Source organism: Acinetobacter legionensis, assembly GCF_048552295.1.
Classification (GTDB): Bacteria; Pseudomonadota; Gammaproteobacteria; order Pseudomonadales; family Moraxellaceae; genus Acinetobacter.
The window spans coordinates 1-115343 of the sequence record NZ_JBIMCW010000009.1; the positions used below are offsets into that span (position 1 = coordinate 1).

Here is a 115343-nt window from a genome sequence, read left to right on the forward strand (position 1 = left end):
AACTTCGAGTAATTTAAACCAATCAATCAATGATAATATTTCGATCAATCAATCAGTAAAAATCCACACAAGTTGTTCTTCATATTCTCTTAATGATTAATTTACCACTTCGTCAGTGATAAATAAGACGCAATAAACATTTAACAACTTAACCCTCTAAGCTAAGTTCGTTTGCTGTATCGCGTCGGGATGCTGCGTATTCTATACAGATTTTAAACCAGCGCAAGCCCTATTTTCAACAAAATGCATTGTGTGATTGTTTTTTAATCTAAATACTCAAAAAACCGCATAATTCACTCATTTTTTAAGCAATTTGAGAAATTCAGCTTAAAAATAAGCTAAATCGATCATTCAAAATAGTCACCAGAAGATTGTGCATGTAGAAACGCAGGAATTAATCCCGTTAATGCTGCACGTATATCTGCCCGCTCATTAATCAATTGATGCGATCCTTCTTCAAGAATCAATAGGGTCTGTAATCTAAATTGTCGACGTACAAAATCAATATTATATTTCCAGTCTACAGTTTGATCTTGTGCGCCTTGGGCCAACCAAACTGGAATGCGGCACTTTGGAAAAGCTTCCATTTCTAACATCCACTTAGACATTGCCAAAATCCAATCCATTCCCATCATTCTGGGCTGTAAAGGATCTTTAAGGCGTACAAATCTTAAAAACTCAGGATTATGATTATTTCTTTTAAAATGACGAGGGACTTCTCTTTTAATTCTTCGAATAATTCCTAAACCAATAGAATTATGCCACCACGCTGTTTTTGCCGGTCGTACTAATGGTGAAAGCAGTAATACCCGATCCACAATTGGATTCTCACGTTTTTGTGCATACTCAAGTAAATGATGCATCCAAATTGCACCACCTGTACTTTGCCCCACTCCCAACCATGGCTTCGGAAGCTGCTCTGCATTTTTTACATATTGATAGACCGCATGTAACACTTGTTGGTAATGATCAAAATTTTGAATATTTGCAGGAGAACCATTACTCAGCCCATGCCCAGGCAAATCATAAGTAATCACACTAAACCCTTGTTCAAGTATTTCTTTCACAATCGGCTGATAAATACCACTATGTTCTAAATAACCGTGCAATAAACACACAGTGCCCTTTATTTTATCTATATTAGGTTTGAATACTTGCACATGTAATTTAAACAATGGCATATCAATAAAACCTTGCCATTGCAAACAGTCCAGTTGATCAAAACCATAAAGACGTTGATAGGATTTTATTTCTTTATTTGGAATATATTCACGATTTAAGTTTAAGGCTTCTAATAGTTGTGGTGTTGTATCTCGACTTGGTATAGGTAAATCGAGTTGCTTTAGAATTGTTGGATTTAAAAATGGAATATCTGCCATTAAGGCACCTCTCTACAGCCACTCGAACCAAACAACATATCTCGGATTGTTGCTAAAGTTTCATAATTGGCTCTACGACTATGATCATAATTTTGTTTGCTAGGCTGCCATGCTGTTAATTGAGTTGGCATAGGTGCATTGACAGGAATTGTTTCTATACCATTTAATGCAAATAACCGACGTGTTCTAGGCATATGGTAACGATCGGTAATTAGTAATACTGTGGGTGCACCACCTTTCTTTTGTAAAAGTAATGAGCTGAAACGTGTATTTTCACATGTGTTCATACTCCTATTTTCTAATAATTTTGCTTGAACACCACGGTCAGACAACCATTTTTGCATATAGGGCGCTTCTACACCGCTGAGTACAATAGGAAGCTTATTTTTTTCTTCTAAGGCCAAGGTTGTCTCAAGTCTTAGCTTAGTATAGTCATTAACAATAATATCTTTTTGATTTTTATCTAAAGTTAAACCACCACCCAAGACTACAATTGCATAAGGCTGACTGATGGGCTTCGGTTGTTCACTGGTTTTGGTTGGCAAACTCTCAAGATCTTCTTGTACCTGCGAACTGGACAATTCATTTGCCAATGTGTGTGAGTTTTCTTGAAGTAATTTTTCATCAATTTTATGTTTTTTTAAGAATGTTAAATATTCATCCATTAGTGCTTTATTGTCTTCACTATTTAAATCCAATAAGTTTTTAACAACATCACTCGACTGATTTTCAACAACATCTGATGCAGCACGTTCAGAAACTAAAGGAATTACGGGTTTATTTTGTTGTAGTTCTTCATTTTTTTGCTCTTTAGCAATTTTTTCTTGTAAGGCTTTATATCGTAACTGAAGTAAGATTAAATCCTGTGCATTTTTACTCTTAATCGCTTCATCCATCAGCTTAAGATAGGCTTGTCGAGCAATCCATAAATCAGAACCAGGTTCTAAGTTTTCAGCCTCCGAAAGCGCAGCATTTTGTTGGCTCTTTGCTGCCACCCGATTCACTTCAACGGGAACAATACTATTTAGGATTTTAACCATCATTGTCGAATAAAATGGCGTATACCAAAAAACGACCAAACAGCCGAACAATACAAATAATATGGCAATTATTCGTAGAAATCTGACCATCCAATGCGGTTTGACCATATATTTACTCAATCTAATGGTTTTCGATTAACCCTAATTCATCATAAAGCACAGGTTCAGGTTCTAAGTGCACACCAAACTTCTCAAAAACATCTTTTTGTACTGCCTGATACGTTGCGCGTACATCTTTCAGTGTTGCATCGGCATAATTCACCAATACCAAAGCTTGTTTATGAAACATTCCTACCTGATTAAGCTGTTTACCTTTCCAGCCTGATTGATCAATCAACCAACCCGCTGCAATTTTAACTTGATTCCCTGTTTGAGGATAATGTGGAATATTAGGGAATTTTGCAATTAATTGTGAAAACTCTTGTTGCTTAATAATTGGATTTTTAAAGAAACTTCCCACGTTTGGGTATTCATTCGGGTTCGGGAGCTTACTTTGACGAATCTGAATCACTTGCTTTTGTAAGTTTTCAGCACTCATATCTCCCATCATCGCATTTTTTAAATCTCCATAATTTACTTTTAAATCAGCATGTTTAAGTAATTTAAAAATTACATGGGTAATGACATAACGATCTGGATTATCTTTAAAAATACTGTGTCGATAAGAAAACTGGCAATCTCGTGCTTGAATTGAAAGAGTTTGTGCTGATAGACGATCATAGACTTCCACAGATTGAATAAATTCACCGACTTCCACACCATACGCGCCAATATTTTGCACAGGCGATGCGCCGACTAAACCAGGAATTAAAGCCAGGTTTTGTAAACCATAAAGCTGTTGTGTGGTCGTCCACAACACAAAATCATGCCAAACTTTCCCAGCACCCACCTTGATTGTTTTGCTTCTTGCATCTTCGCTTAAAAATTCAACACCTTGTATATCTATAGCAACAACAAGCGCATGGATATGTTCAGGCAACATTATATTACTACCACCTGAAAGCAGTAAAACGTTTAAATCATGTGCTTTAGAAAACTGTAATGCTTGCTGAAGATCTACAATAGATTGTATTTTGACATAATGTGATGCAATCGAGCTCAAACTCAATGTATTGAAAGGTTTGAGTTGAACCTGTGATTCAATATTCATAACTTAAATTTATTTCCTAAAAATATTTCAATCACGTGCATTAAAACTGTTGTTGAAACACATGTACCCAAGCCGAACTACTTGATTCACACTGATCAAGTACACGTTCAAATCCATCAGCTTCACCATAATAAGGATCTGGAAGCGCCTGTTGTGGATAAATACAATCGTGCTCACTCATTAAAGCAATTTTAGCTTTAATTTGAGCAAGACCAAATTGGCTACTGGCTTGGTTATACAAATGCTGTATATCCGCAAGATTTTCATGATCCATGGCAAGAATCAAATCAAACTCTAAAAAGTCTTGTATTTTTAATTGTCTAGCACGTAAGCTAGAAAGATCATAGCCTCTTTTTATTGCATGTTTTTGACTACGACTATCGGGTGATTTATTTGGATGATAATTGCTCGTTCCAGCTGAATCCACAATTACATTTAATCGTTTTTCATCACAATAGTGTCGTAAAACCACCTCTGCTGTGGGTGAGCGACAAATATTTCCTAAGCACACACATAAAACTTTGTATGGCATTTTGGATGACATAACAACCTCAAATGATCATTTCTTTTATAAAGTCTTATGTTAAGTTATTTAGCAGGCGAATCCTATAGAACCTTAAAACAATAATGTTTAATTTGTGATGATAGATTAAGGATAATACATATGAGTCATTTTCAATTCCAAACTGTAGCCAATATTATTTCAGGTTTAGGATCAATCCAAGAACTCAGTACAGTATTAGGCAATCAATACCACAAAGCATTAATTGTGACAGATGCAGGCATGATTCAACACGCATTGCATTTGCCGCTATTAAAAATTTTAGCGCAATGCAATTTAACCTATGAAATTTATGCCGATGTACAGGCAGATCCAGCAGAGCAAATTGTTTTATCGGCAGTTAAATTCGCCAAAGACAATCAAGTAGATGTGGTTATTGGCTTCGGTGGTGGTAGCTCTATGGATGTTGCCAAACTCATTGCGATATTGGCAAATCCAAAGCAATCACAAAGTATTCAGGAAATCTATGGGGTTAATAATGTCAAAGGCCCTCGCCTTCCTTTAATTCTTATTCCAACCACAGCAGGCACAGGCTCTGAAGTAACGCCCATTTCTATTGTCACGACAGGTGAAACAACCAAAACTGGAATTGTTTCTCCAATTTTATATGCAGATGTCGCAATTTTAGATGCAACCTTTACCTCAGGCTTACCTGCACATATCACAGCAGCAACAGGTATCGATGCTATGGTGCATGCAATTGAAGCCTATACTTCTAAAATTAAAAAGAATTTTTATGCAGACATGCTTGCTAAACAAGCACTTAAACTTTTAAATAAAAATTTAAAATTAGTATTAACTGATGGTACAAATTTAGAAGCTCGTCAGAATATGTTACTTGGCTCTATGCTTGCAGGACAAGCTTTTGCCAATGCTCCAGTAGGTGCTGTTCACGCTTTAGCTTATCCGTTGGGCGGTCATTTTCATTTATCACATGGACATACCAATGCTTTAGTTTTATTGGAAATTTTAAAATTCAATGCGCCTGAAGCAAAAATACATTACGCAGAATTAATGCAATGGATTGATCCATATAGTAAAGGTAGCACAGACGGCTTGTGTGATTTATTTATTGATCATATGCAGAGACATTTGGATCACAGTGGGTTGGCTTTGAAGTTACGAGATTTAAATGTACAAGAACACCAACTCGACAGATTGGCATCCGATGCAATGCTTCAGACACGTCTTTTACAAAATAATCCAAGACCGCTAAGCCACTTAGATGCGTTAAAAATTTATCAAACGATTTATTAAAAGTTATCAGTATTCATTTACGAAGTCATACATTAAATAAATTTCTAAATAAAACATTGAGATAAGTTAGTATATTTCATCTTCGTGTTTTATTTTCAAATATCTTCTATATAACTTATACAAACATAAACCATAGTATGCACATAGGGTATATCTCATCAATTTGACTACATTTCAACTCAAAATGTAACCACGCAAAAACTACTTTAAAGTTGAAGTTGATTATTCTTAATATGTGAAAAATCAACGTGACTTATAATGTTTGTTATATTTTTTAATCAATTAAACTTAAAGTTTTTTTAATGAAAAAATTTAAAATTCATTAATTTTCAAAAAAATACTCTATTAGATGACTATTTTTATGACTGCCTAGTAATGAGTTTTTATTTAATTTTTATTTAATTTTTAAAATAATTACTCTAAAATCGCGCCGGATCTTAATCGGAAAATTAAGACAACTGATAGTATTGGAAAATCATTTTATGAAAAAACTTACATTAGCGATTCTGCCATTAGCAGCATTTGGATTAAGCAACGTTACTCACGCAGCAACTTCAGATGGTAAGACTTTTGGTGTTTCTGCTGGTTGGTTGCATGTTATGCCTCAAAGTAAAGGACAAGGCGTCAATGGTAAAACTGGTAATAGTCCTTTCTTAGGACCTCTGGCAAATATACAAGCTAATAACCCTGATGCAGGTTTTGAAGTACAAAATGCAGATACTGCAGGCTTGATGCTTGATTATTTTGTCAATGATAACGTTTCACTTGAATTAACTTTAGGTGCTCCTCCTGAAATGGAACTTGCTGGTCAAGGTAGCATTAAAGTTCATGGCCTAACTGTAGTTGATTTGAATAAATTTGATAAAGCTGCAACAACAGATGCTTATACACCAACGCTTTCAGCTCGTTATCACTTTGGTTCAATCAATAACAAGATCCGCCCTTATGTGGGTGCTGGCTTGATGTATGCTCATTTCTCAAATGTTGAGACTGATCCAGCAATCAATGATGCATTAAAAGCTTCACCTATCGGCGCGTTTAGACCTGAACTAGGTAAAGTTAAAGTTGATGATGCGTTTGCTCCTGTTGCAATTCTAGGTGCAGATTTCAATATCAATAAAAATTGGTATGCAACTGCTTCTGTTTCATATGCGCATCTGACAACAAAAGCAAAATTAAATGTAAATGGTACAACGTTAGGCGGACCAACAACTTTAATTTCAGGCCAAAGCAGCATTGAAATTAAACCAATCGTGACTTATTTAGGTCTTGGTTATCGTTTCTAATCAATTTGAACTGAATCAGTTGTAAATTTGAAAAGCTCATTAAGTTATACTTAATGAGCTTTTTTATTGCCCAAACTTGATCGTGAATGTTTTAACCAAAACACTTGTAAAAAAATGCAAAATTCATCTATAAAGTTACTTGTTTATAAAACCATATAAAGAATTGACTTCGTGATTGACAGCGAAAATATTCTAAATATTTAATCTATAGAAATGAATCAATCAAAATGAAACCAGAAATAAAATTACGCAGCCAATATCCCTTTATCTTACCCATCCAAACACGTTGGGCGGACAATGATATTTATGGACATGTCAATAATGTGACCTATTATAGCTATTTTGATACTGCTGCAAATGCGCTATTGATCCACAAAGCAGACTTTGACATACATCATTCACCCATCATTGGTTTGGTGGTAAATTCTTCTTGCCATTTTCTAGAAGAACTCACCTACCCTGAAATTATTGAAGTTGGTGTAGCGATTACAAAAATTGGAAATACATCACTTAGTTATGATCTGGCAATTTTCAAACAAGGTAAAAATGATGCTTCAGCACAAGGTCACTTTATCCATGTTTTTGTAGAACGTGAAACAAAAAAAAGCACCCCGATTCCACAAAAAATGCGAGATTCTTTGCAAAACTATATAATCTGAGTTCAATATAGGTTCTTGATTAAATATGCTACTCAGAAACGTCATCCGTAATAGTCTGAGGCAGGACTTCATTCATAAAGTCTTCTTTCTACGATTTATTGAATGTGTAGCTGGTTGTCGACGATTTTTGCGGTGAGGAGCAAGACTTTGCAAGATGCTTGTCCATGCGAAGCTTAGCTCCTCCCTCCGAAAAAAAGTAGGGCATGCCGCAGGCTGACCCTGAAATTGAATGAAAGCTCAGTAAGACACTGTCAAGATCATTGTTCTCAATCAGTTAAAGATAAGTCGAGTTCACTTTATATCATTTAAGACAAAATTAATTCTTAAAAAACTCATCCCCAACATCCTCAAAATAAACTATCATTTCAAGCGAGCGTATTTTGATCCCAAAAAGCCTGACTCACTTCTGACATTTGATTTAACATTTCAATAATGGGCTGAATTTCTTTTTCCTCAACGGAATTCGCAATCAAAATCGCTTTAATTTCCACATCTTGCTCACCAAAAGGTTCTACATCAAAATCTTTGGCTGGAAAATGATAACGCTTTAAAGCTTTATTCAGCTCATCCATAACATATTTACTGTGCTCTTTTTGACAAACCACATAAATTTCATGTTGCATTTCCGAATCAACATTTAAAGGCTTACGGTCGATAATGTGCCCAATAGGACGCAATAAAGTATTGGCTGCCAAAATAAATATCGTCGCCAATATTGCTTCCACCAAACGGTCACAGCCTGCCGCAGCACCGACGGCAGCAGAACACCATAAGGTTGCAGCAGTGTTAAGTCCTTGAATATTCCCTTCTTGACGCATAATTACCCCTGCGCCAAGAAATCCAATGCCAGAAACCACATAAGCAATCACACGTACCGAGCCATCAGCACCTGTTAAGTTATTGGCAATATCAACAAATATAGCAGCGCCAAGTGCAACCAACACATTGGTTCTTAAACCTGCAGTACGTTGTCTATACTGTCGCTCAAACCCGATCAATCCTCCTAAAATAAAAGCGCCAAGTAAACTAATCAAAGAATCTAACATATTCGCTAATTCTAGATGTTGCATGAATTGGAGTTGCATTGGTGTTCTCCATTACCAACCGTAACGACGGATGTAAATTTTTTTCATCAGTTGGACAACCAGTATGTAACCAAGCAAGATTAATGGTAAAAATAAGAAATAACTTAATGGTAAAGCTTGTAGTTTTAAATACTCAGCAAAAGGCCCCATTGGTAAGAAAATACCAACAGCCACAATGACCAAGGTCATGACCAGCAAAGGCATCGCTGCACGACTTTGAATAAAGGGTATTTTTTCCGTACGAATCATATGTACAATTAACGTTTGTGTCAGTAGCCCGACCACAAACCAGCCTGATTGAAACAAGGTTTGCTGTTCTGGCGAATTTGCATGAAATACAAACCACATGAGTGCAAAAGTCAAAATATCAAAAATCGAACTAAGCGGTCCAAAGAAAATCATGAAACGCCCAATTTCATTTGGTTTCCAGCTTTGCGGTTTCTCGATCAACTCATCATCAACATTGTCAAATGGAATGGCGATTTGTGATACATCATAAAGTAAGTTCTGTATAAGCAAATGAATTGGTAGCATCGGTAAAAACGGAATAAAAGCACTCGCTACTAATACCGAAAAAACATTACCAAAATTTGAACTTGCCGTCATTTTGATATATTTCAACATATTGGCAAATGTACGTCGTCCCTCTAGCACGCCTTCTTCAAGCACCATTAAACTTTTTTCAAGTAAAATTAAATCTGCTGACTCTTTGGCAATATCCACTGCTGTATCCACCGAAATTCCAATATCAGCACTGCGTATAGCCGCCGCGTCATTGATACCATCTCCTAAGAATCCAACCACATGTCCATTCTCTTTCAGCTGCATCACAATACGTTCTTTGTGAACTGGGCTTAATTTGGCAAATACTTGAGTATATTCAACTGCAAATTTTAGTTCTTCGTCAGTCATATTCTCAACATGCCCACCTAAAAGTACATGTTCACAATCCAACCCAAGTTCTTCGCAGACTTTTTGAGTAACAAACTCATTATCACCTGTAAGCACTTTGACATTGACGCCATGGGCTGCCAATTGAGCTAGAGCAGGTGCAGCAGATTTTTTAGGAGGATCCAAGAAAGTAAGATATCCAGTTAAAATCAAATTATTTTCATCTGCGACAGAAAAGTGATCTGATCTACCATTAAAATCTCGATATGCGATGGCAATAACACGTAGACCTTCAAGATTAAATTGGCGTATTTTTTCTTGAATAGCTTCAAGATACTCTGGCGTTAATAGCTCAATCTTGTCGTTTATCTCTACATGCGAACAGACTTTCAACATTTCCTCTGCCGCACCTTTAGTGATAATGCGTGCATTCCCTTGTAAGGTGCGGACCACTACTGACATACGTCGACGCACAAAATCAAATGGTACTTCATCCAGCTTCTTAAATTTAAAATTTAGATCTTGCAAGTCTTGTGCAGCATGGTCCAAGATTGCAGCATCCAGTAAATTTTTCAGCCCTCTTTGGTAATAGCTATTTAAGTACGCCTGTACCAGTACACGTTGTGATGACTTGCCATTTACATCGACATGTTGTGATAAACAAATTTTATCCTCAGTCAATGTACCTGTTTTATCTGTACATAAAACATCCATTGCACCGAAATTTTGAATCGCATCTAAACGTTTAACGATAACTTTTTTACGAGATAAGAATACTGCACCTTTGGCCAATGTTGAGGTCACGATCATCGGTAACATTTCAGGTGTTAAACCCACAGCAACAGATAAAGCAAACAGCAATGCTTCACCCCAATCACCTTTGGTAAACCCATTGATAAATAATACAATTGGCGCCATGATCAACATAAATCGAATCAATAACCAACTGACTTTATTTACGCCCATTTGAAATGAGGTCGTTGCACGATCTGCATGTGATACTCGGTGTGCCAATGCCCCAAAATAGGTTTGTGTGCCAGTATTTACCACCACCGCTTTTGCAGAACCCGACACAATATTAGTTCCCATAAAAACAATATTTTCCAGTTCCAATGCATTTTGCAGAGTGTGATCTTTTTGATCAGCAAACTTTTCTACAGGAATAGATTCACCCGTCATCGACGCTTGCGAAACAAAGAGATCTTTTGCAAAGATAATTCGACAATCTGCTGGGATCATATCACCAGCAGACAATAAAATAATGTCGCCAGGGACCAAATCTTGGATGGTAAGTTCAATCTGTTGAGATCCTTGATCTAAGTCATTTTGCATGGTTTCAAAATCTGGATCATCCCAATCTACTTGACGAATCACGGTAGCTGTATTACTCACCATGGCTTTTAATGCAGCGGCCGCTTTATTTGACTTAAACTCTTGCCAATAGCGCAACACAGTAGAAAGTACAACCATGGATGTAATAATGATTGTGCCTTCTATATCGTCAGTAAAGAAAGCCACCAGAGCCAAAATTGTAAGTAAAATATTAAATGGATTGCGATAGGCATACCAAAGATGCTTCCACCATGGCAGTGGTTTTTCATGCGCAAGCTCATTTAATCCAAATTGTTCTTGTCGTTGTTCAACCTGTTTTGCTGACAGACCATGCTCTGTTGTATTTAAATGATTGAGCAATTGGTCTGAAAGTTCATAGGAAGCATTGATCAAACTTTGTGAAATTTTTTTACTAATTTCACTGGCATAACTTGCTTGATGTAATTCTTTAAATGAACGATGACGTTCAAATAAATGTTGAATATGATATTTTTTGATGAAATTAGAAAATAAACGTTGCCATAGATTATGAAGCATAGTGTTCTCCTTTTTTGGCAATAAAGATTTCTTCCTATTGAACAGGAATTGAATTAGATGATTTTTTTATGAGCTTAAAATTGGTGAGCAACTCAGCTCCCAGCCCAAACCAGCGATCATGATGGTGGTCAAATCGATCTGCATAAGCCACTTGGACCCTGACAAAATCTTGAATCAACTCATAACCAAATGCGGTTTGAAAAAATACAGACTGATGATCTTGATTAAAGATTTCTGCACTGAGAGAGGTTTTAGCAGTGATCCAATAATTGCTTGAAATTGCAGCTAAAACATACTGAGTATTACCCTGATGTTCATAGGAGATATTGCCATTTAAAAATAAACGATCATCCAGTAATAAATACGTTACGGGCAGATTCACTTTCCAACTGGAGTGGTTATCACCATACATATTTCGGCTTATTGTTAGGGATACAGCCGCGCCCCAACTATTCGATTCCACCGCTTTCAAATTCCGTTTGAATTGAGCTGATATCACATCATGACGATTCTTATTTTGAAGATGATCATCCAATTGAAAGCTTAATTCCAAATTTTTGGCAATACCGCATATTGGAGAAAAACTGGAGTTAACCTCCTGATGTTTATAAAAGTTTATATTACTTTCAAAATGACAGGTATATAGATCAGCAACAGTTGCATCATCTGTGATTAATACAGGATCTGCATATGCTGATTTATGAATAATAAGTAATAAAAAACAGCCTGTAATCAGTGCTGTTTCTATCATACAAAGTTGATTGATTACCATCCGTAATCCTCATTGCTGAGGCGGTATGAATCTAAGTGCGCACAAAAACAAGCCAAAATTGAACTAATTAAAGTCAAAATTGAGCTGCTTCACGTCAAAATGGGGATGTAGTTTAAAATCAGATTATAACTGTCTCATTGCAAGACAGCTTTCCTAAAGGCAGTGCTCTCTTGCTCAGATACGAATAATGGCTGTATATAAACTACAGCGCCTCGATGAACAATTTGCCACTTAGGGTCTCCGCTAATTAAAGTTGCCGCAATTATAACCATAAAAATATTTAAAACAAGTGATTTTCAGCATAACAACGTCTATAAATGCCAGATTGATCATCATAATTTGAATTAAAATTCTTATATAAATTGAGAACCTGATGAGATTTTAAAATGATTTATCTTGGCACAGGCAGAAAGGAATTGTGAATATTCCTTAAATTTCGGCAAATAAAAACATGCCCAATTCCAGTGAAATTGAGCTTATTTAAAATGATATTTAATCTAAATGATTTTTAAAATTTAAGCTTTGAGCTGAATATTTTCCAACTTCCCATCCAATGCTTCAATTAAACTTTTGACCAAAGGTTCTTTTTCAAGCATTTCATTCGCACGATCATAAGCTCGAAGCTTACGCTCGTTTTGCATCATATAGGGTGTGGTCGACTCAACTTCACCGTATTGCACTGTAAATAAAGTATTCGGCCACTGCTGTTTTAATTTTGCCTCAAGATCATGTTGTGCTTGGTTCAGTAATTTTTCATATTTTTGTGAAATTTGAAAAATAGATTGACCATTCACATCCCCTGTCATTAACCCATGCTGTGCAAGTTCTTGAACAGCTGGAGAAAGTGAGCTGTTTCTAAACCAATACTCCCATTTTTCAACTGTCCACTCACCTTCTAAGACCTGTAATTTTAAGGCAAGTATCTGTTGCGGCGTTTGTTGCTCACCAGAAGATCCTGGTTCTATTTCAGGGATAATATTAGAAACTTGAGCTGGAGTATCTGTTTGAGAATGAATAGGCTCAACTAAATCAATTTCAACATTTTGATCCTGATTCTCAGGTGCTAAAAAAAATACATCTTTATTTAAACTAGACTGAGACGTAGAATTTTTCGGTTGACTCAAATCAGCACCAAATAAAGTTAAACTTGGTTCAGCATTTTCTACTGCAATTTTCTCTTGAACAGTTGGCGACTGCGCTTCAATATTTTGATTATTATGAACAGTTGATTCAACTACAGCGCTTTGTTGTACTTCCTCAGCAAAGTCATCCAAGTTGTCATCACTACTCCGTTCATGATCAACGCTTTGCTGTTGAGTTTGCAGCTCTTCTATTTCGTCAAAAGCTGGATCTAAATCATTCACTACACGCTGCGAATTGATCTCAACCTGTGGTTGCTGTACTTCTGTTAATGGCGCGTAACTTTCTGGTCGCGGAATTACATTCAAAGCAGCATTTTGTTGTTCATTATTTTTTTCAACAGGTGCTTGCTGAGCCTGCTGTTGATGAGCTGGTTCTTGTTGAATCTGTGCTTGCTGAATTTGCGCTTCTTGAATAATCCCGGCTTGAACAGATGCTTGATGCGGTTGCTGTGACACAGCAACTTGAGCGATATTTTGATTGTTTTGTGGTTGTTCAGCTTGAGAGACTACAATTTCATTGATTTGCATCGGTCTAAATGCCAGTAAACGCAATACTGTCATTTCAAAGCCTTGCTCTTGTGTTACTGCAAGTTGTAGCTCCGCTCGACCTTTACAGGCAATTTGATAATAAAGCTGTAAATCTTGTGCAGAGACAATTTTTGATAACTGCATAATTTTTTGATTAATTTCAGCACTGTATTTTAGACTTAAATCAGGCAAATATTGCAACATCGCCAACTCATGCAAAGTTGAAATAAACTGATCTAAAACCAGTGAAACATCTAAAGCCTGTTGCCTAAATTGTAGCAATAACTGACTAACCTGTGCATTTTGATTTTGATGAATTGCCAAGATCAAATCATAAATGATGGTTCTATCAATCAAACCTAGCATTTCTTTGACATCTTGATGATGAATTGCGCCTTGACCATAAGCAATTGCTTGGTCAGTTAAAGACAATGCATCACGTAACGAACCTTGGGCAGATTCAGCAATTTGCCAAATCGCATCTTGCTCTGATGCAATTTCTTCTTTATTTAAAATGTCTGTAAGGTGATGGGTAATTTCATCTACAGCCAATGGACGTAAAGTAAATTGCAAGCAACGTGAAATCACCGTAATTGGTAATTTTTGTGGATCTGTGGTCGCAAATAAAAATTTTACATGTTCAGGCGGTTCTTCTAATGTTTTCAATAACGCATTAAAGGAATGCGTCGACAGCATATGTACCTCATCGATCAAATATACCTTAAATCGACCTTGGGTCGGTGCATAAGGTACATTGTCGAGCAACTCACGTGTGTCTTCAACTTTTGTCCGTGAAGCAGCATCGATTTCAATCAGGTCAATAAAGCGCCCTTCATTTACCGCCTTACAAGTTGCGCAAACTTCACAAGGTGTAGAGGTTACCCCTGTTTCACAATTTAAACATTTCGCTAAAATTCGAGCAATCGTGGTTTTCCCCACCCCACGTGTTCCAGTAAATAAATAGGCATGGTGTAAACGTCCACGATCTAACGCACTGGTCAGTGCACGTGAAACGTGATTCTGTCCGACCAATTCATTAAAGTTACGTGGGCGATATTTACGTGCAAGTACCTGATACATGGAAGCTCCTAGTTACAGGTCTAAGGATACTGTTTTTTTACTGATTAGTGAATGAAGAACTGTAGAGTTATTTTTTATTAGAGATAATTCGATCAATTTCTTCTAATTTGACACTGTGCTCTACAATATAAAGTTTATCTATCGCTTAAATAGATTTAAAAACACACAATAGCTAATTTTACTTTAAAAAACACTGACGTGGCAGTGTTAAACAAATCACATTTTGGGCTGCTATAGTTTTTCAATCGCTTCTCCAAACTTTTATTTTACACCGTAAAACCTATAGTCAACCTGTCAAAAACTCAGATACAAGAATAGAATTTCTCTTAATCAATATTTTTAATTAAATCAATTATATGGAAAAATTTTTTGATTATAAAAAAGCCTGCAATGCCACACCTTACATTCAAGGTTTAAATAGCTTTGCGTAGGCTATGCCTCACTCTTGCGCTACAAACAAAGCAGTGCTTTATTTTTGCTCATATACCCCCGCCTAACGGCGACATCCCTGTCGCCCCACGGTAGGACAACCATCTATAATTCAAAAGTTTCAAAAATGAATTGATAAGCAATAAATAGTTTCTAAAAGTTCATACCAAAATAAAAGCTTCATTTCAGATCAATGGCTACATAAAAATCACTTGTATAAACAATTAGTTGCTTGACTACAAATATAAAAACAAGCGCATAATTTAAATCATGCGCAATATTCTAGACAGTAATCTGTTTCTTTGCAGGTAAAGCACGCCAAACAAATACAGATAAAACCAGAAACATCAGACCCGAAATGCCCAAGACTTTACTATGTGAATGAATAAACGCTTCAAAAGCTGCTTGTTTTACCTGTTGCATCAATGCAGGTTCTAACTGCTTGGTCAACAATAATGCCTCACCAATAGAAGAACTTGCTTGAGCTGCGATATTCAGCGGTAAATGCTCAGGCAAGACAATTGAATGCGCATAAAATATAGACAGCAACAGTCCAAAAATCGCAATCCCAAGACCTGCACCTAACTCATACGCCATGCCTTCAATTGCACCAGCAGCCGTTGCTTTTTGTGGAGGTACAGCAGACATAATAGCTGCCGTGGAAGATAATAACGCGATTTCAACACTGATTCCCATCAACACCATCCAAACCCAAGCTTGAATATAATCGATATCAAAATTGGTCATGGCCAAGCCAAAGAAACATAAGGCACACATCAGCATCCCAATAGTTGCAACAGGTCGTAAACCATAATGATTCATTAAAATACTGGTAAAAGGTCCTCCAATACTAATAGCGATCATAAAGGGCAAAATAAACAAACCTGCTTCCAATGGACTATATCCATACACAAACTGTAATTCTTGTGAAAGGAGTAGCTCAAAACCTACTAAAGCTATCATAGCCACCATTGCCATCACAATACTGGTTGAGATCACAGGATTCTTAAACAGACTAAAATCGATCATCGGTTGGGTTGTTTTTAATTGATGGCGGATAAATCCCACCAACAATCCCAATCCAAGCACAAAAATCAAAATCATCCCTAGGCTAAACGCATAGATAGAGGTCTTAATTGAATAAATCAGCATTAAGATTGCAGTGACCAAAGTGAGCGCTTGTAATAGATTTAAAGGTTGTTTGGTTTCTACCACTTGCTTTGGCACCAGCCATGTCGTCAATACCAAGACCAAAATAATAATTGGCACGTTAATCAGGAACACGGTTCCCCATGAAAAATGTTCCAGAATAAAACCACCCAACAGTGGACCAAAAGCGGCTCCACCACCACCGACAGTTCCCCAAATACCTAAAGCATAATTACGTTGTTTTTCATCTAAAAAGGTATTGCGAACACCTGCCAAGGTTGCAGGTAAAATCATGGCAGCACCTACACCAAGAAATGCTCTTGCCGCAATCAACATATAGGCTGAACTCGCAAAAGCAGCCATGAGAGAAGCCACACCAAAAATACCAGCACCAATCAGCATCAGACGTTTAAAGCCAATACGATCCCCCAATGCCCCCATGGGCAAAATCAAGCCTGCCATGATCAGTGAATAAATATCAATCACCCAGAGCATTTCATTACTGGATAGTGATAAAGCAGCACTCAATGTTGGGATGGCAACATGCAAAACCGTTGCATCAATTGAAACCGGTAAATAAATTAAAACGATGATTGCCAAAATCACCCAATTGCGGTACATAACACACCTAATTAAAGTTGGACGCTTGTTCAAGTTTCATCATTATAAGCAGACTTGAACAAACGTCCAACTTTGTTTAATATTTGTTTTGTAAATTTTGTTGTATTAAAAGTGATGAATTATTTAAACCGAGAACAGCGTCGTACTATGATTTTGGATGCAGCAAAGCGTGTTGCACTACAAGATGGATTGAATGGATTAACTGTGCGCCGTATTGCCGCAGAAGCACAAGTTTCAACAGGACAAGTACATCATCACTTTGAATCAAGTTCGCATTTAAAGGCAGAAGTTTTTATTGAATTGATGGATCAACTCAATGAAGTAGAAGATCAAATTAAAACCGATAGTAGTTTTGAGCGTTTATCTCTCTTGCTAGGCTTTGAAAATATTGAACTAACGCAACCCTATTTACGACTCTGGAATGAAGCTGAGATTTTAATCGATCAAGATCCTGAAATTAAAAAAGCTTATAATATTACGATGGAACAATGGCATGTTGCCTTGGTTACAGCGATTGAACATGGCATCGCCCAACAAGAATTTAAAATTGCTACAGCCAGCAGTAGCCAAGACATTGCTTGGCGGCTGATTGCTTTTGTTTGTGGTTTAGAAGGAATCTATCAACTTGGCTTAAAAGGTCTAGACCAACACTCGTTTAAACATCATGTCGAAACCATCTTAAAAATGGAGTTACTTGCCTAAGAAAATATAGATGGATCTACATGCCGCTGTATAAAGTCCTTATTTTTAATTCTTTTGCACTATAAGACTCAGCCATCTAACCTTCTATGAAATTTCAATCGCTTTGATCTTAATATTTAAAACCAGCCTTTACTTCCCTTAAGTAAACCATCAGCGCAACGTAATGTTTCTTGGGTCAGTCCCCAAAGACGATAATCGCCTGTGATTGAACCAATGGCAAAATTATGAGTATAGGCAAAACTAAGCCCTCGTTGCGGATCACACCACGCCCCAGAGCCATTATATCCAATATGTCCAAAGCCTTGCTTAGCACGTTTACCCATACTAATCACACGATGGTAGCCTAAACGCCATTTCATAGGAATTGGCATCACGCGATCTCGTTTAATCGATTGGATCTGACTTAACTCTGTAAATATTTCAGGGCGAATTAAAACTTTTCCTTCCCAAACCCCTTTATTTGCCATCATGGCATAAACTTTTGCAAGACTATTGGCGCTAAATACACCATTGGCCGCTGGAATAATCGCTTGAAGCCCTTGGTCACTAAAGAAACTAAAATCACGCATCCCTTTCGGTACCATAGCATCTAAAAAATCTTGCGGATTTTGTCCGGTTAATTCAACCAATTTATCTGAAAATGACGTTTTATGATGCTTCTTAGCTTTGCTCTTACTGGATTTTGTTTCTGTTTTTTGTACTGGCACTGCTTTTTGAATTAAACGCGCCACACGATTTAACTCAGATTCAGGCACACCAAAATAGGCACCATCAAGTTGTAGGGGTTCAACCAAATACTTCTGCATTAACTGTGTTAAAGATTGATGCGTTGCTTTCTCTAAAACACCACCCACCAACCAGCCAAATGTTAATGCCTGATATGCAATATCAGTTCCTACAGCAAAACGAGGTGTGGCCTGCTCCATGACCTTGAGCATATGCTGCCAATCTGCCATTTCAACTGCACCAGCAACAATATTGCGAATATCGTATAAGCCACTTTGATGGCTTAAAATATGACGCAGTGTCATTTTCTCTTTACCATTTTGAGCAAATTCAGGCCAAAAATTGACTATAGGCGTATCGTAGTCTAAGAAACCTTCACTCACTAAAATATGTGCGAGTGTGGCCAGTACACCTTTCCCTGTGGAATAACAAACCGACAAGGTTCGCTCATTCCATTGCTCAGTTTTTGATTTTTTACCCGTATATATATCGACAACTTTTTCATTTTGAAAATAAACAGTTAAAGCAGCACCACCATTTTCGCTACGACCATCCTGCAAACGACTAAATTGAACAGCGAGATCATGAAAACGCTCATCCACATAGCCCTGATAATTTTTCGTACTCGCAAAAATAATGTCCGTTAAACTGCTCATTGCCCTATCCTATTTTTTTAATCATAACTTTTTTAATTAAAAAAGCCTGAATCATCTCGACTCAGGCTTTATATTTTATCTTATAAAGCGTTAACCACACCAGAAACATGAGGTTTTTGTGATTTTTGATTACGAATCAAAAAGTCAGTTGTTGTACCATCTTGTACAGTTAAAAATTCTACTGTTGAAGGTAAATACATCGGCAATTTAAACAATACATCGACTTCATAAGCTTCTGGTAATTTAAGCCCAGCGAGAACGCGCGCCTTGCTCCACATCCCATGAGCAATCGCTTGTTTAAAACCAAATGCTTTTGCAGTTAATGCATGGATATGAATCAAGTTAAAGTCACCTGATGTCATAGCATAACGACGACCAGTATTTTCAGAAACTTCCCAAACCGCCTGAACTTGATAATTTGGTTCTTTTTTATCTTTTGGTTTTTCTGTAACTGAACCATCGGTTTTTTGACGTGCTAGATAGGTGGTTAATCCTTGCATGACCACGTCACCGCCAACTTTGGCTGTTGTGATGAAGTCGAACTGAACCCCTTTATCATGGGGCTTTAGCTCACCAAATTGACAAGATAAAGTCAGCTGTTCATTGACCCCAATTTTACGTGTTTGCTTAATTTGATTGCGAATATGCACCAAGCCTAAGATTGCAAAAGGAAATGCTTCAGAGGTCATCATATGCATTTGTAAACTTTGCGATAAAACAGCTAAATAAATCGCGGGAATATACCCATTATTTTTAAAGCCACACACTTCGTTATATGCTTTTAAATGATTTGGATCAATTTTGAATGAATCAACCACATATTCAACTTGCGGTAGAACTTTTTCACCTTTTGGCTTTTTAAAAATTAAACCCTGAATCACTTTTGGATAAGCTAAATATGGCTTAGGAAGTTGACTAAAATGGCGAGTATTCATACTGGACCTTTGAAAAATTAATTCTTATTCAACATTTAAAAAATCCAACATTTCAGTTGGAAATTAACGGATGATACAGCTTAAACATCCTGATTTCGTTCAAGAGAAAGCCAGCGAAAGCGTTATTTAAATACACAAATAATCTCTTCGCGGTAATCCCCTAAACGAAACAGGATTTCACTTATGCGTGATTATGCACCCAATAAGCTTTGACCACAAACACGCACAACATTACCATTTAATCCTGTAGATGCTGAAGATGCAAATAAAGCAATTGTTTCAGCAACATCAACAGGTAATCCACCTTGACTCATTGAGTTCATACGACGACCCGCTTCACGAATTGCAAATGGAATTGCCGCGGTCATTTGAGTTTCAATGAAACCTGGCGCTACAGCATTAATGGTAATACCATTTTTTAACACAGGCGCAGTAAATTTCACCAAGCCAATGACACCTGCTTTTGATGCCGCATAGTTGGTTTGACCTAAGTTACCAGCAATACCTGAAATTGAAGATACGCAAACGATACGACCATTTGCATTTAAACCATCATTTGACAATAAATAATCGTTAATACGTTCAGCAGCAGATAAGTTGATATTAATCACCAGATCCCACATCTCTGGCTTCATATTTGCCAAAGTTTTGTCACGTGTAATACCCGCATTATGTACGATGATATCTAAACCACCTTGTTGAGCTGCCGCAGCTTTGATTTTTTCACCAGCATCAGCAGCAGTGATATCAATTGCAAGTGTAGAACCACCGATTTCACTTGCAACACGGTCAAGGTCTGCTTGTTGTGGTGGCACATCCAAACAAATTACATGTGCACCATCACGTGCCAATACATGTGCAATCGCTTCACCAATACCACGGCTTGCACCTGTTACTAATGCAGTTTTGCCAGCAAGCGGTTTTGCCCAGTCAATATCAATCACATCACCTTTAGACACACGAATTACTTGGCCCGATACATATGCTGAACGAGGAGAAATTGCAAAACGTAAACTCGATTCTAAGTTTTGTGCAGCATCTGCATCAACCAGAATAAGATCTGCAGCAATTCCTTTCTTAAACTCTTTACCAACCGATTTAACAAATCCTTCTATTGCACGTTGTGCAATCGCTTGTTTAATCGTTGGTGCAGTTTCCGGTGTTAAACCAATAATAATTACACGACCTGATGTTGCAATTTGACGGGCAACAGGATTAAAAAACTTGTGTAGCTCATGTAATTGTTCTGAATTTTGGATACCTGATGCATCAAATACCACTGCTTTGAATTTTGATTCTTTATCACCTTCATTAAAAGCACCCACATTCAAACCAGATTTTGCAGCAGCTTGTTGTAACTCAGCATTATTCCCTGCATAAGTATTGGCATGAATATTACTAAGAACCTGCGCAACTTCACTAGTAAAATGACTATTTGGCGCTGCACCAAATAATACAGCACCTTTAACGACAGGAGTGGCTGACTCAAAGCGGTCTAGCTGGATTGGTGATGGTAAACCTAAATTTTTTATGACAAATTTACCAATTGGAGATTTAGCAAATGCTTGGTATTGGTCAGACATGTTTCTTATCTCTCATCAAATTAATTTTGTATGGGCTTAAGCTATCTTTTAACTTCAGTATAATCTCAGATATTTAGCTGTGTTGCGCTTTCTTAAATGCCTTGCGTTATTCTTCACGCAAGGCTTAGAGGAATCGTCAACAACGCTATCATCTCTATGACCCATAAGTTTCAGTTAAATCATACTTGAGTTGCCAAAATGATGACTTGACCTGAAAGAATATGCAAATGTCATTATAGTCAATTCGAGTCATAGCCAATTATGTTAATGTAAGCCCTAAGAATATTGCGAACATGCTTGGAAAAGCCTTATGAGCAAAACAACTCAAGAAAATTCGAACGCTGAAAGCACTGTACAAGAAACTGTGTCAAATACATCAAAACCTCGTACTCGTACGAGTAAAAGTAGCAACACAAATTCTACAAATGCCAATGCAGCCAACACGACTAAAAAACCGACTCGTGCACCAGCAACTGCTTCACGTAGCAAAGCAACTGCATCGACGGCAAAAAAAGTTACAACATCTTCATCTTCTAAAACTCAAACTTCTGGTCAGCAGGATAAAATTATGAGTCAAAACACTGTACGTCGCGTAGCAATTATTGGCGGTAACCGTATTCCTTTTGCACGTTCAAATGGCCCTTATTTCCGAGCGTCAAACATTGACATGCTTACTGCGTCTTTAAACGGTTTAATTGAACGTTTTAACCTTCAAGGTCAACGTTTAGGTGAAGTGGTTGCTGGTGCAGTTCTAAAACATAGCCGTGATTTCAACATGACACGTGAATGTGTTTTAAATACTCAACTTGCGCCTGAAACCCCTGCTTATGATATTCAACAAGCATGTGGTACTGGCTTACAAGCAGCTTTCCTTGTTGCAAACAAAATTGCATTAGGCCAAATTGAAGTGGGTATTGCTGGTGGTGTAGATACTACCTCTGATGCACCAATCGCATTTGGTGACGGCTTACGTAAAGCATTGCTTGAATTAAACATTGCAAAAACAGGTAAAGACCGTTTAAAAGCTTTAGCTAAAATCAATGTTAAAGACTTGATGGATGCACCAAAAAATGGTGAACCTCGTACTGGTTTATCTATGGGTGATCACCAAGCGATTACTGCTTTAGAATGGGGTATTCCGCGTGAAGCTCAAGATGAACTTGCTGCATCTTCACATCAAAAAATGGCCAAAGCATATGATGAAGGCTTCTTCGATGATTTGATCACGCCGTTTATGGGTCTAGACAAAGACAATAATTTGCGTCCTGATTCTTCAGTTGAAAAATTGGCTAAGCTTAAACCTGCATTTGGTAAAGGTGATACTGCAACAATGACTGCAGGTAACTCTACCCCACTTACAGACGGTGCTTCAGTTGTTCTATTAGCCTCTGAAGAATGGGCTAAAGCAAATGGTCATGAAGTCCTTGCCTACTTAACATTCACTGAAACTGCTGCGGTAGATTTTGTGAATAAGAAAGAAGGTTTATTGATGGCGCCTGCTTATGCTGTTCCACGTATGTTGGCTCGTGCAGGTATTAAGCTTCAAGACTTCGACTACTATGAGATTCATGAAGCTTTTGCATCACAAGTTCTTTCTACCTTAAAAGCATGGGAAGATCCTAAGTTCTGTAAAGAACGTTTAGGGCTAGATGCACCATTGGGCTCAATTGACCGTAGCAAACTCAATGTTAAAGGTTCTTCTTTAGCTGCTGGTCATCCATTTGCAGCAACAGGTGGTCGCATTTTGGCAACTGCTGCAAAATTGGTTAATCAAAAAGGTTCAGGTCGTGTACTTATTTCGATTTGTGCTGCTGGTGGTCAAGGTGTAACTGCAATCGTAGAGAAATAAATTCTCTGATTTGTACAATACTCTCAAAAAAGCATCCATTTAGGATGCTTTTTTATTGCTCATCAATCTACATCTAGCTAAAAAAAATTGCATAGACCATTCTGCTCAACATAAAAAATGGTTAGCCGAAGCTAACCATTTAAAATCTTCACTATTCTTAGGGAAAATAGTGTTGATTTTAGAAGCGATACCCTACACCAACATAAGTAATCAATGGATCTATATCAACTTTTGTCGTGGAATTAATCAGTCGCTTACCAGTCTTGGCATCAACAACATCAATCTTAGCCTGATTGTTGAGCTTGGCATAAGAAACAGAAGCCACACCAAACCAGTTTTCATTAATATCATAAGTAGCACCCAGACTTACAATAGGTGCAATTGCATCAGTCGTTTTAACCCTTACATAAGGATTTGCACTGGAAGGTTTGCCATCCAACGCAGCCCCTGCTTTTCCATCTAAAACGTTTTGAATCATGTGTCCCGCTGCGACCAGATCACTTTTGATCTGTGAGTTCAATTTAATATCAGTAAAATGAGAGTACATCACCCCTACCCCAATATATGGACGCAATTTATTGACACCAGACTGACCAAACTGATATTGCGCTTCAAGCGCTGGTGTCCATGCACGGACTGAAGCTGCTTTAGATTTGTTGCCTAAATTGGTGATTGGAATTGCTTGGTTTAAATCTATACCATCTGGAAATAAAATTCCGACTAGGTCACTTGGCGAGGTGGCTAATCCGGTGAGGGGTGCCAAGATTTCCCCTTTACCTTTAATATCAACTTTTGGAGGAATTCCACCAATGAGTTGCAAAGAAACATTGTCGTTAATGTAATAATTTAACATCATACCAAGGGTATCTACATCATCGACTTCAAGCCCTGTTCCCTTAGCTTGCCAATTTTCCAAGCCATGAATATTTGCTATTCCTGCGACCTCTGGCAAAATATTACCCTTACCATCGGTCAATAGGGTTTGCATAAATGCATCATTGAGAAATTCAGTTAAAACCTCTTTCTGATTAAATGGTACTCCGCCTAAGTCTTCCCCCATAGCATTAGGATCAACTGAGTTTAAAAAACTGGTTGTAGAGATACTTCCGACTGTTGCGTTAGTACCATTTTTAACACTGGTATTAATATTAAAGGGATTGGCTTTTCCCTGAGGCATAACATGTAACCAACCTGCAGATACTGAAAAGCGTTTATACTCCCCCGCAAAACTCATGCTGGTAATCGCGAACAATGAACTTGTTATGACAATATTTTTTAACGTTAATATTTTTTTCATTTTTTATCCTTAAAATATGAGATTACCGAACCGTGGCAACCTGTTTAAAAAACATACATAAAAAACAATCTTTATGTATAAAATTCTGATCAATAGCATTTTCACTCAGCCGTAAAAAATATAGGTAATTTTATTTTTAAATTTTTTATGATACTTATTAATGATATATATCATTGTTTTATTTTTATCATTTAGCATAATTTAACAGTAAAGGTATATTTAAAAAGTCTATTTAAGCCCATGCTGAACTATTATATAAATATCAAATTTTTCACATAATTTTAACTTTTTAATTATCAATACACATTCTCATAAATTGATAATTCATTCTATTTTGATGGATTTTAAAATGTATGCCCGAAATTAAACTCAACGATTCACTTTTTAAAAATAAAATGAATTGTTAGAGCAAAAAACACCCAACAAAATAGCTTTTTGTACTTTTTAATCAAAACTCACGTTCAAATATAATTTTCACCTTAAAAATTATAAAGAAAAACTTCACTACTTTATTTTAAATAAAAATATCAAATACTTAGTTTAAGGTTTGCATTATTAAAGTTTGGTAGGTGTTTAGTAGGTATTCAATCTAGCCCTCAAAACAGATACTCAACCTCAAGGTGAACATCACCTTTCTGGAATGATGAAATAACAATGGTAGAAGGAATCGCACCATGGCTTTTAAAAATATAGCAGATCAAACAAACGGTTTTTACATCCCTTGCGTCTCACTTTTTGGTCCAGGTTGTGCCAAAGAAGTCGGTGCTAAAGCACAAAATTTAGGGGCAAAAAAAGCCCTCATCGTCACTGATGCCGGCTTATTCAAATTTGGTGTTGCAGACATTATTGTTGGATATCTTAAAGATGCTGGGGTAGACAGTCATATTTTTCCTGGGGCGGAACCAAACCCGACAGACATTAACGTACATAATGGCGTAAACGAATACAACAATAATGGTTGTGACTTTATTGTGTCTTTAGGCGGTGGCTCTTCTCATGACTGTGCAAAAGGAATCGGCTTAGTTACCGCAGGTGGCGGTCATATTCGTGATTATGAAGGGATTGATCAAAGTAAAGTCCAAATGACACCGCTTGTCGCAATCAATACGACAGCAGGAACTGCTTCCGAAATGACTCGTTTCTGTATTATCACCAATACTGATACCCATGTAAAAATGGCAATTGTTGATTGGCGTTGTACACCGCTTGTTGCAATTGATGATCCTAAACTTATGATTGCAAAACCTGCTGCTTTAACTGCTGCAACGGGTATGGATGCTTTAACTCATGCTGTAGAAGCTTATGTTTCAACTGCTGCAAACCCAATTACTGATGCATGTGCAGAAAAAGCCATTTCAATGATTAGCGAATGGTTAAGCCCTGCTGTTGCCAATGGCGAAAATCTTGAAGCACGTGATGCAATGGCATATGCACAATATTTAGCAGGTATGGCATTTAACAATGCGTCTTTAGGCTATGTACATGCAATGGCTCATCAATTAGGTGGCTTCTATAATCTTCCACACGGCGTATGTAATGCAATTCTATTACCGCATGTGTGTGAGTTTAACTTAATTGCCTGCCCAGACCGTTATGCAAAAATTGCCCAATTAATGGGTGTCAATACTGAGGGTTTAACCGTTACTGAGGCTGCCTTTGCTGCGATTGATGCAATTCGTGAGTTATCTTCATCTATTGGTATCCCTTCTGGCTTAGCTGAACTGGGTGTCAAAGCGGAAGATCATGCAGTGATGACCTCAAATGCGCAAAAAGATGCCTGTATGTTGACCAATCCACGTAAAGCAACTGATGCTCAAGTCATTAAAATTTTTGAATCAGCCATGTAAAACGATCCGCTTTCTTTCTACTCAGCCTAAGAACCTTTTAGGCCAAATACAATGAAGTGTGCTTGATACTCAGGAATATTACTTTAGTAATATTCCTTTTTTATACGCTTATAAAAAATGACAATCATTATTGTCAGATATATTGATAAAGTCACAATCTATGACTATGATGCTTAAAACATCAGCGGATTATTTCAGCAATGACAACAACAAGTAAAACCATCATCATCACGGGTGCAAATACCGGAATCGGGCTTGCAACTGCAGAAACCTTTATTAAGGATGGTCACCATGTGATCATTGCTTGTCGTAATCCAGAAAAAGCCAAAACAGCACAGCAACATTTAGAGTCATTCGGTACAGGTCAAGTAGACGTAATTCACCTTGATTTAAATAGTCTTGAACAAATTAACCAAGCAGCCAATGAAATTATTGCTAAATATGAAAAAATTGATGTATTAGTCAACAATGCTGGCATGATGACACCTGATCTTGAGGCCACAGCTGATGGTTTTGAAAAACAGTTTGGGGTAAATTATCTGGGGCCTTTTCTTTGGACATTGAAACTTCTTCCATTGGTTCAAAAAGCCCAACAAGGTCGTGTAATTCATTTGGCTTCAATGATGCATCTTTTAGGTCGTATCCAACCTGAAAACTTTAACGCGGATCAAGTGAAGAAATACAATGGTGTTTTGAGCTATGGCAATAGTAAATTAGCTAATCTGCTCTTTAGTAATATCCTCGCCAAACAACTATATGGAAGTCATGTCACCAGCAATGCATTACATCCAGGTGGCGTAGATTCTGAGATTTATCGTGAATTACCCAAATGGCAATATGCAATCATTAAACTTGGTCTTATTCCACCATCTAAGCCTGCCGAATTAATTAAAAAAATTGCTTTTGATCCGTCATGGGAAAAGCGAAATGGTGATTATGTGAGTTTACAAACTCCAGCGTTTAAATCAGGCAGGGCCAAAGATATAAAGTTGGCACAAAAACTATATGATGAATCCTATGCGCTGGTAAAAGACTATCTGTAATTTTTCGGATTTCATTTTTCTATAAAATTCAGGAATACGCTATGACCACTCAATCTATTGAATATCAACCTGATACCCTTGGTACGGATTATGAAAAACTAACCATAAACTTACCAAATGACTATGATGGTAAAGTCATTGCGACTTTGGTACGCAAACAAGCAGCTCAAGCGACCAAGAAAGCGGTGCTCTATATCCATGGTTTTATCGATTATTTCTTTCAAACAGAAATGGCTGAACAATTTAATCAACATGATTATGATTTTTATGCACTTGATTTAAGAAAATATGGTCGTTCTTACCTACCACATCAAAAATATTATTATGTTCTAAATTTGAATGAATATGATGAAGAAATCACGCAAGCATTAAAGATTATTGGTCAGGAAGGCCACACTGAGGTGTTACTGGCAGGACATTCTACAGGTGGATTGATCGCAACATTATATGCAGCACATTATCCACAACATCCCCTTATTCAAGCCTTATGGTGCAATAGTCCTTTTTATGACTTTAATATGCCTGCTTGGAAGAAAAAATTAGCCCTCCCCAAACTCAGCGCAATGGGCAAACGCTTACCTAATTTAAAGTTTCCAAGTGAATTAAATAAATGGTATGTCACCAGTCTGCATAAAGATTTGCAAGGCGAATGGGATTTCAGCTTAGAGTGGAAAAAACCAACTTACCCCAAAGTATATTTAAGCTTTGTGCATGCAATTTTTGAAGCCCAAAAAGAAATTCATGCAGGTGTACAGATCAATGTACCAACCTTAGTGATGCATTCTCACAGAACAACCTATCCTAAGAAATTTAACCGAGATGCTCAAAGCACTGATGTTATTTTAGAGGTCAAAGACATCGTCAGAGATGCAGGTAAAATACAGGGCGATGTTAATGTCATGACCATTCAAAATGGACTACATGACTTGGTTTTATCGGCACCAGAAGTCAGAAGAGAAGTTTATCATCAACTTTTTTCATGGTTAGCTCAAAAGCAACCTTAAAGGCTCAAATCCATTTTTCTTTGCAAGCAAATGATCAGTTAAAAGTATCCTGCAAAATCAATGCTCATCTTTATATTTCATTAGAATTTGATGAGCAGGATGCCCGTCTGGTGTAAGTTCAATTAGACGTTCAACGGCATCAATCGCTTCTGGAAAATGTGCAAGGTGTTTTAATAAAGCATCTGTTTCATTGGCTTTAAAAATCGCTTCACTTAGGCGTGATTCGAGGCAATCTCGCCATGCAGATAAAAAAGGACTTTCGGTTTTAGCTAAAAATACACCTTTACATAATTTTAAAGCGGATTCGGTATAACCCGCATCTAAAGCATTCTCTGCTTGCAAGAAATCTGCTTCAACATGTGCCAATAAACGATAAGGCCGTGAACCCAGCATGCCGCCCAAGATATCACGCAACTGCGACATTTCTGCTTTTAATGTGCCGACACTCACTTTTCGTTCACCATACAACGCTTGATGTAAATTTTCCAGATTCATCCCTTGAGGGCACAACGCAAGAATGGTCAAAATTTCAATTTGTCGTGGTGTCAATACCACAATCTTGCCATTGAACAACACTTGTGGCACAGCAAAAGCACGGATAAATAAATGTTGTTGTTGAAACTCTAGCAATGCCGATTGAATAATCGAGGCACAGCGCTCAGCCGCCAATAATCCCAAACTATTGTGATGATTCCATGTGGTTGAAAGATCAATGACCCCTAAAACTTGTTTGGAATATGGATCTATAATTGGAGAGGCATAACAAACCCAGTCATGCACAGAAGACATAAAATGCTCGTTGGAAAACACACAACTGGATTGTTGGGTTTTTAATGACAGTGCCAAAGCATTAGTTCCCACCAAATCTTCACGCCATTGTCCACCAGCAATAAAATGGACACGTTCTGCAGCATTGCGCATTTGCCCACTTGCGGCTGACCAAATAATAGTACTACCGATATCCCCTACTGCAGCAACCATTGCTGACTGTTCTGCGATATGAGTTAATTCATCCCGACAATGTTCTATTGCTTTTTCTAACAGCGTTTTTCTTTCTTGTTTTACATTCATCAAAGGTGCAGCATCACGATCTTTGGGAATCGCAGCTGAGTTGGAACGTTGCCATGAACTTGCAATACTCTGTCCGAGTTGATCAGCATGTTTTAAAGACAAACTACTGCTTTGGCGTAACTGCTCAATTAAACTCCGTTTATTTGATAACTCTTGTTGGCTTAACATACGCTACTTCCTCTGTAATTCGTTAAAAAATATCCTATCCTTTCTCTGTTGTTTTTATCCAGCGGACCTGCTTATAAATTACTCTAGCACATTAACATAGTGAGCTTAACCTGAGTCAACACAACTCATACCAAAGCTGTAGAATAAAACCAATTTTTTCCAATATTTAGCAATTTTCTAATAAACAAGAAAATATTGCCAAAGATTAAAGCATAGCGCAAATGACTCTAGGATTTCATCCAACCTTTTCCCTACCTTTGACTCTCTATGCTCAATCCATCATGTAAACAATCATTGTTCATACATGCCATATTAAACACATCATGAATGATCATGAATATAAGTAAAGGGATACTCTTATGCGTTATGTAGATCCAAATCAACCTGGTTCAAAAGTACAGTTCAAAGCCCAATATGAAAACTTTATTGATGGCAAATGGGTAGCACCGGTTAAAGGGCAATATTTTGATAATGTCTCTCCTGTAGATGGTAAAGCCTTTACCAAAATTCCACGTTCTTCCGCGGAAGATATCGAACTTGCATTAGATGCAGCACATAAAGCCAAAGCTTCATGGAACAAAGCATCTCCAACAACACGTTCAAATGTACTACTGAAAATAGCAGATCGTTTAGAAGAAAATTTAGAATTACTGGCGGTTGCAGAAACATGGGAAAATGGTAAGCCAATTCGTGAAACATTGGCAGCCGATATTCCTTTAGCAATTGACCATTTCCGTTATTTTGCAGGTTGTTTACGTGCACAAGAAGGTGGTATCTCTGAAATTGATGAAGATACCATTGCTTACCACTTCCATGAACCTTTAGGTGTAGTGGGTCAGATCATTCCATGGAATTTCCCTATTCTTATGGCAGCATGGAAACTTGCACCAGCACTTGCAGCGGGTAACTGTATTGTACTTAAACCTGCTGAACAAACACCATCAAGTATTTTAGTAGTTGCAGAACTCATTCAAGATATTTTACCGCCAGGCGTTTTAAATATTGTCAATGGTTACGGCGTTGAAGTGGGTCGCCCACTGGCTACCAATCCACGTATTGCTAAAATTGCCTTTACAGGTTCTACTGCGGTTGGTCAAATGATCATGCAATATGCAACTGAAAATATTATTCCTGTAACGCTTGAGCTTGGTGGTAAATCACCAAACATTTTCTTTGAAGATGTCATGGATAAAGATGATGATTATTTAGACAAAGCGCTTGAAGGCTTTGCCATGTTCGCCTTAAACCAAGGTGAAGTATGTACTTGCCCATCACGTGCATTGGTTCAAGAAAGTATTGCAGATAAATTCCTTGAAATGGCAGTTGAACGTGTAAAACGCATCAAAACTGGACATCCTTTAGACACAGACACCATGATTGGTGCTCAGGCATCTCAAGAGCAACAAGACAAAATCTTGGGTTGTATTGCAACAGGTCGTGCTGAAGGTGCTCAACTGCTTACAGGGGGTGGCGATCGTCAGGAAGTCGGTCAAGGTTTCTATATTGAACCTACCATTTTCAAAGGCGACAACAGTATGAAGATTTTCCAAGAAGAAATTTTTGGACCAGTTCTCTCTGTAGCAACATTTAAAGATTATGATGATGCAATCAGAATTGCCAATGATACGATGTATGGCTTAGGCGCTGGTGTATGGTCTCGTTCTGCGCATACCTCTTATCGTGCGGGTCGTGCGATTGAAGCTGGTCGTGTATGGACCAACTGCTACCATATCTACCCTGCACATGCAGCATTTGGTGGTTATAAGAAATCTGGTATTGGCCGTGAAAACCACAAGATGATGCTTGATCATTATCAACAAACCAAGAATTTATTGGTTAGCTATTCAACCAAAGCAATGGGCTTCTTCTAAGTTCTATAGTTGATTTACACTTTAAAAAAGTGAACTTCGGTTCGCTTTTTTTAGTCATGATTAAGATGCTGTTTAATCCTTATAACTGTCAATTCATTCATTATTTTATACAGATTGCGATGATTCGCTAAATTTAGTCGGTTGTTGGATTCATCCAAACATCTTCATAGCCATGCTTATCAATAATGACATGATAACCGTGCTCAAGCGCCAAATAAGGTAAAATTTCAGGTAAATATTACTGTAAATGTGAGGCATGCAGCGGTTGATAAAAATCATCAGCTGAAGAATATTCTCCACAGTGAATAAACCAAGAAACATTGTCTTGTTTTTTAAGCGCAACTCGAACTGCATAAATCGGTTGTTGGCCTAGACTCTGTAATGCAATTGCAACCCTATCCGACAGATTAAATTCCATATATTTTGATTCATATTTTTTGCAAATTTGCCTTTGTAATGTTTCTAAATTCATCAACACATTCCTTTATTGCCTGTTTCGTATTGTTTGTTTAGTTGAATAAACCAATGCGTTCAAACAGATATACTGAGATCAGCAGCAAAATTATTTAGGTCTTTTCCATAACATTTTAATATGTTCGAAACTATATCCAACCACGACTCTTAAATTCATCATCAATAACATTGTGAAAAACACAATCACAGACATCACTAAACTTTGTGGAAGAAATTTCTGATCTAAAACAGATTTATAAGTATTCAATGCTAAATATAAAATGATCAAAAGTATATAAAACAACAGTTGAAAGTAGATCTTGTATCTTGGTTTTTTCTCAACAAATTCCATCAAATAAACAGACAAAAACAATGCAGAAAATGCGGTAAAAACAAAGAAGCATATTACCCATAAAATACTAAAACTTTTGATATGACTAATTGCCCATAAGGATAGGTTAGCAACACAGCCACATAGTATAAATGCTGTTTTAGGACGTTCTATGAATTTATAAATCAAATCATTCATGCTGTGTTTAGACTCGTCATTTATTCTTCTGCGAAACGTTCACGATAAAATGCTAAACCATTTGTGCAATATCAATAAATGCCTGCGTAATTGGACTCATCTGTTTTTTATTCTTCACTGCCAGACTAATAGACCGCTTAATATTGGGTGATAAAGGTAATTTTTGCACATTGGGAAACAGTGTCATTAACTCTTTATTCAATGCCATATCAGCAACAATTGAAACACCTGCACCATTGTTAACCATATTAATAATGGTCAAAATTTGAGAAAAATAACATTTAATTTTTGGACTCAGATTGGCTTTTCTAAACATCTCTGTGACATGGTTTTGACTGCCTGCTGAGGTCATTAAAAAAGGATATTCTGCCAATTCATCCAATCGAACTGCACTTTGCTGTGATCGTGCATAGGACTTTGGAATAAGTGCTACAAAAATATCCTCAATCACAGGAAAAGTATCAAAGCGTTCTTCGGGTAAAACTACAAATCCAACATCAATAGTACGATCATGAATCCATTGAGTAATATCTTTATCCGTTCCTTCTTTAATAAACACTTCAATATTTGGATATTTTAAACTAAATTTTTCTAGAATTAAGGGAATAAGTACATTAGAAGATGAAGCACCAAAAGATCCAATTCTTAAAGTTCCAGAATGAAATCCTTGTATATCGGAGATTTCTTGCTTTAGGACATTGGAAATATTCAAAATTTCTTTCACATGCACTAAAAGCCGTATACCCGATTCAGTTAACTCAACTTCATTATGATTGCGATAAAACAATGTGACCGACCAATCTTGTTCTAAGCATTTAATTGCATGAGAAATCGCAGATTGAGAAATTTGCAAACGCTGAGCTGTAACAGTAAAGCTTTTCTGTTCAGCTAACACGGCAAAAATAGTCAGTTGAGTAAATGTCATCGCTACTCTATCCATGAGTAAAGACTCATTTTACCATGAATAGGCATAAGTCATATTCTTGATTAAAATTTACTTGGGTTTAGCTTACAGATGAAAAAAATCAGTGGGTGGGACTTGGTCGAATTAGGTTCTGCATAGAGCGTTCATCATGCTACAAATGATTACTATTCTTTTCCCATCCATCGCCCTGATTGGTTTAGGTTTTTATCTTTTCCAGTCACATATACTTGATGAAAAATTCTGGAATGGCGCAGAAAAGCTAAATTACTATATTTTATTTCCAGCCTTATTGTTTAGTTCTCTTGCAAATGCAGATATGAATATGGGGCATCTCAACAGTATTCTTACAGTCATTTTTTTAATTATGGCCATGATCATTGCTGGCGTTTATCTGTTTGCAAAGTTAAACCGAACACCTATTGCCCAGATCGGTGTATATGTCCAAAGCTTGATTCGTTTTAATACCTATCTCGGACTCTCGATTGCCACAACACTTAATAATGCTGAAATCAAAAGTATCTTGGTAAATATCCTTGCTATAGCAATTCCCTTGGTTAATGTTATTTCGATCCTTTCTCTGACAGATAAAGATCAACAGAACATTAAAAATATATTCTGGTCTTTAATCAAAAACCCACTGATCAGCTCTTGTATATTGGGAATTACATTTAATCTTTTAAACATCCCTATTTGGTCTGGCTTTGCAAATCTGTTAAATGCTTTTTCAAGTAGTAGTCTGATGTTAGGCTTATTATGTGTAGGAACAGCAATTCAATTTTCGACCCTCAGAATTTATCTGAAAAAGTCTTTGCTCATTAGCCTAATCAGATTATTGCTGATCCCGCTTATTGCCTTTATCTGTTTGCAGTTTTTTGAGCTAAGTCATGCCGCCGTGATTGCTATCATGATTTTCTTTTCTATCCCAACCGCATCTTCCGCATATATCTTAACCAAACTATTAAACGGCGATCATCAATTAATGGCGGCAAGCATCAGCATGCAAACACTTTTATCCGTATTCACTTTGGCACTAATCCTTGCACTATTACAGCATTTTTATGTTTAATCCTCTATATTTACGATTAGCTTTCTTCATCAAATATTTTTCTGATTCAATGCAGTTTGGCTTTCTATAGAATAACTGTGTGGCATGGCTAGCTGTAACACAATACAACGCAATTCTCTAATGCTAGCATCTAAATAATAGAATCAGAATTTAAAAGCGTATTTATCAAGATTAAGCCAATTCCATCTCAACAAAGTGAAGATGATCAACACCCCAAAACATTTCATCTCCAATAAACCATGTCGGTGCACCAAAAACACCACGCCCAATGGCTTCTTCTGTGATATTTTTTAGTTGGGCTTTAACCTGTTCATCTGAAAGCCAAGTTTGAACCTGCTCTGTACTAAAACCCAATGATTGAAGCAAGGTAATAAATTCATTGATATCATTTAAATTACGCGGATGCCCAAACATTGCATCAAATAAAGCGTTTAACACTGTTAAGAATTTTTCAGCTTGATAAAGCTGAACTGCTGTAATCACGCGCATCAGATTTAAAGTATTAATTGGAAAATAGGGATTCATTTGTATTGGAATATTCCAGAGTTTTGACCAACGCCCCATATCGATCATCGAATAACTGGCTTTTGCTGGCACAGCCATTGGACTGCTGTTCCCTGTGGCTTTAAAAATGCCACCAAGCAAGATCGGCTTCCAGATCACTTGTGCTTGATTTTGTTTTGCAATTTTTTGAATCTGATAAAAGCCTAAATAACTATATGGGCTACCCAAATCAAAATAAAATTCTACCTGTTTCATTCAGTGTTATTCCTTAACTGTACTGATCATATTTTTATCGTACTACTGTAAAAATAATTCTAGAAAAAACTTAAATCATGACTTCTTACTCTCGCTATATCGAGATAAGTCATCTAGCTATATTAACCTACTCATACAAAAAACTTACTAATATAAAGTGACTTACCATTTTTCCATCCAAGGGCGTAAATCTAGCTCATGCGTCCATGCATCACGTGGTTGCTGGGCAAGATGCCAATAATTTTCAGCAATATGTTCAGGATTTAAAATACCATCTTGGTCTTTTTTCTCATAAAGATCAGGAAAACTGTTTTTAATAAAATCTGTATCAATTGCACCATCAACTACCACATGAGCCACATGAATATTCTGTGGACCAAGTTCACGCGCCATACTCTGTGCCAAAGCTCTAAGTGCATGCTTTGCCCCTGCAAATGCTGAAAAATAAGCAGCACCACGTAGACCAGCAGTCGCACCTGTAAAGATCAATGTCCCGCGTTGTCGGCTTACCATTCGTTTCGCCACTTCACGACCAGTTAAAAAAGCAGAAAAACAGGCCATTTCCCATATTTTAAAATATTTACGCGCTGTTTCTTCAAGGATGCTACATGGGACATTGGCACCGATATTAAAAACCAGTACCTCTATTTCACCAATATTGCTTTCAATTTCTTCGATTAATTGTATAACTTGCTGTTCTTTTCGAGCATCTGATGCAAAACCATATGCTGTCCCGCCAGCCTGTTCAATTTCATCAATCAGTGGTTGTAACTTGTCAGCATTGCGACGGGTCATACAACTAATATATCCCCCTTTGGCAAAACGTTTCGCAATTGCGCCACCTGTTGCATCACCTGCTCCAATAATCAATGCAACTTTCTGATTTGATGTTGTTATTTCATCTTGCATATCATGCTTCCCTTTTTGCATAACGATCGTTATTATAACGATCACTATGTTATAGTTTTACAAGAGCGTCAAGGAAAATTTGATCGAGGAAAATATGCGATACAAATCTGGATATAAAGAAGAAAAAAGAAAAGAACTATTAAAAATCAGTGGACAGCTTGCCAAAAAAGATGGCTTTGCTGCAACCGGTGTAGATGGCTTTATGAAAGCTGCTGGCGTGACCAGTGGTGCATTCTATTCACATTTTTCTTCCAAGCAGGATTTGTTTAAAGCATTGGTTGAAAATGAACTTAAAAATAGCATTCAGCTGTGGCAAAGCAATCCTCATAATCAGGCTGAGTTATGGATTGAATTTGAACTCAATCGTTACTTAACCCTCTCTCATGTTGAACATCCAAATCATGGTTGTGTACTGCCAACACTCGCCACAGAAGTCGCACGTTCTGATGAGGAGATTAAACAACGCTATCAACAAGAATTACAGCGCGGTCATGCCCTATTTACTCAACGCCTCGGAAGTGAAGAAAAAGCCTGGGGCGTCTTATGTCAACTGGTAGGTGCTATACTCATAGCAAGAAGTGTTTCTGATGATTCGGTTAAATCGACCATTTTGGAATCAAGCAAACACTGTATTTATTCTATGTTGCAAATCACATCATAAATTTAGTTTTCAACCCAATAGAATCTAGTATAAATTAGCGATATTCTCGTTAAATCATCATAAAACCATGACTTCCTCCACATACGCTTTGCCGAAGACAATCTATGCCATTCAACATTTAGCTTTTGAAGATTTAGGTATTCTTGAAGACACTTTTTATGATTTGGGCTATCGCATACGTTATTTTGAAGCAGGTATAGATGATTTAAAGCAAGCATTTGCATTTGAAGGTTTAGTCGTCGTTCTAGGTGGTCCAATTGGTGTTTATGAAACTGAGGATTATCCTTTTTTAAATGATGAAATCACTTATCTTAAACAACGTTTAGCCAAGAATTTACCAACGCTTGGTATTTGCTTAGGTGCACAATTGATTGCACATGCTTTGGGTGCAAAGGTTTATGCAGGCCATCAAAAAGAAATTGGCTGGAGTCAATTGAAGCTAAATCTGGCTCAAAATAATCCATTATTGCCACTCGTAAATACCGAAGTTTTACATTGGCATGGTGATACGTTTGACTTGCCAGTACAGGCTGAATTACTTGCAAGCTCTGCAATTTATACAAATCAGGCATTTAGAGTTGGTCAAAATATCTTAGCACTACAATTCCATGTCGAAGTTGCAGCAGAGGATATGGAAAAATGGCTGATTGGTCATACTTGTGAATTGCGTAAAGCTGCCTTAAATATTCCTCATTTACGAACTGAAAATGAAAAATATGCGCCAAATCTAGAATTAAAATCACCCCTGATTTTAGAGCATTTTATCAAACACTTAAATGTATAATCTGTTTATCTATATCAGCATGAAATAGACTTTACTGTTTCGTGCTTTTTATACCCTATTTAGTCTCCACCCATAAATACGGTGTTGGTGTAAGTGTAATATCAATACTGCGTTGCCCATATTTAACTTACTATTATATTTAACTGACTATACCATTTACATTTAAAAGATTTTCTTTATTTATACATAATATTATTTAATTAAACTTTATACTAAGTCGTACTCATCATTATTTTGAGCTACAGGATTATACAGAGTAGATACATTAAAACTTGCTAATTTAATTATACTTCATACTTTAAAACAAAGACTTTATTTGCAATGAATAAAATATATATTGGCACATCTGTGCTCATGACAACACTTCTTTCTGCCTGTTCTACCCCTGAAGTAAATACTCAAAATGCTAAACCGCTTGGCATGGCTAATCCCGCAAGTGTGTATTGTCAAAAAATGGGAGGCGAGTCTCAGATTAAAAAAGATGCATTAGGAAATGAAGCAGGATATTGTAAGCTTCCAAATGGAACAGTGGTTGATGAGTGGAAGTTATTTAGAAGTGCGCAAGGCGATGAACAAGCTACTGCTAAATAATTTTGAATAACTGCGGTTGAACGTAAACAATACATAAGCCTTCTGGAATAACTGATTTTCTATTGATATAAATTTCAGACTCATTACTGTATATTCACTACGGTAATGAGTTGCTCCATCATTGTCATAGTTAAAATAAATTAGATCTAAACATGCATTAAATATAAACAGTATTGTATTTATTTGGGGAATATTGAATAGATGAAAACCTACCAATCTAAACAGGAACTGATTGTTGCAATCAATAATTCATTAAAGCAATATTTAACAGAATTTGAAGAAATATCTGAAGACTTAAAAGATCATAAAGTTGCAGGTGTAGATAAAACCCCTGCCCAAAATTTAGCCTATCAATTAGGATGGGTAAATTTATTATTAGAATGGGAAAGCAAAGAACTTGCAGGTTTCTCCGTTTCAATGCCAAAAGAAGGCTATAAATGGAATAACTTAGCAAGTCTATATCAAAATTTTTATCAAACCTATGCCCAGTATTCATTAAAAGAAAATACTCAGTTATTGTCTAAACGGGTCAAAGAAGTCACAGGCTGGATTGAAAATCTAACAGATGAAGAACTATTTGAAATAAATCAACGTAAATGGGCAATCACACCTGCCAACTGGCCACTGTATAAATGGATTCATATCAACACTGTCGCCCCTTTCAGCAACTTTAGAGTTCAAATCAGAAAATGGAAGAAACTCAACATAAAGACTGAACAAACTAAAAAGCCTTAACACGTTATTTTTTTCAGTTCTAAGTATTGAGTAAGTGTGTTATTCAGTTCATCCAAATAATATTGTTTGGGTTTTTCTTGCCCCAAGGACTTGTCATATTTTCTTAAAGCAGGCAGGTATTGTTTTTTATAGACACGCTCATATTCACCACATAATAATGCTCTATTTACCTCATTACTGGTATTTTCGTTATTCAGTTGCTCAAACATAACTTCAATTTGTTTTTCTTGTTTCATCAATAACAAACTATGAGGATTTGGTGTAATACAGCCTGTAAGCATAAGCAATAATATCATTGTTATATTTTTCATAAACTTACTTCATCGTTCTTAGTTTAAGCCGATCATAAACTATTTATATCTTATATCACCCTCTCAATTTATCGATAACAATTAAAATTTGAGTTTTTCTAAAGTACATATTAAAATCTTGATTAAGTAACAAAATCAAAATTTGATATAAATATATCAAATTTATATCGCTAAAAGTGCAGAGCGTTAAAATTCAATCACTCGCAATTTTATTGATTGTCAGCCATTTAAGGTGTAAAGAATTTAATCCCATGTCCTATAGAAATAAGCCAAACACAAAACAATTGTTATCCTCTGCTTGGTCAACAGATCAAGATTGCTTTCTCATTGAAAACAACCATTTAACTGTTGATCAATTGGCTGAAATACTGCCTTACCAGCATGATGAAATTATCGCAAGAAAAAGACAACTTGGACTGCTTAGAAGAGATTTTTACATGAAAAAACTACATGACTTGTAAGCAAAATTACAATATCCCCGCATCAGGCGCGACATAATGAATATATATATTAAATACTTAAATATAGGGCTATGTCATGAACAACAAGTTTAAAATATTAACGCTCGTCGGTGGAATAGCATTACTTAGTGTTGCGGCATTTGCTTATGCAGGAAATGAAAAGATTCAAACCGTTAAAAATGTAGATTTAAAGAGGTATCTGGGTACTTGGCATGAAATTGCACGCAAGCCAATGTATTTTCAAAATAAATGCGATTATAACGTTACTGCTGATTATTCCTTAAATGAAAATGGCTCAATCAAAGTAGATAATCGTTGTTACGATAAAAATGGCAAGCTTCAACAATCAATTGGCGAAGCATATGTACAAAACGCGCCTACGAACTCCAAATTAAAAGTAAGTTTTTTACCAAAAATACTTCGTTGGTTACCTGTGGGGCGTGGTGATTATTGGATTTTAAAGCTGGATGAAAATTATCAAGTTGCATTGATCGGTACACCCAACAAAAAATATTTATGGTTACTCAGTCGATCTCCACAGCTTGATCCAGCCACAACTGAAGAATATTTAAATTATGCTAAAAGCTTAGGTTATAATTTAAGTGATTTAATTGAAACCAAACAAAAATAAACGCATACAAGCCCTTAAAAGGGCTTGTTAGATCTAGCTCATTTTATACGATTACGCTACAAATCCTTCTTATCAATATTGTCTACGAAATGAGACAAAACTGATGAGCACCCCCACAATCATCAATGCTCCAGCACACAAAAAGGTAAATTGCATCCCATCAATGATTGCTAAAGCCGTTGCCTGAGTGAGTTGATTTGTGCCGACACCAAATGAAAAAATAGCTCCCATCACTGAAACCCCGATAATTAAGCCCATATTACGAGATAAGCTAAGAAGTCCTGATACCATCCCTTGTCGAGCTTTGGGAACATCTGCCAAGGTCATGGTATTGTTGGCTGCCTGAAACAGTTGATAACCCGAAGTCAAAATAATGATCGGCATAATATAGCCACTTATACCCATCAATTTCGGTAAGATAGCGAGCATCGAGCTACCGATAATCAGAAAAATCAACCCTGTAGTGACGATATAGCGACTGCCCCAACGATCGACAAGTCGACCCGATGGAATCCCACTTAAGATAGCAACCACTGGCCCAATCCCCATAATCAAACCCACTTGTATTTGATTCAAGTTTAGACCAAGACTGAGATAAAAAGGTCCAATGACAAGTGTGGTCATCATAACGGCGGCAACCAGCAAATTAACCATGAGGTTTTGTGTTATGTTCGTGTCTGGTTGCAAAGAAGTTAGTGCAGGAATTTCTTTTTTAATGTAATCATTAGGCAGCAGTACCCAAGTCAGAATAATCGCGATACCCGCAAGTATAAACTGTAATCCAAAAATGCCTTGCCAACCGCTCACAACAAGCAGAAACCCACCCAACACTGGTCCAAGTGCTGTACCTAAAGCTGATATCGTTCCAAGCATTCCCATTGCTCTTCCCAACTGTGATTTACTGACGGTATGACGTGTCAGTGCCATTGCAAGTGTCATTAAGAATGCCGCACCTATTCCTTGAAATGATCGTGAAGCAACCAATATCAATAAGTTAGGTGCAACACTACATAGCAGTGAAGCCAAACTGAATATAATCAGTCCAACGATCAGCATAGACTTACATCCATATCGATCACCTAAGCGTCCAGCAATGACAACAGAGAGCGTCAGCGAGACAAGATATCCAATTACAATAGCCTGTATTTGATTAAATGGCAGTAGAAATACCTCAGCAAGTGTGGGTAAGGCGATATTGACAATGCTTGTCCCCAGCGATGCCAATAGCATGGATAACGCCAAAGTGATGGTGATTCCAGTTTGGGTCTTGTTTATCGATTCTGTCTGCTCTGTCATGTTGCGCTCTTGTCAGCAGTGGTGTTTAATCACATACTACTAATTCAAGTTGACTTGAGGTCAAGTATGAAATTTCTTGATATTGGTGTAGTTTCAGCAAAAAGTGGAATTAAATCTTCAGCACTACGCTATTATGAAGAAATCGGTTTGATTTTCTCAATTTCTCGTCATGGATTACGTAGACAATTTTCTTCTGAAGTTCTGTTACGACTCACTTTGATTTCAATGGGAAAATCGGCGGGCTTTTCGCTTAAAGAGATCGCAGCAATGTTCGATAGTCGTGGCGCACTTGATCTTTCTCCAAGTGTTATTCATCAAAAAGCCGATGAGATTGATCTTCAAATTCATAAATTGATCGCACTCCGTGACATACTTCGCCACGTAGGTGACTGCCCTGCACCATCGCATTTGCAATGCCCTAGCTTTAAGCGACTAGTTGAGAAGGCAGCTCAGAAATAAAAGACATTTTAAAAAGATTGTTAGGCGTATTTGTTGAATAGCTAAATTAGATTGTAGAACAATAATTAAAATTAGCACGCAATGACATTGAACAGTCAAATGGCTTTCTCTAAGATGATAAAACAAGCTTAAATTTTCATGACTTTTATACATTTGTAGCCTGATCTATGAGTATTAATTGTATATGTTGAAATCGGTATTTTTGATTTATGGATCAAAACAAATCTAGTGATTCTGGTGTTTTCCTCTGGTTAACATATCACACCCTAAATAAAATGAATTTGGATGCAAATCGGATATTTTCACAAATAAGATTATCAGAACAACCACCTGACAAAACCATTCGGCGAGATAATTCGACCCAACAACGCTTTTGGGAAATAGCTGAAGAAATCAGTGCTGATCAAAATATCGGACTTCATGTAGGTGAACATTTCCCCATTTTTAGAGGCGAAATATTAGAATACATTTTTATGAGTAGTCCTACATTTGGGGACGGCTTACAAAGAGCTTTGCGTTATCAAAAAATTTTTACTGATGCTTTTGTGGCTCATTTACACATTGAAAATCAAAATGCAATGATCACGAATCTTCAGCACCCAGTTCGTCATTATCTAGAATGCGCCATAAGCGTTATGCTTAATTTTTTGAACTATATAACTAACAATCATTTTAATCCCAAAGAAATATGGTTGCCATACCAACAAGGTGCGAGCTTAGATGAATATCAACGTATCTGGAAATGCCCTACTCGTTTAGGTATGCAGCACGGCTGTATAGTTTTTGATGCTGAAATATTGAGCTTAGCTTCAGCATCAGCTGAACCAATGCTATTAAAAATACATGAGCATGTTGCTAAACAGCAGGTGAAAGTTGTCGATAAATATTATTTAATTAATGATATAGAAAACTTACTCAGCTCCGGTTTATTAGAATCAGGTCAATTAGATTTAAAATTAATTGCCCAACATTTAGGGCTGCAGCCACGAAAACTTCGTGCAGATCTTAAAGAAGTGAATACGACTTTTGAAAAAGTTTTGGCAACTTACCGTGAAAAAATGGCCAAAAAACTATTGATGAATCCCAATATAAGCATAGATCAAGTTGTATATTTACTTGGTTTTTCTGAGCCTTCCGCCTTTTCACGTGCCTTTAAACGCTGGACAAATGAAACGCCATCCCATTATCGCCAGCGTAAGCAAAAATAATTTTTTAGCTATAACTTGATTCTAATGACATTTAACGAGTTAGCTTTTCAGTCAAAAAAAATGAGCTGTTCTTTTCTACACTGATGTTTATTTCTTAATTGAAAAGGATTAGAGATGTTAGGTTTTCCAATTGGCCTTTTAGTTGCGAATGGATTTGAATGGTATGCACATAAGGTATGGTTGCATGAATTTCCAAGTAAACACCGTAATAGCCCTTTCTTCACACATATAGCACATCATAAACGTGCCAGAACAGATGTGTTTCATGATGAAGGATATCGTGAATCTATGTTTAAAAATGCAGAAATTTATAATGAAAAAACCGCATTGTTAGGTATAGCCGCGGTTTCAACTGTATTTTTACCCATTGCACCATTTTTTACTGCCGGCTTATACTATGGGATTTGGAATTATTGGCGAGTACATGCAAAATCTCACCTAGACCCTGAATATGCGCGTAAACGGATCCCTTGGCACTATGATCATCATATGGCTAGTAATCAAAATGCCAATTGGTGTGTTACACGTCCGTGGTTTGATTATATAATGGGAACACGTGTTTTTACTGAGCTTTCGATTAAAGAAAGCAATCCTCTAGGAATAAATCTACCTAAAAATTTTGAAATAATCCTAAACAAGACATCACAGAAAATATTTGCAAAATCATATCTTAAAATTACTTCTAAGAGTGCATTGGATATAAAAAGTGCTCGTCAAGGCATCTCATTAGAACTGTAAATTTTAACAAATAAAGTATTAAGGATCATTTAGATGAAACGATTATTACCCAAACACATTGCTGCGCCAAAGTTTTTACATAATTTTATCGATTGTTCAGAGACAATCAACGGAAAACCTTTTGAGGTGAATACGCCAACGCATACACCACGAGGAAAATATTCTTGCGTTCATTATGGGGTTATGATTCCGAATCTTAATGCACCATTTAATTTTTTGAATCTTTTAATCGTGGTTGGTCAACCACGTGTAAAAATTTTTAGAAATCAACATTTGATCCAAACCACTGCGCTTGATACAGCAAATGTATTAATAGGCACAGCAGTGGGTACAGACAAACACTTTAATGGCTATAGTGTAGAAAATGACTGTAAATTGGAAAGTAATGGTTCATCCTTAAAATTTGGGAATGACTTGTTATTAAAAGGCACATATCCAAATTTTCATGCGCATCGTGAAGGTCATGATTTCAATTTTGATTTAAAGATTCGTGCGACTGATAAAATTGCACATTTTGCACAAATGTCATTAGGTTTATATGATCACTGGGCATTATTATGTACATATGAAGGATTTCTTGAATATCAAGGTAAGAAAACCTCAGTTCAAGGACTTTGTACTTATGAATATGCTCGTGCAGTAGATGTAAATTTATATATCAATTATTTTACTTATCATATTTTAAATATCGATGAGAAAACTCAAGTCCTACTTGTCGAAGTTCTTGGCCCATTAAATCTTGTATTGCAACGTCGAGTATATATTCGTTCTACAGATGATCATGGCAGTATTCATTCAAATGGATTTAATTTTAATGTCCATGCATTTCAAGCTCAACGTGTTATAACACCGAATGGTTTATCAATGCGTTTACCTCGTACTTTCTCATGGTGCGTGAATGATAATAATGGAAATTCGTTAATACGTATTGATGGTCTAACAAATGCAGATTTTCAATATGGCATGGCTGGAGGCTATGCAGGAAGCTATCAATACAAAGGTACATTCAAAGGGAGTCCAGTTGAAGGTACTGGTTATATTGAATATTTAGATATCCGTACTGATTAGATTGATGCAACTTTTATCTAGGCGATAAAAAAGGCCTATAAAGCAAGTTATATCCACCTTATAAGCCTTTGATCTATTTAAATATTACTTTGCTACAGACGCTTCTGTTGTAATATTTACAGTAATTTTATCACCTACATTTGGCACGTATGCTCCAACACCAAATGCTGAACGGTCAAATGATGTCGTTGCATTGAAACCAATTGACTGCGCTTTAGTCATTGGATGTTCACCTTGTTTGTTTAAAACAGCATCTAAAATAACTGGTTTAGTCACATCTTTCACAGTTAAATTACCTGTGATTTTGTATTTATTTTTACCTAAAGCTTGAACTTTAGTACTTTTAAAAGTGATATTTGGATACTTTTCAGCATCAAAGAAATCTGCCTTTTTTAAATGTTGGTCTAATGCTGCTACATTGGTATTTAAACTAGCTAATGGAATAGTTACATTGACAGATGAGTCTGCTGGTTTTGCATTATCAACAGAGATCGTACCTTGAATGTCACTGAAGTTTGCTGAAGGTGTTGAAAAACCGAAATGATTCCAAGTAAATACTGTTGCAGTATGTGTTGGATCAATTTTGTAATCTACAGGCTTTGCCATACTGAAAGTTGTAACTGATGCTACGGCCAAACCCAATGTTAATGCTTTAAAGTTCATCTTTATATTCTCGCTATCGAATGGATATTAGTGTATACACTTCCCGTATAAATTCACTGTTATTGATAATACGATATGTTGCATATATGCAACGATTCTATAATGACCATTTTAAAAACTTAATCCAACCCTAAAAAAACAAAACAAGACTTTGTTTTATAATTATTTATTTTTTAAAAAGTAATTAAGAAAAACATTGACCATAGGTCACATTCAAATCTAAAATTTATAAAGCAATAAATTAAACTGAAAACTTTTCCGAAAATTTTATATTGATGATACTGGTCTATTTTTATCTGATGAACATTTTATGGCAAATCTTGCTCAAGTAGAAAGTACACAGACACCTTATCGTGTGACACTCACCCACCCCCAAGGACATACATGGTATGCCGATAAACCTAGCGATAAGGGTGTTCAAGATACAGCACAGAATCCGATTTAATTTCTATTATCTACATAATCTGCTTGTACTGTGAGCAACTTAGAAATGTATTCAAATCATAAAGGGCTAAAATTGAACATGTACAATTAGATTGAGCTTTAAACCCTGAACTAGTTGAGAATAATATTTCAAGGAAAATTTTTCTTAAAGGTGATTTCACCGAGTAGCAACATAAACGCCTGCTTAAAGTTACAGAAAGTTGTCCTGTTCATAAATTATTGACTTCAAATATTCAAATTCAAACAGAGTTGGGAATTGAATGCTAAATGCTAAGCATAGGACAAGCACATATTCATAATAGTAGCGTAAAAATATGATACAAAACGTCCTGTCAAAAATGTTGGTAATTACATCAATCCGTATGGCCTACACTTTGTTTTTCTAATCCCAATTATTTTGCAATTCTTTCCGTGGAAGCTAAAAGTAATCTAGCTGTTATCCATAATGACTTTTGTGTGATTACACACCATGATCAAGTTAACCATTTTATACCTTGTATTTAAAAAAAGTTATTAATCGTTGTTGTGAGCTCGAATTTGGCTTATGGGTATTTGTAGGTGAAAAAAGTTTTCAAGATTATTAAGATCATTTTAATAAAGAAAATCATGAAATCACTTTTTTGGTCGCTGTGTAATTTTCTTTCTGAATATAAATTTGGTGATTCTTCGACACTGATGTCTGTTCATACCCAAACTGGTAATTTAAGAACTATTTTGATTCCATATCTCGCTAAGGAACATCCATTTGTAGATGATTTTTATCATGATATTTCATTGGGCGATGCTGAAAAACGTATTAAAAATATGATGGATCGTTTATCTTAAATTTTCTAGGTTAATATCATTTGAATTATCAAAGTTTTATTTATAACTAATTTACTTGAGTCAGTTTTTGTACGATTGTTCTGCAAAATATTTCTAAAATATCAAAGCCCCTTACGGGGCTTTTAAACTTATAACTTCTCAACCAAGACACGATCAACCTGTTTTAAACCAGAGTGCTTTTCATGGTTTTTACGGCGGATCTTAATCAACTTATCTTCTTGAAAATCTTGTAGCAGTAACTCAACAGCAACCATAGATTCAAGCGGCAAATCCTGCCCAATCCACTTTTGCTCACCTGCATCCATCAAGGTAATTTCATCACTAATTTGTTCATAAAGGCTCATATTTTCCTCACTTATGGGATATGTATCACCATGTTTCATGAATACCCAATGAATGGCACAACTATATACCTATTGCAAAAAACTGCTACTAAAATTTAGTTAATTTACAAACCAAGTTCACAAAATAAAACCGCCCCAATTGGGGCAAATAATTTGCTTATAAATCAATTAAATAATTTAGAATGTTGCAATTTTGTTGCACTTTCACGGAAATAACAAATTTCAAATAAATTTGAATACGTTATAAATACACTAATATTTTTAAAATGCAAGTTGAAATAAGCGATGTAAATACCTGCTTCCACTTTAATTAAGGTATTTGCTCTTCATCCCCTTTAAAACACTAAATTCATTATAACTAAGAGATTTTATCAATTTTAAAAATTTTACAAGTGAGCTTACTTTGAAAAAACATTTCAAAACTCGGTCGTATGTCTTCGCCTTCAACTGTAATGTATTTTAAATTTGAAAAACATTGGGTATTAGCGAAATAATTATCCACGGTTGCCTGAATGAGATATTTAATTCCAAACTGGTCTTTAACACTGATACTATGTTTAAGCATTACGATATCCTAATAAAATTTTGGCAGAAATGAAGAATCCACCTAAGTTTTCAGTAACTAATTGAGTTTTTTAAATAACTCTATCATTTAATTTAAATAGTTGATTTAAAGAGGCATAGAAGGTCCGTCCATCTAAATTCAAATCAACTTCAATTCCAGAGGAAAGAAGAACTCTTTTTCCAACCTCTACTGTTTCAAAGCCTTCACGTGTGTTTTGTATTTTATTTAGAGGAATCAAAGACACAAGAATTTCTGTACCATTTTTAGATTTTGCAATTAAATCATTTATTTTTAACAATTTACATCCTAAATTTAAACTTATTAACAATCTTAAAATTAATTTTAAGAGAAAATAAAAAGCACTAATTAGTGCTTTTCTTTTTACTATTTACAATTACTTATACAGCAACAATATTTATAGCATTTGGGCCTTTTTGACCTTGTGCAATACTGAATTCAACGGGTTGACCTTCAGCAAGAGTTTTGAAGCCAGAGCTAGCGATTTCGCTAAAGTGAGCAAAAACATCTGGACCTGATTCTGGCTGAATAAAACCAAAACCCTTGGCTTCATTAAACCACTTAACAGTACCTTTCATAACATTTGAATTAGACATAATAAATCCTATTTTTTAAAAATTTAGCCATTTTATTGACTATTCTGTAACATCGAAATAATAAAGAATGGAGCTTAAAATCTGAAAAAAACGAAGGATTATGACTAATACTGCGGTACTTAGAGAAAATTTACCAAACATGACTTTTTCTAGTTAAGTTTATTGTACACCCAAAACAAAAATAATCAAGTTTTCTTATATATATATTAATTTTATTTATAAAAGTTCTTCATAAATGCTTATAGTTATTAAAATTTAATGTTAAAATTTCATTTATTAACTTACACTTACGATTATTTTTGCTTTATTATTTCTACAAATAAATAATTCTTTTCATTTCATGACATATCTAATATACAAGTCTCTAGAGATAAATGTTACAATATAACAATTAAAGAATGAGTTTTTCATGACAAATCAATATCTTAATAGCAAATTCTATGTTTTAATTTTGGTCTTATTTATATCAATTATGACGACTAATGTAATTCATAATGATTTTTCTGATACTTTATTAACTGTAATCAACAGTTTTATAATTATAAAAATCTTACATGTATTATTTATTCAACTCTTAAATACAATCTTTGAAATATGCAATCCATAGTCCTTTAAAGTTATAAAATTTCTACAATTGTCTTTTGTAATTTCATCTATATTGATAAATTAATAGTTGCCCTTATCATATCTAATTTGATGTAGATAATCATTCTTATTTTGTTTCATATCAGATAACAAAAATTTATTGAATAATTGATTTCATAATCATGGGAATATACAAATTTCAATGATTATTTCTTTTAAAATTTTATGTTCACTCAAAATAATTTCTATATATTGGGTTCTTTTCAATCAGAAAATTTCATCTGTTCCAATTTGTGCCCATTAACTTCAAATTAAATTTGCTTTGCCTTTTGTAACGGCCTTGTTCTTGGTTTATTTTATGGTTTTCTTTTTTGCTAAGAATATTATATTGGTTAATTTCCACATTTCGATCATAAAAGAGCTCACCTTTAGACGAGCTCTTTAAGTTATTTATGACAAAGAACTATTTATAATTAAAAAGCTTATCAGTCATGCTTTTATCAACTTTACTTCTATGTCCGTTCTCAAAATATCGATCTACATGACATCTTTTTGTATTTGTATCACAAAATACCCCATTAGAAAGTGTAAATGCTGATGTGTCAAAATTGCTTTGTGAAAAAGCTTTACTCGCTTTCTTAGTCCCTAAATATTTGGCCGTAAGGGATTTTGATACACCTTTCTTATCAGCACAAATATATTTATCACAAATCACACCTTTTTTAGGTGAAAAAACACTAATGCTTGTTTTTGCTATCACTGAAGAGCTGATGATTAAACATGTGCAACCAATGAGATTAAGAAATCCCTTATAAATTTTCACTTTTGATCCTAAAAAAATAAAGCAAAATTATAAGTTCAATCTGATTAAGGATAAACAATTATTACTTTTAAACTAATATATAAATAAAAAATTACATTATTGAGTATTGATGAACTTGTCAAAAAATAGATTAAAATTTAAGATTTTCAAGCATAATCTGTATATGAAATATCTCAACTTAACAAAGCTTTCTGATTCCCAGTTTAAGCGTTATACAGGCATATCTCGTTCAACATTTTCTCTAATGGTTGAACAAATGCAGATGCAAATTCCATCTAAAGGCAGACCACCGAAACTGTGTCTTGAAGATCAAGTACTACTCTGTTTAAGCTATTGGAGAGAATACCGAACCTTATTTCATGTTGCTGCAAGTTACGGTGTATCAGAGCCAACAGCTTCCAGAATTGTTCGTCAAGTTGAAGTTAGTTTAATCCAGTCAGGTTTGTTTAATTTACCCAAAGATATCCCCGAAGGTGAAGGTATAGACTGGAATGTGGTGATTGTAGATGCTACTGAAACTCCAATTCAAAGGCCTAAAAAAACAGAAAAAAAGCTATAGTGGTAAGAAAAAGACTCATACGCTTAAAGTACAAGCGATCATTCACTGTAAAACTCAGCAAATACTAAGTTTATGCATGAGCAAAGGCGCTGTACATGACTTTGAACTGTTCAAACGCAATCTGCATTTAGTCCCAACAAATTCATTTATTCTGGAAGATAAAGGTTATCAAGGGATTTATACTATATATCCCAATAGCTTGTTACCGTGCAAGGCTAAAAAACGTTGTGAATTAGATCCTTTACTAAAAACATATAATCGAGAAATTAATAAAAGAAGAATAGGGATTGAGCATGTATTTGGAACATTAAAGACTTTCAAAATCCTTGCAGAGCGATATCGAAATAGATGGAAAAAGTTTGTCTTAAGGTTCAATTTTATTGCAGGAATTTATAATTTAGAACTGAGTAAAAGTGAGTTATGAAAGAAGTCTATTTCAGAAGTAACATCATTAACAATAGAAATAAAAATGCCAAGATTCATAGTGCAATTTCGAATTGCATAAAGAATTGTATCTACAATATCTACTACTTCATCTGAAATTTGACTTCATCAACTGAAATAGAGGTTTTGTAGAGGGCTTTAATTACATCTACATAATGTTGGCGTTCTTCACGTGTCATTCATTTTCTCCTGACATAAAAAACCGCCTTTCGGCGGTCATGGTGAATCCATCAAACTATTTGACGGATAAAATTTATTTTTAGTTAATTTTATTTAAACAAAAACTTTGAGCACTACTGCTATCTTTATAATTAAGCTGATTATTGAAACAAGTACAATATTGTCGGGACTTTGTATATTTTACACTCTCAGGAATATTTACTCCTATACATTCCTTTTCAATACCGCCAGATTGAGATAATTGTAATTCACCTTTAACTAATAAAATAAAAAAACCAATACAAATAAATATGACAAATAGAAATAAATATTTATTTTTCATGATTATCTCAATGCAATGAACTCTAGGTCGATACTACTAAATTCAGCCTGTTAATTGAATTATAATTTATAAGCTTTAGAAAATAAAAAAGCCCACTAAAAGTGAGCTTTAAATTTAAAACTATTGAAAATCATATTCTTACTGTAAAAGTAAAAATTCTTGTTCTTCTGTTGTTTGATTCATCCCAAATTGCAACATTGAATCTTGGATTGCCTTTAACATTAATGTTCTATTAGCAGGATTAGACTGATCTATTTCGTCCCAATTATGAGGATTCCGACCATTTTGTGAAGAAATTTGATCTGATTTAATTTTCAAACTTTCTAAAGTTTTCTTAATAAATAAATAACCTTTTAACTTGTCATCCTTAAACACCTTTGTGCCATCTAGGTATGTTCGGTTTATTAAATTTGGCGGAAGATTTAGTTGACCATTTGTTGTATCAGAAAGTACGGCTAATCGACTCCATAATTGATTGTATGGTACTTCATAAACCTCTGCTGTTAATTTTTTTTGTTCTTTTGGCAATGGAGTTAGGCCATCTCCATTTTGAGTACCCGATTGCAAAAGACTTTCAGCCATTTAGCCATTCCTTCAAGGTACCAGCCACCTTTAAATTGATTATAGTCATATTGATAAAGATGAAAAATTTCGTGCGTTCCTGTAACCCAATAATCTCCAGTAAAACTCTCAATATTATTTCGAATATATATGTTAAGAGCACATTTACCTTCTTTGGTTGGTTTATTAATAAATATTGAAGGATTTTCATACGCTACACCATTGCCAGTTAAAGCTGTTAAATGGATATCAATGAATTTTGCCGCACCCGCGTATCGTTCACTATTTAAAGGATGAACAAATCTAAGGCTAGTTAAAGCTTCTGTAGTCGCATTAGCTTGTATTGCTACATTTTCAACATAGTCTGGAATACCATTATTATTAAGATCAGTTTGATTTGGTATGTAATCAGCATTACTTGGATTTGATGAGTAGAAAATTCTAAACTCACCTGATTTATAAACACTATTTAAAGTAGGAAGTGTTGATGTTGACGTACCACATGTTACAGCCGCATATATATGATTAGACATAAATGCTAGCACTAAGCCACTTAATATATTTTTCATCTTTTTACCTTTTAATAATTTTGAGCTTGTCTCATCCTGAATAAATAATTAACAAGAATATATGTAAAATATTTAACCTATATAAATCAAATAATTATTCCATCTTCTAGTTTTAAAATAAAAGCAACATAGATAAATTTCAATATTCATGCGTATTAAAGTAAATAGAAATGAGTAAATAAACTTCCATATAATTTGAATATAAATTTTTTTAATAAACAACAGTTAAGTATAGTGTTTTAAATTATCTAAATAAAAGTGGTCTTAGGTTACTGATCTCACCGTTTACTCATATAATTTCCAATTTTTCTACAGTATTATAATATCTGTTTTTATTTGTATTTCTAAAAAGCAAAAAGCCCACTTAAAAGTGAGCTTAATATCTAGCGGATTACCATAACTTTGCCCACTATAACAAGAAATATGCCATATACCCTGTGCAGGGTCAAGCAGTGTGCTTTATATTGAATAAATGGATACCTCACATTTAATGCATCTAAGCCACACTTCACATCAAAACAAGCATCCCTTTCTGCGCGAGCAATAACTGGCATATCCACTGTACCTGATTTAATAACCATTTGGGGCCATGAACTGCTATAAAAATATCGATCAACTATAGCATCCAGCCATTCATCCAATGCTTCAGATTGACCTTGCATATCTAAGATCAGTCGCCGTACTGCTCTTGCTTCATTGTCTGATATCTCACAACAATGCTTGTTCTTCTTGGGGATTAAGACTTTTGAATCATCATTAATCCAATCAGCAATAACACGCTCTCTATGCTCTGATTATTTAGGTATGGACGCATCCTTGAGTGGGTTACTACCTAACCATATTTTTGTTTCTATGCACCATGCAAAGAAGCCTTGAAACATTATTAGATCACGGCGAACAATTGCCCTCCTTAACGGTTTCTAAACGCAATTCCCTCCATTTAACAAGCATTTCTTTATCTACATTTATCAAAGCCTTTGAACAGTCCATATTTTTTAAAGATGTAATTTATTCTGGTGATTTCTTGGGATGCACCTTTTTTATTTATAGATACATTTTCTCGATATTCAATCAGAGCATCTTTAAAAACTATATGTTTAAAATTTTGCACCTTTTCATTTTTCAAGGTGACCTCAAGTTCTTTGGCCCAAGCTTTTGCATCTCTTGCAGTATCAAAAGTTTTCGATTTAGGTGGATGGGGTTTTATTCTAACTGTTGCTGTTACGCTGCCATTTCGCTTTTAAAAAATTGCCAGCTTGTTACCCTAGAATTAATAATTCAGTTTTAAGGAAAAAAAGCCATTGTCTGTTATTTTAAAAGATTTAACAAAGGTAAAAAAACGCCCCTGTTGGGGCGTTTTATATTTAAACAATGTAAGAATTAAGCTGTCAATTCTTTTACAGCGCCAACAACTGCTTCTGTGGTAATACCAAAGAATTGGAACAAATCTTTGGCTGGTGCAGACTCACCGTAAGTTGACATACCAATGACTTTGCCGTCTAAACCTACAAATTTCCACCAGTAATCTACATGTCCAGCTTCAACTGCAACACGTGCACGGATATTTGATGGTAATACCGCTTCACGATATGCAACATCTTGCTTAACAAATTCTTCCGCACATGGCATAGACACCACACGCACACCCTCAAGTTGTGCATATGCTTCCATCGCCAATGAAACTTCTGAACCGGTCGCAATGATGATCGCTTTTAATTCACCTTTTTCTTCAGCCAATACATAACCACCTTTCACAACATTCTCAATCTGAGCTTGAGTACGTGTTTGGAATGGTAAGTTTTGACGAGAGAAAATTAACGCTGTAGGGCCTTCGTTACGTGTTAAAGCAGATTTCCAAGAAATAGACGCTTCAACTGTGTCGCATGGACGCCACGTATTTAAATTTGGTGTACCACGTAAAGATGCAATTTGCTCAACAGGTTGATGTGTTGGACCGTCTTCACCTAGACCAATCGAATCATGGGTATAAACATGGATCACACGTTGTTTCATCAATGCAGACATACGAACTGCATTACGAGCATATTCCATAAACATAAGGAATGTAGCTACATAAGGAATGAAACCACCATGCAATGCTACACCATTGGCAATTGCAGTCATACCAAACTCACGCACACCATAATGTACATAGTTACCCGCAGGATCAGACTCAACCCCTTTCGCGCCTTTCCAAAGTGTAAGGTTTGAACCAGCCAAGTCAGCAGAACCACCTAAGATTTCAGGTAGTAAAGGGGCAAATGCTTGAATCGCATTTTGGCTTGCTTTACGTGTTGCAATGGTTTCACCTTTTGCATTCACTTCAGCAATATAAGCATCCGCTTGTGCCAAAAATTCTGCTGGCAAGTCACCATTGACACGGCGTTTTAACTCAGCCGCTTCTGTTGGGTATTTTGCAGCATAGGTTGCAAAAACGTCATTCCAAGCAGCTTCTGAGGCTGAACCCTTTGCTTTTGCATCCCAAGCTGTATAAACATCGGCAGGAATAACAAACGGCTCTTCTTTCCAGCCCAATGCTTCACGAGTTAATGTAATTTCATCATTACCTAGTGGCGCACCGTGGCAATCTTCTTTACCTTGTTTGTTTGGCGAACCTAAACCAATAATCGTTTTGCAGATAATCAACGTTGGTTTCGAGCTTTCTGCACGCGCAGCAACTGTTGCAGCTCGAATTGCATCTGCATCATGACCGTCTGCACGAAGTACTTGCCAACCATAAGCTTTAAAGCGTTCTTCTGTATCATCAGAGAACCAGCCTTCTACTTCACCATCAATAGAAATACCGTTGTCATCATAATAAACAACGAGTTTTCCAAGACCTAATGTTCCAGCAAGTGAACATGCTTCATGGGAAATACCTTCCATTAAGCAACCATCACCCAAGAAACAGTAAGTGAAGTGATCTACAACTTGAATATCTTCTTTATTAAATTGTGCTGCTAAAGTTTTCTCAGCAAGTGCAAAACCTACAGCATTGGCAACACCTTGACCAAGTGGACCTGTTGTCGTTTCAATCCCTGGTGCATAACCTAATTCTGGGTGACCAGGAGTTTTAGAATGTAACTGGCGGAATTGTTTAATATCTTCAATAGAAAGATCATAACCCGTTAAATGAAGCAAAGCATATTGCAACATTGAACCATGACCATTTGACAATACAAAACGGTCGCGGTTTGCCCATTGTGGGTTGCTTGGATTATGGTTTAAAAATTCACGCCATACGACATCAGCGATATCTGCCATCCCCATTGGAGCACCTGGATGTCCAGAATTAGCTTTTTGCACAGCATCCATAGCCAATACACGAATTGCGTTAGCTATACGACGTTCATTCAGCGGGGTTGTCATAAATCAGAGTCCAATAAATTAAAATATAGGAAGATGAATAGAAAATTCAAAAACTGGGATGTATTGTCTTAAAAAAAGCGATCAGGGTAAAGACTTAAGTCTATATTTATCCGCTTAGGTTGCAAATTAATTAAAAAATATACTGAATAGTCTTAAATCAACGTTAAAAACGGTCTTTTTTCTTATTCACATCGAACATCTCAACATCAGCAAAACAAATTTGATTATGTTTAAGCGATGCAGTTACATTCGGACATTCTTTCACCATCCAATTCAGTCTAAATTTTGAAAATTTCATGCTGATCATTATTCAATAGAACAAGATCTCGCTAAAGCGTTTCACGCGATAAAAAATCATGATAACTTGAATTCAAACTGCCACACTTTTGGTGATTTGCCCAGAAACAATACCCAATCGCAATCTTTTATCAATTTTACTCATGAGCATATCAATTAAAAACACATGAAAATGAATTTAATTCATGCATTTTAGTCAGGTAATGCTAGTCCTCAGGCTGAAGTCGATGTAACATATTGCGTCTTTATAAATTACTGTGATAGGACTTTCATGCGCGAGTATGCTGTTTTTACTTCGGAATCTGTGAGCGAAGGCCATCCAGATAAAATGGCTGACCAAATCAGTGACGCTATCTTGGATGCAATCTTAAAAGAAGACCCATACGCTAGGGTTGCATGCGAAACATTAGTAAAAACTGGTGCAGTCGTTCTTGCAGGTGAAATTACAACGACTGCAAATGTCGATTTTGAAACTATTGTCCGCAATACCGTAAATGGAATTGGCTATCACCATACCGATTTAGGTTTTGATGGTTCAACTTGTGCTGTGATTAACATGGTGGGTAAACAATCACCTGAAATTGCACAAGGTGTAGACCGTCAGAAACCAGAAGACCAAGGTGCAGGTGACCAAGGTTTAATGTTTGGTTATGCAAGCCGTGAAACTGATGTGTTAATGCCAGCACCGATTTCATATGCACATCGCTTAATGGAAAAACAAGCTGAATTACGTCGTAACGGCGCACTACCGTGGTTACGCCCAGATGCAAAGAGCCAAGTAACATTTGCCTACGAAAATGGCAAACCTGTTCGCTTAGATGCAGTTGTTCTTTCAACTCAGCACGATCCTGAAATTTCGCAAGCCAATCTTAAAGAAGCTGTGATTGAAGAAATCGTGAAAAAAATTATCCCTGCTGAAATGTTCCATGCAGGTACTAAATTTCACATCAACCCAACAGGGTTATTTGTGATTGGTGGTCCAGTGGGAGACTGTGGTTTAACCGGTCGTAAAATCATTGTAGATACTTACGGTGGTATGGCGCGTCATGGTGGCGGTGCTTTCTCGGGTAAAGACCCATCAAAAGTTGACCGTTCTGCAGCGTATGCAGGCCGTTATGTTGCAAAAAATATTGTTGCAGCAGGTTTGGCGGATAAATGTGAAATTCAAGTGTCTTATGCAATTGGTGTTGCTGAGCCGACTTCCATTTCGATCAACACATTTAATACCGGTAAAGTATCTGATGAATTGATTATCCAATTGGTTCGTGAGCATTTTGACTTACGTCCATACGGTATCACCCGTATGCTTGACTTGATTCAACCAATGTATAAGCAAACCGCTGCTTATGGCCATTTTGGTCGAGAAGGTTCAGATACTGCATTTACTTGGGAAAAGACAGATAAAGTTGAAGCGCTTAAAGCTTCTGCAAATTTGTAATTCTAGCCTAAGATCTAAATCTAAAAAAGCTCGCAAATGCGAGCTTTTTTATTGAATTAATGTTATCGGGATGAATACCTCAAAATTTTTCCTCCTCTACACCACTGAATTTCTATATGTTAAATATCCTATCGATATTTATAACTTAAAACAGCTCTAATGGTTTGTTTATTTTAATCATTAGCATGATCTAATTTTATTGTTTTTTAAAAAATCAAACCTTTATACAATTAAACCTACCATCTACACTTACATGAATTATTGACCATCTGATTTAGAATCTGGCTGTAATACACTCAATAAAGAAACTTGTGCTGGGGTTTCTGTATTGTGATTTTGCAAATAAATATGTCCCACTTTAAACGTTACTGCTGCAATCAAACAAGCAACCAGACAAAACGTCCATAATCCATATGGGCTTTTAATATGTTGAGAGCCACATTTTGGACAAACTTTTTGTGTTGAACTGACCGCTTCATCACAACAAGCACAATGATATTGTAGAATCATATTCAGATCTCCTTTTAGGCACTATTATTGTTTTTAATTATTACACTACAATTATATCCATATATGTAATGCAAAAAATCTGTTTCTTTTTTTAGTGTACATGATTCGCATCTTTTGACAAGACAAATTTGTTTCAATATATTCTTATATAAATTCAACAACTTAAATTTATATAATAAAAATAAATGATTATAAATCAATACCATCTAATTGTGGATCATTCATTCAATATTCTGTATCACACTGATTCAGGCTATAATCTACGAAGTGAAAGAAATTGTTTTGGAGATTATTTTGGTACAGCTGATTAAAAAAGGCGGATTAAGAGAACGTGCAAATCGCAGTCGTAAATACACGCAATCTGAGAATAATATGAAAACCTTAGATCCGCATCGGTATACCACTCAAGATCCGAACCACAGTCGCAATGATCAACCGTCACAAGAACAGCTTTTAAAATCTCAACCACATCCTGACCATTAAAACATTTTCAAAACATCGACCCACAGGAAAATAGCAAATAATAAGAAAAAGCTTCCTGAAACAATATCGATATAACTTCCAGATTTTTGATAAATGCGCTTAATTTTAGGAATTGACATGATCATCATCAATAGGCTGAAAACTAAAAATGTTTGAATGGGAATAATCACTGCCAATTGCGGTTTTAAATCTGCACCTGCTGTTGAACTCAATGCCAATGAAAAAACACTACTGAAATAAATCACAATCTTAGGATTAGCTAAATTGGTATAAAGCCCTAATAGAAAATAGTTTTTAGGGGGCTGCTCGATCACGCCATCTAAATTGGTATTTTGTTTAAGTGTTGCAATGCCGCCTCTCAACATTGCATAGCCCATTTTGGCAAGGAACAGGCCTCCGATCAGCATCAAGACCTGTTGAATCCACGGCCATTGTTCCAATAAAACCGTAAAACCAAGCAAAGTTAAAGCAACCCATACCACCACACCGGCAGAGATGCCTAGAATGATTTTTAAAGTATTGGCACGTGTTGTCGATGCTGAGCTTTTAGCGACAAGTAATACATCTGGACCAGGACTCAACTGTGCAACAAAGTGTAGTGCACAAATAGTCAATAACATCGACATAATAAAATCTTAGAAATTGTGACTCAGTGATTATATCGTTTGATCAAAAATATGTTTAAGAAATTATGCTTGCTTTAGGGTTTGTTGACATTTCATAAATGGCTTGCGTTGTAGGTTAAAATTGAGCATGAGACGTATACGTCGTAAAGCATGAAGAGAATAGCGAGACTATTTTCGAGTTTCATAACGAAGGCTGAGATAATTTTAGCCATAACCCTGAGCAAGAACAAAGCACGGCTTTGTTTGCAGCGCAAAGCGCAGCGGGGACTAGCGTGTTTTTTGCCTCTACGTCGTTACCTTGCGAAACGATGTTTCTTATCATTTAGAATGACTAAATTTCGTATTTCGTGCCTAGTATCGCCTAAAAAAACTCATAGTCGCAAACGTAGACGAATTGTCCACAGACCCTATGATTTCAGGCATAAAAAAGCCGAATCATTGATTCGGCGTTCTATTCAACATCGTAGACTGTATTTTACTTTTTATTTATATCTTTCAATTCAATTTGTTTATGCTGCGGTTCAACTTCATGCGCTTCACCATCAATAATGGTTGAATCACGATGTTGCCCAGATTGCTGGTTTTGCATATCCTGCATTTGACGCATCAAATCTGCAAATGGGTTTTGACCTTGAGCACCACCCATGTCCCCCATTCCACCCATCATATTGTTCATCATGGCTTGTTGCTTTTTCGCCATATATTTCATACCAGCATTTTTAATTGCATTCTGTACAGGTGGAAGAATAACCAGTAGCGCCAAGACATCGGTGATTAAACCTGGAATCATCAACAAAATACCCGCAAATGCTGTCGCCATTTTTTTGGCAATTGCAGGATCATTCCCCATCATTCCTGTCATTTGCATTTGTTGTAATTGCGGCATAATTGTTGCGGTACTTGAGCGCAACAAGTTTAAACCAATTACAAAAGCAATGATAAACCAGAAAAATACGTACCAACCGCTAATGAACTGGGCTACACCAATCCATACAGCAATTTCAAGAATCGTACCAATTAAAATAATAGGAAAAAGTTTCATCGAAACAAGGCATCTCAAAGATAAGTTAAAAGTGAGCTTGAAAATTCACATATAAAAACAATGAATTTCGTTGCTTCTATCATTTATATGGGCAGTTAAAAAATTTTAAAGGGTAATTTTGTGTTCTAACAGCGATTTTGTATATTTGTGCAATTTATTGACTAAGGTTTTACAAATAATGAGCACCCTCGCACTGTGCTTATAGGAAATAATACTGATGTGTACTTTGATTATACAACTAAGTGAAAATTTTACTTACAATTCATTTTTAGAATCATATAATTGAAGCAAGACTTACGATAAGCAGTATTATGCCTTTAATTATTGGAATTGACCCCGGTTCACGCTTAACAGGTTATGGCATCATTGAAAAAGATGGTCAAAAACTTACTTTTGTTGATGCTGGTACAATTCGCACTGAAACAACTGAAATGCCTGAGCGACTCAAACGAATTTTTGCTGGAGTTGAACGCATTGTTCAGTTTCATGGCCCTACAGAAGCTGCTGTAGAGCAAGTATTTATGGCACAAAACCCTGATTCTGCTTTAAAACTTGGGCAAGCGCGTGGTGCTGCAATTGCCGCATTGGTCAATTTAGACTTACAAGTTGCAGAATATACAGCTCGTCAAATTAAACAATCTGTTGTGGGCTATGGTGCTGCAGACAAAGAACAAGTTCAGTTGATGGTGATGAAGTTACTCAACTTATCAATCCAACCCCAACAAGATGCTGCCGATGCACTCGCTGCAGCAATTTGCCATGCCCATGCTTCTGGCAGTATGAGCAAACTAGCTGTACTGAATGCTTTAGGCGGTATGGCTCGTGGGCGGAGTCGCAATAGTAGTCGTCGACGTTAATTTATATACTCCACCAAAACGCCTCGCTCTACCCATGTCTAAGCCCAAGCTATATCAGTCATAAAGGTGAATTCAAAGCGTTTTTATTTATTGAGATGGTACAGCCCATCTCAAGTTAAATAAAGCAAAGTATCTTTTCGAATCTCACGAATACTGGGCTGCTTCGTATAGGTTGCAATTAACATTTTTCCAGAAGTTCTTAAATTTTTCTTCTGTTCAGAATCAACACGAATCAACACCAACTCTTCAGGGATACGTGGATTACTCCCTTCTCGACATATTATGAAATTTTGATTCCGTTCAAGAATGGTATAACTTGGAAATTCTTTTTGCAACTTTGCTTTAAATGACAAAGACTTATCTTCTTTTTTTCCACTATCGAGTTGGGTATAAATAATCAATACCAAACACGCAGCAAATACAATTCCAACAACTAAATATTTATCAATCATGTAATTTCACTCGAATATACTTCTGCTGTTTTTCATTATACTGATAAACATGGGTTTCATTTATAGGCACAATTTTAGCGATATCACCAACATAGATTTGTTGCGTACCAGAATAGTGAATTTCAATATCGTACAAACCCTCATGCTCAGTGCTTAAAAAACGATAATCAGTTTGTGTATTGTAGATTTTATCACTTCCTGTCACTTCATTGTCATTCCCAATTTCTGCAACTTCCAATTTGACCATTGCAGGGTTTTCATCAAATGGGATGATATAGAGCGTGCTCGTTGAATAGCCTTGTCGACTATAGGCTTGTTCTTCAACATAGCCTTTTATTCTCGGACCAATTTTTCGAATATTTTTAACTATATTTTCAGTCGGATAAGGCAAATAATTAAAATCTGCATTCATCCAACTATTTTCATCCTGACTCTGGCTCACTAACTCAAATTGACCTAAAGCATTTTTCTTAAATAGGTAGATTTTAGTAAATGTTGCGCATACACCACAAAAGTTTAGTAGTTCATTATTTTTATCTATCGAAACTTCTGTCGTACTTATAAGATAGCGCAACTCATTTTGAGCATTTTGATAAGCACTCGCAGGGCTAAATACAATTACAGCATCATCACGATCAAAGACATGGGTATATTCGGGATTTTTAATCCCGACATACTGTATGTTACTCTGATCTAATTGAGGGATTTTGACATATTGGATCTGTTTTTGATAAAAAGACTTCATCACAGTTTTAAAGTCCAAATTTTTTAAAGCAATCTTATTCTTATTCGTCACAGCATCTACTGGTTGTGCGACAAGCTCAGTATGAATACCGCAAATCAAAATACAGCTTAATAAAATTTTGTTGATCATCATATGTAATATTGATTGATATCAGTATGTGGTTGCTATTCTAAATAATCTCTTTAACGAATCATCTTAAAATCAGTATAGTCTAAACCATGATTAAGGTTTTGTTGTTCAATACTGCTCACTTCAGCACGTAACGGACCAACATAGCAATGACGAATCAAACTTAAAATCGCTTGTTCATCTCCGATCACAACAGCTTCAACCTCTCCTGTAGTTAGGTTTTTCACATAACCTTTTAAATTCAATTGTAAAGCTTCTTTTTCAAACCACCGACGGTAACCTACAGCTTGAACTTTACCACGAATTAACAATTTAACCGCTTTCATCGCAAACTCACTCCTCACAATGATTGACCACATAGTACACAGCATCACGCATTTGCTGTGCCTGTAAACCGCGCATACCGTTTTTTGCGAGCCTATCACCTGCCAAAGCATGCAAGGTGACAATTTCATGTAAATGAATATTTTCATCAAACTGTGCTTTTAAACTAGCAATCATTCCTGCAAGAACATCCCCCATTCCACCAGTGCCCATGCCTGCATTCCCCGCAGTACAGATCCATAAATGTTTTTCTAAAATCAAACTTCCAGAACCTTTAAGTACCCACTGGCCTGAATATTTTTGCTGAAGTTTTTGAATCGCAGCAATACGATCATGTTCAATTTCTGCCACTGAGCAATTTAATAATTTAGCAGCCTCACCAGGATGAGGGGTCAGGTAAGTTCGTTGATTGAGTTGAACAGCTTGTTCAGCTAAAAACCATAAAGCATCAGCATCTAAAACCACTTGTAGCTGTGGGTTTAATTGAATAGGTGAAAACCATTTTGAAAATTGTTGTTTTGCCCAAGCATCACGTCCTAAACCCATGCCAAAACTAACAGCATCCACATGGCTTAATAAATCTTGAATATCTAAATCATTTAAAGCATTGATATCTCTCAGCATGATATTAGGAGAGCGTGCCAGAATTGCAGTGTGATGTTTGGCATGGCATACAATCGTGACTTTTCCTGCACCCGCACTAAATGCAGATTCAGCAGCTAACATGACTGCTCCCCCCATCTCTGCATGCCCACCAACTACCAAAACATGCCCATAGCTGCCTTTATGACCAAACGCTTGGCGTTGTGGCAATTGGATCTGTTTGGGTGACAACTGTGCGACTGCTTTTAATTGCGAGTCTACTGGGACGACTGAAATGAGCTCAATTTGCCCCGTATATTCTCGACCTTGTCCTGTAAACAAACCCGCTTTAAGGCCTAAAACAGTCAATGTTTGATCTGCTTTTACCGCCACAGGTAAAGGTTGTCCTGTATTGGCACTTAAACCGCTCGGAATATCAATGGCTACTTTTAAACCTGATTGGGTATTATAGTGTTGAATAATCGATTGCAATGCATCATCCAAATCACGATTTAAACCAATACCAAACAATGCATCAATATGACAATCAAACCGCTTTTGGATATTAAAATGTGGATGGATTTTGAGTTGATCTGCCTGTGCTAATTCAATTGCCGCCTTCAACTGCTGAGAATGCCCTGCTTCAGTTGCAAATATTTCGACTTGATAACCGTATTGATGCAAATAATGAGCAACACAATAGCCATCACCAGCATTATTTCCCGCACCGCACCACAGCGCAACAGTAGTAATTGGGGGAGAAGCTTGTTGAAACAAAATATTTAAGTGTTGCGCAATCGACCAAGCCACCTGTTGCATTAAACCAAAAGTGCTATTTTGCTGAGCAAACCAACGCGCTTCCCATGCTTGTATTTCACGGCTGTGATAAACTTGCTGATGCATCATTCTGTCCTTTTCTTCTCACTATTTTATAGCGCATTGATTCATTATGTCGGCAACTTTAACTTCGCAATCCATTCCCTTGCAACAGCTTGATCTTCAAGAACTAAAGTCTTGGATCAAACAACAGGCTTTGCAACTGGGCTTTGCTGATTGTGTCATTGCTCGTCCTGATGCTCAAGCTGAATTACCACGATTTAAAGAATATTTAAAACGCGGATACCATGGCGATATGAAGTTTTTAGAAGAAAATTTAGAAAAAAGAGCGGATCCCACACTATTGGTTCCAGGCACGAAAAGTATCATCTGTGTACGAATGAACTATTTGGTTGAAACACCAAAACCACGTTATGTCCCAGATGAACCCAATTCAGCCATTATTGCCCGTTATGCACGTGGACGTGACTATCATAAAATCATGCGTGGTCGGTTAAAAACCTTGGCAACCCTCATTAAAGAAAAAGTTGGTCCGTTTGAATCTCGCCCCTTTGCGGACTCGGCACCAGTATTTGAAAAATCACTGGCAGAAAGTGCAGGAATGGGATGGACGGGTAAACATACTTTATTGATTCATAAAAAATCGGGTTCCTTTTTTGTTTTAGGTGAATTATTTACTTCACTTGATTTACCCTTTGATGAACCGTCAACGCCTCATTGTGGTTCATGTTCAGCCTGTATCGATATTTGCCCAACACAAGCGATCGTTGAGCCGTATATGCTGGATGCGCGCAGATGTATCGCCTATTTAACCATCGAATATAAGGGAATTATTCCTGAAGAGTTAAGACGTGGTATTGGTAACCGTGTTTTTGGCTGTGACGATTGTCAACTGATTTGTCCTTGGAACAGTTTTGCCAAAAAAGCCTCAATTGAAGACTTTAATCCACGTTATGGCTTAGACAATATTAATTTATTAGATTTATGGCAATGGGATGAGCAAACCTTCCTCAACTGTACTGAAGGAAGTCCCATCCGACGTACAGGCTTTCAAAGCTTTATGCGCAATATTGCAATCGGCTTAGGTAATGCACCGTATTCAGCCCAAATTATTACAGCTTTGACCCAAAATAGAGCCCTACATGATGAAGTTGTGCAAGTCCATATTGATTGGGCTATTAAAGAGCAAAGCTCTAAACAAGGCTAAATTCAAGCTCATTTATGCCCTTAATTTGTGCCAAATTATAATTTTCAGATCGTTACAAAGTTCGTAATTTTTGAATATTTTAATAACCAATACACTGAAGTTAACAAAAATTAAAGTTAAAATTTTGTGAGTAAATCACAAGAAATGTGATTAACTTTGCAACTATATTTATAATTTTAGTTCTCTATACTCTTGATCATTTTAATCGTAAGATACCATCATATTTGTACTTTTTTGCCCTATAGAATTGGCATGAATTATGTATTATATACAAGGATAGATAATGATTATCATGGATTTAATTAATGACAGTACGTAATGACTGGGCTCGTGAAGAAATTCAAGCTTTATATGAACAGCCTTTTTTAGACTTAGTTTTCAAAGCACAGCAAATTCATCGTGAACACTTTGATGCCAATACCATCCAAGTCAGTACTTTACTTTCAATTAAAACTGGTAAGTGCCCTGAAGATTGCAAATATTGTTCGCAATCTGCACGCTATGATTCAAAATTAGAAGCTGAAAAACGTATTGCGGTTGATAAAGTAATCAGTGAAGCAAAAGAAGCCATTGAATCAGGTTCTTCGCGTTTTTGTATGGGTGCAGCATGGCGAAACCCACATGAGCGTGATATGCCTTACGTCCTCGAAATGGTGCGTGAAGTTAAAGCCTTAGGTTTAGAAACCTGCATGACACTGGGTATGCTTAACCAATCACAAGCTGAACGTTTACATGCAGCAGGCTTAGATTATTACAACCATAACTTAGATACGTCTCGTGAATACTATTCACATATTATCAGCACCCGTACTTTTGATGATCGCTTAGACACCTTGGATCATGTTCGTAATGCAGGTATGAAAGTCTGTAGTGGCGGTATTGTTGGACTGGGTGAAAATCGTAATGATCGTATTGGATTATTACATGAATTAGCAACCTTGCCTGTTCATCCTGAATCTGTACCGATCAACATGCTTGTCCCAATTGAAGGTACACCACTTGCAGATGTTGAAAAACTTGATGTCACAGAATGGATTCGTACTATTGCGGTTGCGCGTATTATCATGCCACACAGCTATATCCGTCTTTCTGCTGGCCGTGAATCTCTCACTGACTCAGATCAAGCTTTAGCCTTTATGGCAGGTGCAAACTCGCTATTTAGTGGTGAAAAATTATTAACCACACCGAATGCAGGCGAAGGTAAAGACAAACAACTGTTTAATAAGTTAGGTTTAAAAGCAGAAAAAGCCAAACCAACAGTGGCTGAGCTTTCTGTCGATGCTATGGCGAGTTAATTCAAAGTTTCGTGAACACCACTTCAAAAAAAAGGGGTGTTCGCGTTTCCCATTTGATTCTTTTTATTATACTTTCTATGATTACGTCACTACAACTTACTTTACATTTGTTAAATAATCATCACACTATTCTTTTTTTGCATTTGATCTACGATATCATCTGTGGCAAAGCCAAGTCGCCAATACAGCAATTGCAGTACATCTAGTTCATCTTGCGTAATAATTCGATCATTCCACAAACAAATTTCAGCCACGCCCAAAATACTTAGGCGATCACGTAATAATAACCCTGCAATATCATTTAAGATTTCTCCCAAATCAATAGGTTCATCTGAGATTTCCTCAAACAGTTCTAACTCATCCTTAGACAAAACCCGTTCTAAAATCTCATAACGTACATCAAGCTGATTGGCACTGTTAATTTGCTGTACGTGCAGTAATGCATCAATCAAGCGCACAATTTGCGGCTTCACCGTTTCCAATGATGAGGGTGTATGCATCGGCAGCAAATGCAATTCAGCCTTTACACGTTCAATCAGCAATGCATCTAACAAACCAATCTCGCCATCTTCTTGAATAATTTTCGCTAGCTTGGTCACAAATTGACGTGCACTGGTCGCAGGCATATTACCAAGATTTTCACAGGCATCATGGAAAATTTGAATATGCACCCGACCATCTAAATTCAAAAGTGAGTCAATAATTGCACGACTCACCTCTGCATCAGATGGAATAAATTCGCGATACTGTCGAATCATTAAGATGGCGACCATCACCTCACGAGAACCCGTTGCTGTTTGCATAGCGCGCTGAATCAAGTCAGAACGCTCAATTTGACGGCGTACTTCTGGATTTAAAGGCTTAATTGCATCGTTTAAAGCAAAACTAATCGGCGATAATCGTAACAGAGGTAGCGGCTGTGGAGATACCCACGGGTTATAAACATCCCCTGTTGATTCTTCCAAAGGTCGCAACAAACTAAATAAAGGCTGACTGCGTAATTTTTTTAAATTTTCGAGCTGTAAATCCTGTAATAGTGTTGGATTTAACTCATAAATACGGTCTTCAATACTTGGATGGATATTTAACCAACTTTGCGGACTTAATGAATTAGCAAAACACATATGCGCAATGGCTTCTGAAAACTCACTATGAATTTGAGAACCTGCGTGATGCACATAGATCCGTAATAACGTTTGTACATTGGCATTATTTAACAATAACTTTTTAGTTTTATAATCGTTATAAAAAGTACGCCCCCCTAAAGTGAAATATTTAATCAAACGATTAATTAAAATCCCCATACTACCTAACAGCCAAATCACGCCACCAACAGCAACAAAACTGGTTTCAAATTTATGCTGATTTCCCTTGGCGTTATAACGATTAAAACCCTGTTTTGCGATTTTACTTCCCAACTGGCTAAAGGTAATTAAACCACTATATAAAATTTTAAGTCGGGTATTTTCACGTGCTTCACCTGACAAAATTTGATTAAACTCATGACCGAGCAAACCATAAAGTTCTAATTCATCCAAGTTCTGTAATGCACCCCAAGTCAGGATAATCACTGTATCTCTTGGATGGAATCCAGCAGTTAATGCATTAACCCCAACTTCACCTGGCAAAACATATAATGTAGGTGCATCAATTTCAAAAGTCTCCGCAAATTTATCTGCTAGTTTTAATGCTACACTTTCTTCAGGTGTGCTTTCAATTTGACTTAAACGACGGGCTTTTAATTGCTTTGCAAGTGAATGACCACCTGTACGGAAGACATAAAATTCATATGCGATTGACCATCCAATAATGACAATGATCAAGCCTACACAGTATGGGCTGAGAATATTCCACCAAATCTCTTGATCTGGGTCTGCATAGTGAACCAGCAACCCTAAAACAGTATTTAGAATAAAAATCGTCAAAATGACCGCAAGTAAACAAATACTTGCAGACCACAACATATTTTTGTTTTTTATCAAATAATGACTGACATCTTTCAATGTAAAATTCCTCATTACATTGCAAAATACTATAAATGAAAAAAGCGGGAACTTCCCGCTTTTTCTCAATGTAAATCAAAGTTGATTACATTTCTTCTTTGATACCACTCAAATCAACAGATGCAGCATCGATATTGACATCAATATAACCATCTTTCTCTTTTTTAGCAGTATCACTACGACTTTGCTCCAGATCAGTTAAATATTGTTCATCAATATCACCTGTCACATAAACACCATCAAACACTGAACAATCAAACTCTTGCACTACAGGAACCTTACTGGTTCTTACTGCAGCTTTTAGATCATCCAAGTCTTGAAAGATTAAACGATCGGCGCCAATGATTCCCTGTATTTCTTCGACACTACGATGTGAAGCAATCAATTCTGCTTTTGCTGGCATATCAATACCATACACATTTGGATATTTCACCATAGGTGCAGCAGAGGCAAAATAGACTTTTTTTGCACCAGCATCACGTGCCATTTGAATGATTTCATTACAAGTCGTACCACGTACAATCGAATCATCAACTAACAAAACGTTCTTACCTTTAAACTCAAGCTCTACAGGGTTGAGTTTTTGACGTACGGATTTGGTACGTTGTTGTTGGCCCGGCATAATAAAGGTACGGCCAATATAACGGTTTTTCATGAAACCTTCACGGAATTTCACACCCAGCATATTCGCCAACTCTAAAGCAGAAGTACGACTTGTATCTGGAATTGGAATCACCACGTCGATGTCATGCATATCACCCCATTCATGAAGAATTTTCTTCGCAAGGGTTTCACCCATTTTCAAACGTGCTTTATATACCGAAATACCATCAATTATTGCGTCTGGACGCGCAAAATAAACGTATTCAAAAATACATGGGCGGTAGCGCGAATTTGCAGCACACTGTTGTGAAAAGAATTCACCTTTTGAATTGATAAAGATCGCTTCACCAGGCTCAATATCACGCTCTACCTTAAATCCTAATGCTGTTATTGCAACAGATTCCGATGCGATGATATATTCTGTTTCACCATTTTCAGTTAAACGTGAACCATAAATAAGTGGACGAATACCATTCGGATCACGAAAACCAACAATGCCATGCCCTGTGATCATTGCAACGACGCCATAAGCACCTTTACAACGCTCATGCACACGTTTAACCGTATGAAAAATATCATCAGGCATTGGCGTTAATGATGCACATTTTTGCAATTCATGAGCAAAAACGTTCAACAATACTTCTGAGTCTGAGTCCGTATTCATATGACGTAAGTCAGTTTTGAATAAGTCATCGTGAATATCAGCTGCATTGGTTAAGTTACCATTATGAGCCAAAGTAATCCCATACGGTGAGTTTACATAGAAAGGCTGCGCTTCTGCACTACTTGAAGAACCAGCAGTTGGATAACGCACGTGACCAATACCATAGTTACCGAGTAACGCGCGCATGTGGCGAGTATGAAATACATCACGTACCATACCATTATCTTTTCTTAGAAAAAGACGTCCATTATGACAAGTCACAATCCCAGCCGCATCTTGCCCACGATGTTGTAACATCGTCAACGCATCAAATAACATTTGGTTTACAGGTGCTTTACCTGCTATACCAACGACTCCACACATAACTACCTCGCAGACCAGCTAGGACTAATAAAACGGATTCTTTGTCGAATGTGCTGATTTTTCATCGTTTTGAATATCCGATGATCGATCAGTCTTCGTTACAGAAGCATCATCGGAACGATCTTCTGAATGTATATGATGTAATGCTTCATTTGCAGCATCTTTAGAGATTTCAGATGCCAAAGGTGCAAATGGTAAAAGCGTCTGAATGAATTTGGATTGTTTCCAAGTTGGAGAACTTTCAACCCACGGCCCTAAACCTTGCATAGTAATGAGGACGATGAACAAACCTTTCAAGGCACCCAAAGCACTTCCAGCTAAACGATTTAATGGACCGAGTTTTAAAGTTTTTAAAATCTGATTAAGTAAAGCAGTGACAATCCATGTTAAAACAATAATGACCAAGACAATAAAAGCAAATGCAGCAATCTTCTGCACCACAGGATCCTGACTGAGTGCAGACATTGAAGGTGCGATGATATTGGCATATTTGGCACCGACAATCAGTGCAAATATCCATCCTATCAAGTTCGCAAAGGCTTTCACGAATCCTTGTCGCAAACCGTTTAGCCCTCCAATGAGCAATAGAATCAGAATAATAATGTCTAAGGTATTCATATTTTAAATCATAGCGTCAACACAGTCTTTAATGAGTATAGGACCTGTATAGATCATACCACTATAAATTTGGACTAAGCTTGCGCCGGCTTGTTGTTTTGCAACAGCTTGTTCACCAGATAAAATTCCACCAACACCGATTAAAGGAATTTTCCCCTGCAAAATTTTTGAAAAAGCCGCCAAACATGCCGTGCTCTTTTCAAATACTGGCGCACCGGATAAACCACCCGCTTCATCACCAAATGGTAAACCTTCAACCCCCTCACGGGATAATGTTGTATTGGTCACAATCAATCCATCAATTTTAAACTGCAACAATTGTGATGCAATAAATTCAATATCTGAAGCTTCTAGATCTGGTGCAACTTTCAACACTAAAGGAACATAGTGTTGCAATTCTTCTGCCAACTCTAACTGACGTTTTTTCAGTGTTTCCAAAAGTTCAGTGAGGGCATGGCCACTTTGTAAAGAACGTAAATTCTTGGTGTTTGGAGATGAGATATTAACAGTAATATAAGATGCGTAGTTATAAACTTTTTCAAGACAAACTAAATAATCAGAAACTGCATCTTCAACTGGTGTTGTGGCATTTTTACCAATATTGATACCAAGAATGCCTTTAAATTTTGCGGCTTTAACATTCTCAACCAATTGATCCACACCATCATTATTAAACCCCATACGGTTAATAATTGCTTTGGCTTGGGGAATACGGAAAAGGCGTGGCTTGGGATTGCCCTCTTGTGGTTTAGGCGTAATGGTTCCAATTTCAATAAAACCAAATCCTAAACCCGCTAAGGCATCGATATAAGCGCCATTTTTATCTAGTCCTGCTGCTAGGCCAACTGGATTTGGAAACTCAATTCCCATGCAAGTGACTGGTTTGGCAGCAACAGTTTGACGAATCGCCCCCATTCTATGGGCAGATTTAAGCATGGATAATGTGAGTTCATGTGCACGCTCTGGTGCTAAAGAAAACAACAAAGGGCGAGCAAGTGAATACATCATAGCTACAAAAGTCTACTGCTTTTTAAGTTGCCATATTATAGGCACAGTATGTTGAAAAGGCTATGCTTGAACTGTGTTTATTTTCGCTACTACTGTACCGTCGCTGTTAATTTAATCTGCCCACCTTCTTTGGCTAACTCCATCTTTTCCAAACTTACACCCATTTGGACAATTTGGGTTAAAAAGTTTGCTAAAACGGCATAGTTTTGATGTTGTGCAATAATCTGAAATTGCTCACCCACTTGCTGCGAGGCAACCGAAAGCCCTTGTTGTTGTGCTACACGTTGAATTTTATCTGCGGTGGTTAAAGCCAAGTCATCTGCAGGCTTCATAGTCACCACATTACTTTGCATCCAAACCACAAGATCTTTCATCTGATTTAAACGTGCTTGCTGTTTTTCGGCAGCTTTATGGGTGTACCACAATGCCGCACCCACAATTGCCACAATGACAAAAATCGTAGTGAAAATAACCATGACACGTTCACGTGGTGATATTTTTTCTAAATTATCTGCGATTTTCTCAGACCATATATCCAGTCGATTCTGCACATTTTCCATTGTTTTCATTATTGTATCTTCACCAAACCAACGACAGATGCACCTTGCGTCTGAACATTACCTAATTCCGCTTTAAAGCCCTGTTGATTCAGTTGCGTTACCAAGGTCTGTAAGCCTTCAGCATTTTTCGCCACCAGATCCATATTTAACACAGATGTATCATAATTCACACGACTGGCAATGATCTGATGTTGCATCAGAATAGGCCCAACACGGCTGAGTAATTGTAAAGCTTGCGTATTGGCACTCTGACTAAGTGCTAATTTATTTTTAAACTGACGCTCTACAGACTCTTCTGTAATCCGTTGCTCATTTGGAAACCACTTTTTGTACTGATCCACTGCAATTAAAGCAGTTTGATCCGCAACTTTCTTTAGTTTAATCCAACGCAAAGCATCATAACTCAATTGCGCAATGATCAACACAACCACCAATACTGCACAGGCTTGCCAATAACGAGAAACACCTTGATTGGCTTGCTTGGCTTTTGGCAATACATTATAAGGATGTTGTTTATTTTTTTTGATTTCACTAAATTGATAATCAAAAGGCTCACGTTGATCCGCTGTAGCAATGGCAAATAAGCTGACCGCTTGCTCATCTGTCAATCCACTATATAGATAATTTTTTTCTCGATCAGCAAAATCTAAATATACACTGATATCATCAATCGAATTACCAAGAAACTCACCTTCTCGAACCAATAATTGCCCATTGATATTGGCCAAAATCGTCTGTCCAGCTTCTGGTGCGGGCAGCATCAAAAAGTCAGGTAATAAAGATACGATTTTTAACGGAATCAATGACAAGGAATGCTGCATTGTTGTGACAGCATATTGATGAATCCCCAATATTGAAACCTGATCCGGTTGTTGAAAGTATGAAAACACTTTCATCTGATCAATCGGCAAAATCACATATTCTTCTAATAAATATTTGACACCATCTACACCCAATTGTTTATATTGAGTTTTACTAAATTTCTGTTGAAGAATTTGCACTTCACGACTGGGGAAGAAAACCACAGCTTCTTCACCTTGGTAAAGTTTAATATCTTGTATTAATTGTTCTAGGCTCGAAGATTTAGTCCAATCAGTTCCTCGAGACCACTGCCAAACCCCATTGGCTTCAGGCATCCATAAGTACAACATTTATCGTTTTCTGCCGTTAAGTTCTTTTAACAATGCTTTTATACAGTTGGAATAAAGGCTTTATCTTGTGTAGATAGACCATTTGCAATCACAGTTTGCTCATAGATACGAGCCTCTGCCAAGGCAAAAGGATTAAAATGTTCATGTGTCAACTGTTCAGCAATATGTGCAACAACATTCATATGACATACCACAACAATACGTTCAAATGGCAATTGTGACAACCACTCGATTGCTAATTTTGCATCATCATCTGGCTTTATTTTATCACAGACTAATACTGATACATCTGGGAAGTAAGTCTGTATGTGCGCCAATGTTTCTTGTGCTCTCAATAAAGTACTTACAACAAATACATCAGGCTGTACGTTTTGTTTTAAAAAATTAGCCGTTTGTTCTGCTTGTAAATGCCCGCGTTGTGTTAAAGGTCGTTTACTGTCCACCCCATTGACGGGTGGAGCTGCTTCACCATGACGCACCAAAGTCAGTTGCATAAGATTTCCTTTTAAATATTGCACTGATTATAACGAGGCTTTGTTACAAATCCATCTCTAAAGCTTGAAATATTGTCCTAACAACATGCCATTAAACTTCGTTATGTGGAAGGACAAACTCTACATCACTACGATGCCCATTCTTCATTAAAGAAACAGCAATATTGAGTGGTGGTGCACCGTCAAAAATAACCTCATACAACGCAGTTGTAATTGGCATATAGACATCCAACTCCTTTGCACGTGCATTGACTTGTACAATGGTATTGATCCCTTCAGCGGTTTGACCCAGTTCAGATGTTGCTTGTTCCAGTGTCTTTCCAGAACCCAAGGCAAAACCAACTTGATAATTTCGGCTCAACGGGCTATTACAGGTCGCAAAAAGATCACCAACACCAGACAAGCCTAAGAAGGTTAAAGGATTTGCACCCAACTTAACTGCAAAGCGGCTCATTTCAGCCAAGGCACGGGTTAAAATCATACTCTTGGTATTTTCACCGACTTTATAAGCTGCCGCCATTCCCATTGCAACAGCATAAATATTTTTAAGTGCCCCCCCCAATTCGACACCATGCACATCGTCACTGCCAAATACTCGAAACAAGGCACTATGCAGTGCTTGTTGTACGGCATAACGTACTAACTCACTATCACTGGCAATCACTGTACCCGCAGGTTGTCCTGCAACAATTTCTTTGGCTAAATTTGGCCCTGAAAGAACACCATAAGGAACTTCAGGAAGCTCCTCACGAATGATGTCACTCATAAAACTAAAGGTTTTTGCTTCAATCCCTTTGGTTAATGAAACAACGGCTTGCGCACTGATAAAAGGTTTAATTTGACGTAAAACATCACGAAAAGAATGACTTGGAATTGCGACCAGAATAATATCGCGATCACGCACTGCATCTTCTAGATTTGACTCAGCACGTAAGCCCGTCTCCAATTGAAAATCAGGTAAATAGCGTTTATTTACATGGGTTGCATTAATTTCGGCAGCTATACTTTCATCACGAATCCAAATCATGGTGTCGCAACCATTACGTACTGCTGTATTTGCCATTGCAGTACCAAAACTACCGCCACCCAGTACAGTCACTCGTAATGCTGTTTTCTGACCCAAAACAATAGGTTCAACTAAATCTTTAAATTGTAAATCCGACATTTATTGTTATCCTAAAATGCTTATCCTAATAACCCAATGATTTTTTCAATCTGAAAATATCAATATTTTTTTGACTCAAGCTTGCCAAAAATGAACATATTGTGTTGTTTCAACCTCTGCACGCGAGGCAATCGCTTTTGCCGCTGTGCCAACATAAATAATGCCTGAAATTAAATCTCGCTCAGCTAAACCCAATGCTGATTTTAATAATTTAGATTCAACAACAGCCCCACTCCGCCACATTGTTGCGAAACCTTGTGCCTGCATCGACAATAAAAAGTTTTCAATTGCTGCCCCTGAACTCAGCGTTTGTTCAAAAAAAGGCACTTTAGGGTGGTCTTGGAATTTAGTCACAGCAAGTACTAAAATAGGTGCTCTAAAAGGATGAAGTTTTACTCGTTCAACTTGGGCTGGATCTAATTCACCTAAGTCAGCAATAGATTGTGCCAGTAATGCGCCAAATGCTTCACGTTGTTCAACATCCACTACAATAAATTGTGTTGGCTTTAAACGATGATGATCGGGTGCTGTTAAAGCGGCTTTAAATGCAATATTCAGTTGTTCGTGTGAAGGTGCTGGTTCAACCAAATGACCGACTGATTGACGTTGATGAATATTGTCATGTACTGCTTTGAAATTTAAATCTGACATTGACCTATCTATTATCTAGTTAATTTCACTTGTTTCAAGATTAGCATAATCTAAAATCATTAAGCTATCTCCAACAAAATTTACTTAGCATCTGTCAATAATGCATACAACTTATTGTTAGGTTATCAATGATCATGATTGCTCACAAAAAAAATGCCTTCAATACCCTGTGGCTTTAAAAATAAAGCCAAATCATCAATAAACTCAAAAAAAACTGCAAAATTTATACATGTTTCTCAATATTTAGCCCACATTCTATGCTCAAATTATAACTAATTTAAAAGCACTATCTTTTTAATTTTTAGTACAGGAATTTGAGAATCAATATGAATAAATTAACAACGATCACTTTACTTGCTAGTTCAGCATTACTCTTCACAGCATGTGCATCAAATCCAACACAAACTTTAGCGATTCAAAAAGCAGATAACCAGTATGAAGTTACTGGCTTAGGTAAAGATCAAATTACGGCAAAAAACAATGCCATTACTGCAGCAAACAAGGCTTGCGGTAAAAAAGGTGCGCCCGTCTTGGTTGATGAAAAAACTGAATACCATGGCAGCTTAAAAGGTGTAATCGATGAACAAACTGGAAAAATGATCACTGCAGCAGCAGGCGTATTAGGTTCAGTGATGGGCAAAAATTACGGTATTGAAAAAGATACTGACTATCAAACAACTCTGACCTTTAGCTGTAAAGCAAGTTAATCCGTTTAGTCTTCTAAATTAAAAATAGCCATTAAAAAACCCACTTTAAATAAGTGGGTTTTTTACACACAATCCGATAAAGAAACAAAAAAACTAGCAATAACCTTCTAGTCGAGTTAAAGGCAATTTTTGCCCAATCGCTTTCTCAATAGTCGGTAAATTAAATGCATCATCTTCAGATAAGAAACTAATACTCACACCCTGCGTACCTGCACGCCCTGTACGCCCAATACGATGTACATAATCATCAGACTGTTCAGGTAAAGTGAAATTCACCACATGAGATACGCCATCAACATGGATACCACGACCCGCAACATCTGTTGCGATCATAATATTATGTTGACCATTTTTAAATTGATCCAACATTTTCAAACGTTTATCTTGCGCTATTTCACCAGATAGCATCACGACCTTATAACCATCAGCTTTTAAATGGTCATAAAGTTTACGAACTTGATCACGCCGATTGGCAAAGATCATCACTTTTTCAATGGGTTCATCTGCCAAAATTTCACGTAGTAATCGATATTTATCTTTCTTTTCGACCACATATACACGTTGTTCCACATCAGCATTGGTTTTCTTTTCAGGCTCAATTTCTACTGTAACTGGCTCACATAACCATTGTTGTGCAAGATTGAGAACATCATAGCTAAATGTTGCCGAGAACATTAACGTTTGACGCTGTTCTTTACGTGGAGAAAAACGCACAATCCGTTTAACTGATGGAATAAAGCCCATATCTAATAAACGGTCAGCTTCATCAATCACTAAAAATTCAATTTGATCTAACCAAACTTCTTTTTGTTCGGTGAAATCGATTAAACGACCCGGGGTTGCTACTAAAATATCGACAAAACCTTGATCCAATTGCTTTCTTTGTTTATCAAAATCTACACCACCAACCAAAGTCACGACATTTAGATTGGTATATTTGACCAAATCTTTTGCGTCATTTTCAATTTGAATTGCCAGTTCACGTGTTGGCGCAAGAATCAATGCACGTGGCTCGCCCCGGAAACGTTGTTCTTGAATTGGGTTTGTGAGCAAATCATTAATAATACTGACTAAAAATGCTGCTGTTTTACCTGTGCCGGTTTGAGCACGACCAATTGCATCATGACCTGCTAAAGTATATTTCAATACTTTTTGCTGAATTGGGGTCATTTCTTTAAACCCTAAAGCATCAATCGCTTGTTTAAGTTGCGGATGTAAATTAAGGGTTTCGAAACCTGATGACATAAATACGAGCTCTAACTGTAGACACTTTTAATTGCGCCCATTATAAACAAAAAACGCCCCAATTTATAAGAAATTGGAGCGCCACTTAAATTTTAAAAATTTAAGATTAGTCTAAAGGCTGAACTTCTTCAGCTTGAAAACCTTTTTGACCTTGCACAACACTGAATTCAACGCGTTGACCGTCACGAAGTGAACGATGACCGTCACCTTGGATAGCACGGAAATGAACGAATACGTCATCACCGCCTGCGCGTTGGATAAAGCCGAAGCCTTTAGTGTCGTTGAACCATTTAACTACGCCTTGTTCACGAGCTGTCATAAGTTAATCCTCAGTTATTAAGAAAAAGGGACCACCCGGTGTTGCAAACAGCAGAGCAAACAAAGTTTTAAAATATTTTCTAATTTCAAAGCTTGTAATCATTCTGTAAAACTATTAACAAAATCCCGGTTACATCCATCTTGTAATAGGGTTTCAAAACAAGAATTGTTTCTGATAAATCCTAAATACGCAACGAGCTTAACATGGGTTTATGACAATTAATAGAATTTTTTTTGATAATTATTTTCGATATCAAGCGTGTTTTTTAAACAGCTTCACGATTATTTTTTATTTGTTGAAGAATTTTCCAATTTTTGTTGGGGTGTTTCAATAAACTTGGTAAAATATGCGTTCCATCACCCTATTGTTACCTTGCCAAAAAATGAATGAAACTTTAGGTCAGACACCTATTGAAATAAATTGTATGGGCAAACCCTGCCCAATGCCTCTATTAATGTTAAAACGTGAACTAAAAAGAGCATTGCCTAATCAAATATTTCTCTTAATGTCCTCTGATCCGCACAGCGAAATTGACATTACTCGTTATTGCGAGATCAATAAGATAACTTGCCAATTGACTAAACGATCAGAGCATGAATTTCATTACTTAATTGAATCTTAATTATTTTCGATTCAAATTATTTTTTGCAAATTTGCATATATTTTTACATTTCGATACCCAAATTTCCTTACTTATGTACAATATTCGAATTAAGATGAATACATTAGCTATACAACGAAATTCCTATAAGGAGAACCCATGAGTGACAGCAGCAATCAGTTGATGCCCCTGTCCTTATCTGCACCAGGTGTTAACTTAGGTGCTTATATCAGCACCGTAAATCAGATTCCAATCTTGACAGCTGAACAAGAAAAAGAGTTAGCTGATCGCTATTTTTACGATCAAGATTTAGATGCTGCGAAAATGTTAGTGATGTCTCACTTACGTTTTGTGGTGCATATTGCGCGCAGTTATGCGGGCTATGGTTTGCCACAAGGTGATTTAATTCAAGAAGGTAATCTCGGTTTAATGAAAGCAGTCAAACGCTTTGACCCGAATATGGGTGTACGTTTGGTGTCTTTTGCTGTGCACTGGATTAAGGCTGAAATTCATGAATATGTGATTCGCAATTGGCGTATTGTCAAAATTGCGACCACCAAAGCGCAACGTAAATTGTTTTTTAATTTACGTAGCCTAAAAAAATCGAGTAAAAAACTCACACTTGAAGAAGCAAAATCGATTGCCAACGACTTAAATGTAACACCTGAACAAGTCTTGGAAATGGAAGGTCGTTTAACTGCTTATGATGCTGCATTTGAAGCTCAAGGCGATGACGATGACGAAGGCTCAACCCATGTTGCACCAGCACTTTATCTTGAAGATAACCGCTATGATCCTGCCCGTTTAGTCGAAGAAGAAGATTACGAAGAACAAAGTACATCAGCTTTGCATAATGCCATGGAACAGTTAGATGATCGCTCACGCAACATCTTACAGCGCCGTTGGTTAGATGATGATAAATCGACCTTGCATGAACTGGCTGCAGAGTACAATGTATCTGCTGAACGTATTCGTCAGTTAGAAAAAAATGCTATGGACAAAATTAAAGTTGCCATGTCATCCAACTAAATCTTCAAAACTGTCTACATACAAGATAAAATTTAAATTTTCAATAAAAGGGCGACATGCCCTTTTATTTTGCCAGATATTTTTGTCAAATCTTTATTCTTAATAGATTTTGCCTTTAATCCCGCTTTGAAATTGTGTTAATGTTATGCGCAAATTAATGCAGATGACTGGCTTATGTGGATTGCAATTTCAGCACTGAATTTAGCGCTTGCAGTAATCTTAGGTGCATTTGGCGCACATGGTTTAAAAGCTCATGCAACTGAAGCTCAGTTGGTATGGTGGCAAACAGCAACCGATTATTTTTTCTACCATGCACTAGGTCTATTGGCATTGGCGATTCTCGGTAAAGTCATTCCACAACTTCCAATCAAAGCTAGCTTCTTACTCATCCAAATCGGTATTTTATTTTTCTGCGGTTCGCTTTATGTCATGGCACTAGGTTTACCACGAGGTTTAGGTGCAATTACACCCATTGGTGGAGCACTCATGATTGCAGGTTGGCTAGTTCTTGCATGGAACGCATTGAAATACGCTAAATAAATTTATTTTGATTTTAGACCTCACAATTTGCGCAATCGAATGGAATGTATATGCAAATTTTCTTAAATGGTGAGCCTCAAGAAACCGCTTGCCAAAATCTTTTACAACTGGTTCAGGAACTTTCACTCGAAGGTAAACGCTTTGCCGTAGAAATGAATGAAATGATCATTTCAAAAAGTAAACTTGAACTTACCCCTATTACTGAAAAAGACCGTATTGAAATCATTCACGCTGTCGGTGGCGGCTAATTTGGAGCTCTCCCATGCTAGATTTTCCTACTGAAAACTCCCCTCTTATTATCGGTTCTCGTACTTTTCAATCACGCCTTCTTGTTGGTACGGGTAAATACAAAGATATGCAAGAAACTGATTTAGCAATTCAAGCCAGTGGCGCTGAAATTGTGACTGTTGCGATTCGCCGAGTAAATATTGGGCAGAATCCAGATCAACCCAACTTACTGTCGATACTTCCTCCTGAAAAATATACCATTTTACCAAACACAGCCGGTTGTTTTGATGCCAATAGCGCAGTACGTACTTGTATGCTTGCACGTGAACTTTTAGATGGTCATAACTTGGTCAAATTGGAAGTATTAGGTGATGAGAAAACCCTTTATCCCAATATAACAGCAACACTTGATGCTGCTCGCACATTGATTGAAGATGGCTTCGAAGTGATGGTGTATACATCAGATGACCCTATTGTCGCCCAAGAACTCGAAAGCATGGGTTGTGTTGCGATTATGCCTTTAGGTAGCTTGATTGGTTCTGGTCTAGGCATTTTAAATCCACATACTATTTCAATTATTAAAGAAAATGCCAAAGTGCCAGTTTTGGTTGATGCTGGTGTAGGTACTGCGAGCGATGCCGCAATTGCAATGGAACTAGGTTGCGATGGTGTACTAATGAATACCGCGATTGCCGCTGCACAGCATCCAGTTTTAATGGCATCAGCAATGAAGAAAGCGGTTGAAGCTGGACGTGAAGCGTATTTGGCGGGTCGTATGCCACGTAAACGTATGGCAAATGCAAGCTCACCTGAAACAGGTTATTTCTTTAAATAATAGTTTGAATTGCCTAAAAGGATTTTCCGAAGTACTTTTAGGCTCAAAATATCTTGATACATTCATTGAGAGAGATCATGACTAAAATAATAAATACCACCCTTCTCCTGATCGCTTATTCATCGCTAAGTTTTGCAAATCAACCTTCCAACTCATTACAAAAATTTATTCCAAATAATTGGGAAATTCTTGCTCAAGCAGAGGGTGATTTGAATCAGGATGGTAGACAGGATATTGCTATCATCATTCAACCCAAAAATAAAAACCAGCACAATCGAAAGCTATTAGTGCTGTTTCGAAAAGATCAACAATTACAACTCAAGCTAAGTCGGCAAATTTCTAACTGGACCTATCGTTCAGAAGAACTCTGTATCGAAGATGCTTTAGATGATTCTACGTTGACGATAGAAAATCAACGCTTAGATGTGTTATTCAATACCATGTCATCTTGTAGCAATACATATGGCTTGATGTATACCTATGGGTTTAAACTGAAGAACAATCAATTCCACCTCATTGGATTTGATGTTTATGATTTAGATAAAATTAGTGGCAAACTAAAAGAAACTAGCCTTAACTTTCTAAGCAACAAAGCCAAAGTAACCACAACTCCAAATATCTTTGCACAAGTTGAAACGCCAGCCAAAATTGTTTGGAAAACACTGAGAACTTCGACAGGCTATACTTTGGAAAATATCCCTTGGGATAGTGAAGAATTTATTCATAACTTTAGCGTTAAATTTATTGGAGAAAAATAATGAAAAACAAAACTGGGTTACTTTTATTTTGTACATTAACAATATGCTCAGCTTTGGTTTGGGCAGACACCAATACCAAAGCTGACTATCAATCATTTGTCCCCAAAAACTGGAAAGTACTGAGTAAAGCACAAGGTGATTTAAATGGTGATCAACAAGCGGATCTTGCTTTAATTATTGAAAATACAGATCCAAAAAATATTGTGACAAATGAGGGATTAGGTAATCCTCAGCTGAATTTAAACAATCGAAAGTTATTAATTTTATTTAAAGGCCCTCAAGGCTATCGTCTTATTGCAAGTAATTCCTTGCTTCCTACTGAGGGAGATCAAGAATCACCCTGTCTTACTGACCCTTTAGGTGAAAGCGATCCACTCAACATCAAAAATGGATTAGTTAAAATTAATTTACATTATTGGCTCAGTTGCGGTTCATGGTCTGTCTATAACAACGCTTTTACTTTTCGTTATCAAAACCAGTCTTTTAAACTAATTGGTTACGATACAGATTACTTCCATCGCGCTTCTGGTGAAACCAGTGCGAAAAGTATCAATTTTCTAACAGGTAAAATTAAAAATACTACGGGAGGTAGTGCGTTTGAAAATCAGGATCAAGCTAAGCAAGTTTCTTGGTCTAAATTAAAGAACAGTTATTCACTTAAACTTGAGCAGATTAATTTTAAAGACTACGGTGAATTTGAATAGAACACTTTTCACATCTACCAACGATTCATAAAGCTGGGGAAGAATGTATGGAAGATACTCTGTATCTTCCATACAAAAGCAATAAGGCCAACACTCCCCCACAAAAGTAAACTAAACTACTTCGCTCCAACTCGGCTGGGTTGACTTTAAGTATTAGATTCAATAATCAAGCTCGACATTTTGATTTATATATTTTTAATCTATCCAGCAATGTATAAATTTTAAAATCCATTGTTTAAAATACGGATTTTAACATCAGCAACATGCTCTTTTACTTCAAGTTGATAAGCTTGCATATGCTCAGTTTGCAAGTGTGCATTGAGAAGCTCAATACTTTCCCACTTTTCAAGCATCACAATCAAATCATAATCCTTGATTTGATAACTTACATCAACATCAGCGTCAACCAATAACTGATAGCCATGACAACCTTGCTCTTGTAATACTGTTGGGGTGATTTTCTTAAATGCTTGGATAATTTTATCTTTGTGTAATCCATTTGGATATGCGCGGATTTCAGCCACAATGGTCAACATTTTAAACTCCTTAAATTTTTAAATGAGATATTCAAAATACCAATTAATTTAAGCAAAAAGCTGCTGCAAATGCTGGCGATATGCTTGTTCATATTGCGCAATTTGCGGTGCTTTAATCACATCATTGACAATAAATGTTTCTAAGCTTTCCATCCCTAAAAATTGATTGGCTTTATGAAAAGGTAAATAAACACCATCTACACCAGCACCATGGAAAAATTGCTCAGGATCATCAAACGCTTGTAAGGGTGCATTCCAAGTTAATGACAACATATATTTTTTCCCCTGAATTAAACCACCTGAACCATATTTCTTGGCAGTATTAGAACGGCTACGACCATCATTGGCATATAAACGGCCATGACCAGTGGTAAAAACATCATCAATATATTTTTTCATGGTCCACGGTGCACCCATCCACCAACCTGGCATTTGATAGATCACTACATCAGCCCAGAGATATTTCTCCACTTCTTCTTGAGCATCGTAATTTGCATCAGTACGTGTCACCTTTACACTATGCCCCAAATCGGTAAGTACTGCTTTACCCAAGTCAGTCAGAGTATCGTTTAATTCACCCTTTGAATGTGCAAACTGTTTTGCACCATTTACGATTAAGATATTACTCATTGTTTACCTATGTTTTGCCAATACGTTTGATTTATGGCGCAACTATAGAGCTTATTCTTATTGCAAAAAACGCAAAAATAAACAAAACATTATTGACTAAAAATCAACAATAAATATCTAATTCTTTCTGCTTCTGCCCATTTCACTTTAATCAATTCAATAAAAAAGCACCCGTAGGTGCTTTGTAGCTCTATTCCACTATACTTAAGGAATTAAACCTTCATCACGCATTGCAATCTGTACAGATTGACGTTCAGCAACTTTATTACGTAATGCCACAATATTGGTAAATGGAGTTAGATCATGATGAATTGAATTCGACCAATTTGTCAGTACAAACAAGTACGCATCAGCAGGACCAAAGCGGTCATTAACCAAATAATCGTATTCAGACTCGGCAAGATAGTCATCTATATATTTCAACATCTTATCTATGGTTGCATAGCCACGTACTTTTTCATCTTCAGTGATTGCTGGATCAAAGAAGACAGCATATTCATCATGCAACTCTGAGTTTAAATAACCCAACCATTCTAAAACTTTAGCACGTCCCAAACCTGATGGTGGGATCAAATCTTGTTTAGGATCGTGTTGTGCAATAAAAGGCAGTACTGCAACATTTTCAGTTAAAAGTAACCCTGGATTGATTTCTAATGCGGGTACATAGCCTTTTGGATTGATTTCGTAATAATCTGCGCCCTTTTCTGTTTTATGCGTTTTTAAATCAACACGTTCTAGATCAAAATCAACATTAATTTCGTTGAGTAAAATATGGGCCGCTAAAGAACATGCACCTGGTGAATAATATAATTTCATATCTAATCCTTGTTATATGACTGTTTAAGTTGTAAATGGCTCAGATCACAATTTCAAGTCGTAAAACATAAAATTGCAAAAAGCATAAATTTATAAAATCAGCTATAACTTGAATATTCAACAAAATGAAGACTTTTTCAAGTCAAAGTTAACTGCTTTTTCACTAAGAGATGTTTTAACATACGCATCTTTAAAGAATGATGAAAGGTTTGTAGTGATTAGTCTAAAAAAAGCGGAATGGTTTTCCAATATTCGTACAGATGTACTTGCTGGAATGGTCGTGGGCTTAGCACTTATTCCTGAATCAATTGCTTTTTCTGCAATTGCAGGTGTAGATCCACAAGTTGGTCTGTATGCATCATTTTGTATTGCAGTGAGCATTGCTTTCTTCGGTGGACGTACTGCAATGATTTCCGCAGCCACAGGCGCGATGGCATTGCTCATGGTTACCCTCGTCAAAGATCACGGTTTACAGTATTTATTTGCCACCACAATTTTGACTGGAATTATTCAGATTCTTGCTGGCTATTTTAAAGTTGCAAAGCTGATGCGTTTTGTTTCACAGTCTGTCGTCTATGGTTTTGTTAATGCATTGGCCATTCTCATCTTTGTTGCACAGATTCCTGAATTACAACGTATGGATCTGACGGCTTATCTATTTGTCGCCTTTGGCTTAGGGTTGGTTTATCTTTTTCCCTATATTCCCAAAATCGGTCAACTCATTCCCTCACCCTTAGTGTGCATTATTGTACTAAGTTTAGTTGCCTTATTTTTGGGTGCGGATATGCGTACAGTTAGTGATTTAGGAAAATTTCCAGACACTTTACCACTATTTCTGATTCCAGACATTCCACTTAACGTGGATACCTTAAAAATTATTTTTCCTTATGCCATCACTTTAGCCACCGTGGGTTTACTCGAAACCATGATGACAACTACAATTGTTAATGAAGTGACGCAAACTGAAGGTGATCGTCATAAAGAATGTCGTGGTCAAGGCATCGCCAATATGGTCAGTGGATTTATGGGAGGGATGGCAGGTTGTGCCATGATTGGGCAATCAATTATCAATGTATCTTCTGGCGCACGAACTCGCCTATCGACCTTGATTGCTGGTGTTTTTTTACTGTGTTTAGTGGTCTTTTTAAAAGAATGGCTGTCTTATATTCCAATGGCTGCACTTGTGGCAATTATGATTATGGTGGCTTTTACTACATTCAACTGGGATTCAGTCAAAAACTTTTCAAAACATCCCAAACAAAGCAATAGCGTGATGCTTGCGGTGGTGGTCATTGTACTAATGACGCATAATTTAGCTTTAGGTGTATTGGTTGGTGTACTTTTATCTGCACTTTTCTTAGTCAATAAATTAGAAAATGCAGTGCGTGTCCAGTCTCATCTATTGAACAGCACGACCCGTAAATATCAAATTTTTGGGCAAATTTTCTTTAGCAGTTCAGACAAATTCTTTCAGTTTTTCGATTTTAATGAATCTATTGATCATGTCATTATCGATTTAACTCATGCCCATATATGGGATATTACCTCTGTCAGTATGCTCAATCAGGCACAGAACAAGTTTCTGCAAAATAACATTCAGGTTGAAATTATAGGGATGAATGAAGCAAGTCGAAGCTTAGTTGATCAATTTAGCGCGGTAAAATAAACATCTTTATTTTTCTTAAGGCAGTGATGCTAAGTGTTTAATACAAGTAAAGAACAATAGCCAAAATGGTAATCGCAATACATTGTATCACTGCCAAATTTCTAAGGAATTTAATCATCGTAAACGACATCCATTATAAAAATAATCCATTATTTATCGAATATAACCGATATTTTGCTTTTAAATTGTGATTTTTATCTACTAAAATTTGAATATTTACTTAACCAGTCTCAATAACCTTATCTCAAAAAGTTAACTTGATCTCAATAAATTGACTTTAGACATCATTTGATACTCATTTAGCGCGTTAAAACTCGATTGTAATAAACTGAATATTCATTTCTAATCACTTTGGGTCTGTTAACAATTCGTCTATGTTTGCGACTACGAATATTTTTAGATGATACTAGGCGCGAAATACGAAATTTAGTCATTCTAAATGATGAGAAACATCGTTTCGCAAGGTAACGATGTAGAGGCAAAAAACACGCTAGTCCCCGCTGCGCCTTGCGCTGCAAACAAAGCAGTGCTTTGTTCTTGCTCAGGGTTGTGGTTAAAATTATCTCAGCCTTCGTTATGAAACTTGAAAATAGTCTCGCTATTCTCTTCATGCTTTACGACGTATACGTCTCATGCTCAATTTTAACCTACAACGCAAGCCATTTATGAAATATCAAAAGACCCTTATTAAATACTAAAAATACCTATTATCAGGTATAGATAAAGTCATCAATATCTGAAAAACTAAGTCCAATAGACATGGGCGAGTTTTTTACATCATGAACAATGAGTTAAGTTTACCTGTTCCAGTTATCATCGTAGAAGACGAGCCTCTTATACAAAAAAGACTGACTGACATATTAATTAATCTTGGATACTCAATTTCAGATTTACGTTTTGCCCAAAGTTTAGCTCAAGCCAAAGAACAACTCAGTATACATTCAGCTTCATTTGCATTGGTTGATTTAGGCTTGCCTGATGGAAATGGAATTGAATTTATTGAAATTTTAAAAAACTATGATCCAACCATCATGATTTTAGTGATCTCAGCTTGGAGCACTGAAGATGCCATTCTCAATGCATTAAGTGCAGGTGCAACAGGCTATGTTTTGAAAGAAAGAGATGACTTGGAAGTTTCTCTTTCGATTAAAAGTGTTTTACGTGGTGGGGCCCCTATTGATCCATTTATTGCCCAAAAAATTTTAAAACAACTACATTTTAATGAGAAAAATAATTCAAATAAAACATCGCCCATTCAGAAGGTAATGGATCAGGACAGTGTATTATCCAAAAGAGAATTGGGAATTTTAGAACTAGTTTCTCAAGGCTTAAGCAATAAGGAAATTGCAGATCAACTCAATTTATCCCGTTATACCGTTGAATCTCATATTAAACATATTTATCGGAAACTTGCGGTATGCAACAGAGCCAAAGCCATCGATACAGCACGCAACTTAGGATTACTCGACTAATTCTAAAGTTAATCGGGCTTTTCGGTCTTATCCTAAGTTTGACACAACATTTTGCTTTTGCTGGTGCTCTCTTAACAGCTCAGCCCAATGCAACAGATGCAGCCTGCCATTTTCAAATCCAAAGCATACAAGTTGCTCAAGCGCTTGCAAATCTTGAACAGGTTCCCCAACAGGGATGGGAAACAGTCACCTTGCCAGATGACTGGGAAACGCGCTGGAAAAACTACACAGGCGCTGCTTGGTATAAAATCAAATGGCAATATCAGTGCGATCAGGAAAATCAACCTGTCGCCTTACTGATTGAACGAATCAATATTGCAGGAGCTGTCTATAGCAATAATGAACTGTTATGGAAAGACAAATCCTTAGTAGAGCCATTGTCTAGAAGTTGGAATATGCCAAGATATTGGGTGCTTCCTGCTGCATCTATTCAAAACCAGCAAAATGAAATTTTAGTCCGTGTTGTAGGGGTTGCATCACAACATTCAGGCCTAGGAAAAATTAAATTTGGTCAGGCCGAAGATATCGCCAATCAACAGGATCAGTTGGTTTTTGAACGGCGAACTTTATTTTTTATCAATATTATTATTACCTTTGTGGTGGGAACTACAGGTTTTACCATTTGGCTATTTCGACGCCAAGAAAAAGCCTTTGGGTGGTTTGGTTTAACTTCATTTTTATGGGTATTGTTTGCCTATAATATTATTTCGACCATTCCTATTCCTTTTACCGACAGTATCTTAACAGCACGTCTAAATCTGGTGTTTTTAGTTGGATATACCTATTGCCTCTGTTTATTTGCTTGGCGTTTTGCCAATCGCCATTATCCGTATTTAGAACGTTTACTTTTATTAACTTCTACAATCGCAATTGCGGCATTGCTGTTGACACCGATCAATTATCTAGAACGTAGCTTATCCTCTGTCTTTTTCTATTCTGGCATGGTATTTATTTTTAACTGCTTGTTTTTCCAGTGGATTGCTTTTAAACGTAGAAAGATGGACATTCTCCTGCTTGCGTTTATTTTCCTTATCTATTTACTTATTATTGTTCATGATTTTTATAGCATGATCCATCATCTGGATCAAACGCTCTATTGGACGCCATTGGCCGCACCAATTACCAGCTTAGCGATTTCGTTTATCTTGGCTTATCGTATTTCGCAAAATGTTGGACGTATTGAAAAATTTAATCAGACGCTTGAAGAAACTATTGAAAAAGTCACGTTTGACTTAGAACAATCTTTAGATAAAAAATACCAACTCGAAATTGATAATATGCGGTTGCAAGAGCGTCTAAACCTGTCCCATGAATTACATGATGGACTGGGTGGTTCAATTGTTCGCTCGATGATTATACTGGATCACAGTGAACATATTGAAAAACAACAAGTGATCTCTATGTTTAAACTGTTAAGAAATGACTTACGCCAAGTGATTGACTCAGGAAGCAGTGCTGGGGCAAAAATACCAGAAAGTCCAGTGATGTGGGTTGCGCCATTGCGTCATCGTTTTATACAAATTTTCGAAGAAATGGAGATTGAATCGACTTGGATTTTTGCAGAAAAATGGAAACATAAACCGCTTGCATTGATTTGTTTAACCTTTTCTCGTGTCGCAGAAGAAGCCTTAACCAATATTGTAAAACATAGCCATGCAACTGATGTCGAAGTTTCATTGGTTGAAGATGAACGACAACAACTCGTTTTAACCATTCAAGACAATGGCATTGGCTTTGAAGTAGATCAAGTTCAAGCTGGCTTGCATGTGGGTTTGCAGAGTATGCAAGTGCGAGTAAAAAGAATTGGAGGTAGTTTTGAAATCCATTCTCAGCAGGGTTTTACCGTGATCCGAGCCATAATACCGTTGAAAGATAAAACTGAATGATTTGGATGGATGAAATAGAATTTCGACCAATCATTCGCTTGATCTATGAAGAGATTCAGTCTTAAATCAGTTGGTGCAATTTTTTATGTTCTATAGTTTTATAAAAGCATAAAAAAGAGAAACTAGATCACTAGTTTCTCTTTAAAAAAGATATCGCGTATTAGGATTTCTTTTTAGAACGCGCTAATACTGAGCTCGCTGTAAGCAACATCAGTCCAAATAAAGACCACAGCCCCGTACTGCCCCCACTGCTCTTATGCCCACCTGTAGTACCACTTGATTCATTTAAATCTAAATCAACAATAACCGGATCGTGATCAGAAGAACGGAAAGCATCTGGCGCATAGAAAGAAGCAATTTGCTCTTCAGTCTTATATTCTTCATTGTAGTCTAATGCTGTTGGTTCATCAGCATTGATATGCCATGCAAAAGTACGTTTAACCATTGGGTATAAGTTTGCATCTGCAATGGCATGATCTAAATTACCCGCACCACCATTCCCGGTTGCATCACTGGCCACACCAAAGACATAGCTATATGCAGATTTACCTTGCCCTACTTTTTCATCATTTAGCAATATTTTGTAGTTCGCATTTTCAAATGCCAAGATTGGATCTTCTTTGGCATAACTGTTCATATCCCCGACCAATAAATAATTTGGTTTTTCAGCTTTGGTCGGGTTGGTTGCAATCCACTGAATCAACTTTTGTACTGCAGTAACACGAGTCGGATTCCAACAGCCTTGACCATCACCTTGGTTTGCTTCTGGTGAAGTTTTATCGTCAGGACAACTACCTTTAGACTTTAAGTGATTTGGTACAACAGTAAAGGTTTTTCCTCCCGTTACCGCTTGGAAGCTTTGTGCCATCGTGACTCGGTTTTTCTGTGTCAAATCATCATATACCACAGGATTACCAACAGCTTTTACACGTTTGCTATTATAAATAATCGCAACTGCAATCACATCAGTACCTAACTTATCCATATTCGGTGGGATGACATATTTCCAATCTGCACCTAAAGCTTTGGTTAAGTAATTCACAGCACTTTTTTCGCCATAACCATTGTTGGCAATTTCCATTAAGCCATAAACATCTGCATCAATGGTTTTAATCGCACTGACTATTTTGGCATGTTGACGATTAAATTCTGTCTCGGTGTTTGCACCACGATCTGGTTTAACACCAATCAGCGGAGAATTGTCATAATTTAAGACGTTAAATGCGGCAACACGAACCTGTTTAGTCTCTTTTGCCAAGACGGTTGAATTCCGCAGATTACTGTCTTTGACAACCTCAGGCAAAGCTTTGTTTTGAATCGGTTGAATACGCCAAGCATTGAAACGGTATTCCAAAATCCCTTCAACATTTTTAAGCTGATAGCCTGTACGTAAAGTGTTTGCCGCATTAAATGTTTGTGGCAACCATGGTGTTCTGTTTTGATTATTATAACCATCATCCAAGATAATCTTAGACAGTAAATTTTGTTTTGCTAAAGCAACCGCTTCATTGGATTTCGCAGGATATAAATTGGTTGGGATATATAAGCGTCCCAAACTTAAAGACAATTGACCATATCGACCATAATCATAATTCTCGCTAACCGTTAGGGTTTGAGGAATTTTCACCAACATGCCTTGATAGCGCTTAGGTGCATTGCCTGTAGCATCGGTTAAACTTGAAAATGGCAGTTGAATCGGAGTAGAACTCACCAAACTTGCGGCTTGATTATTACAAGTTTGAATATTGCTGCTCAGTTGATCAATTTGCAATTGATTTTCATAATTGGTTAAACGCCCTTTCAGAATCACTTCTTCACCCACTTTACCGCCAGTGATTGTGCTTGCAGCAGGGAGATAGACAAAAATCGCATTGCTTAAATTTGCTTTAGCTTTACTGTCAGGAGTTTGAATATAAAAACCTGAAAAACCATTTTGATAGCGATAATCCGCAGTAATTACACCTCGAACCACATATTGTTGGTTTTGTGCCGCAGATTGTAAATCTGCAATTGCAGTATCAGCAGTACTACAACTGATTGCAGTGATTGGCGGTGTCGTTGTACCAGTACCTAAATAGCTACTGAATGCATTACGATCTGACCATTTGCTCCACTCACTGTCCAAATCAAAGGCACTATTTGGATCTACAGCGCTGACATCATTTTTATTTTTTATTCTACTTAGGCTATTTTGATAGCTGGTGATTGTTGTTCCCCAGCCGCCACTTGCTGGTTTCTCCCCAATCCGTCCAAAGCGGTCTACAGGTGTACCTTTATAAACAAGGACCAAGGCATCATCACCATTAAATGACAAACCAGCAACCTGATTCACTTTAGTGCCAAGTTCAGCCTGTAATTCGGTACGACCTATAATAAATTTTGCTTTACTGGCTAAATTTCCCTCTAAGGTGTAAGTTGCTGTTTTACTCGTTGCCCCATTGGTATATTGTTCAATTTGATAATCTGCAAGATTTACAGTGCTGCCATCTGGATTATAAATTTCTAAGCCTTTTCTATTTACTGTACCATCAATGTATTGGCTAAACATCAATTGTGCATAGCTTGGAAATGAACAGCCCAATAGTGCAAGGCTTAAACAAAGTATATGTAGTTTTAAATTTTGCATAGTTTTTAACGTTTGTTGAAATTTAAAGCAGATTAATTTTTATTAATGACAATATCGTGAATTTAAATCATTCTATTTGATCCATTTATAGTTTAGACAAAATATACTACTGGCAAAGTGGACTAAAATTGTTATAAGAACCTTAGAAATACGAGATCTCATGCTGATCATAAAAAAAAGCACCCTTTCGGGTGCAAAGCATGGAACTTTAAAATATATTAAGCCAGCAATTGTATTTGCTGTAATTTAGCTACTTCTTGCTGCTTCAATAAATTACGTTGAATTTTGCCACTAGATGTTTTAGGTAAGCTTTCAACGAACTCAATTTCTCGTGGATAAGAATGCTTAGATAATCGTGAACGTACATATTCTTGTAATTTAGCATTCAATTGCTGACAACCCTTGAATTGAGGCTTGAGCACAATAAAAGCTTTTACGATCTCTGTTCTTTCTGGATCAGGTTTGCCAATGACTGCAGATTCTAAAACTTCGACACATTCCAAAAGTGTACTTTCAACATCAAATGGCCCAACACGATAACCTGAAGTTGTAATGACATCGTCTGCACGACCAATAAAATCCACCCCACCTAATTCATTCAAACGGACCGTATCTCCAGTTAAGTAATAATGACCAGCAAAGGATTTACGATTATTCCCACCATAACCTTTAAACCATGTGAGTGGCGATTGAGAGAAGTCAATTGCTAGCGTTCCAATCTCACCTCGTTCAACTTCTTGGTTGTCTTGATTTAACACTGCAAAACGATGACCAGGATTAGCAAAACCTGCTGAGCCGACTTTTATTGCATGTGTTAAAGCATGATGGTTACCTATTACCATACCTAATTCTGTTTGCCCATATTGGTCATAAATATTGACATTTAAGTCATGATTAAACCAATGAATTACTTCAGGAGTTAAAGGTTCACCAGCACTACTAACGGCACGTAAATGATCTTTGATCGAAGTATTAAATTTTTCTTTAAAACCAAAGAACATACGAAATGCTGTAGGTGAACCTGTAAGATTACTGACTTGGTATTTTTGAATAATTTCCAAAGCATGGTCGACACTAAATGCTCGTTCATCCATGATGATACTGTGTCCCAATCCCAATGGGCCCGCTATACCATAGTATAGACCATATGCCCAACCTGGATCCGCGAGGTTCCAAAATGAATCATCTTCACGTAAATCAACAGCGTGACGCATATATTCTTTAAAGGCCAAAATTGCTTTTAATGGCACTGGAACAGATTTTGCCAAACCTGTTGTTCCAGAGGTAAACATCATTAAAAAATTATCTGCAAAACTCATCATGACGGGTGCACATTCAGCTGATTGACTTTCTAGTTCTTGCCAAAAATCTGCATGCTTTGTTGTGGCAAAATCTTGTGGATGAACGGTCAGAATATGCGGAAGTTCAATCCCGTTTAGTTTGGGACGTTGTTCAATGTTGGTGATGATCAGTTGGGTATTGGCCGTTGCTACACGATGCTCAATCGCTTTTGATTCAAAAGCGGTAAATAAGGGCTGATAAATTGCTCCAATACGCCATGTTGCCAATATGGTGATCAATAATTCTGGAGTACGTGGTAACAAACCAGCAATACAATCGCCTGTTTTTAAACCGAGCGATTGTAAATAATTGGCTAATTTTCCTGCTGCTTGTGCCAGTTGTTCAAAGGTCCATTGTGAAGACTCACCGTTTTTGCCTTCCCAGATCAAAGCCACTTTATTTAAACCAACAAAACGCTCGCAGCACTCGATATAGGCATTGATTGACTGTGGGTTGCCAACCAGTTGCTCATTGATTAGTTTTTCATAATCGAATTCTTGATAGGCTTGTTCCAATGTTTTCATGGCAATATCCTTGTATTTTCAGCACAAATCATCTCGATGTGCGGTTCCATATTTTGCTTTCTAGCTTTTCTTTAAAATGTTGAATCATTCAACATGTGTTTCTATGCTTATAGATAATCATGATTAGAATTCACACACAATTTCCAAATACCTCAATTGTATTGCGGTTTTTGAACATCTGTTTTTCCTGTCATGGTGGAAGGCTTTAAAAAAAGACCAGTGCGAAGCTAGTCTTGAGATAGAATTTTGATGCGCTAATCTACAATTGAACTTAATGAATCACCGCTCTTGCGATAACTAAACGTTGAATATCGGAAGCGCCTTCATAAATCTGGCTGACTCGAACATCTCGATAGATTCGCTCAACCGGAAAATCAGCGACATAACCATAACCACCATGAATTTGTATCGCATCTGAACAGACTTTTTCAGCAATTTCAGATGCAAATAACTTCGCCATTGATGCTTCTTTTAGACAAGGTAAACATGTATCTTTTAAAGTTGCGGCATGGTAAATCAACTGCCGTGCTGCTTCGATTTGAGTGGCCATATCGGCTAAGCGAAATGCTACAGCCTGATGTTGTACCAACTCTACTCCAAAAGCTTTACGCTGATTGGCATATTCAACCGCAGCTTCCAATGCTGCTCGTGCCATTCCCACACATTGAGCGGCAATACCAATGCGACCTGACTCTAAATTCGACAAGGCGATTTTATATCCTTCCCCCTCATTTCCTAATATGTTCTCAGCAGGAATCCGACAATTCTCAAAAACAATTGTTGCAGTATCTGAGCAATGTTGCCCCATTTTGTCTTCAATCCGAGAAACGATATAACCTTCTGTATTGGTTGGAACGATAAAACAAGAAATCCCTTTCTTCGCTGCGGATTTATCCGTAACTGCAAATACAATCGCCACTTGTGCGTGCTTTCCAGACGTAATGAATTGTTTGGTTCCATTAATTACCCATGAATCGCCATCACGTTCTGCTTTACATAGCAAAGCACCTGCGTCTGAACCCGCCTGTGGTTCGGTTAAACAGAAACAGCCAAGCCATTGACCTGTTGCCAATGGTATTAAGTAGTCTTGTTTTTGTTGGTCTGTCCCATATTTTTGGATTATTCCACAAGGCAAAGAATTTTGTACGCTGACAATGGTTGAAATTGCACCATCTCCTGCGGCAATTTCTTCAATTGCCGTCACCAAGGAAATATAGTCCAAACCTGCGCCACCCCATTGATCAGATACGGTCATGCCTAATGCACCCAGTTCACCTAATTCTTTGAGTTCTTGATGAGGAAATTTTGCAGTTTTATCACGTTCAGCAGCAGTGGATTTAAGTTTATTCTGCGAATAATTCCGCATCATTTCCTGAACCATTTTTTGTTCATCATTGAGAATCATATGAGCATCCCTCTCAGCACTTTTAAATTTTAAATCACTGCAATCATGATCAGCGACCAGTCAAATCTTGTTGTTTGTATAAATTTAGGCTGAAGTCCACCTAACACGATGGTTGAGATCATGTCAGGCAGTATTGATTTTTTAAAAAGTTTGCTATTGCTTGCGTTAAAGCAAATTTAGACATAAGCAGATAGATTAGACCGGATTACTTTGGCTGCATACGGATTGCGCCGTCTAATCGAATTGTTTCACCATTTAAATAGCTATTTTCACAAATATGACCAACAAGCTGTGCAAACTCTTCAGGCTTCGCAAGGCGTTTAGGAAAAGGCACCATATCACCCAGCGCATCTTGAACATTTTGTGGTAATGATTTCAACATTGGGGTTTCCATAATCCCTGGTGCAATGGTCATCACACGGATGGCATGTTGCGCAAGTTCTCTAGCCAAAGGTAATGTCATTGCAACAACAGCACCTTTAGACGCAGCATAAGCGGATTGACCAATTTGGCCATCAAACGCAGCCACTGAAGCAGTGTTAATAATCACACCACGATCTTCTTCACCTACTTGTAACTCATAACGAGAAATGACATCTGCGGCAAAACGCAGCATGTTAAATGTTCCTGCAACATTAATATTCAATACTTTTTGAAATGCATCTAAAGCATGGATGCCATTTTTACCCAGAACTTTGGCGGATGGACCAATCCCTGCACAATTAATTAAGCCATTTAATTGCGCATAATCCTGTTCCACATTTTTAAAGAATTGTTCAACAGCAATTTCATCCGTCACATCAAGTTGAACAAATTTTGATTTTTCACCTAAGCGCTTCTGCATTTCTTCGCCAAGCTGGTGATTCATATCCACCATGATCACTTTCGCACCTTGACCAATCAAATGTGTGGCTGTAGCAGCACCTAATCCAGATGCACCACCAGTCACTACAAAAACTTTTCCTTCAATTTTCATTTTATTTTCCTAGTTCATTGTTTGAATAGAGCAGTTTAAATGATGAATTAAACCCACTTTCGACTTAAGATGCAGAGTAAACATAGTCAAGCTTGAGTACAATTTCCAAAAGTTGCATCTTGTATGATGTATTTGGACAATAGCAATATTTCATAAGATCAACAGCGTCAAATCACAACATAAAAGAATAGGAGAGAATGGATCAATGCTCTTATAATCTTAAAATACTTATTTTTCTCTATAACACACATTAATTTTTCCATCGATTTGTTTATAGCACGTCCAATATTTACCAATTAACCGTGTTGTTTGCTTTTTATTTTTCTCACTTAAATAATAGACTTCAGCAACTTTGAGATGATTAAATTGATCACCAAGTCTTACATCACACTCGGTGTTATAACATATTATTGGCTTTTCAATAAAAAACACTTTTTTACTAAAATTAAGTTCAACATATTCAGCATCAGTACCAATCCCATGGACTATTAGACAAGACTTAACTGTAATACTTTCGTTTACATTCAGGCACTGTCGCTCTTTATTTGTATTTTCAAGTGCAAATACTGTGATTGGCAATACCAGTAATGGCAATAAAAGTGAATATTTCATTTTTATACATTATTTTTGATCATAGATGCATTAAAATAACAAATTATCATTTATTTTCAATGCTAATCAATTGCAACAGCTAGCCCTTTCATTCTTGTAATAAAAGATTGAGCTAAAGCCAAGAAAAAGCATATTATTCATTGACGAATCTAGAATAAAATTTGAGTATATGTTTCTGTATTCATTTTATTTCCACAATAAAATAAATGCATAATTACTTTAATTTTGTTTAAAATTTCATAAATTATCTGGTTTTATTAAAGTATACCTTGTGAATATTCAACAATTCAGTGAAAGCAAAGGCACAATTTCTATTGCATTGGTACATGAAGCCCTGAACAGTGCCCAAGATAAGGGCTATGATATAAAGCAGATTTTGCATGATGCAGAAATACCAATGGAAATATTTCAGGCAGCCAAATCACGTATTGCTGTTTCTGCTTATGCAAAACTTTGGACTAAAATAGCTGACCATATGAATGATGAGTTCTTTGGCATGGACTCGCATCAGATGCGACGTGGTTGTTATAATTTATTGTCTAAAATGGTCATGCAAGCGGATACCCTACAGACTGCGATTGAACAAATTTTGCAATATTTTAATTTTGTCTTGGATGATTTCTCCAGCAAAATGATTGTAGATGAAAATTATGCATACATTGTCATTACAGACAAATTACAAACCAAGCGCATGTTCTGCTATGCCACTTATATCATGTTGGTTCACAGTTTAATCTGTTGGTTAGCAGATCAAAGAATTTTACTCAATCAATTACAATTAAAATGCATGCCTCCTGAAGATGACAACGATTATCGCATTCGATTCTGTGAAAATATTACTTACCAAGCAGTTGAAAATTATCTGCAATTCGATGCAAACTACTTAAATATTCAAATCAAACGCGACCAAAAATCTTGGTATAGTTTTATTAAAAACACCCCCGAAAATCTACTATTAAGATTTAAGAATCCTTTGGCTTTAAGTTCAATGATTCGCAAGCAATTACTTTCTATTGCTCCTGCTGAATGGTTGGAACTTGGTGAACTATCTGCGCAGCTTAATATTTCAGAAGCCACTATACAACGCCGTTTAAAAAATGAAGGCAGCAGTTACCAACAACTCAAAAATGATATACGGCGGGACATGGCGATTGAACTACTTTGTAAAACCACATATACCTTACAAGACATCAGTGAGCTGTTGAATTTTCAGGATGCCAGCGCATTTCATCGGGCATTTAAAAAATGGACTGGTCTAAGTCCAGGTGCTTATAGAGAACCCAAATAACATCGTTCAATAAAAAAACAGTATTTTAGGAAATTTCTTTTAAATCAAAACTATAATAAAAAAATATATCAATATAAAGTCAGGCTCTCTGTTTACAGCTCATCTGAATCAGGTTGCAATTTGATCAAAAATGGTATATTTATTACCCAATTTAAAGCAGATTTTCTGCTTATTCCCTGTTGTACCCTCCTCCCCTTTAATCACTTTTAGGTCACTAACATGATTAAGATGATTGATGTACTAGAACAAAATCTAGTTCAAAACTTTATCCATTCCCTTTCTGCTCAAACTGAACATTTAGATGAGCTTATCGAAGGTATTTTAAAAGCTTCAGATCATGACTTTGAACATGCCATGAATGATTTTTTCAAAACCAATGATGCATCAGAAGTCGCACAAGCGCTTGATATTCACCAAGAACGATTAGATGCAATTCAATCAGGCTTAGCAATGAAAAAAGAAAATATTGCTGATACTGCAAAAATTGTTGCGCTCTGTCTGGCACTTGAAACCAATGCATTAGACCAAGTTGAAATTGCAGATAGTCTGGAAGATTATCCAGTTTAATTTACCCCAATCCAAAAATGCCTCGATACCGAGGCATTTTTTTTGTCTAATGACTAAAATTTAATTAGAATATTTTTTTATAACTCATTTCAATAATCATCTATTCAACAAACAAATATGCATATTCCAGAAACATAAATTAATTCAAATGGTTAAACCAATATTTTTTACATTTCATATTTTAAGAAGTCAATATCTGTTTTTCTTTTTTGTGCTTTCACCCTAAAAAATATACATATCTAGCTCTGTGTTTCTCTTTGAGTTTTATGGGGTATATATGAAAGTTTTTAGCAAAAAAATGACACGCTTAGTTTCCACCTTAGCCTTAAGTTTAACCGCAACGTATTCTTTTGCAGCCATCCCAACAACATTGAAATTAGACTATGCCTATTACGCCCCAACAAGTTTAGTGGTTAAAGAACAAAAGCTGTTAGAAAAAGCCTTACCCAAAACCGAGGTCAAATGGGTATTTAGCCAAGGCAGTAACCGTTCACTTGAATATTTAAACAGTGGCAGTATCGATTTCGCCTCGACTGCGGGTTTAGCAGCAGTATTGAGTCGTGCCAATGGCAGTCCGATTAAAACGGTTTATATCCAAAGCCAGCCAGAATGGACTGCATTAGTCGTAGCTAAAAACTCAGCAATCAAATCCTTAAAAGACCTCAAAGGGAAAAAAATTGCTGCAACAAAAGGTACAGATCCATTCTTATTCACTCTTCAAGCACTTGAAACGGTTGGCTTAAATAAACGCGATGTGCAATTGGTACATCTACAACATCCAGATGGAAAAACAGCTTTAGAACGTGGTCAGGTAGATGCTTGGGCTGGTCTTGATCCACTGATGGCGTCTGCACAATTGCAAACAGGTGCAAAACTGCTCTATCGCAATATCGCTTTCAATAGTTACAGTGTGTTAAGTGTAAAAGATCAATTTAGCACCCAAAGCCCAGAAGCAGTTGAGGCTGTAATTAAAGCTTATGAACAAGCACGTAAATGGGCAAAAGCCAATCCAGATAAGCTTGCAGAATTATTAGCACGTGAAGCAAAATTGCCACTTGAAGTGGCGAAGTTGCAATTGAGTCGAACTAATCTAGATCAAAATATTCCAACCGCGAAACATCTTAATGCGCTAAAGAAAGCAGGCACTATTTTGACTGAAGAGGAACTGGTTCGAAAAGGAACTAATGTAAATCAAGTTGTGGATCAACTATTTGACAGCAAATATGCGCAAAAGGTCATTGGCAAGGTTGCTGAGAAGTAATGACAAGGTCTACACATACTCAATCGATGCACAGACAATCAAATGTACATATAGCGCAGGCGGGTTTATACAAACCTGCCTTTAAGGCCAATGTTTTAAAATGGGTCAAAGGAATTACGATTCCGTTGTTGTTCATTTTATTATGTGAGTATTTAGTTCGTTTTGGATGGATTGAGTCTTATCTTCTCCCTGCCCCAAGTAGCTTAGTTAGCTCATTCAAGGAGCTTGCCGCAGGTGATTTATTTACCCATATTTATACCAGCACTTGGCGCGTATTTTTAGGATTTTTTATTGGTAGCTTATTGGGGCTAATTTTTGCACTTGCAGTGGGTTTAAACAAACACATTGAGGAATTTTTAGAACCTACATTTTCAGCAATCAAATCTATTCCAAGCCTTGCTTGGATTCCGTTATTGCTTTTGTGGTTAGGCATTGATGAAGCCTCCAAAATTACTTTAATCGCGATTGGTGCATTCTTTCCCACCTATACCAATAGCGTATCTGCCATACATGGTGTTGATACAAAGTTGTTAGAAGTGGCAAAAGTATACCGTCTGACCTATCTACAAACTATCTTCCAAATTGTTCTGCCTGCTGCATCTCCTGGAATTCTCGTTGGACTAAGAAATAGTTTAAGCCTAGCGTGGATGTTTATGATTGCAGCAGAACTGATTGCAGCTACACAAGGTATCGGTTATCTGCTCAGTGATGGTCGAGAAACCTCACGGCCCGATATTGTGATTATTGCGATTATCTTGCTGGCTGTCCTCGGTAAAATCACAGATAGTCTAATGAAATTGATTGAAAACTGGTTTTTACGTTGGAGAACTTAAACCATTCAGATACGGCTTTTGATCAGCCGTATTTTTTTAAATTGCTTATTTGCAACTTGCATTTCTGCTTTTCTCTATGAAACACTGTCGCAGTAATATTTAGGTAGACAGTATGATCATTCGAGATAAAAGTAACAGCTTCGCACTTCTCTTTGCTTGGCACGGCACCATTCTTCCCAAAGTCTTACCCGCATTAACCTTTGTTGTGCTGATCTCGACAGTTCTGGTTTACCTATCATCACATCACTATTTTACAATTCCTGCTGTACCAGCAATTGGATTTACCGTGTTCGGCATTATCCTCTCTATTTTCTTAAGTTTCAGGAATACTGCTTGCTATGATCGTTGGTGGGAAGGTCGTAAACTCTGGGGTTCATTGATTGCAACATCACGACACCTTTCTCGTGATACTCATGTTTTAAAAGAAAGCCAGCGTAAAGTTTTAATGTATCGTGTGATGCTTTTTACCTGTTTATTAAGAAATCGCTTACGCAATCAAAACCAATCCATTAATTTTTATAATAATAAAGTCGATTTAGATGAATTGACCTTTAACCAGCTGAAAAATCACCTCAATGCCTCACAATTTGTTTTAGAAGAAATTCAAAAATCTTTAGTTCAATCACTTAAAACAGGTGAAATTTCTGACATTATCTATCAGGGTTTAAACCAACATATTGTTGCACTTGGTAATATTCAGGCCGGATGTGATCGTATTTTAAGTACCCCCCTGCCTTATTCCTATTCAGTCTTATTACATCGTACAGTATATTGTTTTTGCTTGATTCTACCATTTAGCTTAGAAGCTAGCTTAGGTATTTGGACACCTGTTATCGTCAGTTTAATTGCTTATTTATTTTTAGGTCTAGATGCTTTGAGTGCCCAGCTTGAAGAACCATTTGGCCTACAAGAAAATGATTTACCTTTAGATTCGATTACCCGTTTAATTGAAAGAGAAATGCTCAGCTCTTTAGGTGAAGAACTGTTAGAGCCAATTCAATTGGTTAAAAGTAATTTGACTTAAGCTATTTTTCTAAAGCTCAACTTCAAAATATAAAAATACATCGAATTCTTTTAAAGTTTATTGTGCGTTAAAAAAGACTTTGTTGATTGAGCAATCACTGCAACCCAACAAAGTCTTTTTAAAACAACAATCCAATTCTAATTTATCCATTGACCTAAAGTCACACGATCATTTCCACCATAATCTTTAACAGTTCTGACCTGTTTAAAACCAGCACCTTTAAAAATGTTTTGAACTGCTTCAGCTTGATCATAACCATGCTCAAGTACAATCCAGCCTTGTGTCGCCAACCATTTTTTACCTTGCTGAATAATATGCTCAATATCCGCCAAACCATGCTGTTGGGCAACCAAAGCACGTTCAGGCTCAGAAGCGAGATGCTGCATATGTTCATCATCAACATCGATATAGGGTGGATTCGAAACAATCACATCAAAAAATTGACGATTCAAAGCTTTAAACCAACTTCCTAAGAAAAATTTGACCTGCCCTAAGTCATGCTTTTCAGCATTATGTAGAGCAACTTCTAGAGTTGGTTCATAGATATCTGTGGCAATAATAGACCAATTAGGACGCTCACTCGCTAGTGATAATGCAATTGCACCTGTACCTGTACCTAAATCAACCATACGAGTATCTTCAGGCAAATCAAGATTTAAAACTGTTTCAACCAAGACCTCAGTATCTGGACGAGGAACTAAAGTATCTTTGCTAACCGTTAAATCCAAAGTCCAAAATGGTTGTGAGCCAGTCACATAAGCCAATGGTTCACCAGCAGCAATCCGCGCTAAACCGTTAACATATTGCTGTTCTTGCTCAACCGTTAATTCTTGCGTAGATTTAAGTGACAAATCAAATGCATCAATTTTTAAAATATGCTCAAGTAACCAAGCATTTTCTTGACGCTCGTAACTTTCAGCTTCTCCACGTAAGGCCAAAGCCTTTGCAATATTCATTAACCACCATTTTGTTGTGCAAGCATCGCCAACTGATCTGCTTGATATTCGCGATGTAAACTGTCAAGTAGCTCAGTCAAATCACCTTCCATTACTGCATCTAACTTGTATAAAGTTAAATTAATACGGTGATCTGTCATACGACCTTGTGGATAGTTATATGTGCGGATACGTTCCGAACGATCCCCGGAACCCACCAAGTCACGGCGCATTTCAGAAGTTGCTGCATCGGCAGCAGCGCGTTTCGCATTTTCTAAACGTGAAGCCAATAATGCCATCGCTTTTGCTTTGTTTTTATGCTGTGAACGTTCATCCTGACATTCCACAACAGTACCTGTTGGAAGATGGGTAATACGTACAGCAGAATCCGTTTTGTTAATGTGCTGACCACCCGCACCAGAAGCACGGTAAGTATCAATACGTAAATCCGCAGCATTAATCTCTACAGTAGTGTCTACATCAACTTCTGGAAGAATTGCCACAGTACAAGCTGAAGTATGGACGCGGCCTTGTGACTCAGTAGCTGGAACACGTTGAACACGATGCGCTCCACTTTCAAACTTCAAACGACCGTAAACACCTTCACCATTCACTAGACAGATAATTTCTTTATATCCGCCATGTTCGCCTTCATTTTCAGATAAGATTTCAATACGCCAGTTTTGAGTTTCAGCATATTTACTATACATACGGAATAAATCACCCGAGAAAATCGCAGCTTCATCACCACCTGTACCCGCACGGATTTCCAAATATGCTGAGTTGGCATCATTGGGATCTTTAGGAATCATGAGAATATTCAACTCACTTTCGAGTCGTTCAATTAAAGCTTTGTTCTCTTTGATTTCCTCAACAGCCATATCCTTAAAATCTGGATCAGTTAACATAGCTTCTGCGGTTTCAATATCTTCTTCAGCTTGCTTGTACTTTTTCCAGACATCAGTAATTTCGGATAAATCATTATGCTCACGGGACAAATTACGAAAACGCTTATTGTCTGAAATGACTTCAACATCTGCTAATAATGCTTCTAACTCTTCATGTCGATCACAAAGTTGGTCTAATCGTAAACGTAACGATTCTTTCATTTTAAATACATTCTCAATCTAAGCCTCACCAAAAACATCGAGCTTTATAACAGCCCATTTAAAATTGGTAAGAAAATTCTAAAATTGTGCCTAGTTTACCGATTCTGCCATTTAAATGACACATTTATATAAGAACCATCAAAATAAGCAGTAGAATTTATAGCAAGATGATCAACATGATTTTTGATTAGATGTTTGTTTTCTCCATTATTCATGCTATTTGTTGACTAATATGGGTGTTTTAAATTCACTTTTAATAGAAAATATACATTCAGATACCAAACGCTATCAATTTTCAGATTCCTCTCCACATTTTTTGGAAAAATTTTTGTTACATTTGCCACATCGAATATAGATAGAACTGTCCAAATAAGGACATGGAGCAACACATGAAATTTAATACGATCATATTAAGCACTATATAAGCAGTAACTTCAGTATTGACAGTAAGTGCCCATGCTGACAACTCAACACGTATTGCAGCAACTTCTGCTCTAGGTAGTGTCGTTGGTACTGCAGTAGGTAAACAAATTGGTGGTAACACTGGCGCAATGATTGGTTCAGCAGTAGGTGGTGCAGGTGGTGCTGCAGCATCAACCAATAGAAAAGACCGTACTGCGGCTGCAATCGGTGGTGGTTTAGGTGGCGTTGGTGGCTATACCGTCGGTAAAAATATGGGTGGTACCACAGGTGGTTATATTGGTGCTGCTGCTGGTGCGGCGGGTGGTTCGGTTCTCGGAAAAAAAGTTTCTCAAGACCGCCATGCAGATCAACGTAAGTACAATAAAAAGTACTACAAAAAACACCGTCGTCATCACTAATTGATCCGTGAATGATATCAAGCACCTTCGGGTGCTTTTTTATTTTTCATATTATTCTGCTCCGTTTTCTTCAACTTCTTTTTCAAAAAAAATGACCTGCATATTTAAAAATGAGAAGTAAGTCTTTGTATAAATAAAAATTTAAGTAAAGATTGATGCGCAGAAACATTATTTTATTCAGAAAATGCAATTATATTTTTAAAGCCTCTAGCTTGAATATCTTCACATAATTTGATTGCAGCTTCTTTTATCTAGCCCTTTCACCTTTCTTGTTTTAGTAAACGAAATCCTAATTCAACGGTTTGATTACCATTCAATACGCATTTTCCAAAACCACAATATCCAATAATTTGCTAAGTTGCTTTTAAGAAAATCGCCATTTTTGCATAGCCATATTCTTTATAATGTTTCTCAATCTCCCAAAATCGCCCTATGGCAGACTCAGTCGTTAAAACCCCATTGGGAGAAAAAGCCATAAAATCTTCATCCTGAAATAAAGCAGAGATTTCCAATAAATCTTTTTCCATAAATGGTTTTAAAATTAAACGTTCAGTTTCGATCATTTGTCTTTAGCCCGAGCGATTCTTCATATTTATTCACATATCACTATCACGTTTCGTTATAGTCAAACCCCCTAATTATTTATACAAATGATTTTCATCCAGTCATTGATCATCAATGAAGCTAATGTTTTTTGTATGAAATCGAGAAGTTTTGGCTATGAATAAGTTTTTGTATTTGTGAATCCTAGATGGTTATCCTACCGTGGGGCGACATGGATGTCGCCGTTGGGCGGGGGTATATGAGCAAAAATAAAGCACTGCTTTGTTTGCAGCGCAAGAGCCCTGTTAAACGGAAGATTTTTATCATCTTTTCATATCTGAAAAGTGAGGCAACGCCTACGTAAAGGTATTTAAACTTTGAATGTAAGGTGTGGCATTGCAAGCTTTTTATCATCAAACAATTTATTTTCCATACAATTGATTTAATTAAAAATGCTAATTAAGAGAAATTATATTCTTGTATATAAGTTTTTTAATAGGTTGACTGTATGTTATGGCTATACATTGGTAGAGCTGCATCTCAAAAGATATTTTAATATTAAAATATCATCATGATTATTACGACAACAATATTCCCCTCATAAGATCAACATAAACTAATCATGAATAAATTAATCAGCCAAATATACAATCCACACACAAAACAGAGAAATTGCTTACATTCAAATCCATAATTATTGCTAAATGTTTCGTTATTCTAGCCTCAAGTTAAAGAATTCGAAGAAGCTTCGATCAGGAGTTTAAAATGAAATTACAAGCAATCCTTGGTGCAACTGTAATTGCAGCAACAATGATGACGACTGCACATGCAGGTAACTCAACCAATACAGCATTAACATCTGCACTTGGTGGTGTGGTGGGTGCTGCAATTGGGCAACAAATGGGTGGTTCAACAGGTGCGATGATTGGTTCTGCAATCGGTGGTGGTGTTGGCGCAGGCGCTTCATCAAATAAACGTGACCGTAATGGTGCGATCATCGGTGGCGCTTTAGGTAGTGCTGGTGGTTATACCGTAGGTCGTAATGTGACGGGAACTTCAACTGGTGGCTATATTGGCGCAGGTCTTGGTGCTGCAGGTGGTTCGGCATTAGGTCAAAAAGTCAGTGACGACCGTCGTTATGATGACCGCTATGACAGCCGTTATGGACGTTACAATGATCGTTATGATCGTAGCGGTTATCGTAATGTTGATTATCGCTATAATGACCGTGGATATCGCAAAGACAATGGCAATCATTATGGTCACTACAAAAACAAAAACCGTTGGAATAACTGGAAAAATTAATTTCATTGCAAAATTAATATCCAATTATTTAAATCAAGCACCTTCGGGTGCTTAATTTTTTTGGATAATAAAATCAACATCAAAAGCACTAAATATCGACAATTTTCGATATACATTTGCACACTTATATCGTATTATTTCGATATATATTATTTTCGAGTTTAAAAATGTCGTCTTTAACAGATACCGTATTAAAGAATACGAAGTTCTCTATCCTAGAACTCGCACCTGTTCGAGAAGATCAAACAGTTGAGTTTTCACTTAAGCATGCATTGCAACTTGCCCAGCATGCAGAACAGTTGGGCTTTGATCGCCTTTGGTTAGCTGAACATCATAATATGGACGGTATCGCCAGCTCCGCAACTGCTGTATTGCTGGGTTACATCTTAGCCAATACAAAAAATATTAAAGTGGGCTCGGGAGGGATTATGTTACCCAACCATGCACCTTTAGTGGTTGCTGAACAGTTTGGTACCTTGGCAACACTCTATCCAAATCGTATTGAACTCGGCTTAGGTCGTGCGCCCGGAACAGATCCAACCACCATGCGTGCATTAAGACGTGGTCGTCAAGAAACAGAAGAGCAATTTCCACAAGATGTTTTAGAAATTTTAAGCTATTTCGCCGACGCAGTGCCTCAGCAAAGAATTAAAGCAACACCAGGGCAAGGTACGCATGTGCCTGTGTGGCTTTTAGGATCGAGTCTTTTTAGCGCACAACTGGCGGCTAAATTAGGACTTCCTTATTCATTTGCCTCACATTTTGCACCGAGAATGTTAGGCCAAGCCATTCAGCTCTATCGTGAAAATTTTGAACCATCCGCCTATTTAAATAAACCGTTTGTATCTATGGGGGTTCCTACTGTCGTTGCCCAAACCGATGAGGAAGCAGAGTATCTAGCCACAAGTGTGTATCAACGTATTCTTGCATTACTGACAGGGCAAAGTTTAAAACTGAAACCGCCTATAGCAACAATGGAAGGCCGGTGGTCTGCATCAGAGAAAATTTCCGTACAAAACTTCTTAGGTATGGCGCAAATTGGCTCACCAGATACAGTGAAAAATGGTCTAAAGCAACTTTTAGAAAAATATCAGGTAGATGAATTTATTTTCACTTGCGATATTTATGATACACAGAAGCGCCTAGACAACTTTAGTTTATTGATGGATTTAAAAAAATAATACAAATCAATCATGTTTTCCTCTTTACCAAAATGAAATGACAAATTTCATTTTGGTTTTTTTTGATTAAACTGCCCTATAGCTTAAATATCCAATTGATTTAAAATACTATTTACTATTTTCCACACTTAAATTTTATTTGAATTAGCTCTCATAAATTGAAAAGATTTGCCATCTCATTTCAAATCAGCATAATAGAACATATAAAAATCAGTAAAATAGTAATAAGGAACAACAATGAACCAATATATCAATAAACCCACCCCTGCTTTTATTGCAGTCAGTTGGGTGGCTTTGCTTGCTGGTGCGGCGGCCTACTGTGTCGGTTTATTCAATGCACAAATTCTATTAAATGAAAAAGGCTATTATTTAATCCTGATCCTTTATGGTCTATTTTCTGCTGTTTCACTGCAAAAAGTTGTTCGGGATAAACTTGAAGGTCAGCAAGTGACAGCAATTTATTATGGACTGTGCTGGGCTTCCGTGGTGATCTGTATTGTTCTGCTCGCATTGGGTTTATGGAATGCGACGATGACACTCAGTGAGAAAGGCTTTTATATCATGGCTTTTTTACTTAGCCTCTTCGGTGCTGTTGCTGTACAAAAGAATATTCGAGACTTGGAATATCTCAGAACTCATTCACAGCCTGAACTGCCTCAGCCCCACCCTGTTCAGCAAGTTGAGGTTAAAGAACTAGAAACACCTGAAGATAAATTTTAATTGTTAAACAATCTATTGCTCCAAATGATAAGGCTTGTCCTTTTATGACAAGTCTTTCTTTTTATCTCAATCACTTAGCTAAATTTTCACTTTCAAAATCAAATCATTACTGCGTTGATATTTTTCATCATTCCACAATGAATATCTTTGCCAATTGATTCACAGAGATATTAAATAAAATGCAATGAAATCCTTATTTTTGATAGATTTGCTATGGCTTCAATTGACTTAGAAAAAATGTTAGATAAAGTCAAAAATACACAATGGACTTTATCCGATATTGATTGGGATGCACCAGGTCGAGAGCTGGTTACAGTCGAACAATGGCCAAAACTTAAAGACTTTATGGCAGATCTGATGTGGATTGAACATGTCGGTGCTCGTGCATTTTCAGCAATGTCAAAAAAAGCTCCAACGGCAACTTTACGTGAAATGTACGCCATCTTCCATGCTGAAGAACAACGCCATGCCAATGCAGAAATGGCGCTTATGAAACGCTGGGGAATGTTAGATGGTGATATCCCTAAACCAAATAAAAATTTACGTTTAATTATTGAATGGCTGGATACCTATGCCGATGAAATGCCTTTTTATATTTTAGGCGCAGTAATTCCCATGCTTGAAGTTGCTTTGGATGGCGCTTTATGCACCTTTTTATTGGATACTGTAGATGATCCAGTTTGCCACCAAGCCTTTGAACTGATTAATGGTGATGAAGCACGGCATTTAGGGGTAGGTTTCAGTGTGATGGAAGCACAAGGGATCAATAAAAGCGTTATTGAGCTTGCCCAAATGGCTGTAAGGGTAATCGACCCACGTTTGATGCTCGGTATTTTGGCTTACTTACCACTGATCAATAAAATGCGTGACAATGTTATTAAGCTCGGGCTTCCCGAAGAAAAATTATATGCAGCAATGAATAAATTTTCGAAAATTGGCGGAAGAACAGTAGAGGGACGCCGTAACCCGTGGTTTCAAATCATTCAATTTCATGGCAAAAATGTAGTAGATCGCAATAAGAAATGGTTCCATATTCCGATTGATGCCATGGTTAGCGTGACTGACAAGATTCCTGAAAAGTCTTTACCTAAAGTTCCAAGTTGGATATATCAATTAACATCTGAACCCACTGCGACCAATTAATATAAAAAGGAAATAATATGCTCGACAGGAAAAAGAGTCAAAATGAAGGTTTTTTTCAAAATCAGCCGGAATTTTTTAAGCATTATAAAGGTAAAATTATTGCATCTACCGAGATTAAACTCATCGATTTTACAGGTTTAAACGTGGCAATTATCGGTGCAAACCAACTTACAGTCACACATCTTAGCCATGTTTTAAACAGTGCTGAATTTGTAAAAGTTTTTCAAATCATACCCTCTTTTATCTTACCGCAAACTGAAAAAGGTGTCCAAAAGCTAATCTCACACCCTTTGATCATCAAAAACCGTCGATTATTTAATCATCGTGTTAAATCAATGTTGGCGATTCGTTATCTAGAATCGCAAGTTCAGGAACAATGGTTAAAACGTCAATTGATGCCGAACTCTGCGCTAAAGAATAAAGTATTTTTAAAATCAGATAGCTACTATACAGCGGTGCAACGTAAAAACTGTAAATTAATCACTTGGCCAGTCGTTAAAATTACTGAGCATGCCGTACAAAGTATGGAAGGAATTGAACATTTAGTGGATGTGATTATTACTACTTACGAATAATAGGTTTAGAAGATTCGAGTTTAAGAGGCTTTTTAGCCTCTTTTATTTTTTAGATTAACTATTATTTGACAACACCACTATAACGATAACCCTGTGGAGTCTTTTGGTAACGTAAATAGTTATTGGTCAATTTTCCTGAAGCATTCACCACTAATATATCTATATTTTTTAAATCTTTTGAGATACGGATAAAATCATCAGCAGAATGTTCCCATCCCTGACAATCATTTTCAATACCAATTGAATCAAGTTTTTGAGTTTTGGTTTCAAAAATGGGTTGCGCGACAAATTTGCCGTTATTCAACACAAAGGAGTGAATCCGATAGCCCCTTGAACAGGTACTATTAATAAATAGACTGGTGACCAAATAAACATCTTGATTTTTAATTTTGACTTGCACAATTTTATCGATAAATCCAACTTGAGATAACTCTTGGGAAGCAAAAGCATTGCTTTGTTTCACTTGAATTAAACTATATGGTTCTCTCATCGTTCCCCCAGCAGAAACGTCCATCGTATAAAATTTGATTTTTCGATCAGGACTGTAATGGATATCCAGCATATTTTTCTCAGTGAGTTTTGCAAACGAATATGCAAAACTAGATGAATCATTTTTTATTTTATTTTCAATTTCACTAGAAATTTTTTCATTGTACTGATCACATTCACCACGCCCTGAACAGGTTTTTTGATAGTATTTTTCAACCAAACCAATTTCAAAGTTGCTCAATGATTCAACATTAGTTTGTTGTGCAAATATACTTTGTACACTTACAAGCATGAAAAATGAACTTATTTTTAATATCTTATTCATATAACAAATCACACTATAAAAAATAATAAACATAAAAGAAAAAGAGCCAAATTTGATTCAGCTCACTACTGTCCTTACATTACAATACACATCAAAAAACATAATAATGGATTATCCAATACGACGTTTAAGCCCAGTCATCTGTAAAACACGTGTTGAAATCTCTTCAATCGACATCTCTGAAACATTTAAATATTTAATCCCTTCAGAAATATAGATTCCCTCGACTGCGCGTAGCTCCATCTGACACTGTGAAAAGCTCGCATAGCGACTATTAGCTTTACGTTCAGAACGAATTGCGACTAAACGTTCAGCATCAATCATCAGGCCAAATAGTTTATTTTTATGCTCTTTCAATACTGCAGGTAAGCGGTTATCGTCCAAATCTTCTTCGGTCAATGGGTAGTTTGCAACCCGAATACCAAACTGTAAAGATAAATAAATTGAAGTGGGTGTTTTACCAGAACGCGATACACCGATCAAAATTAAATCAGCTTTATCATAATGGCGTGTACGTGCGCCATCATCATTATCTAAAGCAAAATGAACAGCATCAATACGTGCTTTATACGACTCAGAATCAGTCACTGCATGTGTTTGTCCGACTAAAGTTGTAGGCGGAGTACCTAAAACGTCGGACAACTTACTGATAAGCCCTTCAAAAACATCAAGATTCACAGCATTTGCAGTATTAATAATATCTCGAACATAAGGATCAACCAAAGTATCGAATACCAAGGGTTGTTGACCATCTTTATCCGCCCTTTTATTGATTTCTTCGACCACATTCATTGCAGCTTCTTCAGAGGTAATATAGGGAATAATATGGATATCAAACTTTACATGAGGAAATTGCGCTAATAATGAATGCCCAAGGGTTTCAGCCGTAATCGCTGTACCATCAGAAATAAAAAATACGCTCCGCTTTATTTGGTTACTTTCTGACATTAAAAATCTCCTCAAACATTTGTCTTAGCGATGTATAATCTTTATAGTAAGCCCATCTTACATGACTATCACTTAGTTGAATCAAAATGCTAAGTTTTTTGTTATAATTTCATGCCAAGATAGTGATTAATACTGCATAAGTGGAGTAACAACTTTGGAAGCACGCGTAATCGGTCTGGAAAAACTAGGTAAACACGACGTTGAGATCGTGGGTGGTAAAAACTCTTCACTTGGGGAAATGATCAGTCATTTAGCAAATGCTGGCGTATCTGTTCCAGGTGGATTTGCAACGACTGCTGATGCATATCGCGAATTCCTAGAGCAAAGTGGCCTAAATGCTAAAATCAATGCAGAACTTGCAGCATTAAATGTAGATGATGTAATCGCACTTGCAGAAACTGGTGCAAAAATCCGTCAATGGATTGTAGAAACTCCACTTACTACAGGTCTAGAGACTGAAGTTCGCGAAGCATTTGCTGCCCTTTCTAATGGTAATCCTGACATTGCTGTTGCGGTACGTTCTTCTGCAACTGCTGAAGACTTACCAGATGCTTCATTTGCGGGTCAACAAGAAACGTTCTTAAACATTCGTGGAATCGACAACGTTCTCATCGCAATTAAAGAAGTTTTTGCTTCACTTTATAATGACCGTGCCATTGCTTACCGTGTACACCAAAATTTTGCACATGATATTGTTGCGCTTTCTGCTGGTATTCAGCGTATGGTTCGCTCTGAAACAGGCGCTGCAGGTGTAATGTTTACACTTGATACAGAATCTGGTTTCCGTGAAGCAGTATTTATTACTGCTTCTTACGGTTTAGGAGAAATGGTTGTACAAGGTGCAGTAAACCCTGACGAATTCTATGTTTCTAAGCCACTTCTAAGAAATGGCAAACATGCCGTCATTCGCCGTAATCTTGGTTCAAAACACCAAAAAATGATTTATGGTGAAGAAGGTGCTGCAGGTAAATCTGTTGTCGTTGTAGATGTTGAAAAAGCAGATCGTCAACAATTTGCTTTAAATGATTTAGAGCTTCAAGAACTTGCTAAACAAGCATTGATCATTGAAGAACATTATCAAGCACCTATGGATATCGAATGGGCAAAAGACGGTGATGATGATCAAATCTATATCGTTCAAGCACGCCCTGAAACGGTAAAAAGCCGTGAGAATGTCGGCACAATGGAACGTTACCTCCTTAAACAGAAAGGTACGGTTCTTTGTGAGGGTCGTTCAATTGGTCAACGTATTGGTTCTGGTAAAGTTCGTATCGTTACTTCGATTAAAGAAATGGATAAAGTACAAGAAGGTGATGTTCTTGTATCAGACATGACTGACCCAGATTGGGAACCAGTGATGAAACGTGCTGCTGCAATTGTAACTAACCGTGGTGGTCGTACTTGTCATGCTGCAATTATTGCACGTGAACTTGGTGTTCCTGCTATCGTAGGTTGTGGTAATGCAACAGAAGTGCTTGTAGATGGTCAGGAAGTCACTGTTTCTTGTGCCGAAGGTGACACAGGGTTTATTTATGAAGGTGCATTGGATTTCGAAATTCAACGTAATTCTATCGAATCTATGCCTAAACTACCGTTCAAAATTATGATGAACGTCGGTAACCCTGACCGTGCATTTGACTTTGCTCAAATTCCAAACGAAGGGATTGGTCTTGCACGTTTAGAATTCATCATCAACCGTATGATTGGTGTACATCCAAAAGCTTTGTTAAACATTGACAGCCTACCACGCGAAACACGTGCAGCAGTTCTAGCACGTACAGCAGGTTATGCATCACCGATTGAATTCTACGTTGAAAAATTGGTTGAAGGTATTTCTACACTTGCAGCCGCATTTGCTGACAAACCTGTAATTGTTCGTATGTCTGACTTTAAGTCAAATGAATACGCAAACTTGATTGGCGGTAAGCTTTACGAGCCTGAAGAAGAAAACCCAATGCTTGGTTTCCGTGGTGCAAGTCGTTATGTATCTGATAACTTCCGTGACTGCTTCGAACTCGAATGTCGTGCATTGAAAAAAGCACGTGATGAAATGGGTTTAACCAACATTCAAATCATGATTCCTTTTGTACGTACAGTATCTGAAGCGAAACGTGTTATTGAATTATTGGCTCAGAATGGTCTTAGACGTGGTGAGAATGGTCTTAAAGTAATCATGATGTGTGAATTACCAACAAACGCATTACTTGCTGAACAGTTCCTTGAACACTTCGATGGATTCTCTATTGGTTCAAATGACTTAACCCAGTTAACACTTGGTTTAGACCGTGACTCTGGTATTGTTTCTCACTTATTTGATGAACGTGATCCAGCAGTTAAAGCATTACTTTCTATGGCAATTCATGCTTGCCGTAAAGCCGGTAAATATGTAGGTATCTGTGGTCAAGGTCCTTCTGATCACCCTGATCTTGCAAAATGGTTAATGGAACAAGGAATTGAATCTGTTTCATTAAACCCAGACTCAGTTTTAGATACTTGGTTCTTCCTTGCTGAAGAAAAGATTAAACAGTCTTAATCTAATCAGTTAAAAAAGACCCTCAAGCAGGGTCTTTTTTATGTACATTTTTTAAAATTTTGAATTAAGCTATATCAAAGA

General features: G+C 36.8%; 113 protein-coding genes and 2 pseudogenes. 52 read left to right on the forward strand and 63 right to left on the reverse strand.

Annotation, left to right across the window (positions count from 1 at the left end):
- Positions 1 to 347: 347 nt before the first annotated feature.
- Genes ACG916_RS08760 through ACG916_RS08775 form a run of 4 tightly spaced genes read right to left on the reverse strand, consistent with a single transcriptional unit; the run spans position 348 to position 4113 of the window.
- The gene (locus tag ACG916_RS08760) at positions 348 to 1379 is read right to left on the reverse strand and encodes an alpha/beta hydrolase (RefSeq protein WP_336954177.1); all 1032 of its coding nucleotides are present in this window, start codon (positions 1377 to 1379) and stop codon (positions 348 to 350) included.
- Positions 1379 to 2527, reverse strand: coding sequence for a YdcF family protein (locus ACG916_RS08765; protein ID WP_336954179.1), 1149 nt, complete (start codon positions 2525 to 2527; stop codon positions 1379 to 1381). The genes ACG916_RS08760 and ACG916_RS08765 overlap by 1 nt, the downstream gene beginning before the upstream one ends.
- A 13-nt stretch (positions 2528 to 2540) precedes the next feature.
- Entirely contained in the window at positions 2541 to 3569 is a 1029-nt protein-coding gene (gene murB / locus ACG916_RS08770; protein WP_336954181.1) for a UDP-N-acetylmuramate dehydrogenase, read from the reverse strand.
- A 40-nt stretch (positions 3570 to 3609) separates the two neighbouring features.
- Positions 3610 to 4113 carry a low molecular weight protein-tyrosine-phosphatase gene (locus tag ACG916_RS08775; RefSeq protein ID WP_336954182.1) on the reverse strand — a complete coding sequence of 168 codons (504 nt, stop codon included), beginning with the start codon at positions 4111 to 4113 and terminating at the stop codon, positions 3610 to 3612.
- Between the two features lie 120 nt (positions 4114 to 4233).
- Between ACG916_RS08775 and ACG916_RS08780 the strand changes: the two genes are divergently transcribed.
- The 3 genes from ACG916_RS08780 (at position 4234) to ACG916_RS08790 (ending at position 7333) form a co-directional block, all read left to right on the forward strand.
- Positions 4234 to 5388, forward strand: a complete 1155-nt coding sequence (locus tag ACG916_RS08780) for an iron-containing alcohol dehydrogenase (RefSeq protein ID WP_419327816.1) — start codon at positions 4234 to 4236, stop codon at positions 5386 to 5388.
- Between the two features lie 482 nt (positions 5389 to 5870).
- A complete protein-coding gene (locus tag ACG916_RS08785) occupies positions 5871 to 6674 on the forward strand; it encodes an OmpW/AlkL family protein (RefSeq protein WP_336954185.1) in 804 nt (267 codons plus the stop codon).
- Positions 6675 to 6901: 227 nt separating this feature from the next.
- A complete protein-coding gene (locus tag ACG916_RS08790; RefSeq protein WP_336954186.1) occupies positions 6902 to 7333 on the forward strand; it encodes an acyl-CoA thioesterase in 432 nt (143 codons plus the stop codon).
- A 365-nt stretch (positions 7334 to 7698) separates the two neighbouring features.
- On the opposite strand, the gene ACG916_RS08795 is transcribed toward ACG916_RS08790, so the two are convergent.
- From ACG916_RS08795 to ACG916_RS08815, 5 genes are all read right to left on the reverse strand, one after another.
- Positions 7699 to 8418 (reverse strand): MgtC/SapB family protein, encoded by a 720-nt coding sequence (locus tag ACG916_RS08795; protein WP_419330376.1) that lies wholly within the window; start codon positions 8416 to 8418, stop codon positions 7699 to 7701.
- Between the two features lie 12 nt (positions 8419 to 8430).
- Complete coding sequence (gene mgtA, locus ACG916_RS08800; RefSeq protein ID WP_419330378.1) at positions 8431 to 11178, reverse strand: magnesium-translocating P-type ATPase; 2748 nt, start codon at positions 11176 to 11178, stop codon at positions 8431 to 8433.
- Positions 11179 to 11212: 34 nt separating this feature from the next.
- Positions 11213 to 11950: a PA4824 family protein gene (locus ACG916_RS08805; protein ID WP_419327814.1), complete on the reverse strand. Its 738-nt coding sequence runs from the start codon at positions 11948 to 11950 to the stop codon at positions 11213 to 11215.
- Positions 11951 to 12465: 515 nt separating this feature from the next.
- Positions 12466 to 14700 carry a DNA polymerase III subunit gamma/tau gene (dnaX, locus tag ACG916_RS08810; RefSeq protein WP_419327813.1) on the reverse strand — a complete coding sequence of 745 codons (2235 nt, stop codon included), beginning with the start codon at positions 14698 to 14700 and terminating at the stop codon, positions 12466 to 12468.
- Positions 14701 to 15411: 711 nt separating this feature from the next.
- Complete coding sequence (locus tag ACG916_RS08815) at positions 15412 to 16899, reverse strand: MFS transporter (RefSeq protein WP_419330379.1); 1488 nt, start codon at positions 16897 to 16899, stop codon at positions 15412 to 15414.
- Positions 16900 to 17013: 114 nt separating this feature from the next.
- On the opposite strand from ACG916_RS08815, the gene ACG916_RS08820 reads away from it, so the two are divergent.
- Positions 17014 to 17601, forward strand: coding sequence for a TetR family transcriptional regulator (locus ACG916_RS08820; protein WP_419327811.1), 588 nt, complete (start codon positions 17014 to 17016; stop codon positions 17599 to 17601).
- Positions 17602 to 17717: 116 nt separating this feature from the next.
- Here the strand turns inward: ACG916_RS08820 and ACG916_RS08825 are convergent, their stop codons facing one another.
- From ACG916_RS08825 to ACG916_RS08835, 3 genes are all read right to left on the reverse strand, one after another.
- A complete protein-coding gene (locus tag ACG916_RS08825; RefSeq protein WP_419327810.1) occupies positions 17718 to 18983 on the reverse strand; it encodes a serine hydrolase domain-containing protein in 1266 nt (421 codons plus the stop codon).
- An 80-nt stretch (positions 18984 to 19063) separates the two neighbouring features.
- Positions 19064 to 19918: a MaoC family dehydratase gene (locus tag ACG916_RS08830; protein ID WP_419327809.1), complete on the reverse strand. Its 855-nt coding sequence runs from the start codon at positions 19916 to 19918 to the stop codon at positions 19064 to 19066.
- Positions 19919 to 20109: 191 nt separating this feature from the next.
- Positions 20110 to 21501, reverse strand: a complete 1392-nt coding sequence (locus ACG916_RS08835) for a 3-oxoacyl-ACP reductase (RefSeq protein ID WP_419327808.1) — start codon at positions 21499 to 21501, stop codon at positions 20110 to 20112.
- 310 nt (positions 21502 to 21811) lie between these two features.
- Here ACG916_RS08835 and ACG916_RS08840 point away from each other — a divergent pair, with 310 nt between their 5' ends.
- Positions 21812 to 23350 (forward strand): acetyl-CoA C-acetyltransferase, encoded by a 1539-nt coding sequence (locus ACG916_RS08840; protein WP_419327807.1) that lies wholly within the window; start codon positions 21812 to 21814, stop codon positions 23348 to 23350.
- 178 nt (positions 23351 to 23528) lie between these two features.
- On the opposite strand, the gene ACG916_RS08845 is transcribed toward ACG916_RS08840, so the two are convergent.
- Entirely contained in the window at positions 23529 to 24647 is a 1119-nt protein-coding gene (locus ACG916_RS08845; RefSeq protein ID WP_419327806.1) for an OmpW/AlkL family protein, read from the reverse strand.
- Positions 24648 to 25321: 674 nt separating this feature from the next.
- Between ACG916_RS08845 and mdh the strand changes: the two genes are divergently transcribed.
- From mdh to ACG916_RS08860, 3 genes are all read left to right on the forward strand, one after another.
- Positions 25322 to 26494: an iron-dependent methanol dehydrogenase gene (gene mdh, locus ACG916_RS08850; protein ID WP_419327805.1), complete on the forward strand. Its 1173-nt coding sequence runs from the start codon at positions 25322 to 25324 to the stop codon at positions 26492 to 26494.
- A gap of 200 nt (positions 26495 to 26694) precedes the next feature.
- Positions 26695 to 27537, forward strand: a complete 843-nt coding sequence (locus ACG916_RS08855) for an SDR family oxidoreductase (protein WP_419327804.1) — start codon at positions 26695 to 26697, stop codon at positions 27535 to 27537.
- 41 nt (positions 27538 to 27578) lie between these two features.
- On the forward strand, positions 27579 to 28541 hold the full coding sequence (locus tag ACG916_RS08860; RefSeq protein WP_419368183.1) for an alpha/beta hydrolase: 963 nt from the start codon (positions 27579 to 27581) through the stop codon (positions 28539 to 28541).
- A gap of 57 nt (positions 28542 to 28598) precedes the next feature.
- Here ACG916_RS08860 and ACG916_RS08865 read toward each other — a convergent pair whose 3' ends face one another.
- Positions 28599 to 29780 (reverse strand): sigma-54-dependent transcriptional regulator family protein, encoded by a 1182-nt coding sequence (locus ACG916_RS08865; RefSeq protein WP_336954201.1) that lies wholly within the window; start codon positions 29778 to 29780, stop codon positions 28599 to 28601.
- A gap of 359 nt (positions 29781 to 30139) precedes the next feature.
- On the opposite strand from ACG916_RS08865, the gene exaC reads away from it, so the two are divergent.
- Entirely contained in the window at positions 30140 to 31651 is a 1512-nt protein-coding gene (exaC, locus tag ACG916_RS08870) for an acetaldehyde dehydrogenase ExaC (protein WP_004719517.1), read from the forward strand.
- 133 nt (positions 31652 to 31784) lie between these two features.
- Here exaC and ACG916_RS08875 read toward each other — a convergent pair.
- Both ACG916_RS08875 and ACG916_RS08880 read right to left on the reverse strand, forming a co-directional pair.
- Positions 31785 to 32123: pseudogene (locus tag ACG916_RS08875) on the reverse strand (immunity protein Imm33 domain-containing protein).
- Positions 32124 to 32685: 562 nt separating this feature from the next.
- Complete coding sequence (locus ACG916_RS08880) at positions 32686 to 33558, reverse strand: LysR family transcriptional regulator (RefSeq protein WP_336954288.1); 873 nt, start codon at positions 33556 to 33558, stop codon at positions 32686 to 32688.
- A gap of 148 nt (positions 33559 to 33706) precedes the next feature.
- On the opposite strand from ACG916_RS08880, the gene ACG916_RS08885 reads away from it, so the two are divergent.
- Positions 33707 to 34624 (forward strand): AEC family transporter, encoded by a 918-nt coding sequence (locus ACG916_RS08885; protein ID WP_336954204.1) that lies wholly within the window; start codon positions 33707 to 33709, stop codon positions 34622 to 34624.
- Positions 34625 to 34795: 171 nt separating this feature from the next.
- Here the strand turns inward: ACG916_RS08885 and ACG916_RS08890 are convergent, their stop codons facing one another.
- The gene (locus tag ACG916_RS08890) at positions 34796 to 35383 is read right to left on the reverse strand and encodes a 2-hydroxychromene-2-carboxylate isomerase (protein WP_336954206.1); all 588 of its coding nucleotides are present in this window, start codon (positions 35381 to 35383) and stop codon (positions 34796 to 34798) included.
- Between the two features lie 162 nt (positions 35384 to 35545).
- The gene (locus tag ACG916_RS08895) at positions 35546 to 36292 is read right to left on the reverse strand and encodes an SDR family oxidoreductase (RefSeq protein WP_096734377.1); all 747 of its coding nucleotides are present in this window, start codon (positions 36290 to 36292) and stop codon (positions 35546 to 35548) included.
- Between the two features lie 94 nt (positions 36293 to 36386).
- Here ACG916_RS08895 and ACG916_RS08900 point away from each other — a divergent pair, with 94 nt between their 5' ends.
- The 4 genes from ACG916_RS08900 to ACG916_RS08915 all read left to right on the forward strand — a co-directional run bounded on the left by ACG916_RS08900 (position 36387) and on the right by ACG916_RS08915 (position 39063).
- Entirely contained in the window at positions 36387 to 36953 is a 567-nt protein-coding gene (locus ACG916_RS08900; protein ID WP_336954207.1) for a TetR/AcrR family transcriptional regulator, read from the forward strand.
- A gap of 67 nt (positions 36954 to 37020) precedes the next feature.
- Positions 37021 to 37737 (forward strand): glutamine amidotransferase, encoded by a 717-nt coding sequence (locus tag ACG916_RS08905; RefSeq protein ID WP_419327802.1) that lies wholly within the window; start codon positions 37021 to 37023, stop codon positions 37735 to 37737.
- Positions 37738 to 38091: 354 nt separating this feature from the next.
- Positions 38092 to 38328: a putative hemolysin gene (locus ACG916_RS08910; protein WP_419368182.1), complete on the forward strand. Its 237-nt coding sequence runs from the start codon at positions 38092 to 38094 to the stop codon at positions 38326 to 38328.
- Between the two features lie 201 nt (positions 38329 to 38529).
- A complete protein-coding gene (locus ACG916_RS08915; RefSeq protein WP_419327800.1) occupies positions 38530 to 39063 on the forward strand; it encodes a ClbS/DfsB family four-helix bundle protein in 534 nt (177 codons plus the stop codon).
- On the opposite strand, the gene ACG916_RS08920 is transcribed toward ACG916_RS08915, so the two are convergent.
- On the reverse strand, positions 39060 to 39374 hold the full coding sequence (locus tag ACG916_RS08920) for a hypothetical protein (protein ID WP_419327799.1): 315 nt from the start codon (positions 39372 to 39374) through the stop codon (positions 39060 to 39062). The genes ACG916_RS08915 and ACG916_RS08920 overlap by 4 nt on opposite strands.
- A 251-nt stretch (positions 39375 to 39625) precedes the next feature.
- Here ACG916_RS08920 and ACG916_RS08925 point away from each other — a divergent pair, with 251 nt between their 5' ends.
- Together ACG916_RS08925 and ACG916_RS08930 are read left to right on the forward strand one after the other, a co-directional pair.
- Complete coding sequence (locus ACG916_RS08925; RefSeq protein ID WP_336954212.1) at positions 39626 to 39835, forward strand: acyl-CoA thioesterase; 210 nt, start codon at positions 39626 to 39628, stop codon at positions 39833 to 39835.
- A gap of 76 nt (positions 39836 to 39911) precedes the next feature.
- Positions 39912 to 40466 carry a lipocalin family protein gene (locus ACG916_RS08930; RefSeq protein WP_336954213.1) on the forward strand — a complete coding sequence of 185 codons (555 nt, stop codon included), beginning with the start codon at positions 39912 to 39914 and terminating at the stop codon, positions 40464 to 40466.
- Between the two features lie 72 nt (positions 40467 to 40538).
- On the opposite strand, the gene ACG916_RS08935 is transcribed toward ACG916_RS08930, so the two are convergent.
- Positions 40539 to 41762 carry an MFS transporter gene (locus ACG916_RS08935; protein ID WP_419327798.1) on the reverse strand — a complete coding sequence of 408 codons (1224 nt, stop codon included), beginning with the start codon at positions 41760 to 41762 and terminating at the stop codon, positions 40539 to 40541.
- 66 nt (positions 41763 to 41828) lie between these two features.
- Here ACG916_RS08935 and ACG916_RS08940 point away from each other — a divergent pair, with 66 nt between their 5' ends.
- The 4 genes from ACG916_RS08940 to ACG916_RS08955 all read left to right on the forward strand — a co-directional run bounded on the left by ACG916_RS08940 (position 41829) and on the right by ACG916_RS08955 (position 45235).
- Positions 41829 to 42221, forward strand: coding sequence for a helix-turn-helix domain-containing protein (locus ACG916_RS08940; protein WP_419327797.1), 393 nt, complete (start codon positions 41829 to 41831; stop codon positions 42219 to 42221).
- A gap of 209 nt (positions 42222 to 42430) precedes the next feature.
- The gene (locus ACG916_RS08945) at positions 42431 to 43429 is read left to right on the forward strand and encodes an AraC family transcriptional regulator (protein WP_336954216.1); all 999 of its coding nucleotides are present in this window, start codon (positions 42431 to 42433) and stop codon (positions 43427 to 43429) included.
- Positions 43430 to 43543: 114 nt separating this feature from the next.
- A complete protein-coding gene (locus tag ACG916_RS08950; protein WP_419327796.1) occupies positions 43544 to 44167 on the forward strand; it encodes a sterol desaturase family protein in 624 nt (207 codons plus the stop codon).
- 33 nt (positions 44168 to 44200) lie between these two features.
- Positions 44201 to 45235: a DUF6670 family protein gene (locus ACG916_RS08955; protein WP_419327795.1), complete on the forward strand. Its 1035-nt coding sequence runs from the start codon at positions 44201 to 44203 to the stop codon at positions 45233 to 45235.
- A gap of 84 nt (positions 45236 to 45319) precedes the next feature.
- Here the strand turns inward: ACG916_RS08955 and ACG916_RS08960 are convergent, their stop codons facing one another.
- Entirely contained in the window at positions 45320 to 45898 is a 579-nt protein-coding gene (locus ACG916_RS08960; protein WP_419327794.1) for a YceI family protein, read from the reverse strand.
- 310 nt (positions 45899 to 46208) lie between these two features.
- On the opposite strand from ACG916_RS08960, the pseudogene ACG916_RS08965 reads away from it, so the two are divergent.
- Both ACG916_RS08965 and ACG916_RS08970 read left to right on the forward strand, forming a co-directional pair.
- A pseudogene (locus ACG916_RS08965) lies at positions 46209 to 46609 on the forward strand (OsmC family protein).
- A gap of 339 nt (positions 46610 to 46948) precedes the next feature.
- Entirely contained in the window at positions 46949 to 47167 is a 219-nt protein-coding gene (locus ACG916_RS08970; RefSeq protein WP_336954221.1) for a hypothetical protein, read from the forward strand.
- 128 nt (positions 47168 to 47295) lie between these two features.
- Here ACG916_RS08970 and ACG916_RS08975 read toward each other — a convergent pair whose 3' ends face one another.
- From ACG916_RS08975 to ACG916_RS08995, 5 genes are all read right to left on the reverse strand, one after another.
- Positions 47296 to 47511 carry a hypothetical protein gene (locus tag ACG916_RS08975; protein ID WP_336954222.1) on the reverse strand — a complete coding sequence of 72 codons (216 nt, stop codon included), beginning with the start codon at positions 47509 to 47511 and terminating at the stop codon, positions 47296 to 47298.
- Positions 47512 to 47869: 358 nt separating this feature from the next.
- Positions 47870 to 48076, reverse strand: a complete 207-nt coding sequence (locus ACG916_RS08980) for a hypothetical protein (protein WP_419330382.1) — start codon at positions 48074 to 48076, stop codon at positions 47870 to 47872.
- 70 nt (positions 48077 to 48146) lie between these two features.
- On the reverse strand, positions 48147 to 48374 hold the full coding sequence (locus tag ACG916_RS08985; RefSeq protein ID WP_419327792.1) for a hypothetical protein: 228 nt from the start codon (positions 48372 to 48374) through the stop codon (positions 48147 to 48149).
- A gap of 100 nt (positions 48375 to 48474) precedes the next feature.
- On the reverse strand, positions 48475 to 48690 hold the full coding sequence (locus ACG916_RS08990; RefSeq protein ID WP_336954225.1) for a cold-shock protein: 216 nt from the start codon (positions 48688 to 48690) through the stop codon (positions 48475 to 48477).
- A 1048-nt stretch (positions 48691 to 49738) separates the two neighbouring features.
- On the reverse strand, positions 49739 to 50068 hold the full coding sequence (locus ACG916_RS08995; RefSeq protein ID WP_419327821.1) for a YcgJ family protein: 330 nt from the start codon (positions 50066 to 50068) through the stop codon (positions 49739 to 49741).
- A gap of 193 nt (positions 50069 to 50261) precedes the next feature.
- Here ACG916_RS08995 and ACG916_RS09000 point away from each other — a divergent pair, with 193 nt between their 5' ends.
- Positions 50262 to 50657, forward strand: coding sequence for a transposase family protein (locus tag ACG916_RS09000; protein ID WP_419327791.1), 396 nt, complete (start codon positions 50262 to 50264; stop codon positions 50655 to 50657).
- The gene (locus ACG916_RS09005) at positions 50605 to 51081 is read left to right on the forward strand and encodes a transposase family protein (protein WP_336954228.1); all 477 of its coding nucleotides are present in this window, start codon (positions 50605 to 50607) and stop codon (positions 51079 to 51081) included. The genes ACG916_RS09000 and ACG916_RS09005 overlap by 53 nt, the downstream gene beginning before the upstream one ends.
- Positions 51082 to 51360: 279 nt before the next feature.
- Here ACG916_RS09005 and ACG916_RS09010 read toward each other — a convergent pair whose 3' ends face one another.
- The 6 genes from ACG916_RS09010 to ACG916_RS09035 all read right to left on the reverse strand — a co-directional run bounded on the left by ACG916_RS09010 (position 51361) and on the right by ACG916_RS09035 (position 56400).
- Complete coding sequence (locus ACG916_RS09010; protein ID WP_336954229.1) at positions 51361 to 51603, reverse strand: hypothetical protein; 243 nt, start codon at positions 51601 to 51603, stop codon at positions 51361 to 51363.
- Positions 51604 to 51741: 138 nt separating this feature from the next.
- On the reverse strand, positions 51742 to 52185 hold the full coding sequence (locus tag ACG916_RS09015) for a hypothetical protein (protein ID WP_336954230.1): 444 nt from the start codon (positions 52183 to 52185) through the stop codon (positions 51742 to 51744).
- On the reverse strand, positions 52137 to 52733 hold the full coding sequence (locus ACG916_RS09020) for a hypothetical protein (RefSeq protein ID WP_336954231.1): 597 nt from the start codon (positions 52731 to 52733) through the stop codon (positions 52137 to 52139). The genes ACG916_RS09015 and ACG916_RS09020 overlap by 49 nt, the downstream gene beginning before the upstream one ends.
- Before the next feature lie 383 nt (positions 52734 to 53116).
- Complete coding sequence (locus ACG916_RS09025; protein WP_336954232.1) at positions 53117 to 53395, reverse strand: hypothetical protein; 279 nt, start codon at positions 53393 to 53395, stop codon at positions 53117 to 53119.
- Between the two features lie 718 nt (positions 53396 to 54113).
- Positions 54114 to 56102 (reverse strand): transketolase, encoded by a 1989-nt coding sequence (tkt, locus tag ACG916_RS09030; protein WP_419327790.1) that lies wholly within the window; start codon positions 56100 to 56102, stop codon positions 54114 to 54116.
- Between the two features lie 163 nt (positions 56103 to 56265).
- Positions 56266 to 56400 (reverse strand): hypothetical protein, encoded by a 135-nt coding sequence (locus tag ACG916_RS09035; RefSeq protein WP_419327789.1) that lies wholly within the window; start codon positions 56398 to 56400, stop codon positions 56266 to 56268.
- A 270-nt stretch (positions 56401 to 56670) separates the two neighbouring features.
- Between ACG916_RS09035 and metK the strand changes: the two genes are divergently transcribed.
- Positions 56671 to 57837 (forward strand): methionine adenosyltransferase, encoded by a 1167-nt coding sequence (gene metK / locus ACG916_RS09040; protein WP_004719464.1) that lies wholly within the window; start codon positions 56671 to 56673, stop codon positions 57835 to 57837.
- A gap of 258 nt (positions 57838 to 58095) precedes the next feature.
- Here metK and ACG916_RS09045 read toward each other — a convergent pair whose 3' ends face one another.
- Complete coding sequence (locus ACG916_RS09045; protein ID WP_336954235.1) at positions 58096 to 58347, reverse strand: hypothetical protein; 252 nt, start codon at positions 58345 to 58347, stop codon at positions 58096 to 58098.
- Between the two features lie 294 nt (positions 58348 to 58641).
- On the opposite strand from ACG916_RS09045, the gene ACG916_RS09050 reads away from it, so the two are divergent.
- Complete coding sequence (locus ACG916_RS09050; protein ID WP_336954290.1) at positions 58642 to 58830, forward strand: hypothetical protein; 189 nt, start codon at positions 58642 to 58644, stop codon at positions 58828 to 58830.
- Here the strand turns inward: ACG916_RS09050 and ACG916_RS09055 are convergent.
- Both ACG916_RS09055 and ACG916_RS09060 read right to left on the reverse strand, forming a co-directional pair.
- Positions 58827 to 59456 carry a LysE family transporter gene (locus ACG916_RS09055; RefSeq protein WP_166782296.1) on the reverse strand — a complete coding sequence of 210 codons (630 nt, stop codon included), beginning with the start codon at positions 59454 to 59456 and terminating at the stop codon, positions 58827 to 58829. The two genes, ACG916_RS09050 and ACG916_RS09055, sit on opposite strands and share 4 nt — an antisense overlap.
- A gap of 475 nt (positions 59457 to 59931) precedes the next feature.
- Complete coding sequence (locus ACG916_RS09060; protein ID WP_336954236.1) at positions 59932 to 60498, reverse strand: FxsA family protein; 567 nt, start codon at positions 60496 to 60498, stop codon at positions 59932 to 59934.
- A 311-nt stretch (positions 60499 to 60809) separates the two neighbouring features.
- Here ACG916_RS09060 and ruvC point away from each other — a divergent pair, with 311 nt between their 5' ends.
- Complete coding sequence (ruvC, locus tag ACG916_RS09065) at positions 60810 to 61355, forward strand: crossover junction endodeoxyribonuclease RuvC (protein ID WP_336954237.1); 546 nt, start codon at positions 60810 to 60812, stop codon at positions 61353 to 61355.
- A gap of 110 nt (positions 61356 to 61465) precedes the next feature.
- Here ruvC and ACG916_RS09070 read toward each other — a convergent pair whose 3' ends face one another.
- Genes ACG916_RS09070 through ACG916_RS09085 form a run of 4 tightly spaced genes read right to left on the reverse strand, consistent with a single transcriptional unit; the run spans position 61466 to position 64490 of the window.
- Positions 61466 to 61807, reverse strand: a complete 342-nt coding sequence (locus ACG916_RS09070; protein WP_419327788.1) for a hypothetical protein — start codon at positions 61805 to 61807, stop codon at positions 61466 to 61468.
- A complete protein-coding gene (locus ACG916_RS09075; protein WP_419327787.1) occupies positions 61800 to 62684 on the reverse strand; it encodes a hypothetical protein in 885 nt (294 codons plus the stop codon). The genes ACG916_RS09070 and ACG916_RS09075 overlap by 8 nt, the downstream gene beginning before the upstream one ends.
- Before the next feature lie 50 nt (positions 62685 to 62734).
- Complete coding sequence (locus ACG916_RS09080; RefSeq protein ID WP_336954241.1) at positions 62735 to 63007, reverse strand: acylphosphatase; 273 nt, start codon at positions 63005 to 63007, stop codon at positions 62735 to 62737.
- 7 nt (positions 63008 to 63014) lie between these two features.
- Complete coding sequence (locus ACG916_RS09085; RefSeq protein WP_336954242.1) at positions 63015 to 64490, reverse strand: NAD(P)H-hydrate dehydratase; 1476 nt, start codon at positions 64488 to 64490, stop codon at positions 63015 to 63017.
- 46 nt (positions 64491 to 64536) lie between these two features.
- On the opposite strand from ACG916_RS09085, the gene queG reads away from it, so the two are divergent.
- Together queG and bioB are read left to right on the forward strand one after the other, a co-directional pair.
- Complete coding sequence (queG, locus tag ACG916_RS09090) at positions 64537 to 65631, forward strand: tRNA epoxyqueuosine(34) reductase QueG (protein WP_419327786.1); 1095 nt, start codon at positions 64537 to 64539, stop codon at positions 65629 to 65631.
- A 305-nt stretch (positions 65632 to 65936) separates the two neighbouring features.
- Positions 65937 to 66926, forward strand: coding sequence for a biotin synthase BioB (bioB, locus tag ACG916_RS09095; RefSeq protein ID WP_336954246.1), 990 nt, complete (start codon positions 65937 to 65939; stop codon positions 66924 to 66926).
- A 110-nt stretch (positions 66927 to 67036) separates the two neighbouring features.
- Here the strand turns inward: bioB and ACG916_RS09100 are convergent, their stop codons facing one another.
- The 9 genes from ACG916_RS09100 to ACG916_RS09140 all read right to left on the reverse strand — a co-directional run bounded on the left by ACG916_RS09100 (position 67037) and on the right by ACG916_RS09140 (position 76206).
- On the reverse strand, positions 67037 to 68929 hold the full coding sequence (locus ACG916_RS09100) for a M48 family metallopeptidase (protein ID WP_419327785.1): 1893 nt from the start codon (positions 68927 to 68929) through the stop codon (positions 67037 to 67039).
- A gap of 85 nt (positions 68930 to 69014) precedes the next feature.
- The gene (purF, locus tag ACG916_RS09105) at positions 69015 to 70559 is read right to left on the reverse strand and encodes an amidophosphoribosyltransferase (RefSeq protein WP_336954248.1); all 1545 of its coding nucleotides are present in this window, start codon (positions 70557 to 70559) and stop codon (positions 69015 to 69017) included.
- Between the two features lie 24 nt (positions 70560 to 70583).
- The gene (locus ACG916_RS09110; RefSeq protein WP_336954249.1) at positions 70584 to 71177 is read right to left on the reverse strand and encodes a CvpA family protein; all 594 of its coding nucleotides are present in this window, start codon (positions 71175 to 71177) and stop codon (positions 70584 to 70586) included.
- 3 nt (positions 71178 to 71180) lie between these two features.
- The gene (locus ACG916_RS09115; protein ID WP_336954251.1) at positions 71181 to 72185 is read right to left on the reverse strand and encodes a quinone-dependent dihydroorotate dehydrogenase; all 1005 of its coding nucleotides are present in this window, start codon (positions 72183 to 72185) and stop codon (positions 71181 to 71183) included.
- 89 nt (positions 72186 to 72274) lie between these two features.
- On the reverse strand, positions 72275 to 72754 hold the full coding sequence (locus ACG916_RS09120; protein WP_419327784.1) for a type II secretion system protein M: 480 nt from the start codon (positions 72752 to 72754) through the stop codon (positions 72275 to 72277).
- Positions 72754 to 73896, reverse strand: coding sequence for a type II secretion system protein GspL (gspL, locus tag ACG916_RS09125; protein ID WP_419327783.1), 1143 nt, complete (start codon positions 73894 to 73896; stop codon positions 72754 to 72756). Before gspL ends, ACG916_RS09120 begins: the two co-directional genes overlap by 1 nt.
- 38 nt (positions 73897 to 73934) lie before the next feature.
- Positions 73935 to 74390 (reverse strand): SixA phosphatase family protein, encoded by a 456-nt coding sequence (locus ACG916_RS09130; protein WP_336954255.1) that lies wholly within the window; start codon positions 74388 to 74390, stop codon positions 73935 to 73937.
- A 91-nt stretch (positions 74391 to 74481) separates the two neighbouring features.
- The gene (locus tag ACG916_RS09135; RefSeq protein ID WP_336954256.1) at positions 74482 to 75555 is read right to left on the reverse strand and encodes an NAD(P)H-dependent glycerol-3-phosphate dehydrogenase; all 1074 of its coding nucleotides are present in this window, start codon (positions 75553 to 75555) and stop codon (positions 74482 to 74484) included.
- A 75-nt stretch (positions 75556 to 75630) separates the two neighbouring features.
- Complete coding sequence (locus tag ACG916_RS09140) at positions 75631 to 76206, reverse strand: nitroreductase family protein (protein ID WP_336954258.1); 576 nt, start codon at positions 76204 to 76206, stop codon at positions 75631 to 75633.
- A 326-nt stretch (positions 76207 to 76532) separates the two neighbouring features.
- Between ACG916_RS09140 and ACG916_RS09145 the strand changes: the two genes are divergently transcribed.
- Positions 76533 to 76913: a hypothetical protein gene (locus ACG916_RS09145; protein WP_419330384.1), complete on the forward strand. Its 381-nt coding sequence runs from the start codon at positions 76533 to 76535 to the stop codon at positions 76911 to 76913.
- A gap of 93 nt (positions 76914 to 77006) precedes the next feature.
- Here ACG916_RS09145 and rhlB read toward each other — a convergent pair whose 3' ends face one another.
- Positions 77007 to 78158, reverse strand: coding sequence for an ATP-dependent RNA helicase RhlB (gene rhlB / locus ACG916_RS09150; protein ID WP_336954259.1), 1152 nt, complete (start codon positions 78156 to 78158; stop codon positions 77007 to 77009).
- Positions 78159 to 78264: 106 nt separating this feature from the next.
- Complete coding sequence (locus ACG916_RS09155) at positions 78265 to 78477, reverse strand: cold-shock protein (RefSeq protein WP_004822370.1); 213 nt, start codon at positions 78475 to 78477, stop codon at positions 78265 to 78267.
- Positions 78478 to 78859: 382 nt separating this feature from the next.
- On the opposite strand from ACG916_RS09155, the gene ACG916_RS09160 reads away from it, so the two are divergent.
- The 7 genes from ACG916_RS09160 (at position 78860) to ACG916_RS09190 (ending at position 83172) form a co-directional block, all read left to right on the forward strand.
- The gene (locus ACG916_RS09160; protein WP_419327820.1) at positions 78860 to 79099 is read left to right on the forward strand and encodes a sulfurtransferase TusA family protein; all 240 of its coding nucleotides are present in this window, start codon (positions 78860 to 78862) and stop codon (positions 79097 to 79099) included.
- Between the two features lie 138 nt (positions 79100 to 79237).
- On the forward strand, positions 79238 to 80107 hold the full coding sequence (gene rpoH / locus ACG916_RS09165; RefSeq protein WP_336954260.1) for an RNA polymerase sigma factor RpoH: 870 nt from the start codon (positions 79238 to 79240) through the stop codon (positions 80105 to 80107).
- 174 nt (positions 80108 to 80281) lie between these two features.
- Positions 80282 to 80647, forward strand: coding sequence for a DUF423 domain-containing protein (locus tag ACG916_RS09170; protein ID WP_336954261.1), 366 nt, complete (start codon positions 80282 to 80284; stop codon positions 80645 to 80647).
- 50 nt (positions 80648 to 80697) lie between these two features.
- Positions 80698 to 80895 (forward strand): sulfur carrier protein ThiS, encoded by a 198-nt coding sequence (gene thiS / locus ACG916_RS09175; RefSeq protein WP_336954262.1) that lies wholly within the window; start codon positions 80698 to 80700, stop codon positions 80893 to 80895.
- A 14-nt stretch (positions 80896 to 80909) separates the two neighbouring features.
- Positions 80910 to 81710 carry a thiazole synthase gene (locus ACG916_RS09180; protein WP_336954263.1) on the forward strand — a complete coding sequence of 267 codons (801 nt, stop codon included), beginning with the start codon at positions 80910 to 80912 and terminating at the stop codon, positions 81708 to 81710.
- A 77-nt stretch (positions 81711 to 81787) separates the two neighbouring features.
- Entirely contained in the window at positions 81788 to 82468 is a 681-nt protein-coding gene (locus ACG916_RS09185; RefSeq protein WP_336954264.1) for a hypothetical protein, read from the forward strand.
- The gene (locus ACG916_RS09190; RefSeq protein WP_336954265.1) at positions 82468 to 83172 is read left to right on the forward strand and encodes a hypothetical protein; all 705 of its coding nucleotides are present in this window, start codon (positions 82468 to 82470) and stop codon (positions 83170 to 83172) included. Before ACG916_RS09185 ends, ACG916_RS09190 begins: the two co-directional genes overlap by 1 nt.
- 221 nt (positions 83173 to 83393) lie before the next feature.
- Here ACG916_RS09190 and ACG916_RS09195 read toward each other — a convergent pair whose 3' ends face one another.
- From ACG916_RS09195 to ACG916_RS09205, 3 genes are all read right to left on the reverse strand, one after another.
- Positions 83394 to 83708, reverse strand: coding sequence for a putative quinol monooxygenase (locus tag ACG916_RS09195; protein WP_419327781.1), 315 nt, complete (start codon positions 83706 to 83708; stop codon positions 83394 to 83396).
- 48 nt (positions 83709 to 83756) lie between these two features.
- Positions 83757 to 84338, reverse strand: coding sequence for an NAD(P)H-dependent oxidoreductase (locus tag ACG916_RS09200; RefSeq protein WP_336954267.1), 582 nt, complete (start codon positions 84336 to 84338; stop codon positions 83757 to 83759).
- 204 nt (positions 84339 to 84542) lie between these two features.
- Positions 84543 to 85154 (reverse strand): glutathione binding-like protein, encoded by a 612-nt coding sequence (locus ACG916_RS09205; protein WP_004719407.1) that lies wholly within the window; start codon positions 85152 to 85154, stop codon positions 84543 to 84545.
- Positions 85155 to 85368: 214 nt separating this feature from the next.
- Here ACG916_RS09205 and ACG916_RS09210 point away from each other — a divergent pair, with 214 nt between their 5' ends.
- The 3 genes from ACG916_RS09210 (at position 85369) to ACG916_RS09220 (ending at position 90178) form a co-directional block, all read left to right on the forward strand.
- Entirely contained in the window at positions 85369 to 86820 is a 1452-nt protein-coding gene (locus ACG916_RS09210) for a SulP family inorganic anion transporter (protein WP_419327780.1), read from the forward strand.
- Positions 86821 to 87599: 779 nt separating this feature from the next.
- On the forward strand, positions 87600 to 88292 hold the full coding sequence (locus ACG916_RS09215) for a LuxR C-terminal-related transcriptional regulator (RefSeq protein WP_336954270.1): 693 nt from the start codon (positions 87600 to 87602) through the stop codon (positions 88290 to 88292).
- Positions 88238 to 90178 (forward strand): sensor histidine kinase, encoded by a 1941-nt coding sequence (locus ACG916_RS09220; RefSeq protein WP_419327779.1) that lies wholly within the window; start codon positions 88238 to 88240, stop codon positions 90176 to 90178. Before ACG916_RS09215 ends, ACG916_RS09220 begins: the two co-directional genes overlap by 55 nt.
- A 160-nt stretch (positions 90179 to 90338) precedes the next feature.
- Here the strand turns inward: ACG916_RS09220 and ACG916_RS09225 are convergent, their stop codons facing one another.
- The 5 genes from ACG916_RS09225 to ACG916_RS09245 form a co-directional block, all read right to left on the reverse strand.
- Complete coding sequence (locus tag ACG916_RS09225) at positions 90339 to 92804, reverse strand: ExeM/NucH family extracellular endonuclease (protein WP_419327778.1); 2466 nt, start codon at positions 92802 to 92804, stop codon at positions 90339 to 90341.
- Between the two features lie 218 nt (positions 92805 to 93022).
- Positions 93023 to 94669, reverse strand: a complete 1647-nt coding sequence (locus ACG916_RS09230; protein WP_419327777.1) for an AMP-binding protein — start codon at positions 94667 to 94669, stop codon at positions 93023 to 93025.
- 271 nt (positions 94670 to 94940) lie between these two features.
- Positions 94941 to 96074, reverse strand: coding sequence for an acyl-CoA dehydrogenase family protein (locus ACG916_RS09235; protein WP_419327776.1), 1134 nt, complete (start codon positions 96072 to 96074; stop codon positions 94941 to 94943).
- Positions 96075 to 96279: 205 nt separating this feature from the next.
- Positions 96280 to 97050, reverse strand: a complete 771-nt coding sequence (locus ACG916_RS09240) for a 3-hydroxyacyl-CoA dehydrogenase (protein ID WP_336954277.1) — start codon at positions 97048 to 97050, stop codon at positions 96280 to 96282.
- 228 nt (positions 97051 to 97278) lie between these two features.
- Complete coding sequence (locus tag ACG916_RS09245; protein ID WP_336954279.1) at positions 97279 to 97662, reverse strand: hypothetical protein; 384 nt, start codon at positions 97660 to 97662, stop codon at positions 97279 to 97281.
- 271 nt (positions 97663 to 97933) lie between these two features.
- Here ACG916_RS09245 and ACG916_RS09250 point away from each other — a divergent pair, with 271 nt between their 5' ends.
- The 5 genes from ACG916_RS09250 (at position 97934) to ACG916_RS09270 (ending at position 102635) form a co-directional block, all read left to right on the forward strand.
- Entirely contained in the window at positions 97934 to 98950 is a 1017-nt protein-coding gene (locus ACG916_RS09250) for an AraC family transcriptional regulator (RefSeq protein WP_419327775.1), read from the forward strand.
- Between the two features lie 219 nt (positions 98951 to 99169).
- Positions 99170 to 99517: a hypothetical protein gene (locus ACG916_RS09255; protein WP_336954281.1), complete on the forward strand. Its 348-nt coding sequence runs from the start codon at positions 99170 to 99172 to the stop codon at positions 99515 to 99517.
- A 277-nt stretch (positions 99518 to 99794) separates the two neighbouring features.
- The gene (locus ACG916_RS09260; protein ID WP_419327774.1) at positions 99795 to 100778 is read left to right on the forward strand and encodes an aliphatic sulfonate ABC transporter substrate-binding protein; all 984 of its coding nucleotides are present in this window, start codon (positions 99795 to 99797) and stop codon (positions 100776 to 100778) included.
- Positions 100778 to 101611, forward strand: a complete 834-nt coding sequence (locus ACG916_RS09265) for an ABC transporter permease (protein ID WP_419327773.1) — start codon at positions 100778 to 100780, stop codon at positions 101609 to 101611. The genes ACG916_RS09260 and ACG916_RS09265 overlap by 1 nt, the downstream gene beginning before the upstream one ends.
- Before the next feature lie 112 nt (positions 101612 to 101723).
- The gene (locus tag ACG916_RS09270; protein ID WP_336954284.1) at positions 101724 to 102635 is read left to right on the forward strand and encodes a bestrophin family protein; all 912 of its coding nucleotides are present in this window, start codon (positions 101724 to 101726) and stop codon (positions 102633 to 102635) included.
- A gap of 137 nt (positions 102636 to 102772) precedes the next feature.
- Here ACG916_RS09270 and prmC read toward each other — a convergent pair whose 3' ends face one another.
- Both prmC and prfA read right to left on the reverse strand, forming a co-directional pair.
- Positions 102773 to 103591 carry a peptide chain release factor N(5)-glutamine methyltransferase gene (prmC, locus tag ACG916_RS09275; RefSeq protein WP_336954285.1) on the reverse strand — a complete coding sequence of 273 codons (819 nt, stop codon included), beginning with the start codon at positions 103589 to 103591 and terminating at the stop codon, positions 102773 to 102775.
- Positions 103591 to 104679 carry a peptide chain release factor 1 gene (gene prfA / locus ACG916_RS09280; RefSeq protein ID WP_336954286.1) on the reverse strand — a complete coding sequence of 363 codons (1089 nt, stop codon included), beginning with the start codon at positions 104677 to 104679 and terminating at the stop codon, positions 103591 to 103593. Before prfA ends, prmC begins: the two co-directional genes overlap by 1 nt.
- A gap of 440 nt (positions 104680 to 105119) precedes the next feature.
- On the opposite strand from prfA, the gene ACG916_RS09285 reads away from it, so the two are divergent.
- Positions 105120 to 105500 carry a hypothetical protein gene (locus tag ACG916_RS09285; RefSeq protein WP_419330385.1) on the forward strand — a complete coding sequence of 127 codons (381 nt, stop codon included), beginning with the start codon at positions 105120 to 105122 and terminating at the stop codon, positions 105498 to 105500.
- A gap of 353 nt (positions 105501 to 105853) precedes the next feature.
- On the opposite strand, the gene ACG916_RS09290 is transcribed toward ACG916_RS09285, so the two are convergent.
- Positions 105854 to 106063 carry a GNAT family N-acetyltransferase gene (locus tag ACG916_RS09290; protein WP_419327772.1) on the reverse strand — a complete coding sequence of 70 codons (210 nt, stop codon included), beginning with the start codon at positions 106061 to 106063 and terminating at the stop codon, positions 105854 to 105856.
- Between the two features lie 745 nt (positions 106064 to 106808).
- Between ACG916_RS09290 and ACG916_RS09295 the strand changes: the two genes are divergently transcribed.
- The 5 genes from ACG916_RS09295 to ACG916_RS09315 all read left to right on the forward strand — a co-directional run bounded on the left by ACG916_RS09295 (position 106809) and on the right by ACG916_RS09315 (position 110967).
- On the forward strand, positions 106809 to 107348 hold the full coding sequence (locus ACG916_RS09295) for a glycine zipper domain-containing protein (protein ID WP_056512651.1): 540 nt from the start codon (positions 106809 to 106811) through the stop codon (positions 107346 to 107348).
- Between the two features lie 167 nt (positions 107349 to 107515).
- The gene (locus ACG916_RS09300) at positions 107516 to 108529 is read left to right on the forward strand and encodes an LLM class flavin-dependent oxidoreductase (protein WP_419327771.1); all 1014 of its coding nucleotides are present in this window, start codon (positions 107516 to 107518) and stop codon (positions 108527 to 108529) included.
- A gap of 237 nt (positions 108530 to 108766) precedes the next feature.
- The gene (yiaA, locus tag ACG916_RS09305) at positions 108767 to 109249 is read left to right on the forward strand and encodes an inner membrane protein YiaA (RefSeq protein WP_336954477.1); all 483 of its coding nucleotides are present in this window, start codon (positions 108767 to 108769) and stop codon (positions 109247 to 109249) included.
- 213 nt (positions 109250 to 109462) lie between these two features.
- Positions 109463 to 110392 carry a ferritin-like domain-containing protein gene (locus ACG916_RS09310; RefSeq protein WP_336954475.1) on the forward strand — a complete coding sequence of 310 codons (930 nt, stop codon included), beginning with the start codon at positions 109463 to 109465 and terminating at the stop codon, positions 110390 to 110392.
- A gap of 17 nt (positions 110393 to 110409) precedes the next feature.
- The gene (locus tag ACG916_RS09315; protein WP_336954474.1) at positions 110410 to 110967 is read left to right on the forward strand and encodes an NAD(P)/FAD-dependent oxidoreductase; all 558 of its coding nucleotides are present in this window, start codon (positions 110410 to 110412) and stop codon (positions 110965 to 110967) included.
- 61 nt (positions 110968 to 111028) lie between these two features.
- Here ACG916_RS09315 and ACG916_RS09320 read toward each other — a convergent pair whose 3' ends face one another.
- Both ACG916_RS09320 and ppsR read right to left on the reverse strand, forming a co-directional pair.
- Positions 111029 to 111748, reverse strand: a complete 720-nt coding sequence (locus tag ACG916_RS09320) for a hypothetical protein (RefSeq protein ID WP_419327770.1) — start codon at positions 111746 to 111748, stop codon at positions 111029 to 111031.
- Between the two features lie 144 nt (positions 111749 to 111892).
- Entirely contained in the window at positions 111893 to 112729 is an 837-nt protein-coding gene (ppsR, locus tag ACG916_RS09325; protein WP_004719361.1) for a posphoenolpyruvate synthetase regulatory kinase/phosphorylase PpsR, read from the reverse strand.
- 154 nt (positions 112730 to 112883) lie between these two features.
- Between ppsR and ppsA the strand changes: the two genes are divergently transcribed.
- Entirely contained in the window at positions 112884 to 115262 is a 2379-nt protein-coding gene (gene ppsA, locus ACG916_RS09330) for a phosphoenolpyruvate synthase (protein WP_056512635.1), read from the forward strand.
- Positions 115263 to 115343 lie beyond the last annotated feature (81 nt).

Bases quoted from the DNA above. Each gene is read 5' to 3' on its own strand.
- ACG916_RS08760 (WP_336954177.1), bottom strand. From the start codon at position 1,379: ATGGCAGATATTCCATTTTTAAATCCAACAATTCTAAAGCAACTCGAT.
- ACG916_RS08765 (WP_336954179.1), bottom strand. From the start codon at position 2,527: ATGGTCAAACCGCATTGGATGGTCAGATTTCTACGAATAATTGCCATA.
- murB (WP_336954181.1), bottom strand. From the start codon at position 3,569: ATGAATATTGAATCACAGGTTCAACTCAAACCTTTCAATACATTGAGT.
- ACG916_RS08775 (WP_336954182.1), bottom strand. From the start codon at position 4,113: ATGTCATCCAAAATGCCATACAAAGTTTTATGTGTGTGCTTAGGAAAT.
- ACG916_RS08780 (WP_419327816.1), top strand. From the start codon at position 4,234: ATGAGTCATTTTCAATTCCAAACTGTAGCCAATATTATTTCAGGTTTA.
- ACG916_RS08785 (WP_336954185.1), top strand. From the start codon at position 5,871: ATGAAAAAACTTACATTAGCGATTCTGCCATTAGCAGCATTTGGATTA.
- ACG916_RS08790 (WP_336954186.1), top strand. From the start codon at position 6,902: ATGAAACCAGAAATAAAATTACGCAGCCAATATCCCTTTATCTTACCC.
- ACG916_RS08795 (WP_419330376.1), bottom strand. From the start codon at position 8,418: ATGCAACTCCAATTCATGCAACATCTAGAATTAGCGAATATGTTAGAT.
- mgtA (WP_419330378.1), bottom strand. From the start codon at position 11,178: ATGCTTCATAATCTATGGCAACGTTTATTTTCTAATTTCATCAAAAAA.
- ACG916_RS08805 (WP_419327814.1), bottom strand. From the start codon at position 11,950: ATGGTAATCAATCAACTTTGTATGATAGAAACAGCACTGATTACAGGC.
- dnaX (WP_419327813.1), bottom strand. From the start codon at position 14,700: ATGTATCAGGTACTTGCACGTAAATATCGCCCACGTAACTTTAATGAA.
- ACG916_RS08815 (WP_419330379.1), bottom strand. From the start codon at position 16,899: ATGTACCGCAATTGGGTGATTTTGGCAATCATCGTTTTAATTTATTTA.
- ACG916_RS08820 (WP_419327811.1), top strand. From the start codon at position 17,014: ATGAATTATTTAAACCGAGAACAGCGTCGTACTATGATTTTGGATGCA.
- ACG916_RS08825 (WP_419327810.1), bottom strand. From the start codon at position 18,983: ATGAGCAGTTTAACGGACATTATTTTTGCGAGTACGAAAAATTATCAG.
- ACG916_RS08830 (WP_419327809.1), bottom strand. From the start codon at position 19,918: ATGAATACTCGCCATTTTAGTCAACTTCCTAAGCCATATTTAGCTTAT.
- ACG916_RS08835 (WP_419327808.1), bottom strand. From the start codon at position 21,501: ATGTCTGACCAATACCAAGCATTTGCTAAATCTCCAATTGGTAAATTT.
- ACG916_RS08840 (WP_419327807.1), top strand. From the start codon at position 21,812: ATGAGCAAAACAACTCAAGAAAATTCGAACGCTGAAAGCACTGTACAA.
- ACG916_RS08845 (WP_419327806.1), bottom strand. From the start codon at position 24,647: ATGAAAAAAATATTAACGTTAAAAAATATTGTCATAACAAGTTCATTG.
- mdh (WP_419327805.1), top strand. From the start codon at position 25,322: ATGGCTTTTAAAAATATAGCAGATCAAACAAACGGTTTTTACATCCCT.
- ACG916_RS08855 (WP_419327804.1), top strand. From the start codon at position 26,695: ATGACAACAACAAGTAAAACCATCATCATCACGGGTGCAAATACCGGA.
- ACG916_RS08860 (WP_419368183.1), top strand. From the start codon at position 27,579: ATGACCACTCAATCTATTGAATATCAACCTGATACCCTTGGTACGGAT.
- ACG916_RS08865 (WP_336954201.1), bottom strand. From the start codon at position 29,780: ATGTTAAGCCAACAAGAGTTATCAAATAAACGGAGTTTAATTGAGCAG.
- exaC (WP_004719517.1), top strand. From the start codon at position 30,140: ATGCGTTATGTAGATCCAAATCAACCTGGTTCAAAAGTACAGTTCAAA.
- ACG916_RS08880 (WP_336954288.1), bottom strand. From the start codon at position 33,558: ATGACATTTACTCAACTGACTATTTTTGCCGTGTTAGCTGAACAGAAA.
- ACG916_RS08885 (WP_336954204.1), top strand. From the start codon at position 33,707: ATGCTACAAATGATTACTATTCTTTTCCCATCCATCGCCCTGATTGGT.
- ACG916_RS08890 (WP_336954206.1), bottom strand. From the start codon at position 35,383: ATGAAACAGGTAGAATTTTATTTTGATTTGGGTAGCCCATATAGTTAT.
- ACG916_RS08895 (WP_096734377.1), bottom strand. From the start codon at position 36,292: ATGCAAGATGAAATAACAACATCAAATCAGAAAGTTGCATTGATTATT.
- ACG916_RS08900 (WP_336954207.1), top strand. From the start codon at position 36,387: ATGCGATACAAATCTGGATATAAAGAAGAAAAAAGAAAAGAACTATTA.
- ACG916_RS08905 (WP_419327802.1), top strand. From the start codon at position 37,021: ATGACTTCCTCCACATACGCTTTGCCGAAGACAATCTATGCCATTCAA.
- ACG916_RS08910 (WP_419368182.1), top strand. From the start codon at position 38,092: ATGACAACACTTCTTTCTGCCTGTTCTACCCCTGAAGTAAATACTCAA.
- ACG916_RS08915 (WP_419327800.1), top strand. From the start codon at position 38,530: ATGAAAACCTACCAATCTAAACAGGAACTGATTGTTGCAATCAATAAT.
- ACG916_RS08920 (WP_419327799.1), bottom strand. From the start codon at position 39,374: ATGAAAAATATAACAATGATATTATTGCTTATGCTTACAGGCTGTATT.
- ACG916_RS08925 (WP_336954212.1), top strand. From the start codon at position 39,626: ATGTCCTATAGAAATAAGCCAAACACAAAACAATTGTTATCCTCTGCT.
- ACG916_RS08930 (WP_336954213.1), top strand. From the start codon at position 39,912: ATGAACAACAAGTTTAAAATATTAACGCTCGTCGGTGGAATAGCATTA.
- ACG916_RS08935 (WP_419327798.1), bottom strand. From the start codon at position 41,762: ATGACAGAGCAGACAGAATCGATAAACAAGACCCAAACTGGAATCACC.
- ACG916_RS08940 (WP_419327797.1), top strand. From the start codon at position 41,829: ATGAAATTTCTTGATATTGGTGTAGTTTCAGCAAAAAGTGGAATTAAA.
- ACG916_RS08945 (WP_336954216.1), top strand. From the start codon at position 42,431: ATGGATCAAAACAAATCTAGTGATTCTGGTGTTTTCCTCTGGTTAACA.
- ACG916_RS08950 (WP_419327796.1), top strand. From the start codon at position 43,544: ATGTTAGGTTTTCCAATTGGCCTTTTAGTTGCGAATGGATTTGAATGG.
- ACG916_RS08955 (WP_419327795.1), top strand. From the start codon at position 44,201: ATGAAACGATTATTACCCAAACACATTGCTGCGCCAAAGTTTTTACAT.
- ACG916_RS08960 (WP_419327794.1), bottom strand. From the start codon at position 45,898: ATGAACTTTAAAGCATTAACATTGGGTTTGGCCGTAGCATCAGTTACA.
- ACG916_RS08970 (WP_336954221.1), top strand. From the start codon at position 46,949: ATGAAATCACTTTTTTGGTCGCTGTGTAATTTTCTTTCTGAATATAAA.
- ACG916_RS08975 (WP_336954222.1), bottom strand. From the start codon at position 47,511: ATGAGCCTTTATGAACAAATTAGTGATGAAATTACCTTGATGGATGCA.
- ACG916_RS08980 (WP_419330382.1), bottom strand. From the start codon at position 48,076: ATGCTTAAACATAGTATCAGTGTTAAAGACCAGTTTGGAATTAAATAT.
- ACG916_RS08990 (WP_336954225.1), bottom strand. From the start codon at position 48,690: ATGTCTAATTCAAATGTTATGAAAGGTACTGTTAAGTGGTTTAATGAA.
- ACG916_RS09000 (WP_419327791.1), top strand. From the start codon at position 50,262: ATGAAATATCTCAACTTAACAAAGCTTTCTGATTCCCAGTTTAAGCGT.
- ACG916_RS09005 (WP_336954228.1), top strand. From the start codon at position 50,605: ATGCTACTGAAACTCCAATTCAAAGGCCTAAAAAAACAGAAAAAAAGC.
- ACG916_RS09010 (WP_336954229.1), bottom strand. From the start codon at position 51,603: ATGAAAAATAAATATTTATTTCTATTTGTCATATTTATTTGTATTGGT.
- ACG916_RS09015 (WP_336954230.1), bottom strand. From the start codon at position 52,185: ATGGCTGAAAGTCTTTTGCAATCGGGTACTCAAAATGGAGATGGCCTA.
- ACG916_RS09020 (WP_336954231.1), bottom strand. From the start codon at position 52,733: ATGAAAAATATATTAAGTGGCTTAGTGCTAGCATTTATGTCTAATCAT.
- ACG916_RS09025 (WP_336954232.1), bottom strand. From the start codon at position 53,395: ATGCAAGGTCAATCTGAAGCATTGGATGAATGGCTGGATGCTATAGTT.
- tkt (WP_419327790.1), bottom strand. From the start codon at position 56,102: ATGACAACCCCGCTGAATGAACGTCGTATAGCTAACGCAATTCGTGTA.
- ACG916_RS09035 (WP_419327789.1), bottom strand. From the start codon at position 56,400: ATGAAATTTTCAAAATTTAGACTGAATTGGATGGTGAAAGAATGTCCG.
- metK (WP_004719464.1), top strand. From the start codon at position 56,671: ATGCGCGAGTATGCTGTTTTTACTTCGGAATCTGTGAGCGAAGGCCAT.
- ACG916_RS09045 (WP_336954235.1), bottom strand. From the start codon at position 58,347: ATGATTCTACAATATCATTGTGCTTGTTGTGATGAAGCGGTCAGTTCA.
- ACG916_RS09055 (WP_166782296.1), bottom strand. From the start codon at position 59,456: ATGTCGATGTTATTGACTATTTGTGCACTACACTTTGTTGCACAGTTG.
- ACG916_RS09060 (WP_336954236.1), bottom strand. From the start codon at position 60,498: ATGAAACTTTTTCCTATTATTTTAATTGGTACGATTCTTGAAATTGCT.
- ruvC (WP_336954237.1), top strand. From the start codon at position 60,810: ATGCCTTTAATTATTGGAATTGACCCCGGTTCACGCTTAACAGGTTAT.
- ACG916_RS09070 (WP_419327788.1), bottom strand. From the start codon at position 61,807: ATGATTGATAAATATTTAGTTGTTGGAATTGTATTTGCTGCGTGTTTG.
- ACG916_RS09075 (WP_419327787.1), bottom strand. From the start codon at position 62,684: ATGATGATCAACAAAATTTTATTAAGCTGTATTTTGATTTGCGGTATT.
- ACG916_RS09080 (WP_336954241.1), bottom strand. From the start codon at position 63,007: ATGAAAGCGGTTAAATTGTTAATTCGTGGTAAAGTTCAAGCTGTAGGT.
- ACG916_RS09085 (WP_336954242.1), bottom strand. From the start codon at position 64,490: ATGCATCAGCAAGTTTATCACAGCCGTGAAATACAAGCATGGGAAGCG.
- queG (WP_419327786.1), top strand. From the start codon at position 64,537: ATGTCGGCAACTTTAACTTCGCAATCCATTCCCTTGCAACAGCTTGAT.
- bioB (WP_336954246.1), top strand. From the start codon at position 65,937: ATGACAGTACGTAATGACTGGGCTCGTGAAGAAATTCAAGCTTTATAT.
- purF (WP_336954248.1), bottom strand. From the start codon at position 70,559: ATGTGTGGAGTCGTTGGTATAGCAGGTAAAGCACCTGTAAACCAAATG.
- ACG916_RS09110 (WP_336954249.1), bottom strand. From the start codon at position 71,177: ATGAATACCTTAGACATTATTATTCTGATTCTATTGCTCATTGGAGGG.
- ACG916_RS09115 (WP_336954251.1), bottom strand. From the start codon at position 72,185: ATGATGTATTCACTTGCTCGCCCTTTGTTGTTTTCTTTAGCACCAGAG.
- ACG916_RS09120 (WP_419327784.1), bottom strand. From the start codon at position 72,754: ATGAAAACAATGGAAAATGTGCAGAATCGACTGGATATATGGTCTGAG.
- gspL (WP_419327783.1), bottom strand. From the start codon at position 73,896: ATGTTGTACTTATGGATGCCTGAAGCCAATGGGGTTTGGCAGTGGTCT.
- ACG916_RS09130 (WP_336954255.1), bottom strand. From the start codon at position 74,390: ATGCAACTGACTTTGGTGCGTCATGGTGAAGCAGCTCCACCCGTCAAT.
- ACG916_RS09135 (WP_336954256.1), bottom strand. From the start codon at position 75,555: ATGTCGGATTTACAATTTAAAGATTTAGTTGAACCTATTGTTTTGGGT.
- ACG916_RS09140 (WP_336954258.1), bottom strand. From the start codon at position 76,206: ATGTCAGATTTAAATTTCAAAGCAGTACATGACAATATTCATCAACGT.
- ACG916_RS09145 (WP_419330384.1), top strand. From the start codon at position 76,533: ATGAATAAATTAACAACGATCACTTTACTTGCTAGTTCAGCATTACTC.
- rhlB (WP_336954259.1), bottom strand. From the start codon at position 78,158: ATGTCATCAGGTTTCGAAACCCTTAATTTACATCCGCAACTTAAACAA.
- ACG916_RS09155 (WP_004822370.1), bottom strand. From the start codon at position 78,477: ATGACAGCTCGTGAACAAGGCGTAGTTAAATGGTTCAACGACACTAAA.
- ACG916_RS09160 (WP_419327820.1), top strand. From the start codon at position 78,860: ATGAATGAAACTTTAGGTCAGACACCTATTGAAATAAATTGTATGGGC.
- rpoH (WP_336954260.1), top strand. From the start codon at position 79,238: ATGAGTGACAGCAGCAATCAGTTGATGCCCCTGTCCTTATCTGCACCA.
- ACG916_RS09170 (WP_336954261.1), top strand. From the start codon at position 80,282: ATGTGGATTGCAATTTCAGCACTGAATTTAGCGCTTGCAGTAATCTTA.
- thiS (WP_336954262.1), top strand. From the start codon at position 80,698: ATGCAAATTTTCTTAAATGGTGAGCCTCAAGAAACCGCTTGCCAAAAT.
- ACG916_RS09180 (WP_336954263.1), top strand. From the start codon at position 80,910: ATGCTAGATTTTCCTACTGAAAACTCCCCTCTTATTATCGGTTCTCGT.
- ACG916_RS09185 (WP_336954264.1), top strand. From the start codon at position 81,788: ATGACTAAAATAATAAATACCACCCTTCTCCTGATCGCTTATTCATCG.
- ACG916_RS09190 (WP_336954265.1), top strand. From the start codon at position 82,468: ATGAAAAACAAAACTGGGTTACTTTTATTTTGTACATTAACAATATGC.
- ACG916_RS09195 (WP_419327781.1), bottom strand. From the start codon at position 83,708: ATGTTGACCATTGTGGCTGAAATCCGCGCATATCCAAATGGATTACAC.
- ACG916_RS09200 (WP_336954267.1), bottom strand. From the start codon at position 84,338: ATGAGTAATATCTTAATCGTAAATGGTGCAAAACAGTTTGCACATTCA.
- ACG916_RS09205 (WP_004719407.1), bottom strand. From the start codon at position 85,154: ATGAAATTATATTATTCACCAGGTGCATGTTCTTTAGCGGCCCATATT.
- ACG916_RS09215 (WP_336954270.1), top strand. From the start codon at position 87,600: ATGAACAATGAGTTAAGTTTACCTGTTCCAGTTATCATCGTAGAAGAC.
- ACG916_RS09220 (WP_419327779.1), top strand. From the start codon at position 88,238: ATGCAACAGAGCCAAAGCCATCGATACAGCACGCAACTTAGGATTACT.
- ACG916_RS09225 (WP_419327778.1), bottom strand. From the start codon at position 92,804: ATGCAAAATTTAAAACTACATATACTTTGTTTAAGCCTTGCACTATTG.
- ACG916_RS09230 (WP_419327777.1), bottom strand. From the start codon at position 94,669: ATGAAAACATTGGAACAAGCCTATCAAGAATTCGATTATGAAAAACTA.
- ACG916_RS09235 (WP_419327776.1), bottom strand. From the start codon at position 96,074: ATGATTCTCAATGATGAACAAAAAATGGTTCAGGAAATGATGCGGAAT.
- ACG916_RS09240 (WP_336954277.1), bottom strand. From the start codon at position 97,050: ATGAAAATTGAAGGAAAAGTTTTTGTAGTGACTGGTGGTGCATCTGGA.
- ACG916_RS09245 (WP_336954279.1), bottom strand. From the start codon at position 97,662: ATGAAATATTCACTTTTATTGCCATTACTGGTATTGCCAATCACAGTA.
- ACG916_RS09255 (WP_336954281.1), top strand. From the start codon at position 99,170: ATGATTAAGATGATTGATGTACTAGAACAAAATCTAGTTCAAAACTTT.
- ACG916_RS09260 (WP_419327774.1), top strand. From the start codon at position 99,795: ATGAAAGTTTTTAGCAAAAAAATGACACGCTTAGTTTCCACCTTAGCC.
- ACG916_RS09265 (WP_419327773.1), top strand. From the start codon at position 100,778: ATGACAAGGTCTACACATACTCAATCGATGCACAGACAATCAAATGTA.
- ACG916_RS09270 (WP_336954284.1), top strand. From the start codon at position 101,724: ATGATCATTCGAGATAAAAGTAACAGCTTCGCACTTCTCTTTGCTTGG.
- prmC (WP_336954285.1), bottom strand. From the start codon at position 103,591: ATGAATATTGCAAAGGCTTTGGCCTTACGTGGAGAAGCTGAAAGTTAC.
- prfA (WP_336954286.1), bottom strand. From the start codon at position 104,679: ATGAAAGAATCGTTACGTTTACGATTAGACCAACTTTGTGATCGACAT.
- ACG916_RS09290 (WP_419327772.1), bottom strand. From the start codon at position 106,063: ATGATCGAAACTGAACGTTTAATTTTAAAACCATTTATGGAAAAAGAT.
- ACG916_RS09295 (WP_056512651.1), top strand. From the start codon at position 106,809: ATGAAATTACAAGCAATCCTTGGTGCAACTGTAATTGCAGCAACAATG.
- ACG916_RS09300 (WP_419327771.1), top strand. From the start codon at position 107,516: ATGTCGTCTTTAACAGATACCGTATTAAAGAATACGAAGTTCTCTATC.
- yiaA (WP_336954477.1), top strand. From the start codon at position 108,767: ATGAACCAATATATCAATAAACCCACCCCTGCTTTTATTGCAGTCAGT.
- ACG916_RS09310 (WP_336954475.1), top strand. From the start codon at position 109,463: ATGGCTTCAATTGACTTAGAAAAAATGTTAGATAAAGTCAAAAATACA.
- ACG916_RS09315 (WP_336954474.1), top strand. From the start codon at position 110,410: ATGCTCGACAGGAAAAAGAGTCAAAATGAAGGTTTTTTTCAAAATCAG.
- ACG916_RS09320 (WP_419327770.1), bottom strand. From the start codon at position 111,748: ATGCTTGTAAGTGTACAAAGTATATTTGCACAACAAACTAATGTTGAA.
- ppsR (WP_004719361.1), bottom strand. From the start codon at position 112,729: ATGTCAGAAAGTAACCAAATAAAGCGGAGCGTATTTTTTATTTCTGAT.